The 115,343-nt window shown below is 51.7% G+C and carries 113 protein-coding genes, 1 pseudogene and 2 riboswitches (1 of these 116 running past the window's edge); of the genes and pseudogenes, 29 read left to right on the top strand and 85 right to left on the bottom strand.

Annotated elements, in window-relative coordinates; genetic code table 11:
- The 8 genes from EDM59_RS18545 to EDM59_RS18580 form a co-directional block, all read right to left on the bottom strand.
- Window positions 1-794, bottom strand: the beginning of a protein-coding gene (locus EDM59_RS18545; protein WP_122924982.1) for a hydantoinase B/oxoprolinase family protein. It extends 958 nt beyond the left edge of the window; only the first 794 of its 1,752 coding nucleotides appear in the window; its start codon is at window positions 792-794; the stop codon falls past the left edge of the window.
- Window positions 791-2,836 carry a hydantoinase/oxoprolinase family protein gene (locus tag EDM59_RS18550; RefSeq protein ID WP_122924983.1) on the bottom strand — a complete coding sequence of 682 codons (2,046 nt, stop codon included), beginning with the start codon at window positions 2,834-2,836 and terminating at the stop codon, window positions 791-793. Before EDM59_RS18550 ends, EDM59_RS18545 begins: the two co-directional genes overlap by 4 nt.
- A gap of 568 nt (window positions 2,837-3,404) precedes the next feature.
- Complete coding sequence (locus tag EDM59_RS18555; protein WP_122924984.1) at window positions 3,405-3,800, bottom strand: hypothetical protein; 396 nt, start codon at window positions 3,798-3,800, stop codon at window positions 3,405-3,407.
- Window positions 3,801-3,961: 161 nt separating this feature from the next.
- Entirely contained in the window at window positions 3,962-5,407 is a 1,446-nt protein-coding gene (locus EDM59_RS18560) for a sensor histidine kinase (protein ID WP_122924985.1), read from the bottom strand.
- Window positions 5,407-6,102: a response regulator transcription factor gene (locus tag EDM59_RS18565; protein WP_122924986.1), complete on the bottom strand. Its 696-nt coding sequence runs from the start codon at window positions 6,100-6,102 to the stop codon at window positions 5,407-5,409. Before EDM59_RS18565 ends, EDM59_RS18560 begins: the two co-directional genes overlap by 1 nt.
- A gap of 222 nt (window positions 6,103-6,324) precedes the next feature.
- Window positions 6,325-7,680, bottom strand: a complete 1,356-nt coding sequence (gene brnQ / locus EDM59_RS18570; RefSeq protein ID WP_122924987.1) for a branched-chain amino acid transport system II carrier protein — start codon at window positions 7,678-7,680, stop codon at window positions 6,325-6,327.
- 193 nt (window positions 7,681-7,873) lie between these two features.
- The gene (locus EDM59_RS18575; RefSeq protein ID WP_411503360.1) at window positions 7,874-8,836 is read right to left on the bottom strand and encodes a DNA-3-methyladenine glycosylase family protein; all 963 of its coding nucleotides are present in this window, start codon (window positions 8,834-8,836) and stop codon (window positions 7,874-7,876) included.
- Window positions 8,837-8,917: 81 nt separating this feature from the next.
- Window positions 8,918-9,838: a proline dehydrogenase family protein gene (locus EDM59_RS18580; RefSeq protein WP_122924988.1), complete on the bottom strand. Its 921-nt coding sequence runs from the start codon at window positions 9,836-9,838 to the stop codon at window positions 8,918-8,920.
- A 228-nt stretch (window positions 9,839-10,066) separates the two neighbouring features.
- Between EDM59_RS18580 and EDM59_RS18585 the strand changes: the two genes are divergently transcribed.
- The 3 genes from EDM59_RS18585 to EDM59_RS18595 all read left to right on the top strand — a co-directional run bounded on the left by EDM59_RS18585 (window position 10,067) and on the right by EDM59_RS18595 (window position 14,215).
- Window positions 10,067-11,776, top strand: coding sequence for a sigma-54 interaction domain-containing protein (locus tag EDM59_RS18585; protein WP_122924989.1), 1,710 nt, complete (start codon window positions 10,067-10,069; stop codon window positions 11,774-11,776).
- The gene (locus EDM59_RS18590; RefSeq protein WP_122924990.1) at window positions 11,767-12,900 is read left to right on the top strand and encodes a winged helix-turn-helix domain-containing protein; all 1,134 of its coding nucleotides are present in this window, start codon (window positions 11,767-11,769) and stop codon (window positions 12,898-12,900) included. Before EDM59_RS18585 ends, EDM59_RS18590 begins: the two co-directional genes overlap by 10 nt.
- A gap of 67 nt (window positions 12,901-12,967) precedes the next feature.
- Window positions 12,968-14,215, top strand: a complete 1,248-nt coding sequence (locus tag EDM59_RS18595) for an MFS transporter (protein ID WP_122924991.1) — start codon at window positions 12,968-12,970, stop codon at window positions 14,213-14,215.
- Here the strand turns inward: EDM59_RS18595 and EDM59_RS18600 are convergent.
- From EDM59_RS18600 to EDM59_RS18615, 4 genes are all read right to left on the bottom strand, one after another.
- Window positions 14,187-15,311: a PQQ-dependent sugar dehydrogenase gene (locus EDM59_RS18600; RefSeq protein ID WP_122924992.1), complete on the bottom strand. Its 1,125-nt coding sequence runs from the start codon at window positions 15,309-15,311 to the stop codon at window positions 14,187-14,189. The genes EDM59_RS18595 and EDM59_RS18600 overlap by 29 nt on opposite strands.
- 1 nt (window position 15,312) lies before the next feature.
- Window positions 15,313-16,152, bottom strand: coding sequence for a TrmB family transcriptional regulator (locus EDM59_RS18605; RefSeq protein WP_122925210.1), 840 nt, complete (start codon window positions 16,150-16,152; stop codon window positions 15,313-15,315).
- 46 nt (window positions 16,153-16,198) lie between these two features.
- Window positions 16,199-17,086: an AEC family transporter gene (locus tag EDM59_RS18610; RefSeq protein WP_122924993.1), complete on the bottom strand. Its 888-nt coding sequence runs from the start codon at window positions 17,084-17,086 to the stop codon at window positions 16,199-16,201.
- Window positions 17,087-17,206: 120 nt separating this feature from the next.
- Window positions 17,207-17,827: a PilZ domain-containing protein gene (locus tag EDM59_RS18615; RefSeq protein ID WP_122924994.1), complete on the bottom strand. Its 621-nt coding sequence runs from the start codon at window positions 17,825-17,827 to the stop codon at window positions 17,207-17,209.
- A 117-nt stretch (window positions 17,828-17,944) separates the two neighbouring features.
- Between EDM59_RS18615 and EDM59_RS31110 the strand changes: the two genes are divergently transcribed.
- The gene (locus EDM59_RS31110) at window positions 17,945-18,118 is read left to right on the top strand and encodes a DUF5325 family protein (protein WP_170184319.1); all 174 of its coding nucleotides are present in this window, start codon (window positions 17,945-17,947) and stop codon (window positions 18,116-18,118) included.
- Between the two features lie 11 nt (window positions 18,119-18,129).
- Here the strand turns inward: EDM59_RS31110 and EDM59_RS18620 are convergent, their stop codons facing one another.
- The 3 genes from EDM59_RS18620 to EDM59_RS18630 form a co-directional block, all read right to left on the bottom strand.
- Window positions 18,130-19,185, bottom strand: a complete 1,056-nt coding sequence (locus EDM59_RS18620; protein WP_122924995.1) for a tetraprenyl-beta-curcumene synthase family protein — start codon at window positions 19,183-19,185, stop codon at window positions 18,130-18,132.
- Between the two features lie 73 nt (window positions 19,186-19,258).
- The gene (locus EDM59_RS18625) at window positions 19,259-20,176 is read right to left on the bottom strand and encodes a response regulator (protein WP_122924996.1); all 918 of its coding nucleotides are present in this window, start codon (window positions 20,174-20,176) and stop codon (window positions 19,259-19,261) included.
- Between the two features lie 4 nt (window positions 20,177-20,180).
- Entirely contained in the window at window positions 20,181-21,461 is a 1,281-nt protein-coding gene (locus EDM59_RS18630) for an ATP-binding protein (protein WP_122924997.1), read from the bottom strand.
- Between the two features lie 191 nt (window positions 21,462-21,652).
- Between EDM59_RS18630 and EDM59_RS18635 the strand changes: the two genes are divergently transcribed.
- The 3 genes from EDM59_RS18635 to EDM59_RS18645 are packed head-to-tail and all read left to right on the top strand — an operon-like array spanning window position 21,653 to window position 25,132.
- Window positions 21,653-22,651 carry a TAXI family TRAP transporter solute-binding subunit gene (locus tag EDM59_RS18635; protein ID WP_122924998.1) on the top strand — a complete coding sequence of 333 codons (999 nt, stop codon included), beginning with the start codon at window positions 21,653-21,655 and terminating at the stop codon, window positions 22,649-22,651.
- Between the two features lie 12 nt (window positions 22,652-22,663).
- Window positions 22,664-23,179, top strand: coding sequence for a DUF1850 domain-containing protein (locus tag EDM59_RS18640; RefSeq protein ID WP_342769218.1), 516 nt, complete (start codon window positions 22,664-22,666; stop codon window positions 23,177-23,179).
- Window positions 23,180-25,132, top strand: coding sequence for a TRAP transporter permease (locus tag EDM59_RS18645; protein ID WP_122925000.1), 1,953 nt, complete (start codon window positions 23,180-23,182; stop codon window positions 25,130-25,132). It begins immediately after the preceding gene.
- A 78-nt stretch (window positions 25,133-25,210) separates the two neighbouring features.
- Here the strand turns inward: EDM59_RS18645 and EDM59_RS18650 are convergent, their stop codons facing one another.
- The gene (locus EDM59_RS18650; RefSeq protein ID WP_122925211.1) at window positions 25,211-26,116 is read right to left on the bottom strand and encodes a CvfB family protein; all 906 of its coding nucleotides are present in this window, start codon (window positions 26,114-26,116) and stop codon (window positions 25,211-25,213) included.
- A gap of 193 nt (window positions 26,117-26,309) precedes the next feature.
- Here EDM59_RS18650 and EDM59_RS18655 point away from each other — a divergent pair, with 193 nt between their 5' ends.
- A complete protein-coding gene (locus tag EDM59_RS18655) occupies window positions 26,310-27,089 on the top strand; it encodes an undecaprenyl-diphosphate phosphatase (protein WP_122925001.1) in 780 nt (259 codons plus the stop codon).
- Between the two features lie 39 nt (window positions 27,090-27,128).
- On the opposite strand, the gene EDM59_RS18660 is transcribed toward EDM59_RS18655, so the two are convergent.
- Together EDM59_RS18660 and EDM59_RS18665 are read right to left on the bottom strand one after the other, a co-directional pair.
- The gene (locus EDM59_RS18660; protein WP_246011117.1) at window positions 27,129-27,353 is read right to left on the bottom strand and encodes a hypothetical protein; all 225 of its coding nucleotides are present in this window, start codon (window positions 27,351-27,353) and stop codon (window positions 27,129-27,131) included.
- Window positions 27,354-27,408: 55 nt separating this feature from the next.
- Entirely contained in the window at window positions 27,409-27,756 is a 348-nt protein-coding gene (locus tag EDM59_RS18665) for a toprim domain-containing protein (RefSeq protein WP_122925002.1), read from the bottom strand.
- Window positions 27,757-27,902: 146 nt separating this feature from the next.
- Between EDM59_RS18665 and EDM59_RS31115 the strand changes: the two genes are divergently transcribed.
- From EDM59_RS31115 to EDM59_RS18690, 6 genes are all read left to right on the top strand, one after another.
- A complete protein-coding gene (locus EDM59_RS31115; RefSeq protein WP_170184320.1) occupies window positions 27,903-28,055 on the top strand; it encodes a hypothetical protein in 153 nt (50 codons plus the stop codon).
- Between the two features lie 243 nt (window positions 28,056-28,298).
- The gene (locus EDM59_RS18670; RefSeq protein WP_122925003.1) at window positions 28,299-29,540 is read left to right on the top strand and encodes an MFS transporter; all 1,242 of its coding nucleotides are present in this window, start codon (window positions 28,299-28,301) and stop codon (window positions 29,538-29,540) included.
- A gap of 124 nt (window positions 29,541-29,664) precedes the next feature.
- Window positions 29,665-30,999 (top strand): ammonium transporter, encoded by a 1,335-nt coding sequence (locus EDM59_RS18675; protein ID WP_122925004.1) that lies wholly within the window; start codon window positions 29,665-29,667, stop codon window positions 30,997-30,999.
- Window positions 30,893-32,062 (top strand): DUF294 nucleotidyltransferase-like domain-containing protein, encoded by a 1,170-nt coding sequence (locus tag EDM59_RS18680; RefSeq protein ID WP_122925005.1) that lies wholly within the window; start codon window positions 30,893-30,895, stop codon window positions 32,060-32,062. The genes EDM59_RS18675 and EDM59_RS18680 overlap by 107 nt, the downstream gene beginning before the upstream one ends.
- Window positions 32,063-32,074: 12 nt before the next feature.
- Window positions 32,075-32,809, top strand: a complete 735-nt coding sequence (locus EDM59_RS18685; protein WP_122925006.1) for an exonuclease domain-containing protein — start codon at window positions 32,075-32,077, stop codon at window positions 32,807-32,809.
- A 48-nt stretch (window positions 32,810-32,857) separates the two neighbouring features.
- Entirely contained in the window at window positions 32,858-33,364 is a 507-nt protein-coding gene (locus EDM59_RS18690) for a GNAT family N-acetyltransferase (protein WP_122925007.1), read from the top strand.
- Window positions 33,365-33,409: 45 nt separating this feature from the next.
- Here EDM59_RS18690 and EDM59_RS18695 read toward each other — a convergent pair whose 3' ends face one another.
- The 9 genes and pseudogenes from EDM59_RS18695 to EDM59_RS18730 all read right to left on the bottom strand — a co-directional run.
- The gene (locus EDM59_RS18695) at window positions 33,410-33,886 is read right to left on the bottom strand and encodes a YbaK/EbsC family protein (protein WP_122925212.1); all 477 of its coding nucleotides are present in this window, start codon (window positions 33,884-33,886) and stop codon (window positions 33,410-33,412) included.
- Window positions 33,887-33,929: 43 nt separating this feature from the next.
- Window positions 33,930-34,649: an MOSC domain-containing protein gene (locus tag EDM59_RS18700; RefSeq protein ID WP_122925008.1), complete on the bottom strand. Its 720-nt coding sequence runs from the start codon at window positions 34,647-34,649 to the stop codon at window positions 33,930-33,932.
- 24 nt (window positions 34,650-34,673) lie between these two features.
- Entirely contained in the window at window positions 34,674-35,474 is an 801-nt protein-coding gene (locus tag EDM59_RS18705; RefSeq protein ID WP_122925009.1) for an NAD kinase, read from the bottom strand.
- 103 nt (window positions 35,475-35,577) lie between these two features.
- Entirely contained in the window at window positions 35,578-36,030 is a 453-nt protein-coding gene (locus tag EDM59_RS18710; RefSeq protein WP_122925010.1) for an NUDIX domain-containing protein, read from the bottom strand.
- Window positions 36,031-36,344: 314 nt separating this feature from the next.
- Entirely contained in the window at window positions 36,345-36,743 is a 399-nt protein-coding gene (locus tag EDM59_RS18715; RefSeq protein WP_122925011.1) for a YugN family protein, read from the bottom strand.
- 127 nt (window positions 36,744-36,870) lie between these two features.
- On the bottom strand, window positions 36,871-37,734 hold the full coding sequence (locus tag EDM59_RS18720) for an LSm family protein (protein ID WP_122925012.1): 864 nt from the start codon (window positions 37,732-37,734) through the stop codon (window positions 36,871-36,873).
- Window positions 37,735-37,849: 115 nt separating this feature from the next.
- On the bottom strand, window positions 37,850-38,953 hold the full coding sequence (gene thiO / locus EDM59_RS18725; RefSeq protein ID WP_122925013.1) for a glycine oxidase ThiO: 1,104 nt from the start codon (window positions 38,951-38,953) through the stop codon (window positions 37,850-37,852).
- A 98-nt stretch (window positions 38,954-39,051) separates the two neighbouring features.
- Window positions 39,052-39,164, bottom strand: a riboswitch (TPP riboswitch).
- Window positions 39,165-39,234: 70 nt separating this feature from the next.
- The gene (locus tag EDM59_RS31705; protein WP_342769223.1) at window positions 39,235-39,480 is read right to left on the bottom strand and encodes an excisionase family DNA-binding protein; all 246 of its coding nucleotides are present in this window, start codon (window positions 39,478-39,480) and stop codon (window positions 39,235-39,237) included.
- Window positions 39,475-40,824: pseudogene (locus EDM59_RS18730) on the bottom strand (glucose-6-phosphate isomerase); the annotation flags it as partial. The pseudogene EDM59_RS18730 and the gene EDM59_RS31705, both read right to left, overlap by 6 nt.
- A 196-nt stretch (window positions 40,825-41,020) precedes the next feature.
- Here EDM59_RS18730 and EDM59_RS18735 point away from each other — a divergent pair.
- From EDM59_RS18735 to EDM59_RS18745, 3 genes are read left to right on the top strand one after another with little or no spacing between them, the layout of a single operon-like run.
- A complete protein-coding gene (locus tag EDM59_RS18735; RefSeq protein ID WP_122925015.1) occupies window positions 41,021-42,298 on the top strand; it encodes an efflux RND transporter periplasmic adaptor subunit in 1,278 nt (425 codons plus the stop codon).
- Between the two features lie 33 nt (window positions 42,299-42,331).
- Window positions 42,332-43,051 carry an ABC transporter ATP-binding protein gene (locus tag EDM59_RS18740; RefSeq protein ID WP_122925016.1) on the top strand — a complete coding sequence of 240 codons (720 nt, stop codon included), beginning with the start codon at window positions 42,332-42,334 and terminating at the stop codon, window positions 43,049-43,051.
- Window positions 43,048-44,238 carry an ABC transporter permease gene (locus tag EDM59_RS18745; protein ID WP_122925017.1) on the top strand — a complete coding sequence of 397 codons (1,191 nt, stop codon included), beginning with the start codon at window positions 43,048-43,050 and terminating at the stop codon, window positions 44,236-44,238. The genes EDM59_RS18740 and EDM59_RS18745 overlap by 4 nt, the downstream gene beginning before the upstream one ends.
- Window positions 44,239-44,304: 66 nt before the next feature.
- Here EDM59_RS18745 and EDM59_RS18750 read toward each other — a convergent pair whose 3' ends face one another.
- The 4 genes from EDM59_RS18750 to EDM59_RS18755 form a co-directional block, all read right to left on the bottom strand.
- The gene (locus EDM59_RS18750) at window positions 44,305-45,255 is read right to left on the bottom strand and encodes an aldo/keto reductase (RefSeq protein ID WP_183192952.1); all 951 of its coding nucleotides are present in this window, start codon (window positions 45,253-45,255) and stop codon (window positions 44,305-44,307) included.
- Window positions 45,256-45,346: 91 nt separating this feature from the next.
- Complete coding sequence (locus EDM59_RS31120; RefSeq protein ID WP_170184322.1) at window positions 45,347-45,523, bottom strand: hypothetical protein; 177 nt, start codon at window positions 45,521-45,523, stop codon at window positions 45,347-45,349.
- Window positions 45,524-45,574: 51 nt separating this feature from the next.
- Window positions 45,575-45,724 carry a hypothetical protein gene (locus tag EDM59_RS31125; protein WP_170184323.1) on the bottom strand — a complete coding sequence of 50 codons (150 nt, stop codon included), beginning with the start codon at window positions 45,722-45,724 and terminating at the stop codon, window positions 45,575-45,577.
- Window positions 45,724-45,999: a YqkE family protein gene (locus EDM59_RS18755; RefSeq protein ID WP_122925019.1), complete on the bottom strand. Its 276-nt coding sequence runs from the start codon at window positions 45,997-45,999 to the stop codon at window positions 45,724-45,726. Before EDM59_RS18755 ends, EDM59_RS31125 begins: the two co-directional genes overlap by 1 nt.
- 113 nt (window positions 46,000-46,112) lie before the next feature.
- On the opposite strand from EDM59_RS18755, the gene sspK reads away from it, so the two are divergent.
- Entirely contained in the window at window positions 46,113-46,244 is a 132-nt protein-coding gene (sspK, locus tag EDM59_RS18760) for a small acid-soluble spore protein K (RefSeq protein WP_003391014.1), read from the top strand.
- 29 nt (window positions 46,245-46,273) lie between these two features.
- On the opposite strand, the gene EDM59_RS18765 is transcribed toward sspK, so the two are convergent.
- A complete protein-coding gene (locus EDM59_RS18765; protein WP_122925020.1) occupies window positions 46,274-47,110 on the bottom strand; it encodes a glycosyltransferase family 2 protein in 837 nt (278 codons plus the stop codon).
- Window positions 47,111-47,228: 118 nt separating this feature from the next.
- Here EDM59_RS18765 and EDM59_RS18770 point away from each other — a divergent pair, with 118 nt between their 5' ends.
- The 4 genes from EDM59_RS18770 to EDM59_RS18785 all read left to right on the top strand — a co-directional run bounded on the left by EDM59_RS18770 (window position 47,229) and on the right by EDM59_RS18785 (window position 50,836).
- Window positions 47,229-47,582 carry a DUF3905 domain-containing protein gene (locus tag EDM59_RS18770; protein ID WP_122925021.1) on the top strand — a complete coding sequence of 118 codons (354 nt, stop codon included), beginning with the start codon at window positions 47,229-47,231 and terminating at the stop codon, window positions 47,580-47,582.
- Window positions 47,583-47,686: 104 nt separating this feature from the next.
- Window positions 47,687-47,986, top strand: coding sequence for an iron-sulfur cluster assembly accessory protein (locus EDM59_RS18775; RefSeq protein ID WP_122925022.1), 300 nt, complete (start codon window positions 47,687-47,689; stop codon window positions 47,984-47,986).
- Between the two features lie 105 nt (window positions 47,987-48,091).
- Window positions 48,092-49,207: a site-2 protease family protein gene (locus EDM59_RS18780; RefSeq protein ID WP_122925023.1), complete on the top strand. Its 1,116-nt coding sequence runs from the start codon at window positions 48,092-48,094 to the stop codon at window positions 49,205-49,207.
- 288 nt (window positions 49,208-49,495) lie between these two features.
- Window positions 49,496-50,836, top strand: coding sequence for a hemolysin family protein (locus EDM59_RS18785; protein ID WP_122925213.1), 1,341 nt, complete (start codon window positions 49,496-49,498; stop codon window positions 50,834-50,836).
- Between the two features lie 86 nt (window positions 50,837-50,922).
- Here the strand turns inward: EDM59_RS18785 and EDM59_RS18790 are convergent, their stop codons facing one another.
- The 6 genes from EDM59_RS18790 to atoS all read right to left on the bottom strand — a co-directional run bounded on the left by EDM59_RS18790 (window position 50,923) and on the right by atoS (window position 57,736).
- The gene (locus EDM59_RS18790; protein WP_122925024.1) at window positions 50,923-51,900 is read right to left on the bottom strand and encodes a cation diffusion facilitator family transporter; all 978 of its coding nucleotides are present in this window, start codon (window positions 51,898-51,900) and stop codon (window positions 50,923-50,925) included.
- Window positions 51,901-52,058: 158 nt separating this feature from the next.
- On the bottom strand, window positions 52,059-52,373 hold the full coding sequence (locus tag EDM59_RS18795) for a DMT family transporter (protein ID WP_122925025.1): 315 nt from the start codon (window positions 52,371-52,373) through the stop codon (window positions 52,059-52,061).
- A complete protein-coding gene (locus EDM59_RS18800; protein WP_122925026.1) occupies window positions 52,370-52,723 on the bottom strand; it encodes a DMT family transporter in 354 nt (117 codons plus the stop codon). The genes EDM59_RS18795 and EDM59_RS18800 overlap by 4 nt, the downstream gene beginning before the upstream one ends.
- Window positions 52,724-52,832: 109 nt before the next feature.
- Window positions 52,833-52,934, bottom strand: a riboswitch (guanidine-I (ykkC/yxkD leader).
- Window positions 52,935-53,020: 86 nt separating this feature from the next.
- Window positions 53,021-54,346, bottom strand: a complete 1,326-nt coding sequence (locus tag EDM59_RS18805) for a TIGR00366 family protein (RefSeq protein WP_122925027.1) — start codon at window positions 54,344-54,346, stop codon at window positions 53,021-53,023.
- A gap of 169 nt (window positions 54,347-54,515) precedes the next feature.
- Window positions 54,516-55,910, bottom strand: coding sequence for a sigma-54-dependent transcriptional regulator (locus EDM59_RS18810; protein ID WP_122925028.1), 1,395 nt, complete (start codon window positions 55,908-55,910; stop codon window positions 54,516-54,518).
- Window positions 55,907-57,736 carry a two-component system sensor histidine kinase AtoS gene (gene atoS / locus EDM59_RS18815; protein WP_246011118.1) on the bottom strand — a complete coding sequence of 610 codons (1,830 nt, stop codon included), beginning with the start codon at window positions 57,734-57,736 and terminating at the stop codon, window positions 55,907-55,909. The genes EDM59_RS18810 and atoS overlap by 4 nt, the downstream gene beginning before the upstream one ends.
- A gap of 84 nt (window positions 57,737-57,820) precedes the next feature.
- Here atoS and EDM59_RS18820 point away from each other — a divergent pair, with 84 nt between their 5' ends.
- Window positions 57,821-58,282: a low molecular weight protein-tyrosine-phosphatase gene (locus EDM59_RS18820; RefSeq protein ID WP_122925029.1), complete on the top strand. Its 462-nt coding sequence runs from the start codon at window positions 57,821-57,823 to the stop codon at window positions 58,280-58,282.
- An 82-nt stretch (window positions 58,283-58,364) separates the two neighbouring features.
- Here EDM59_RS18820 and EDM59_RS18825 read toward each other — a convergent pair whose 3' ends face one another.
- The 5 genes from EDM59_RS18825 to EDM59_RS18845 form a co-directional block, all read right to left on the bottom strand.
- The gene (locus EDM59_RS18825; RefSeq protein WP_122925030.1) at window positions 58,365-59,165 is read right to left on the bottom strand and encodes an alpha/beta hydrolase; all 801 of its coding nucleotides are present in this window, start codon (window positions 59,163-59,165) and stop codon (window positions 58,365-58,367) included.
- Window positions 59,166-59,379: 214 nt separating this feature from the next.
- Window positions 59,380-60,189 (bottom strand): flagellar motor protein MotB, encoded by an 810-nt coding sequence (gene motB / locus EDM59_RS18830; RefSeq protein ID WP_122925031.1) that lies wholly within the window; start codon window positions 60,187-60,189, stop codon window positions 59,380-59,382.
- On the bottom strand, window positions 60,182-60,985 hold the full coding sequence (gene motA, locus EDM59_RS18835) for a flagellar motor stator protein MotA (protein WP_092267140.1): 804 nt from the start codon (window positions 60,983-60,985) through the stop codon (window positions 60,182-60,184). The genes motB and motA overlap by 8 nt, the downstream gene beginning before the upstream one ends.
- Window positions 60,986-61,084: 99 nt before the next feature.
- Window positions 61,085-61,816, bottom strand: a complete 732-nt coding sequence (locus EDM59_RS18840) for a ZIP family metal transporter (RefSeq protein ID WP_122925032.1) — start codon at window positions 61,814-61,816, stop codon at window positions 61,085-61,087.
- 114 nt (window positions 61,817-61,930) lie between these two features.
- Window positions 61,931-62,533 carry a flavin reductase family protein gene (locus EDM59_RS18845; protein WP_122925033.1) on the bottom strand — a complete coding sequence of 201 codons (603 nt, stop codon included), beginning with the start codon at window positions 62,531-62,533 and terminating at the stop codon, window positions 61,931-61,933.
- 184 nt (window positions 62,534-62,717) lie between these two features.
- Between EDM59_RS18845 and solA the strand changes: the two genes are divergently transcribed.
- The gene (solA, locus tag EDM59_RS18850; protein WP_122925034.1) at window positions 62,718-63,851 is read left to right on the top strand and encodes an N-methyl-L-tryptophan oxidase; all 1,134 of its coding nucleotides are present in this window, start codon (window positions 62,718-62,720) and stop codon (window positions 63,849-63,851) included.
- Between the two features lie 56 nt (window positions 63,852-63,907).
- Here the strand turns inward: solA and EDM59_RS18855 are convergent, their stop codons facing one another.
- The 11 genes from EDM59_RS18855 to EDM59_RS18905 form a co-directional block, all read right to left on the bottom strand.
- Window positions 63,908-64,726 (bottom strand): protein-glutamine gamma-glutamyltransferase, encoded by an 819-nt coding sequence (locus EDM59_RS18855; protein WP_092267144.1) that lies wholly within the window; start codon window positions 64,724-64,726, stop codon window positions 63,908-63,910.
- Window positions 64,727-64,839: 113 nt separating this feature from the next.
- A complete protein-coding gene (locus EDM59_RS18860; RefSeq protein WP_122925035.1) occupies window positions 64,840-65,751 on the bottom strand; it encodes a DMT family transporter in 912 nt (303 codons plus the stop codon).
- Between the two features lie 43 nt (window positions 65,752-65,794).
- A complete protein-coding gene (locus tag EDM59_RS18865) occupies window positions 65,795-66,235 on the bottom strand; it encodes a GNAT family acetyltransferase (RefSeq protein WP_122925036.1) in 441 nt (146 codons plus the stop codon).
- Window positions 66,236-66,327: 92 nt separating this feature from the next.
- Window positions 66,328-67,026, bottom strand: coding sequence for an LrgB family protein (locus EDM59_RS18870; RefSeq protein WP_122925037.1), 699 nt, complete (start codon window positions 67,024-67,026; stop codon window positions 66,328-66,330).
- Window positions 67,004-67,393: a CidA/LrgA family protein gene (locus EDM59_RS18875; RefSeq protein ID WP_122925038.1), complete on the bottom strand. Its 390-nt coding sequence runs from the start codon at window positions 67,391-67,393 to the stop codon at window positions 67,004-67,006. The genes EDM59_RS18870 and EDM59_RS18875 overlap by 23 nt, the downstream gene beginning before the upstream one ends.
- Window positions 67,394-67,490: 97 nt before the next feature.
- Window positions 67,491-68,375: a LysR family transcriptional regulator gene (locus EDM59_RS18880; protein ID WP_122925039.1), complete on the bottom strand. Its 885-nt coding sequence runs from the start codon at window positions 68,373-68,375 to the stop codon at window positions 67,491-67,493.
- A 142-nt stretch (window positions 68,376-68,517) separates the two neighbouring features.
- Window positions 68,518-69,903, bottom strand: coding sequence for an Ig-like domain-containing protein (locus EDM59_RS18885; protein WP_122925040.1), 1,386 nt, complete (start codon window positions 69,901-69,903; stop codon window positions 68,518-68,520).
- Window positions 69,904-69,986: 83 nt separating this feature from the next.
- The gene (locus EDM59_RS18890) at window positions 69,987-70,736 is read right to left on the bottom strand and encodes an SDR family NAD(P)-dependent oxidoreductase (RefSeq protein WP_122925041.1); all 750 of its coding nucleotides are present in this window, start codon (window positions 70,734-70,736) and stop codon (window positions 69,987-69,989) included.
- Between the two features lie 15 nt (window positions 70,737-70,751).
- The gene (gene pepV, locus EDM59_RS18895; protein WP_246011119.1) at window positions 70,752-72,227 is read right to left on the bottom strand and encodes a dipeptidase PepV; all 1,476 of its coding nucleotides are present in this window, start codon (window positions 72,225-72,227) and stop codon (window positions 70,752-70,754) included.
- A 62-nt stretch (window positions 72,228-72,289) separates the two neighbouring features.
- Complete coding sequence (gene metA, locus EDM59_RS18900) at window positions 72,290-73,207, bottom strand: homoserine O-acetyltransferase MetA (RefSeq protein ID WP_122925042.1); 918 nt, start codon at window positions 73,205-73,207, stop codon at window positions 72,290-72,292.
- Between the two features lie 140 nt (window positions 73,208-73,347).
- Window positions 73,348-74,796 (bottom strand): nicotinate phosphoribosyltransferase, encoded by a 1,449-nt coding sequence (locus EDM59_RS18905; RefSeq protein ID WP_122925043.1) that lies wholly within the window; start codon window positions 74,794-74,796, stop codon window positions 73,348-73,350.
- Window positions 74,797-74,927: 131 nt separating this feature from the next.
- Between EDM59_RS18905 and EDM59_RS18910 the strand changes: the two genes are divergently transcribed.
- Complete coding sequence (locus tag EDM59_RS18910; protein WP_122925044.1) at window positions 74,928-75,575, top strand: MOSC domain-containing protein; 648 nt, start codon at window positions 74,928-74,930, stop codon at window positions 75,573-75,575.
- Between the two features lie 12 nt (window positions 75,576-75,587).
- The gene (rluF, locus tag EDM59_RS18915) at window positions 75,588-76,274 is read left to right on the top strand and encodes a 23S rRNA pseudouridine(2604) synthase RluF (protein WP_122925045.1); all 687 of its coding nucleotides are present in this window, start codon (window positions 75,588-75,590) and stop codon (window positions 76,272-76,274) included.
- A gap of 195 nt (window positions 76,275-76,469) precedes the next feature.
- On the opposite strand, the gene EDM59_RS18920 is transcribed toward rluF, so the two are convergent.
- From EDM59_RS18920 to EDM59_RS18975, 12 genes are all read right to left on the bottom strand, one after another.
- Complete coding sequence (locus tag EDM59_RS18920; RefSeq protein WP_092267162.1) at window positions 76,470-77,129, bottom strand: Type 1 glutamine amidotransferase-like domain-containing protein; 660 nt, start codon at window positions 77,127-77,129, stop codon at window positions 76,470-76,472.
- 403 nt (window positions 77,130-77,532) lie between these two features.
- A complete protein-coding gene (locus EDM59_RS18925) occupies window positions 77,533-77,847 on the bottom strand; it encodes a putative quinol monooxygenase (RefSeq protein ID WP_122925046.1) in 315 nt (104 codons plus the stop codon).
- Window positions 77,848-77,871: 24 nt separating this feature from the next.
- Window positions 77,872-78,702, bottom strand: a complete 831-nt coding sequence (locus tag EDM59_RS18930) for an alpha/beta fold hydrolase (protein WP_122925047.1) — start codon at window positions 78,700-78,702, stop codon at window positions 77,872-77,874.
- On the bottom strand, window positions 78,699-79,103 hold the full coding sequence (locus tag EDM59_RS18935) for a hypothetical protein (RefSeq protein ID WP_122925048.1): 405 nt from the start codon (window positions 79,101-79,103) through the stop codon (window positions 78,699-78,701). The genes EDM59_RS18930 and EDM59_RS18935 overlap by 4 nt, the downstream gene beginning before the upstream one ends.
- Before the next feature lie 77 nt (window positions 79,104-79,180).
- Window positions 79,181-79,966, bottom strand: a complete 786-nt coding sequence (locus tag EDM59_RS18940) for an N-acyl homoserine lactonase family protein (RefSeq protein WP_122925049.1) — start codon at window positions 79,964-79,966, stop codon at window positions 79,181-79,183.
- A gap of 118 nt (window positions 79,967-80,084) precedes the next feature.
- Window positions 80,085-81,533, bottom strand: a complete 1,449-nt coding sequence (locus EDM59_RS18945; protein ID WP_122925050.1) for an aldehyde dehydrogenase family protein — start codon at window positions 81,531-81,533, stop codon at window positions 80,085-80,087.
- A 25-nt stretch (window positions 81,534-81,558) separates the two neighbouring features.
- Window positions 81,559-82,890 (bottom strand): MFS transporter, encoded by a 1,332-nt coding sequence (locus EDM59_RS18950; protein WP_122925051.1) that lies wholly within the window; start codon window positions 82,888-82,890, stop codon window positions 81,559-81,561.
- A gap of 123 nt (window positions 82,891-83,013) precedes the next feature.
- The gene (locus EDM59_RS18955) at window positions 83,014-83,784 is read right to left on the bottom strand and encodes a carboxymuconolactone decarboxylase family protein (protein ID WP_122925052.1); all 771 of its coding nucleotides are present in this window, start codon (window positions 83,782-83,784) and stop codon (window positions 83,014-83,016) included.
- Window positions 83,781-84,692 (bottom strand): NAD(P)-dependent oxidoreductase, encoded by a 912-nt coding sequence (locus tag EDM59_RS18960; RefSeq protein WP_122925053.1) that lies wholly within the window; start codon window positions 84,690-84,692, stop codon window positions 83,781-83,783. The genes EDM59_RS18955 and EDM59_RS18960 overlap by 4 nt, the downstream gene beginning before the upstream one ends.
- A gap of 39 nt (window positions 84,693-84,731) precedes the next feature.
- Window positions 84,732-85,109 (bottom strand): 4-carboxymuconolactone decarboxylase, encoded by a 378-nt coding sequence (gene pcaC, locus EDM59_RS18965; RefSeq protein ID WP_092267179.1) that lies wholly within the window; start codon window positions 85,107-85,109, stop codon window positions 84,732-84,734.
- 338 nt (window positions 85,110-85,447) lie between these two features.
- The gene (locus tag EDM59_RS18970) at window positions 85,448-86,095 is read right to left on the bottom strand and encodes a GntR family transcriptional regulator (RefSeq protein ID WP_122925054.1); all 648 of its coding nucleotides are present in this window, start codon (window positions 86,093-86,095) and stop codon (window positions 85,448-85,450) included.
- Between the two features lie 256 nt (window positions 86,096-86,351).
- Window positions 86,352-86,678: a DUF1904 family protein gene (locus EDM59_RS18975; RefSeq protein WP_122925055.1), complete on the bottom strand. Its 327-nt coding sequence runs from the start codon at window positions 86,676-86,678 to the stop codon at window positions 86,352-86,354.
- A gap of 268 nt (window positions 86,679-86,946) precedes the next feature.
- Here EDM59_RS18975 and EDM59_RS18980 point away from each other — a divergent pair, with 268 nt between their 5' ends.
- Window positions 86,947-87,777 carry an undecaprenyl-diphosphate phosphatase gene (locus EDM59_RS18980; RefSeq protein ID WP_092267184.1) on the top strand — a complete coding sequence of 277 codons (831 nt, stop codon included), beginning with the start codon at window positions 86,947-86,949 and terminating at the stop codon, window positions 87,775-87,777.
- A gap of 108 nt (window positions 87,778-87,885) precedes the next feature.
- Here the strand turns inward: EDM59_RS18980 and EDM59_RS18985 are convergent, their stop codons facing one another.
- Entirely contained in the window at window positions 87,886-89,919 is a 2,034-nt protein-coding gene (locus tag EDM59_RS18985; RefSeq protein ID WP_122925056.1) for an ABC transporter ATP-binding protein, read from the bottom strand.
- Between the two features lie 4 nt (window positions 89,920-89,923).
- Window positions 89,924-91,675 carry an ABC transporter ATP-binding protein gene (locus EDM59_RS18990; protein ID WP_122925057.1) on the bottom strand — a complete coding sequence of 584 codons (1,752 nt, stop codon included), beginning with the start codon at window positions 91,673-91,675 and terminating at the stop codon, window positions 89,924-89,926.
- A 421-nt stretch (window positions 91,676-92,096) separates the two neighbouring features.
- Between EDM59_RS18990 and EDM59_RS18995 the strand changes: the two genes are divergently transcribed.
- Complete coding sequence (locus EDM59_RS18995; RefSeq protein WP_122925058.1) at window positions 92,097-93,455, top strand: TrkH family potassium uptake protein; 1,359 nt, start codon at window positions 92,097-92,099, stop codon at window positions 93,453-93,455.
- Between the two features lie 47 nt (window positions 93,456-93,502).
- Here EDM59_RS18995 and EDM59_RS19000 read toward each other — a convergent pair whose 3' ends face one another.
- The 12 genes from EDM59_RS19000 to EDM59_RS19055 form a co-directional block, all read right to left on the bottom strand.
- The gene (locus tag EDM59_RS19000) at window positions 93,503-94,492 is read right to left on the bottom strand and encodes a tripartite tricarboxylate transporter substrate binding protein (protein WP_122925059.1); all 990 of its coding nucleotides are present in this window, start codon (window positions 94,490-94,492) and stop codon (window positions 93,503-93,505) included.
- 75 nt (window positions 94,493-94,567) lie between these two features.
- Window positions 94,568-96,073 carry a tripartite tricarboxylate transporter permease gene (locus tag EDM59_RS19005; RefSeq protein ID WP_092267193.1) on the bottom strand — a complete coding sequence of 502 codons (1,506 nt, stop codon included), beginning with the start codon at window positions 96,071-96,073 and terminating at the stop codon, window positions 94,568-94,570.
- Window positions 96,074-96,084: 11 nt separating this feature from the next.
- Window positions 96,085-96,540, bottom strand: coding sequence for a tripartite tricarboxylate transporter TctB family protein (locus tag EDM59_RS19010; RefSeq protein ID WP_122925060.1), 456 nt, complete (start codon window positions 96,538-96,540; stop codon window positions 96,085-96,087).
- 102 nt (window positions 96,541-96,642) lie between these two features.
- Window positions 96,643-97,662, bottom strand: a complete 1,020-nt coding sequence (locus tag EDM59_RS19015; RefSeq protein ID WP_092267197.1) for a LacI family DNA-binding transcriptional regulator — start codon at window positions 97,660-97,662, stop codon at window positions 96,643-96,645.
- Window positions 97,663-97,825: 163 nt separating this feature from the next.
- Window positions 97,826-98,740, bottom strand: a complete 915-nt coding sequence (locus EDM59_RS19020; protein WP_122925061.1) for a dihydrodipicolinate synthase family protein — start codon at window positions 98,738-98,740, stop codon at window positions 97,826-97,828.
- Between the two features lie 39 nt (window positions 98,741-98,779).
- Window positions 98,780-99,436, bottom strand: a complete 657-nt coding sequence (dhaL, locus tag EDM59_RS19025) for a dihydroxyacetone kinase subunit DhaL (RefSeq protein ID WP_122925062.1) — start codon at window positions 99,434-99,436, stop codon at window positions 98,780-98,782.
- 19 nt (window positions 99,437-99,455) lie between these two features.
- Window positions 99,456-100,457, bottom strand: a complete 1,002-nt coding sequence (locus EDM59_RS19030) for a dihydroxyacetone kinase subunit DhaK (protein ID WP_122925216.1) — start codon at window positions 100,455-100,457, stop codon at window positions 99,456-99,458.
- Window positions 100,458-101,023: 566 nt separating this feature from the next.
- The gene (locus EDM59_RS19035) at window positions 101,024-101,527 is read right to left on the bottom strand and encodes a GNAT family N-acetyltransferase (protein WP_092267202.1); all 504 of its coding nucleotides are present in this window, start codon (window positions 101,525-101,527) and stop codon (window positions 101,024-101,026) included.
- A gap of 240 nt (window positions 101,528-101,767) precedes the next feature.
- Window positions 101,768-103,171: a M20 family metallopeptidase gene (locus EDM59_RS19040; protein ID WP_122925063.1), complete on the bottom strand. Its 1,404-nt coding sequence runs from the start codon at window positions 103,169-103,171 to the stop codon at window positions 101,768-101,770.
- Window positions 103,172-103,232: 61 nt separating this feature from the next.
- On the bottom strand, window positions 103,233-104,492 hold the full coding sequence (locus EDM59_RS19045; RefSeq protein ID WP_122925064.1) for an amidohydrolase: 1,260 nt from the start codon (window positions 104,490-104,492) through the stop codon (window positions 103,233-103,235).
- A gap of 39 nt (window positions 104,493-104,531) precedes the next feature.
- A complete protein-coding gene (locus tag EDM59_RS19050; protein WP_183192964.1) occupies window positions 104,532-106,049 on the bottom strand; it encodes an AbgT family transporter in 1,518 nt (505 codons plus the stop codon).
- Window positions 106,050-106,526: 477 nt separating this feature from the next.
- Window positions 106,527-107,831 carry a hypothetical protein gene (locus EDM59_RS19055; RefSeq protein ID WP_122925066.1) on the bottom strand — a complete coding sequence of 435 codons (1,305 nt, stop codon included), beginning with the start codon at window positions 107,829-107,831 and terminating at the stop codon, window positions 106,527-106,529.
- 211 nt (window positions 107,832-108,042) lie between these two features.
- On the opposite strand from EDM59_RS19055, the gene EDM59_RS19060 reads away from it, so the two are divergent.
- Window positions 108,043-109,689, top strand: a complete 1,647-nt coding sequence (locus EDM59_RS19060; protein ID WP_122925067.1) for a peptide ABC transporter substrate-binding protein — start codon at window positions 108,043-108,045, stop codon at window positions 109,687-109,689.
- Between the two features lie 80 nt (window positions 109,690-109,769).
- Here EDM59_RS19060 and EDM59_RS19065 read toward each other — a convergent pair whose 3' ends face one another.
- From EDM59_RS19065 to EDM59_RS19085, 5 genes are all read right to left on the bottom strand, one after another.
- Window positions 109,770-111,035, bottom strand: a complete 1,266-nt coding sequence (locus tag EDM59_RS19065) for an MFS transporter (RefSeq protein ID WP_122925068.1) — start codon at window positions 111,033-111,035, stop codon at window positions 109,770-109,772.
- Between the two features lie 200 nt (window positions 111,036-111,235).
- Window positions 111,236-112,624, bottom strand: a complete 1,389-nt coding sequence (locus EDM59_RS19070; RefSeq protein ID WP_122925069.1) for an L-cystine transporter — start codon at window positions 112,622-112,624, stop codon at window positions 111,236-111,238.
- 268 nt (window positions 112,625-112,892) lie between these two features.
- Entirely contained in the window at window positions 112,893-113,141 is a 249-nt protein-coding gene (locus tag EDM59_RS19075; RefSeq protein WP_092267216.1) for a hypothetical protein, read from the bottom strand.
- Window positions 113,142-113,750: 609 nt separating this feature from the next.
- On the bottom strand, window positions 113,751-114,548 hold the full coding sequence (locus tag EDM59_RS19080; RefSeq protein WP_122925070.1) for a carbon-nitrogen hydrolase family protein: 798 nt from the start codon (window positions 114,546-114,548) through the stop codon (window positions 113,751-113,753).
- Window positions 114,549-114,633: 85 nt separating this feature from the next.
- The gene (locus tag EDM59_RS19085; protein ID WP_122925071.1) at window positions 114,634-115,290 is read right to left on the bottom strand and encodes an RraA family protein; all 657 of its coding nucleotides are present in this window, start codon (window positions 115,288-115,290) and stop codon (window positions 114,634-114,636) included.
- Between the last annotated feature and the right edge of the window lie 53 nt (window positions 115,291-115,343).

Consider the following 115,343-nt stretch of genomic DNA (forward strand, 5'->3'; position numbering starts at 1 on the left):
ACTTTCACGAGTACGGGTTCATTCGAATTGCCGTCGTTATCCATGTACCCTTCCGCTTGATACTCCCCATCCTGAATCCTGCTAATGGCCTCCCGATCCATTCGCTCCGATTGGGCAATGATATCTTGGGCGCAGCGTTCTACCGTTTCCATACCAAATGTACGAATGATTTCCCGATACCGCTTTTCGCCGGTGCGGCAAGCAGCAATCTGCGCATGTAAGTCTCCAAGAGCTGCAACATGGGATCGGCAGTTTGTTACAAGCAAGTTGATGACGTCTTCCCTTGGTACACCAGCATCGTAAATTTTAGTCGGTGGAATTCTTAGTCCTTCTTGATAAATTTCGGTCGCGTCCATCGGTGTCCCTGGATCCTTTGCGCCAATATCGATCCAGTCCGCGCGATTCGCTGTAAAACCTACGAGCGTCTTCTCATAAAATATAGGAGAAATGACAGTCACATCGTTTAAATGTGTCCCTGCAATGTAGGAATCGTTCATGATGTAAATATCACCGGATCGATAGTTCTCCACGCCTCCAATCCTGTCTGTTACAGCTTTTATGCACTCATCCAGGTTCCCCAAAAAAAGCGGAAGACCAGCTGACTGCCCTAATAGCTCCGCATGCTGATTAAAAATACCAACACTGCAATCTTTCATTTCGTAAATAATGGGCGAATAGGCGCTGCGATATAAGCTTGTATTCATTTCTCCAGCAGCAGTAGTCAATGCACTTCGGATGATTTCCGTCGTAATGGGATTTTCTTGATTGGTATAGTTTCTTGCAGTAGTAGTCATCCTATTTCCTTTCTTGTTACTAGGATATTTTTGTGCATGTCAATCTCTACTACAAACCCGGATGGAACAACCGTAGTCGAGCTTGCGTCCTCAACGATTGCTGGACCTTCAAACTGGTGACCGTAATGGAGGGTTTGCGTTGTGTATACAGGTGTATCCTTCTCAATTCCATTCCAGATCGTTTTTTTCATGACGCGTTCTTTCGGTTCCGAGCCAGTCTGCTCACCTATTGCGGAGGTTGTTACTTTTTCCAAGAAGCCATATCCCGTAAAGCGCGCATTTACTACTTCTACTTTTCCGCTGGGATTGTTTTGACCATTGCGTGTACGATGCAGTTCATGGAACGAATTCATTAAGGGATAAGGATCAAAAGCATTCTCTCCAGACGCCTCTATCTCATAAGGAACGTTTATCGTATACTCCTGACCTACATAACGCATATCCACGGATCTGTTAAAAATCATGTCTTCAACCGCAATCTGTTGCTTTTCCAGTACAATTTTTGTTTCTTCCTCCATCTCTCGAAATGTTCGCTCGATATCTTCACGCTCAACGTCCTCGACCGGACTTACGAAGTGGCGAACGGTGTCGTATCTGATATCCGTTTGAAGCATGCCAAATGCCGAGAACGTTCCTGCGACAGAAGGGACGAGCACTTTATCAATTCCTAAAAGCTCCGCAATGAACAATGCATGCATCGGACCCGCCCCACCATACGCAACCATAACGAAATCACGCGGATCAATTCCTTTGCTGACAGTAATGGTTCGGATCGCATCAGCCATTTTTGCATTGGCTATTTTGCATATTCCCTCTGCTGTTTCGGTAACACTCAAACCGAGCTGGGAAGCAATCCTTTCGATAGCGAGATAAGCTGCTTCCTTATCGAGCTTCATCCCACCACCTAGAAAGCCATTTTCATCGATTCTGCCCAGCACGAGATTTGCATCTGTAACAGTAGGTTCGGTACCCCCTTTTCCATAGCATGCCGGCCCCGGATTTGAACCTGCGCTTTTGGGACCTACACGTAATCCACCTGCTTCAACATAGGCGATCGACCCTCCACCCGCTCCAATGGTATGGATATTCACCATGGGAGAAAGGATAGGGAATCCTTCCAGATTTGTTTCAACGGTTATATCAGGTTGTCCGTTTATGATAAGGCTTACGTCGAAGCTAGTACCGCCCAAATCGGCACAAATAATATTTTTATATCCCACTGAATCTGCTAAAGTAATGCTTCCTATCGCACCTCCAACAGGGCCAGACAAAAGGGTCTGAATCGGGAGGTCCTTTGCAATATCTGAAGTCATCACTCCCCCGTTGGATTGCATAATATAAAGGCTGTTACCCAATCCCCTATTTGCAGTTTCCTTCTCCAGAATACTTAAATAGTTTTTGACGATTGGAGCCACGTAGGCGTTAATGACGGTCGTACTTGTGCGTTCATATTCACGCCATTCGCGTGCGATTTCGTGGGAGAGCGAGACTGCGATCTCTGGTGCCTTGCTTTGGAATGCCTTTCTAATCACCACTTCATGTTCCGGATTTTTATAGGCATGAAGCAAACATACCGCAACAGACTGATATCCTTTTTCCTTCACCTGTGCAATGACTCGTTCCACAGAGGTCATGTCGATCACTTTTGAGCTGGTTCCGTCTGCCATGATCCTCTCAGAGATTTCAAACGTGTCTCTACGTTTCAGGAGCGGTTCTGTCTTCCTGTACTTAATGTTGTACATGTCCAGCCTATTTCCGCGTCCAAGCTCATAGATATCTTTGAACCCTTCCGTAACGAGCAGAGCTACACCAGCACCTCTCCTCTCCAGAAATGCATTCAGCCCAGATGTGGTACCGTGCACAAAATAATCAATCTGGCTAAAATCACTAACAAACTTACTAACGCCCTCCAACACTCCTCTGGCCAAATTATCTGTAGTTGTGAGGATCTTAGTGGTGTGATAAACCCCGTCCGCTTTATCAAACAAGACCAGGTCTGTAAAAGTACCTCCGATGTCAACGGACAAACGATATCGTTTCAAATATTCCGCCCTCTTTCTTATGAAATTGGAAACAACCATTTTCCAGGACCTTTCTCAACGCACCTATCAGAACCACTTTTCAACCTAATAAACTTTAGGTAAAATACTATTACCCAAAAGTAAAATACACAATATCAGGCAAACTAAACGTCTCCTTTCCTCTTTTCATTAAAAAATCTAACTAATTTGAATTAGGTAGAGTATAACTTTTCCGAATATTTAATTCAATATAAAGTTTTATTTTTTCTAGCACTTTTACTAGAAGGGAATCATGTTGAGTCACAGCCAATCCACATACTCACTATTGCTGCATAGCAAAAAAGCTCACAGAAACCTTACCGTGAGCTTTTTGGTAGCCATTTGTTGCGCCTTTAAAAACGTTTTTGTCGCGCGCTTGATCAACAAGTCATTTCCAGACAAAAAAATAGGCGGCAGATCGCCACCTAAAAATCAGGTATATGGTAAACCCGGGGAGGGAAGTAGAGGAGTACAAACGAACAAGTTGGCTTCTTGTCGTCAATGCTCGATTACTCGATAACAGTTACTGTACAGCTACAATCATGCTGCGTTATTGCTTCGGTGCGTCAGTCGTGCTGGACTGGTCAGAAGAACCGCTGTTCTCTGTACCAGCTGCTCCGGATGCATCTGTGGAGCCTGCGTCAGTCTTGGTGTCTGTGCTGCTGTCACTCGATGTAGTGGAATCGGATGACGTGCTGGAGCTGTCAGACGAACCAGCGGTACCGGCTTCAGAGCCGCTTGTTGCTGCATCAGGTGTAGATTGATCTTGGGAAACCGAGCTATCGGTCGATTCACTAGTCGTGTTGGTGGAGCTCTCCGGTGTAGTTGCGGCGCCCCCCTCTTGTTGTGTCGCAGGTTCTGGAGTGCCCGTATTGCTGGAGCAGGCAACCAAGCTACCTGACAGGAGCAATGCGACAGCTGCGATGGAAACCCATCTCTTATTCATGTTCATTCCCCTTTCATTTCCTTGGTGTCGTGACTCTCTCTCGGCCACAACTACATACTACAGGCGAAAGATAACCATTCTGTGAGGAAAGTGGGAAAAAAGCATGATCAAAAGATGAAAAAAGTATGACCATCCTGTCAAAGGCGCAACGGCAAGCAATCTTACGTCGTTTGGCGATAGCTCGCGACAGTCGGCAGCCAGACGGTAAACGTACTTCCCTCGCCCAGCTCGCTCTCGACCTTCCATTTGCCGTCGTGCAGCTCTACCAGTTCCTTGACGATTGCGAGGCCCAAGCCGGTTCCCTTGTTGTTTTTGGAGCGCCCTCGATCGACTTTAAAGAAGCGTTCCCAGATTCGATGCACGTCGTCCTGGGAGATCCCGATCCCCGTATCTGCCACCTGGATCCGGACATAGGCTTCCTCTGCTTGTGCACGTATGCGAATCTCTCCTTGCTCCGTGAACTTCACCGCGTTTTTTACGAAGTTTTTCAGAATTTGGGCGACCCGATCCCGATCCGCGTAGATTTTCGGAAGCTCATCAGGAAGCTCCACATGAAGCGCAATCCCCTTCTCTTCCGTCTCTGCCCGAAATGCAAACGCCACCTTGCTGATGACCTCTCCCACATCGACGGGGAACTTCGCCAAATTGATTTCATTATTCTCCAGCTTCATCAGATCCATCAGGTCATCGACAAGCCGGTTGACCTGCATCGTTTCCGAATACATCACGGCGTAATATTTCTGCCGTGCCTCTTCCTCCTCGACCAAACCGTCCTGGAGCGCCTCCAGAAAGCCCTGTATGGCCGTGAGAGGCGTTCGCAGCTCATGGGACACGTTTGCGAGAAAATCGTTGCGCACCTGCTCCAGATGGTGCCGCTCTTGTTCGACCTTCTCCAGCTTTTCTGCCATCGTATTGATCGTCCGCGCCACATCGCCGATCTCGTCGGAGGTATCGACATGGACCCGCTCTGCATAATTCCCTCGCCCAATCTCTGCCGCAGTCCGCTCAATCGTCCGCAGCGGGCGGGAAATCGACCAGGACAGGTAGGAAACCATCGCTGTGGAGAGCAGGACACCAAACAGCGTTGCCCACAGGATCGTCTCTCTCATCTGCCCGAAGGTTTTCTCAATTCCCTCGATAGGAGCATGCAGGATGATCCCGCCGTACACTTCCTCTCCCTCGCCCCACGGCACGGCTACAGAAAGCATCGGGTCTTCCAGTCCTTCGATTTGCAGCTCTGTGACCGCACTCTTCCCTTTGAGCACTTTGTCAGCAATCGATACAGCGATCGACTTGCCCGTAAATACTTCATCTTTCATCGAGGTCGCCACGATTTTCCCATCCTGGTCAAATAGCCAAATCCGGGTATCGAAGGCTTGATCCAGTGAGACCAGCTGATCGACCAGCCGTTTGTTTACTTTATCGTAGTCCTGAATCGCCACGTTAACCTTTTTGGCCATCCGCAGCATCTCTTCTTCCTTGGAATCGTAGATGTACTCGCGCGCAAAAAGCGAAATGAGCAGGCCGGAAATCCCTAGCCCGACAAGAACGGTAGCCAGAAAGCTGAACAGCAGACGGCGAAAAATGCTCTTCGATGTCCCTAGCATCAGGCTTCCACCCCGAACTTGTAGCCGATCCCCCAGACAGTATGAATGCATTCATACGGAAGCTTATCCAGGCGCTGCCGGATCTTTTTGATGTGGACATCGATCGTACGCACGTCTCCGAAATAGTCAAAGCCCCATACCAGCTCAAGCAGCTGCTCACGTGAGAACACGCTGCCTGGAGACTTCGCCATCTGGACAAGCAGATCGAACTCCTTGGGTCGGAAGCTGACTTTCTCTCCTGCGGCAACGACCTCCCGCTTATCCAGATCGATTGTCAGCTGATCAAACGTCAGCGGGTTCGCGACATCCTCTACCGCTTTTGCTTTGGGCTGCATTCGCCGCAAAATAGCTCGAATCCGCGCCACCAACTCGCGCGGACTAAAAGGTTTCGTTACATAATCATCCGCGCCGAGCTCCAGCCCGAGTACGCGATCAAATTCTTCGTCTTTTGCTGTCAGCATGATAATCGGTGTATCCCACTTCTTGCGGATCTCCCTGCATGCCTCAAATCCATCCATCTGCGGCATCATCACGTCCAGAATGACCATATCCGGCGCTTCTTTTTCCATCAGCTCAATGGCTTGCTTTCCGTCTCCCGCGACGACGAGATCGATTTGCTGCTTCGAAAAGTACAAGCTTATAATTTCTCGTACATTCGGATCGTCGTCCGCTACCAAAACTTTTGTTTGTGCCAATGCCAACAACCTCCCTTCAGGCAGGCTTTTACCTATGGTATCACAGATGCAAGAGATTGTGGACAGATGGAAGACCTAGCCAGCTGGAACTAGAAGGAAGCTCTTCCGTTAATCGACTTCTTTGCGATCCGTCTCAGCTGCATGCCAGAAAATGAATGGGATAGAAAAAAGCCGGGCGCAAGGTCCCGACTTCTGCTTGTTTTCCTCGCTAGAGGTTTGCTTTTACGTATTGCTCGGTTTCTCCTGATATGCCTTCTGTTCTCCTTTGCGCTTCGGACGCAGGCTTCCCCACAAATAGCCCAGCAGTGCACCGGCAATCGCAGGAAGCAGCCAACCGATACCTTCCTTATACAACGGCAAATTCCCGTATACATCGGTGATATTTTCAACCGGCAAGCCGATGAGAGCAGCACCATCGATCAGGCTGATGGCCGCAGTTACCACGATCGCACCAATATAGACAGAAGAGTAGCCTCGAAACAGCTTGTGGGCAAAAGACAGGAGCATCAGCACGATGCCGATTGGATAGATCGCCATCAGTACCGGAACGGAAAATGCGATCAGCTGCGTCAAGCCGACGTTGGCTACTGCCGCGCTGAACACGCTGATAATCGCTGCCATAGTCTTGTAAGAAACCCCGGGAATCTTCTCCGAGAAGAAGCTGCCGCATGCCGATACCAGACCAACCGATGTCGTCAAGCAAGCCAGCATGACTGCCAAGCCCAACAGCATGGAGCCAAGCGGTCCAAACAGATGCTGCACGACGCCAGTCAGAATCTGTCCGCCATTTTCGGAATGCCCCAAGGCAAAGCTGGTAGCCCCCATATAGCTCAGGGCGAGATAAACCAAGCCGAGGCCGATCGCTGCGATAATGGCAGCCTTAATCGTAGATTTTGTGATTTTCTTCGGATCTGTGACCCCTACAGCCTGTACGGATGTGGTCACCACGATTCCGAAAACCATCGCTGCCAGAGCATCCAGCGTCAAATAGCCTTCCAAAAAGCCCTTGATGAACGGTGATTCCTGATACGCACCTGTCGGCTGCCCCATTTCCCCGATCGGATTCAGCAGGGTCCCGACGTACATGACGCCAATAATGATCAGCAAGGCTGGCGTCAAGATTTTCCCGATCCGGTCAACCAGCTTGGACGGATTCAGGCAGAGCCAATAGGTCAAGGCAAAATAGATAATCGTGGTAATGAACAGCGGTACCCAGCTTCCTTTTGCCGAATCAGGTAAAAACGGCAGGATGGCCATTTCAAACGTTACAGTCCCTGTACGCGGAATCGCCATAAACGGACCAATGGCCAAATAAACAATAAACGTAAAGACGACTGCAAAGAGAGGATGCACTCTTCCTGCCAGCGTCTGCAGATTTCCTCCACCGTATGCTACTGCGATGACTCCCAGCAATGGCAAGCCTACACCCGTCGTGATAAAGCCCAGCATCGCTGTCCATACATCCGTACCTGCCGCTTGTCCCAAGGCAGGTGGAAAAATCATATTGCCCGCTCCGAAGAACAGGGCAAACAGCATGAGTCCCACAGTGATGGTCTCTCTCGTTGATAATTCTCTCATGTTGTTCCCCTTTAATATTTTATTATTTTTAAATTTTATTTATTATAGCTTAAATTTTCGCGCAACTACAACCTTCTTTTTATTCGAAGTTATTGGAAACATTCCCGTTCTAGGATTAGTATTTGTACTTGTCCAGCTTTCCATTCCAGCTGCCAGACCTTGAGGGGGAGAAGGCATAATGCTAGTCTGCCCGTTACTCCCAGGTCTCCTTTCTTCTGACAGCTCCGACCGCTTCCCATATGTATAACGAATAGACGCTGCGCCAAGGCCGCCAGTCTTCCCCAATCCGGCGAATTTCCTTTTCATCCGGTTTTTCTGCCAGCTCATAGACCATCTGCAGTCCGTTTCGCAGACCGATATCTGCTGCCGGGAGCAGGTCAGGACGTCCCATGCCAAACATCATCAGGCACTCGACTGTCCATCGCCCAATCCCTCTTAGCGCGGTCAGATGCTCGATGATCTCATCGTCCTCCATCTGCCAGAGCCGATCCAAATCGACCGTTCCGTTGACAATGGCACGAGCGTAATCGATGATGTATTCCGCTTTTCGCTGACTGAATTGCAGGGGACGCAAATCCGCCGGCTCCAGTCTGGCGACAGCCTCCTCTGTCGGAAACGCCATAAACTTATGCCCTGTTTCATCCACCATCACATCTCCAGCCAGCTCCATTAACCGCTGCGTCAGAGAGGCGGCAAACGCCAGATTAATCTGCTGCCCGATGATCGTCTTTACCATCGACTGAAACAAGTCAGAGTCGAGCATCAGGCGCAGTCCACGAAATCGTTCGGTCAAAATCACCATAGGCTGCTGCTGGCGCATATGCTCATAAATGGGATTCAGGTCGAGGTCGGCACTAAACACATGCCGGATCGTTTTTTCCAAGAGCTGCTGCTCCGACACAGACAGAGTCGCCTCGGTATGCAAACGAATGAAGGGCTGCTCCATCGTGCCTGCAAATTGAAGACTTACTAATATCGGACGTGTCCCTACCCGAAATACCCGACGCAAAGTGCTTTCCTGCACATCGACTAACAGCTGCGGGTCCGGATGCGTCTCCAACCGGCGCAACAGACGCTCAAACGAATACGGGGGAGTAAGCGAGATGACAGACGAATACACGAGCATCTCTCCATTCTTTATATGATGGTTCGCCATTACCATATCCTACTAAGATAACACAAAACACCTCCGGACTCATCCGAAGGTGTTCAATCTTCATTTCACGATCTTGCTGTTTTACTTGGTAAACATCCCTTTGAGGACGAACTTCACGTTTGCCGGGCTTTCCGCCAGACGACGCATGAAGTAGCCGTACCAGTCGTTGCCGTATGGTACATAGACACGCATTTTGTAGCCTTCGCGAGCCAGATCGATCTGCGACTGACTGCGGATCCCGTAGAGCATCTGGAATTCAAACTGTGTGCGCGGGATGTTTTGCTCCTTCACCAGCTTTTTCACATACTCGATGATCGCATCGTCATGGGAAGCAACCGCTGCATAGCCGCCGTTTAGCAAATGCTGCTTGATGATTTTTTTGTAGTTTTCATCTACATCTGCCTTGTTCGGGTAAGCGACTTCAGGGGATTCCTTGTACGCGCCTTTTACCAGACGGAAGTTGACTTTTTTGTCTTTCAGACTGTCGATGTCGTCGGATGCCTTGTACAGGTATGCCTGGATTACGGTCCCTACGTTATCATAGTCCTCCAGCAGCTCGTTCAAAATTTCCATCGTTACGTGATTGTGCGCGTAGTCTTCCATGTCGATGCGAACGAAGATGTTTCCGTTCGCCTTCGCAGCATCCAGAATGCGGCGCATATTCTGCATGCACAGCTCGCGGCTGATGTCGAGACCGAGCGAGGTCATTTTCAGCGACAGGTTGCAATCCACACCGGATTCATGAATCGCCTCAAGCGTCTTGATGCAGTAATCGGCCGATTCGTTTGCTTCCTCTACGCTAAAAACGAATTCACCCAGGTGGTCCAACGTGCAGACGAGTCCCTTTTGGTTCAGGTCGCGAACAGCGCGGATTGCCTCAGCGATGGTCTCCCCGGATACAAAACGGTTCGCCCCAAAGCGCAGGCCCCATTTTTTTGCGGCATTGTTCAGTGCTTGGTTTTTGGATAAGAATAGAAAAAAGTCCTTCATAGCTTGTTCCATCGTTGACTGTCTCCTCCTCAACGTACTCTGCGTCTTTATTCCTGCATGAATCATGCCAAAGCATTCTTCGGCTCTAGGTCTCATGATTGATGCCGGGAGTCAGAGCAAGGAACGTACATTTTATACACTTCTGTACATATCGTGTTTATTCTTGTACACTTTTGAATAGATGTTCCTCTGTGCACGGCATAAAAAAACTCACTATTAGTGTGGTTAGGAAGTGATGATTTGAAACCCTTATTTTCACTGGATAGTGTTGTCCTCTCCCTCACTGTACCCGTCAGCCCTGATGAGATCAGCATACGCGCTGGCGAAAGTGAAGGTGTTTGGCAGCACGATGGGCATACCACCAAGATGCTTGTGGTCGCAGAAACAGCCACGCTGACAGAGGTCACCAAGCTGCTCCGCCATCACTTGACGGAAACGTCCATACCAGGTGTTGTCACTGTCGATGAAGCGGGGAAGCCAACCGGCATGATTGCCCCGGACCAGTTATTTTCAACCTATCTCACCCTGATCCAAAACCAGTCCGTGCTGCTGCGCACCCTAATGGATACGATGAGTGAGGCGACGACGATCGTGGATTCCCGCAACGTTGTGCAGCACTGGAACCGGGCAGCGGAAACGATCTATGAAATTGACCGGGCTCAGGTGATCGGCACCTCCCTGGATCAGCACTTCGCTAGCGAATCCATCCGCCTGCTGGACGCCTTGAAGCAAGGAACGTCCGTACAGCGTGTCTACCACATCCCACGTCCGGACAGCCACGTCTTGATCAACGCCGCTCCGATTCGGCTGGAGGGCGATATCATTGGGGCCATTTCCATCGAGCAGGACATCACGGAGCTCGTGCGACTGAACGAGCAGCTTTCCCATACCACCGCCCATCTGCATACCCTGCAGCAGGAAATGAGCCGCTTTCAGGCGGGAGACGACCCGTTTTATGCCATCAAAGGCCATTCCGCTTCTATCCATTCCGCCATCCTCTCCGCCCGGAAAGTAGCGCAGACAGATGCAACTGTCCTCATCTACGGGGAGAGCGGTGTGGGCAAAGAGCTGTTTGCCAAAGCCATCCACCAAGCCAGCCGGCGTCGGGAAAAGCCGTTTATCGCCATCAACTGCGGTGCGATTCCCGCCGCTCTGTTCGAAAGTGAGCTGTTTGGCTATCAAGGTGGAGCGTTCACTGGAGCTGAAAAAAAAGGGAAGCCCGGAAAGCTGGAGCTAGCTCATGGGGGGACGTTGTTCCTCGACGAAATCGGCGAGCTGCCTTTGGAGCTGCAGGTCAAGCTGCTTCGCGCCCTGCAGGAGCGTCAGTTCTATCGCGTCGGTGGAACAGAGCCCATCACGGTCAATACCCGGATCGTTGCGGCTACCAACCGCCAGCTGGAACAAATGATCGCAGACGGACGCTTCCGTGAAGACTTGTACTATCGGCTCAACGTATTTTCGCTGGAAATCCCGCCTTTGCGCGAACGCCCCGAAGACTTGCCTGAGCTGGTGCAGATATTCATTCAGGAATATTCCGTCGTCCATGAACAGACTGTCCCGCGAATCGCCCCTGAGGTCATGCAGGCCCTGTCTGACTACAGCTGGCCCGGAAACATCCGTCAGCTGCGCAATGTCATCGAGCGCCTGTCCATTTTGCAGGAAAACGGGGTCATTCAGCCGGAGCATCTGCCCTCTACGATTCGCTCTCAGCACACCGTCGAAGCGGTTCCTGCCTATGCGCCGCCCGTCCAGCCTCGTCCGATGCCGCAGCCGTTGTACGCTCCTGCACCAGGTTTGGCAGGCACGGAAAAAGAGCGGATCACAGCTGCACTGGAGCGTACGTACGGCAACAAAAAAGCGGCTGCCGAGCTTCTTGGCATTTCGCGCGGGACGCTGTACAACAAGATGAAAAAATACGGCTTGCGTGAGGAGTCGTTTCGATGGGAATAATTTCATGGTCTGACGAGCTGTTTCAAGTCCATTATGCCGATGAGACGATTACGCTCCTGCCCAAGGAGTATGCCTTGTTTCACTACCTGTTCACGTGGAAAAACCGGACGTTCAGCCGAGAAGAGCTGCTCGATCGCGTCTGGCCGTTGGAGGACCCGACCGATCGGACTGTCGATGATCACATTTACCGGTTGCGCCGAAAGCTACAAAAGTGGTCTCCTTTATTTACCATCGATACGGTGCGGGGAGTTGGATATCGCTTGACGTGGAAGCAGCATCAGCCTCCCCAGCCCTCGGTGCTCAACCATGAGTTTGCAGATACGATCCGCAGCTTGATGGAGACCTACCACGGCATGGGAATGGGTGCAGCCATGCAGACACTGCAAGCCAATCAGGAAGTGCTCGGTTTTTCCTTGGACCCTTTTTACGAGATGTACCTGCATTTTATTCGCGGTGATTTTCCGTGGTTTGTGGAAAATACGTCTTTTTCCTTACCGGAGCGGCTTTTTTATCTTTTTCATATTTACTACATGGCAGAGACAGAGATGGAAAAAACCGTGCACTTGTTAAAACGGGTAGAAGCGTATGCTGGACAGATGCCCCCCACATTTCGCGATGAGGTGCAAATTACAGCCGTCGCAGTCTTTGCGCTGGCAGGACTGCGGAAAGAAGCGGAAGAACAGCTTGTAGTGGCAAGGCAGGTGGTTGCCAGCATGGAATCCAAAAGCTTCACCCTGTTTCTGCACGCCCAGCAAGTGCTGCTCGCTCTTGTGTCCAATCGGCCGGAAGAAGCGGAGGAGCTGATTTTGCACGCTGCGGCGAACCTGCAGCTGGTGCCTATGCAGCGGGAGCTAGGCAGCTTCATCGTTTATCGGGGAATCTGTCTTTACATGCGGGGGGACCGCGCAAAAGCTCGCCAGCAAATTGACGAAGGCGTAGAGATTATCCGTGCCACCAAATTTATTCCCCATCTCATCTATGCGGTGAAGACCGTTCACTTTTTCCTTCTCACTCATCCCTATGATGAAGAATGGCTGCGAAAATACTCGAAGCTGTGGGAAGAGCTGAACCGTGAATATGCCCTGGAACGTTTGAAGAAATCGATCCTCTCCGCCCTTTCTTAAGCCCTTTGATATTCCTCTGACAATTCTCCCGTATCCTCAAAAGGAATAGTTGGTTGGAGGGATCAGATTGCTTAGAGAAAACAAAACCTTTCGCATCTTGTTTTTTGCCTATGGGCTGTCTACATTAGGGGACTGGTTTGATTTTATTGCCGTATCCATCTTGCTGGGGTTTGTCTGGAAGGCAGACCCGATGACCATGGCGCTCTTGCCTATCGCCTATGCGGTGCCGGGCATTCTTTTGGGGCAGTTTGCCGGGGTGCTTGCTGATCGGGTAAACAAGGTCAAGATGATCATCGTCATGAACCTCATTCAGGCAGGCACTACCCTGCTTTTGCTCGCCATGCCCAATCCTTTGTGGTTTTTAGTGGTAATCGCCCTGCGGTCCTGCGCTTCTGTCTTTAACGATCCTGCCCAGCAAACGTTGACTCGGCAGGTCGTTTGCGAGCATCAGCTCCTGCAGGCCTCCTCCTTAAACGGTGCCGTCTTCCAAATGGGCAAACTGATCGGGCCGCTGCTCGGTGGAATGGTCGCTGCCTTCTTTGCTCCTGCGATCTGTCTGATGGTCAACGCCTGCAGCTTCTTGCTCTCTACGGTGCTCCTGCTACCCATACGGCATGTAGATAAGAAGCCCGCTGCTGCCAAGACGGAGACTCGTGAAAAAGCGCTTCCGTTTCACCTGGCCTGGAAGGAAGGCTGGGGAATCTTTTTTCAAAACCGCGTCCTGCTGTTTAGCACGATCTTTTCGCTTTTTGCCATGATGACCATCCAGCTTGCCGATGCACAGCTGCCCGTGATCTTTCGGGATAAGGTACCTCTTCACCCCGAAATGGTCGGGTACTCGGTGAGTGTGATTGGTCTGGGTGCTTTGCTTACCGTAACCTGGCTCCATCGCCAAAAGGAGCTGCGATCTTACGGCTGGGTCTTGGGCGGCGGTGTCTTTCTGATCGGCATCGGCTTTACCTGGATCGCCCTGTATCAGCCGGAAACCAGTCGCTTCTGGCTGCTCGCCGCTTCGCTGTTTGCTGGTGTCGGGACAGGGCTGACCACTGTCGGTTCGAACTACCTGGTACAAAAAGAAACACCCAAGGAGGCCTTGGGCAGAGTCCGCGGCATTATCGACTCCCTCACAAGCATGACGTTCATCGTCGCTCCGCTCTTGGGAGGCTGGCTTATGACCGTATGGGGGTCCAGCCTGGCGTTTCTATGGGTCGGCTCGGGGATTGTGTCGATTGGTTTATTCGCACTTCTGCTCCAGCGTTTTATCTGGGGCAATCAGAAGGCGAACGCTACGGTTGTTTCGGAGCAAGCTGGATAATGCGATCGTCCTCATCAAGTGGCGTACCGCGACCGTCACGGTTATTCGTCAAAAGATAGAGAGTGCCGTCTTTGGCTTCAAACACATCGCGCAGCCGTCCATACTTTCCTTGCCAGAGCACGGCTGTTTCCTTTACTTGATCCGGTTGTTCGGCGTCCAGCGTGATCTTTTGCAGCTGCATTCCCCGCAGATGGGCGACAAGCAGCTGATTCGCCCAGGGACCTTTCGTAATAAAGCTCATGCCCGATGGCGCCCATGTGGTTTCCGCGCTGTGCAGGATCGGCGCGGTCATGCCTTCTTTTTGCTGGTCACCCTGAATGACTGGCCAGCCGTAGTTGGCTCCACTCTGGATTCGGTTGATTTCATCGTGCGCCGATTGCCCATGCTCGGTGCTGTACAAGAAGCCGTTTGCCGGATTCCAGGCGAGTCCTTGTGGATTACGGTGCCCCCAGCTGTATACGGGAGAGCCAGGAAACGGGTTATCGGCTGGAATTGTGCCGTCCAGTCGGATTCGCAGAATTTTTCCGGCGAGGCTACTGCGGTCTTGAGCGAGCTGTGGTACCCGTGCATCTCCTGTCGTGATGTACAGCAGGTGATCGGGGCCTATTTTCACACGCCCTCCGTTATGAATGCCGCTTCCCGGAATTTTATCCAGCAGCACTTTGTCGATCCCAGCCCGGTTGTTTTCTTCACGCAAACGCAAAACCCGATTGTATACCTGATCTCCCTCCACGTATGTATGGTAGACGTACAGGTAGTGATTCACGGTAAACTGCGGATCGAGTGCGAGACCCAAAAGCCCGCCTTCTCCTTCGCTAATAAACGGAGCCGGGAACGAAATCAGTGGCTCGGAGCGCAGCTTCCCCTCCTGAATCACCCGCACTCTCCCTGGCCTTTCAGTGAAAAATATTCGACCGTCTGCAGCCACATCCATGGCCCAAGGCACATCCAGATGATCGGCAACGACTTTGGTGTCATAGGGAAATGCCTGCTCTGGCTCCAACACGACAGGTCTTTCGGTGTCCATGGCCTCGCAAGCCGCGACCGGCACCAAGATGACGAGCATAGCTAAACTGGCGACCCATTTTTTCCACATCCTAAGCCTTCCTCCCTTCACGACCTTCCCAGTAGGATTCCGGCAGCATTTTCCGCCCAAAGAAATGCTCCATCTCCGGAAGAATCCACTGGTCCAGCTGCTCCTGACTTCCTGCTTCGACGAGCCGATTCACCAGAATATCGTGCCAGATATAGTCCTCCAGCAAAAAGATATGGACCGGATCGTCCGTGTAATAGGCATTGCCTTTTCGCTCAGCGGAATGTCCGTACATCAGCTCCTTGCCATCCACCGCCAGCACGAACCAGCGCTCCTCTGTCTTTTTGTTGATGTACTCGTTAATCCGGTGCTTGTACAAGCCTTCCAGCGGTTGCTCCACATCAAACAGAATGCCTTTGATCGCACAGCCCTTCTTTTCCTTTTCGAGAAGATCCGGCAGCAATTTTTCGTACATCGGCTCCCACATGGACAGCACCACTTGCTCCTTCGCCCGCCGGATCATGATACGGCAAAAGGACAGAACGTTTTCTTCCCCCCGTACCGTCGTGAGGGAAACTTCTGTTTTCGCCTCCCGCTTCTCCAAGGAACGCAGCTCTTCGCCGACCTGACTCCACGATTCCTCGAAGGTTCGCTTGGCTTGTTCGAGAAACACATCGACAGGCAGCGGCGAATAGCTCTTCGTTCCATCTGCAGCTTCTTCCAGCAAGACGAGACCTCGCTTCACGAGTGTCTCCAAAGTATCGTAGATTCGCGCACGCGGGATTCCCGATTCCTTGCTGATTTGATACGCATTGGAGGTACCCAGGCCAACCAGCGCCGTGTACGCCTTTGCTTCATATTGATTAAACCCGAACAGCTGCAGTTGTTCCCATAACGTACTCAACGTCATTTCTCCTTTTTTCCCCAAATACGACTAGCCTGCCCCTCCGTTAGGGCAAGTGATTCATGACCAGCATCAGAGTGAATGGACTCAAGAGTGTCGTCAGCAAAATGACCATCGCCAGAGCGGATGTATCCCGCTCCTGATCCTTTGCCAGCAGAAGCAGATTCAGCGAAGTTGGCATTCCGAACATGAGAATCATGACCCCTTGCTCTACCGGATCCACCGTCATCCAAAGCGCCAGCGGCCATGCGACCAGTACAGGCAACACAAGCTTTAGCACACTCACCTTCGCCGCATCCCACAGCTCGGAGCGCTCGTAGCGATTTTTGCGCATTTCCGCTCCTGTCAGCAGCAGGGTCAAAGGCAGTGTCGCGCTTGCAGCCAAATTCAGAAAAGCGTCCAGCGAGTCTGGCATGCGCAAGTCCATCCACCGCCAGATCAACCCAGCACCGACTGCATACAGGTACGGATTTTGAAAGATCCGCTTGATCCGCGCCTGCCACTGCTGCTCATCGCCTACCTGTGAAAAGCCGAAAATCGCCATGTACAGATTAAATGCCAAGGACACGGCTACTGCATAAGGAACAGCATGCTCTCCAACGGCATAGCGGATCACGGCCAGCCCAAAATACCCGACGTTTGCCAGTGTCGCGGCCAATACGTTCCATTTCAGCATCTCTTGCTTCCAGCCCAAAAAACGTCCAACGACATACAGAAGAAGGACGTACACGATCAGGGTCGTCACGAAAAAATGAAGGACGATCATGGCGAGCGACTGAACGGAAACTCCCGTATGCACAAAAGACTGAAAGATCAGAATGGGAATGAGGTAATAAAGACAAAGCTTCGCCAACGAGCGATTTTGTTCCTCTTTGCGTTGTGCAAAATAGCCCAAAGCCATAAATCCAAAAACAACGACCATCGCCTGCAGCATACGAGCCCTCCTTTAGTAACTACTGTAATAGTAACTACACTTCCAAGAGAATTCAACGGGCAAACTGCGGTTTTGAGCAACAAAAAAATTGGCCCTCATCGAACCAATTCCGAAAATGGTCTATTCGATTGTCACCTTCCTGCGTTCCTCGATTTGCCGTTGCAGGATATATTTGCGCAAATTATGAAAATGACGTGCGTTGATTCCATTGATGGTACACCCAAACAGGTGGTTAGGTCCCACAATGCGCTCATGAATGATCTTCAGTTCCGCTTTGATGACACCGTCAGGACGATTTCTGCCGTACAGCTCTGCGGAAAAAACGATCGCTTGCTCCTCCGGAATGGATTTATCCGTTCGGAATGCCAGTCCGCCCAGGCTGAGGTTGACCAAATTCACCATTTGCGAGTATACGGAAAATAGCGAATCCGGCTCTTGAGATGGATATTGAATCCATCCCTTCATTTCCATATCAAACCTCGGGTAACGGCGTCTTTGCTCACGAAATTCGCTGGCAGTCGGCGAGTGAAACAGGAAGAGTCTATTCTTTTCCTTCGCGACGACTACCGCCTCGAAATTGCTGATCGTCTCGTAGTCACTCGTCATGAGGCAAGGGAGCTGATCTCCGACCGTCACATCCAGTAGACTCGGGAAAACAGCTTCGATCAGGTCCCCTTCTTCGTAGGTTACTTGGCCCTCTATCATCCGATTGTCTCTTTTGATTTGTAAAATGCTTTCCATCTGCGGTCTCCACCACTTCGCACAATATTTTACCGGGTTTTCAAATTCTTTACCTGGATGTTTTTCGCGGAAAATAAGGTATAATGGGAACATTGACAGATAGGAGGTTACAGTCCGATGAATCGTTATCAATTGGTAACATTGGCTTTGGCATTTTGCGTAACCGCCTGTCTCATCGGAGTTGGCATTGCCATTGGGGAAAAAAGCCCCTTAGGTATCCTTGGCTGTATCGTTGTTGCCTTCTCATTGATGGGATTTGGCTTTTCGTACAAGCGCAAGCACATGCGCTGACCCCTTCTCCGTTACCTTCTCACAAGCAAACTATTCACATAAAACAGCAGCGCCGGCAAACCTTTCGCCTGCTTTAACAGCTGTTTTGCAATGGTGTAAATATGTGGCTGGCTCCGGTTTACCTTGCGATCTGCCAGGTAAAATGCGATAAGCCCGTCCACGATCATACGGTGAAATGAAGGATTTGGCAAGCGTCTAACGCTTGCCTTTGCTTGTTTGATGAAATATTGCAGCCGATCCGTTGCGTCCCGTTCTGAGTCATAATAGCTGACAAAGTTTAAATCCCCGCCCAGTCTGTCTTCTTCCAGGTCAATCAAATAGTCAAGCAAGATATGCAGTCCACACATCCATGGAAAGTAGGCTTCGCTCACTTCCCGGATCTGTTCTTCTGACACGGCTTTCTGCGTCGCCAAGCAAAACAGAGCAAAAATCCCGATCGTAGAGCCAGTCACGGCTGCAAACTCCTGCCAATACAGCTCCCCGTACCGTTCCTTATACTTGTCCCACCACTTCAGCAGCTCCTCTTCCCGCAAATGCGGAGCGATGTGCTTGTACACCTGCAAATCGCTGTAGAGGCTGGAAAACTCCACTACCTTTTCTTGTATTTTATCATAGGCAGGCAACTTTCCCGCGTGTTTCTGACAGGTTTGAACCAAAGAAGCCAAATACCCGCCGTCATCCTTGTCTTCCCGATACAAATAGTAGTCGCGCAGAGGTGCTTCCGGTGTGAGTGCATCCTGCATGGATACATGCAATTGCCGAAAGTCCTGCGGATCCAGCGACGTGCTGCGATCGCACAGGTTGTCCAGGTAGTCGCTGATCGTCTGATAGGCGACAATCAACGGAACGATCGTCTCTACATACGGCACCACCTGAGCCGCATACACCGATCCTCCCTGACAGTGAAATTTCTTTGTATTCATACTGTCTAATGCCTGTTTCTTGAGCTCCGGATTGGGAATGGCCTCTGCTCGTTTCCGCCAAGCCGCAAACTCCCGTTCCAGAACAGGTTGAACATGGCGATAGACACGATATAGTAGCTGCCATGGATTACGCAGTTCGCTCACTTGCTTCCCTCCCAATACAACAATAGTGATATCTTACCACATTTGCTGCCCTGCTCCAAAAAGGCATTTGCATTTATCCAATCCTTCGCTTTGACTCCAAGTACAAGACGACCATAAACTTTTTGGTGTTAATCTTGGTAGCGGATAGTCCCGTTCTTTTCTGTGATTCCAGCTCCCGCATACGCTTGCGCACCTCCGTAAAGTCAAAGAACATCGTCGCATACGATTCGAATTTGGGATGGGCATAATCCGTAAGCCCGAGCGAGGCCAAGTGAGTCAGCGCCTGATAAATAGCACGTCGGACGCGCTGCTCGGCAGCCTTCATTTCTTTTTGGACAAGGGCGGAATCCTCTGTCCCGAGCTTGTTTGCCGCGACTTGCAGAAAAATCCCCTTTAATGAAGGAAAGCTTTCTTCTCCTGCTTTCTCTTTTTCCCACTTGTGCAGATATTCAACCATATCAAGCAAGTCCTTCGTTCCAGCTTCACTGATCATCCCCAATTCCGTTAACAAAAAACGCGCCGATGCCACCAGATTTCGCTCCGTATCCGTTTGTCCCCTTTGGCTGTGACCTGCCTGTCCGGACAGTACGTTTAAAGATCGCTGGATGCCTTCGATGGATCGCTGTAGCAGGATTTTCTCCCGCACCTTTCGCAGAACACTGATCACTTCAAACCGGTTTATCGGCTTCGTAATGTAGTACTCAATCCCTAGCGAATACGCCTCCGCGATCATATTTTTGGACTCGATTTGCGAGATCATGACGATTTTGCCGCTATACTCATTCAGATCGCGGATGGTCTCAATCCCGTCCCGGTTGGGCATGAGCAGATCAATCAAGAGGATATCCACTCGTTTCCACTCCAGAAAATCTCGGTCAATCTGCGAGCCGTCCTCCGCCTCCCCGCACACCTCTCCCAGGTCAGCATCTTCAATAAGCTGAGCAAGCATCGAGCGAACGGCCGGATCATCATCGGTAATAAAAAAACGCATACTTTCACCCTTTCTGGACGATGCTGGCGATTGGCAAACGTATGGTAAAATAAGTTTCCTTCTGTTCGCGCTTCTCCGTTATTTCAATGCTGCCCTCCAGGTTGTCGATGACTTCCTTTATATAGCATAGACCGATCCCCGTAGACGGCTTGCCGTACTCATCGTATTTGGTCGTAAAGCCAGGCATGAACAGCAGAGTCGTATCCTTCACCTGAATCCCGGGTCCATTGTCACCCACGGAAAATTGTATCCATTCGCGCGATTCTGACAATGAGGCTTGGATCGATACGCACCCTTTGTCCTTGATCGCCTCCACTGCATTGGCTGCCAGATTGTTTACCAGTGAGAGTGTCGTGTAAATATGGCATGCCAGGTACGGTATCGTGACATGGGATTCAAATCGTATCGTCTTGCCCAAAAGGCTCGCATACTTTTCATGCGCCCGAACGATGATCGAAATTAATTCTCCCAACGGCATGTAATCGCGTTCGTTTTCGTCTGAAATCAGTTTGGAAAGCCCTGCGTAAATGCGCTGGTTGTCCTTTTTCACTTCATGGACTTGTCCTGCGATCGACAGCGCTTGCTTGGAGTAGCGACCTGCCCATTCCTCTGGCACCTGTTCTTTTATGCTCCGGTACAGCTCGTAGCAGTCCCTCGTGATCTCCTCCACCTGATGCAGCGTCTTTTTTAAATGAACGGATTCCTCATACAAGTTGGAGACCAGCATCAGCATCCGCTCGTTTCGGTTTCGCTGCTGCTTCTCCAGCCATGTGGCTTGACGGAGCTGAATGATGTTAAAAAAGCTGAGTACGAAAAAGCTGCGAATGAGGGCGATCGCGACGATGGGTCCAATCACGGACCAATGCCCTACTGGTTCGATGGAGCGAAAGCGGACGCACAGCTCGACCAGATTGGCTCCGATCTCAGCCACCGTACCGAGCAAGCCTACCCAGAGGGGCAAATGGTGAAACAGATTCACACGGAGAAGAGAAAATAGTCCGGCAAATGTGGCGTAAAAGAAGAAAGCTGGTAAATGCAGGGAAAAGGAGCTTGCAAAATCAAAATCGTCCACGGACATCCAGTCAAGCCCGACTCGAAACAAAACGACAGTCATACCAGTCAATAAGCCTGCAAGAAACGAAGGCCGCAGCCAGAGCAGCAAGAAGAAAAAGGCTGTTGTACCAAAGCTGATCCGAAAGTCATCCTGAAACGGATGAAATTTCAGTTCACCTGCAATGGGTACGATGAGAAGCATGACAATGAGTATATAGAGGTTTTCTCTCATCGATGACCTCATGATCCCTCCATCCCAGAACGAGGAAATTTTTCCAAATACACTGACCATTATTTTACTATATTCTTTTATAGATTTTCGTAGTTTTTTATAGCTTCCTCCTTACAATTCCATGTGACAGTGTCCAGATCACCTCTGGCACTCTCTTTTTATCTTCGACATTTAGATAAGGGGGAATTTCCATGAAAAAACAAAGTCGTCTCCTCTCTCTGGCCCTGCTCCTGACCATGTCTCTGGTAACAGCCTGTGGAGGTGGAGGAAACGCAGCTCCAGGCGGGCAAGGCGGCGCTGCTGCTGGCAGCAACGACCCTTCTCAATTGATCGTCGCAACAGGTGGTACGGGTGGCACTTACTATCCGCTGGGCGGCGGAATGGCCGATCACATCACCAAAAACGCGGGTATAACGGCAACAGCGCAAGCTACCGGTGCTTCCGCTGAGAACATTCGCCTTTTGCGTGACAAAAAAGCAGATATCGCCTTTACCCAAAACGATATCGCTGAGTATGCAGCAAAAGGTACAAACATGTTTGAAAAAGACGGAAAAATCGAGGCATTTAAGGCTTTAGGTGCTCTTTATGATGAAACCATTCAGATCGTCGTTTCCTCTGACAGCAACATCAAGAGCGTAGCGGATCTGAAAGGCAAGCGCGTATCGGTTGGGGCACCGGGAAGTGGTACTGAGGTGAATGCGCAGCAAATCCTGGAAGCCTATGGTCTGAAATTTGAAGATACACAGCTGCAGCGCCTTTCCTTTGCGGACTCCGCGAAAGCCATCCAAGACGGCCAACTGGATGCAGCCTTCCAAACAGCAGGTACACCAACCGCTGCAATCACGGAGCTTGCTGCGACTACAGGTGTAAAAATCATTCCGATTGAAGCTGACAAAATTGATGCCATTATTGCCAAATATCCGTTCTATGTAAAAACAACGGTACCGGCTAACACCTATCAAACTGTTCCAGAAGAGGTTACCACAGTTTCTGTAAAATCGATGCTGGTCGTTCGCGCTGATCTGAGCGAGGATCTCGTCTACAAAATCACAAAGGCTATCTTTGAAAACACTGACAAGCTTGGACATGCGAAAGCAAAAGAAATCAAGATGGATAGCGTACTGGCTGGTGTAAGCCTCCCTGTGCATCCAGGAGCGAAAAAATTCTTCGATGAAAAAGGCGTTAAATAGGCCTCGATGTCTATGTCATTACAGAAAGGGCGGACCGGGTTCCGCCTTTTCTCCTTACTGCTTCTGCTTGCAGCGGTCACTCTTTTTTGCTTCATCCCAGTAATCCCTTCCTTGGTCATTCGCGATACGCTGTCCCATGAGCTCATGTGGAGCCGCAGCATCACAGCCGATACTTCGTTTGGCATTCGTTGGACTCATTCCATTCATCGCTCTTTAATCGAAGAGCAGTACCGCATCCAGAGCGGGCAGATCGTTTTGTCGGAAATGTCCTTCCATGACTACGGCATCGGCATGGAAAACGAGTTGTCCCCAGGTGAAGAATTAGTCATCTCGGATGGAGTATTCCGTATCCGTCACATGAACCGCGTCTTTCCTGCCCTCCACCTGTTTATCGGTCAGGTCAGGGCTAACCATACCTTGCTTTTTGCCGGTCAGGAGATTCCCCTAGGTACCATTGACAAGCCTGGCTCCGCTATTACCATCCAAACGGAAACGCGATCCATATTTAGTATGATAGGAGGCTACTAGATGAGCACAACTACGCCAACAAACCTAAGTCAGCAGGAAATGGATCAACTGATTGCCCAATACGATAAGGAATCAGCTGTTCGTCAATTTACAGGTCCGATGAAATGGATCACGTTCATCCTTCTCGTACTCTTTTCCGTTTATCAGCTGTCGAGCACACTCTTTTTCACGATTCCTCCGCAAATTCACAGACCCATCCACTTGGCGTTTGGTCTGGGGCTCGTCTACCTGCTGTACGCCGGGACCAAGAAGGGAAAGGGCAGCAAAGTAGGCATCATCAACGTCATTCTCGCCTTGCTGGGTGTCAGCGTCTGTCTCTACTGGGTCTTTGATTATGAAGGTCTTGTTACACGCACAGGAAACTATACGACGCTGGACATGTTCGTCGGCGGGGTTGCCATCCTGCTTGTCCTGGAAGCAGCTCGCCGTGTCGTAGGCGTGCCGATCACTCTCATTGCGTCCATTTTCTTGCTCTATACGTACTTTGGCCCCTACATGCCTGGCTTCTTGGAACACCGCGGCAGTGATGTGGAGCGCATCATCGGCCACAGCTACTACACATTAGAGGGTATTCTCGGCACACCTCTTGCTGTTTCTTCCACTTTTATCTTCCTGTTCGTCTTGTTCGGTGCCTTTCTGGAGAAAACGGGCGTCGGTGAATACTTTAACGATCTATCCCTCGTCATCGCTGGTCGCCGCATAGGCGGACCTGCGAAAGTAGCGGTCTTCTCCAGTGCGCTCCAAGGAACCATCAGCGGAAGTTCGGTCGCCAACGTCGTAACCTCTGGCGCCTTTACCATTCCGATGATGAAACGGCTCGGGTACCGCTCCGAGTTTGCCGCTGCGGTAGAAGCCTCATCCTCCACCGGCGGACAGATTATGCCTCCGGTTATGGGAGCAGCTGCCTTTTTGATGGCGGAGTTTATCGGGGTTCCGTATCTGGAGATTGCCAAGTCTGCTGCACTGCCGGCCATCCTGTTTTTCGTCGGGATCTGGATCATGACACACTTTGAAGCCAAACGTCTCGGATTGCGGGGGCTGACGAAAGAAGAGCTGCCGAACAAAAAGGAAGTACTGAAGAAGATGTACCTGCTGCTGCCTATCGTCATTATCATCACTGCATTGATGATGAACATCTCAGCTGAACGTTCGGCCATTATCGGTATCGTCTCGACCATCGTCGTGGGAGCTTTCCGCAAAGAAACGCGCATGTCCATCGCTGATATTTTGGAAGCACTCGCGTCCGGAGCAAGAATGGCGCTGGGTGTCGTAGCCGCAACGGCCTGCGCCGGCATTATCGTAGGAACGATCACTTTAACCGGGATCGGCCTTAAGCTTGCGAACGGCCTGATCGATTTGGCAGGTGGACAGCTCTTCCTGACGCTGTTCTTCACCATGATTGCCTCCCTCATCCTCGGGATGGGTACGCCAACCACAGCGAACTACATCATCACCTCCACCATTGCTGCACCTGCCTTGGTACAGCTGGGAGTACCCGAGATCGCCGCCCATATGTTTACGTTCTACTTCGGGATCGTAGCCGATATTACGCCGCCGGTTGCCCTCGCCGCCTTTGCTGCTGCAGGGATAGCCAAATCAAAGCCGATACGAACGGGAGTAGAGTCCACTCGATTGTCTATCGCCGCCTTTATGGCGCCTTATATCTTTGTCGTGTCACCCGCCCTGCTTTTGATTGATACGACCTTTTGGGAATCCATCTGGGTCATGATAACCTCCACCCTCGGAATGATCGGGGTAGGTGCTGGCTTGATTGGATACTGGATGGCAAAGCTCAATCCATTCGAGCGCATCCTGGCTTTCGCCGGTGGCATTCTTGCTGTCATCCCTGGCATTGAGACTGATATCGCCGGTTTTGTGCTTCTCGGTCTCGTCTTCGGTTATTCTTTGTACAAAGCTCGCAAACAAAGGCAACCACTGCAGACTACTGCCTAGAGCTTTTTCACAAAAAAGAATCCCTCTCATACGCTTGTTCCACTCGAACAGCGTACAGGAGGGATTTTTTTGCCTTGCCTAGTCTTCTTGCTTGATCACTTTCGTCCAGCCATCGACCTGCTCGACTCTGCGCTCTTTCATCAGCTTGCCCAGCGCCCGCTTGAAGCTGGATTTGCTCATCTGAAATTTATCCTGGATGATGTCTGCATCTGTCTTGTCCGTGTACGGCATGGCACCGTCGCGGTTGTTCATATAACGGAGCAGCTTTTCGGCATCTTCTCCGTATTGGACTTCCTTACGCTCTCTCATCGATCCGTTCAATCTGCCATCCTCGCGCACGAAGCTGACACGGCAACGAACGGTTTGACCCAGTCTCATCCGCTCCGTCATCTCGTCGCGGTGAATGAACATGATATGTTCGTCCTCGGTCAAGAGAAACGCTCCTGCTGCAATGACCTTGTACACGGTAGCTTCCACATTTTTGTTTCTCATGCTCTCATCGGCTTGGACAGAAATCTGCAAAACCTCCTGCTCCGTTACAGGCTTTGCCAGCATTCGGCCTTGCTTGTCCTGCTTTAGCGCGACCAGCAGGCGATCTCCCGGACGCGGCCATTCATCTCTGAGCTTGGGCAAATCATCAATAAACACCAGAAGATGCTTATTGATTCCGTTGTCCAAAAACACGCCCATTTTGGAGGAGAGATCCACTACCTCTAGCCAGCCGTACTCTCCCATTCCTACATAAGGCAGATCCATCGTGGCTGCCAGCCGATTTTCATGGTCGTGGTACAAAAAGACCTCGACCTCTTCGTCCATATCCAAAGGTCCATGGGCCTCATTTTTATGCAAAAACACTTCATCTGCGCCCGTCTTCAAAAAGTAGCCGATGTCCGTTTTCCGAGCGACTGTCATGAAAAGTATCGTCCCTGCCTGCAAACGACTTGGCGCTACACTTTTCCGAACTGGCTTTTGTCCCTTGTACATTCCTTCCATTCCTCACTCTCGTCCACTATGCACACTAACTATACCCGCCTGGCAGGTGAAAATACCACAACTTTTTTCCAATCAAAGACAAGGACAAACAAAAAAGGCAAGTCTTTGGCAAGCAAACATACACATGAAAGTGTATAGACATGCTCCTCTTCCATTTCCAAGACGTTAGGAGTGACGGATTGCCATGCTGCTTTTGCTCGAACATATCTTTCTGGGCATTGTTCAAGGCTTGACAGAGTTCTTACCTATTTCCAGCACAGGCCACCTCGTCTTGTTTCGCAAGCTGTTTGGCTTGCAGGAGGCGGGCTTGTTATTTGATACGATGCTGCACTTCGGTACACTCATCGCAGTCGTGATTGTCTTTTGGCCGCAGATTCACTACATCCTCACCAATCCGTTCAGCAAGCTGACGCGGCTGCTCGTCGTCGGGACCATTCCTACGGCGGTCATCGGGCTTGCCTTTGAAGACTATTTTGAAGAAATATCGCAAACGGGGGTAACGATCGGATGGGAATTCCTCGCGACCGGTGCCATCCTCTGGGGCGTGGAATCGCTGCGCCGCGGTCGCCGGACCTTTGATCAGATCAACTATACAGACGCTCTGATCATCGGCGCTCTGCAAGGAGCTGCCATCCTGCCCGCCATTTCCCGCTCAGGCTTGACGATTGCCGGTTCTCTCATGCGTGGAATCGACCGAGCAGACGCCGCACGCTTTTCATTTTTGCTCTCGTTGCCCGCGATTCTCGGTGCATGCGTCCTGCAAACCGCCAAGCTCGCCAAAGCGCCAATCGAGACTACTCTGCTCATACCGATGATCATCGGGACGATGTTTTCTGCGATCGCGGGCTATTTCGCCATTCGCTGGATGCTCAAGCTCATTAGCACCGGTTCCATGAAAGGCTTTGCGATCTATGTGTGGATCCTTGGCATATTCATCCTCTTCCTGCAATGGCAGGGCTGGTAAACAGACATATAGGTAAAGCCGACTGCAGCGAGTCGGCTTTCATTTGCTTTCTTCCTTATCCTTGTAATAAGTCCCGATCAGCTTCCCGACCAAAATCACTGCCCCGTAAAAACAGGTAGCCAGAAGAGCTGTCGTAAACCATGTCGCTGTTCCCAAGGCTATATACAGTGCGGCGTGAGCAACAAAGATACCAGCTAACCATACAAGGGCATTCATACGGTTGAAGAAACGCATCACACTATGCAAATCGGCTTGCACCTCCACCTATCCATCTACCTATTGTTATAGCCGATGAAAAGATGTTTTATCCCCCTGTCGCTCAATCGGGTTCAAGGTGCTCCATGTTCACTGCAAGCCCGGCGCGATCCAAAATTTCAGCCAGCACCGAAAGAGGAGTATTGGCCACTTCTCCATACATTTTTTGCGTGTGCAGGTGTACCCCCCGCGGAAAATCTTCCATTAAATGTGCGCGCAATTTTTTTCCACTAAAATCCTCATCGGTAAACAGGTAGATCTCGTCCGCGTCCTGTGCTTGCAGGAGGAGCTCCTCTCCCCGCTCCGAGCTGTAGGTGCCATATGTACAAAGAATCGTTACCGGCTCTGCCAATATCTTCAGCAGCCGCTCTTTGTCCGTCTTTCCTTCCACAATGATCACACATCCAGCCATTCCCTCACTCCCTACTCGCTTGGCCTTTGTCCTTGTAGTATACCTGATCGATTCCATTCCAACATCCCGGGCAAGAAGTGGATGAGTAGGGATGACGTTTTTTCGGGCATGGTAAAGGGGAGATCCATCACAAAGGAGCGATCTACATGGGCAAATTTAAAAGCGCAAAAAACTTGAATCAAAAAGGACTTGCGGTAACCGGATTGACCAGCAGTACTGTTGCCGATGATACGCATACAGAAAACAACCAGGGATCTTCTTCGCAGCATCAGCAGCAAAATCAAACCACCTCCCGTTAAAAGCCTGTTGGCGGAGCCTTCGTATCCAAAGGGCACAAGTCCTGCTTTCCCACTTCGTTCGAAGTCTCGCTAGGCTGCCCAATCAGATACCATTCTTACTGCGCGAAAAAAGAAGCCGCCCGTCGGCTTCTTTTTTATGGGTCTGGCCCTTTTCGCTTGAATCCCTTTACATTCCCTCATCGCCTTGCTACGCTAATTAAAAAATATTTTTCCGAATATTTGACCGGATAAAGGAGATTTCAAGTGGAAGCCTCATTATGGAAGAACCGCTCGTTCCTGAAGCTCTGGCTGGCACAGCTGACGGCCAATATCGGGGATCAGTGCTATAGCTTTGCTTTGCTCTGGTATTTACTGCAGGCGACCAAATCGGGATCAGCCCTCAGTGTCCTCGCCATTCCGGAAATGGTTGCAGGGCTGCTGTTTTACTTGGTCGGCGGCGTACTTGCGGATCGCTTTAGTCCTCGCCTGCTCATGGTCGGGGCAGACATCGCCCGCGTAGCTGTCGTGATTGGCGTCGGTGTGATGGCAGCTTACGGCATAGAAAACTTCGCATTCTTTTTAGCTGCTCAATTCTTGCTCGGTGTGTTCTCCAGCGTCTTTCAGCCGGCACGAACTGTGGCGCTGACCAACATCATCCCGCTCGAATCGCTGAGTCGGGCCAACGGAATTCTGGATACCACGTTTCGCACCATCCGAATTTTGGCTCCCATGACGATTGGCTTGCTCGCATCGGCAGTACCGCTGTCTACCTTGTTTTTCGTCAATGCGGGAAGCTATCTGGTTTCCGTCTTTTTCGTTTTTGCCATCCAATATTCCCCGCGTTCCAGGCAGGAGAATCACACAAGCAAATTGACCATGCAGCAGTACAGGCAGGACATTGCTACAGGCGTTTCTGAGCTTCGGCAAAACCAGCCCCTGTTTCTGATCCTGCTCTTTGGGAATCTGGGCTACCTCATCTGGCTCGTCACGTACAACGTCGGCTTTCCTTTTCTCGCCGAGCGAATGAATCAAGGGGATGGCAGCACCCTGGCCATGCTGATGGGCTTTTACGGAATCGGCAATCTGCTTGGCAGCCTGTACATGTCACGTGCTTACTACACCCGTCATCTGTTTGTGATTCTGATGGGCTGGATGATGCAGGCTGGAGGATTCCTGCTGCTGACAGGCGGGATCTCCCTGCATTGGATTGCCTTTCTCGGTGCGGCATTGGCAGGCATAGGAGGACCGCTCATCGGCATCCCTACGGTAACTGCCATTCAGATCAAAGCCTCCGAAACCAATGTAGGAAAAGTTTACGCGATCAATATGCTGCTCTTTACTTTCTTTGGCATGCTATCCAGTATTTTAGGGGCAGTCTGGCTTGGGAAGCTCCCCGTACAGCAGCTGTTCTTGATCAGCGGCCTGTTTTTAGCGGTGCTCACGGTCGTGGGCCTGTATGTAGAAAAGCATAAAAACACACAAAAACACCAATCTTTCGGCGCGTAGTCTGAAGGATTGGTGTTTTCATTATTTTTTCAAAAAAGAATTGCATTGCAACTTTTCATGTCATATAATCTGACATAAATAAACGAAGTGTTAGATAACCTAACACCAAAAAGGAGTGGATTGAATGGAACCGACTCTAGCGCAACTCTCTTCTGCCATTGATGCCACGTGGGTCATGGTATCCGCGATTCTGGTCATCCTCATGCAAGTAGGCTTTGCACTCTTAGAGGCTGGATCGACTCGCATGAAAAACGCTGGTCACGTCTCCGGCAAGACTGTCCTTACTTTCGGTATCTGCTCAATCGCATTTTGGGCCCTTGGCTTCGGCCTGACCTTTGGAGACGGCAACTCATTTCTCGGCCTATCCGGATTCTTCTTTGATGGAAACTCCACGGACTCTTTCTCTGCTTTTTCTGCAGCAACCGTTCCGATTTCGATTCTCTTCTTGTTCCAGCTAGCTTTTTGCGCGGTATCACTCGCGATCGCCTGGGGCGGCTTCGCAGAGCGTGCCAAGCTGTCGATCTACTTCATTTTCAGCGTGCTGTTTACGGTCCTTATCTATCCTGTAGTCGGTCACTGGGTATGGGGCGGCGGCTGGTTGGCTCAGCTCGGCATGCAAGATTTCGCCGGTTCCACAGTCGTCCACTTGCAAGGCGCGATCGTCGCTTTGGTCGCTACGATTCTTTTGAAGCCGCGTCTCGGTAAATACAACCGCGATGGGAGCTCCAATCTGATTCCTGGTCATAACCAAGTGTATTCCGTCCTCGGTGTTCTTTTCCTGTGGATCGGCTGGTTCGGCTTCAATGCTGGCTCCACACTCGGCAGTACGTCCGGATTTTTCGGCTACATCGCCATGACGACCAACCTCGCTACCGCAGCAGGAGCAGTCGCCGCTTTGGCGATTTCCTGGATTGTCATGGGGAAAGCAGATATTCCAAGCATGCTGAACGGCGTACTGGCTGCCCTCGTTGCGATTACCGCTTCTTGCGCGTTCGTCGATCCTTGGGCGGCTGTCCTGATTGGTGCCGTGTCGGGTATTCTGACATTCTACACATCCATCTGGTTTGACCGAATCGGCATTGACGACCCGATCTTCGCCTTCTCTGTACATGGAGTCGCTGGAATCTGGGGGACTTTGTCTACAGGCCTGTTCGCCACACCTGAGCTCGCAGAAAAAGTCGGCGTGGGCGGCGCTGGTCTGTTCTACGGCGGCGGCTTCCACCAGCTCGGTGTGCAGGCACTCGGTCTGGCTGGCGCGATTGTCTACGTATTCGTTATCTCTTACATCATTCTGTCTGTTCTGAAAGCAACGATCGGTCTTCGCGTAACTGAAGAAGAAGAGGTGGTTGGTCTTGACCTTAGCGAACACGGGGGATACGGTTATCCCGAACTTCTCCAACCTGAACGCGTACAACCCACAGCAACCGCCAAAACGAGTGCCTCTCACACTCTCACCTGAGCAATTGGAGAGAATCAGCAAGGCGGAGTCGTTTCAGGAGCTATCCCTGATTCGTCAGGAATTGCTGGATGCGGCTCCCCTGCGAGGCCTGACACGGGCTGGCGAGCTGGCACCGTATGCCATCGTCGTCAATCTGATTCATGACAACATCATCCGTCAAAGCATACTGCTGTCCGTCAATGAACTGGCAAAACGGGGCGTGGGGACACCTCCCGTCCCTTTTGCCTTTCTTTCGTTCGGCAGCGGCGGACGCTATGAGCAGGCACTCATCAGCGATCAGGACAACGGGCTCGTCTACCAGCTCCCTGATCATCTGGATGCTGCCGAGAAAGAGAAAGTGCACAGCTATTTTCATCTGTTGGGGGCGACGATCGTACAAGGACTGGAGGAAGCAGGCTATCCTCCATGTCAGGGAAACGTGACTTGCGTGTCGCAAAAATGGCGAGGAAGCGTAGAACAATGGATCGAGCGACTGGAAGCGTGGGCCTCTCACCCCATCTGGGAAAATGCCCGTTATTTGCTTCTCGCGAGCGACGCCCGCGTACTATGGGGCGAATCGGCTATTTTCCAGCCCGTTCTCGATCGCTTCCGTCAGATGCTTACAAACAACGCATTTCTGATGAGCCGTCTTGTGAGCAACACTCTGCACTACCGGGTTCCGCTCGGGCTATTCGGACGAATCCTGCCCGAGGTCAATGGCCGATTCCGCGGCGCAATCAATTTGAAGTACGGCATTTACCTCCCCATCGTCAATTGCATCCGTCATTACGCCCTTTTCAACGGCATTTTCTGCAGCTCAACACTTGAGCGACTCGCTCTGCTGCGCGAAAAGGGAATTTGGGAGAAAAGCTTTTGCGATGACGTGGAAAACCATTTCCGGCAGCTGCTGGGACTGCGTCTCGTCGCTCCGCTCCATTGGGAGGACGGACAATACGCCAGCAACAGCTACATTAAACTCGGGGAACTGTCAGCCGATACCACGACGATGGCGCGGACTGCCATGAAGCTTGCCATCCGTCTGCAGCGAATGACAGCAAAGCTCCCATCCGTCTTTAGAGGGTAGGAGGGAACGTTTTTGGCAAAATGGGATCTGTTTGGACGCTTATGGCATATAAACCGCGATACAGCAGGTATACAAGGTGAGTGGAACATCGGACACAACGACGGCGACAAGCAGCATCTCGCTTATTTACGCTCCCTGGGCAAGCAGCGGCAGCAGGCCGATTCAGGCGCAGACATCCCTCTGGAAAATCTGGAGGTGGTCGTTGTCGATTTGGAGACGACGGGCTTTTACCCGGATCACGGGGATGCAATCATCTCGATCGGTGCGGTAGCGATGAAAGGCGACAGGCTGCTTCTGGGCGATTCCTTTTACACTATGGTCAATCCAGGGCGCAGGATTCCCCCTCACGTAAGCTCTCTAACCGGGATTTCAGATGAAATGGTTGAAGATGCTCCCGATCTCTTGCAAGCCATGTCCCGCTTCTTTCAATTTGTCGGCGATCGTCCACTCGTCGCTCACCACTCCCGTCACGAGCGCGAATTTTTTCGGGCTGGCCTGTGGAAGACGAGCCGGCGTCCCCTGACACACCGGATGCTGGATACGATGCTGCTGATCCGCTTGCTCAGCAAACCGATCGGCAATGGCTCGTTGGATGCCCTTTGCGCCCAGCATGACATCCCGATCTCGCGACGGCATCATGCCTATTGCGATGCCGTGGCAGCCGGTACGCTCTGGGGAAAATACTTGCTCAAGGCTCAGGAGGCCGGGTATACCAATCTGCGGCAGGTTTACGAAGCCCTACGCTAGCCTTGCCCAGCTTATTCTTTTACAACGAATGACAAACGAGGGATTCCCATGATTCACATTCGCGATGCACATATAAATGATTTGCCTGCCATGCTCAAGATCTACAACCAAGCCGTGAAAACGCTCGTAGCCACCTTTGATCTGGAGGAACAGAGTCTCACACAGCGCGAGGCCTGGTTCCGCAAGCACGGGGAACGCTACCCGCTGATTGTGGCAGAAGAAGAAGGAGAGGTCGTCGGGTATTGCTGCCTCTCCGCTTTTCGCGAAAAGCCTGCTTATGCAGGTACGGCAGAGCTTTCGATCTACATTGCCGAAAATCAGCGCGGGAAGCACATCGGGTCCTCTTTGATGGCGGAAATCCAGCAGCGCACGCGAGAGCTTGGCTACCATGCGGTCATCAGCGGGATTACGGCGGGAAATGCAGCCAGCGTCAAGCTCCATGAAAAATTCGGCTTTCATCTGGTTGGGACGCTTCGAGAGGTGGGCTATAAATTCGGGGAATGGCATGACGTCCATTATTACGAGTGGATGGTGAGTGAACGGCAAATCTCGTGAAATGAAAAAATCCGTCCGCATCATCGCAGGACGGATTTTTGTTGTTTACTCGGCCGAAGCAGCATCAATTACCTTAGCTCCCGTGATGTCCAGCAGCTGCTGAAAGGAAACCGCCAACAGCGCTTCCGCAATTCCTGCCGCTGTGTACACGACATCAAAGCGCTGCAGAGAAGCATCTACAAAGACAGGAACCTCCTGAAGCAGGGCAAACGGGCAGACCGCCCCGACCTGAAAGCCAGTCACAGCCTCCACCTCGTCCGGGGAAGCCATCCTCCCTTTTGCCCCTTGAAAAACAGCCTTGATCTGCTTGGCGTGAATGCGCACGTCACCAGCTGCGACAATCATGGCGTACTGATCCTGAGCGCGAAACAAAATGGACTTGGCGATCTGACCGACCTCCACCCCAAGGGCATCCGCTGCCGATTCTGACGTTTTCATCGGCTCTGGAAAAATCAAAGGTACCAGTGCGGGATCATACTGTTGCACGAAATGCTCGACTCTTTGCAAAGGACTTGTCTTCATCTCTTCCTCCATGTGCAGCACCTGCTAACGGAATGCTGCCGCCCTACTCGGATACAAACACGGTGTCCCCTTCTGCCAGCTTTCCAGGGGTAATCACCGAAGCGTACACGCCAAAATGATTGTCGTGCCGCTTCACGCACGTCTTCAAAACGGCCGGGTTTATTTCCAGCGTGTCCGGATCGATATTGACGTACATGCATCGCTCGCAATGACGGTTGACCTGCAGCGTGACGTCATTGATTTTAATCTGTTTGCCGATCCAACCATCCTCGGTAAACGGCTCGTCTTCGTCCAATACGATCACGAGATTTCCTCGAAAGCGTCTGGGATCAATCTGTTGTTCACCGATCAGCCGAGCGATTTCGCGCAAGGAGGCGTCTGTCACGAGCAAGATATGATCCTCCCAGTTCCTCCCGCCCTCCTGAGGCGTGCTTCTGCCCGGCTGAACAGCCCTTTTCGCCGTTTCAGCCACATGGGAAAACAGGGATTCCCCCCATGCATGCGTGCTTCCGTCTTTCGCTGCGACCTGCACCTCGGGATACTGCTGATCCATCGCTTCTCCTACAAAGGCTGCCGTATAGCCGAGCATCGCTGGTACGACATCGGCACTCAAGTATTTGCCGTTGCGCGACTCGTCCAGAAAATAATAGCCCCGATCTCCATACAAGCCAAAAGCGTCCACTTGGCAGGATGTCAGCTGTTCTCCCCCCATCGCTTTGACCGGATGCCGAAAGATGCTTTGCAATTTCCCCACTTGCTTCACAAAACCCTCTCCTTTATACGCTCTCTATCCTTTGATAAACGAATTGCGTACGCGGCTCCAAAAGGTCAGACGCTTGTAGCGGGCAAACTTCACCTTCTCCTGTCCGACCCGACAAGCAATGGAGCGAACATCCTTCCAGATCGCCTGCTCGCGGTCCAAGCCAATCATGATCTCCGGGTTCATCACGATGAGCTCGACCTCGTGGTGCTTGGGTAAAACCAGAGAGCTGTTGATGGTTCGATACGCCTGATTGTTGATCGAGGCGATCTCCGACAGCTGAATCGCTTCAATGGAAGGGTGCACAATCGCTCCATCGACAGCCTTATTGTAAGCCGTGCTCCCCGAAGGCGAGGAAACGATCAAGCCGTCTCCGCGGAATGTCTCCAGCTCGTCCCCGTTGATGTACACACATGCGACCAGCGTAGAGAGGGAGGCATTGCGCAAAACGAGCTCGTTCAATGCCCATTTGTCAAAAACCTGCCCGTCTCTCATGGTGATCCGGCACTCGACTATCGGGTATTCCACGATCGCAGGCTCCGCTTGCTGCACCAGTCTTTCCACAAACTCATCAAGTTCATCAGGGCGCCAGTCTGCATAAAACCCCAGATGGCCTGTATGTATCCCTACATAAGCCGGTTCGATCCCGTATTGATGAACGGCTTCGAGCAGCGTTCCGTCTCCCCCAATGGATAGAACCATATCCGGGTGCTCGTCAGGACCGCTCACGAACTCACAGGGGCTTTTCGTTGCTCTCAGCTTATCCTTTAAGGCTTGTTCTACTTCTCGCGTATAATCGTCATTTCGCAGTACAGTCGCAATCTTCATGCTGATCTGCCCTCACTTTTATCCTTGCAAGCGCCAAAAACCGCTTCTCTTTTTCCTCACTATACCACAGGAAATTGCCAGTTGCATGGAAACTCCCTCTGGCCTACCAACGATCTTCCTCAAATGCCTGCTGTCGAAATTCTTCCAATCGCCGGAGGGTCGCAGGAGACAGATCATCCGGAAGCTGATCCCATTGGAAAAATTTCCTTTCTGCTACTTCCCCGTCGTCCCTCGCCCAAGCCGGATTCATTTGCCCGTCCTGAACATGAAAGAGCGCGATATGATCACGTTTCCCTTCCCGTTCGCTATAAAAGAGATGGCAAAGCTTGATTTCCCCCGCCAACAGACCGCATTCCTCCTGCAGCTCTCTGCGTGCGGCTTCTAAGAAGGACTCCCCTCTTTCCACGCCTCCGCCAGGCAAGTACCATCCTTTCACATACGTATGGCGAATCAACAGCACGCCCTTTCGTTCATCCGTCACGATCACGCGCACGCCCAAGGTGACCGGCTTGCGGATTTTCCAATACCATCTTTGCAGGGAATGGTACCATGCCATACTTTCCTCTCTCCCGTATACCGTCATTTCCTCTCTCTTGCCAGAGCCATACGCTGGTGTATCGATGGCTCATCTTACCCTAATGTATGTCTTCTCAAGCAAATGCGATATCCCTGCGCTCTATTATGTGTTCCTGTCAGGTCTCGCTAGGCTGTTCATCTCCTGGCAAGAGCCTTATCCACACTTCCTTTGTATATTAGAAAACTTGGCTCCGCCAAGCCTTTTGGCGGGGCCTTAGTTGCACTTATACTGGCTAAGAATCTTATAAATTCTTACTGTACGTGAAAAGGCGGGCCCACCATCAGGCCCACCCTCTATGCCAGTCGATTCTCCAGTTCACGCACGATAGCCTCTGCCTGATGGATCCAACGGGAAGACACTTTTGCATCCTTGTCCAGCGGCTCCTGAAATTGATTCATCGCCGAGGAAGCCAGCGGCTCGTAATACCCGATATCCTGTTCTACACCTGTCTGGTAAACATGCCGGAGAACAAAGGGAGTCCCCAGCTCCACCCACGCATCCGCACTGTCCAGCTCTCCCTGAAGCACTTTGATGGGCAATCGCAGATAGACCATATTTTGATCGTCCAATGCTTGGTCGAAGTACCCTTGCTCATAGTCCCAATTCGCCAGGCTAAAGTTTGGACCAAGCGCCTCGCGGAAGAAGCCGAACGTCCCTCTCGTTCCCGGCAAGCTGCTTTGAATCGATTTCATCGCTTATCCCTGCCTTTCCAGATTCTGATTGTAGTGTGCGACAAAGACAGGAGTTGTAATCATGAAAAAGAGCAGCAAGCCTGTTGTCCCAAATACCCGGACAATAGACTTGCTGCTCAGCTGGTTGTTAGAGCAAAGCGATAGTAAGCAGGGTGAACAGTGCCAATGGAATGATCTTGCGGCCGCTTCGGCAAGGACGGCGTCTTCTCCTCGGAGGAGGAACGATGACGGCCGCTTGCGGGGGTGGTGGCGGCGGTGGAGGTGGTGGCATCATTGGGTAGCAGGGCATCGGCTGCGGAAAAGGCGAGAAATAGGGATTGAGATAAGGATTTTGTCCGCCGAACGGGCTTACCTGGGTGGGATAGTTGTGATCAGCGTATGGACTTACTTGACTGAACGGCGGCGCGTTTTCCCCGTACGGATTGCTGCTGCTCCCGTATGGGCTGACCTGTCCATATGGATTAGCGCTGCTGCCAAACGGACCAAATTGCCCATACGGATTCATTTGACCGTAGGGATTCATTTGTCCATAAGGATTCATCTGTCCGTAGGGATTCATCTGTCCGTAGGGATTCATCTGCCCATAGGGATTGCTGCTGCTGCCAAACGGTCCGAACCCCTGAGACGGAGGATACCCGCCATGGAATGGACTTACATCACCGTACGGGTTGAAGCCGCCGCCGTATCCACCATAGGAGGTCCACTCTGGATAACCACCGCCAAAGTCGCCTCCCCATGGCTGCCTGCTGGCTACCTCTTCTACCTCCAGCTCATCTATCTCTGCTTCCGGATCCTCCACTTCGACATACACGTTTTGATCATCGAAATCCACGATCACGCCTTCGAATACTTGGCCGTCGATCGCTTCAATGCGCACCTTTTTCTCCAAATGCTCCTTGATTACGTTGTGCACATTATGGCGTATATCCTTAATCATGCTGACTGTCTGAAAGTCAACCTGATAAAGGTTTTTGTCATCCTCAGACTGCATGGAAACTCCTCCCCTTCTGGTGTTTCTTTATTACCATATACAAGAGCCCATGGGGAGGTGTACCGTTTTCCATACAAGACTAGCCCAATTTATCGAAAGGCAGCTCTAAAGTGGATCACGAAAGGAACCGACTGGGCAGGAAGGGCTCGAGCCCCTCTGACTGTCCGCTCTCCAGGTAATCGGCCATGCGTATCGCGGTGACTGGCGACAGCAGTATGCCGTTTCGAAAGTGTCCACCTGCAAGCGAGAGCCCCTCCCAGCCAGGCACAGGTCCGAGCAAAGGCTTGCCGTCTGCTGTCGCTGGACGAAGCCCTCCCCATGCCTCCAGAAACGCTGCCGCGTGCAGGGCAGGCACGTACGGCATGACGCCGTTCAGGACACTTGCCAGTCCAGCCAGCGTAACTTCCCGCTGAAAACCGCTTTCGTCCTCTGTGGCTCCGATGACGATCTTTCCGTCCTTCTTCGGTGTAATGTATCCCGATGTCCCGAAAATCACAGTACGCAAAGGAATGCCTACAGAGGACACGGCTGCGATCTGACCGCGTACCGGCCTCACCGGAATAGCCAAATCGAGCATTTCCAGCATGATCCCTGCCCACGCACCGGAAGCAACGATGGTATGATCTGCACGGATAGGTCCCGAGGTCGTCTCTACACCGATCACACGACCCGCTTTTACAGCGATCCCTTTGACCACACAACCAGACAAAAGCGCAACCCCCTGGATTTTGCAGGCAGTCACGAGGGATCGCAGCAACAGCCGATTGTTGATATGACCTTCTCCTGGCGAGTAAATGCCCGCCTGCACGCGATCTGTCAAAAGCGGCTCCACTACTAGAAGCTCTTTGGCGCCCATCCAGTGAACATCATACCCGGCTTCCTTTTGCCACAGATATTTGGCACGAAGCTGTTCACTCTCTGCATCGTCCATGGCAACGGTAACGAGGCCTTCCAGACTCAGCTGGACATCGCCAGCCGTATGCTCCTCCAGCTCCTGCGCCCACTGTGGATACAAGCGCAACGACTCCATCCCAAGCTCCACCATCGGGCCAGGCACAGAAAATTCTTTCAAGGGCGCCAGCATGCCCGCTGCTGCCGAGGATGCTTGCCCGCCCCATTCTCCCTGCTCTACCAGCGTGACGGCCATCCCCCGCCGAGACAGCTCATACGCCAGACTAAGCCCTATAATTCCTCCGCCGACTACCAGACAATCACTCATCTTTTTCTCTCCCTCTCTCCTGTCCATAGGCAAAAAGCCCACCGATTCCCTCACAGGAAAAGGTGGGCTCATACGCATACGACAAAAAGCCAAGCGCTGTTCGCTCGCAACCACTTCCCTGCGCCGGCATGATCCGGATCAGGTGCAATGGGTCGATGGTCGTCGCTGCCATCCTCTCAGCCCCGCATGAAGGACTCCCCAAGTTGCTTTCACGTTATGTCATTTTCTTTGACCAGTATAGACCTCTTTTTGCCGATCTGACAAGTAGGAAAACAGAATGATTAGTCCTCGTCCTTCACATCGTAGCTATCCGGGATCGGCTCGTGGAGAGCAGCTTCCTCCCACTCGCGCAATCTGCGCATTTCCTCCAAGTGGTGCTTGAACTGATCCTTGTTAATCAGATATTCATTGCCATCGTGGACGGCCCGAATCCGCCCTTCCTTGATCTTTTCCAAAATGAACGTCACCGGAAGCTCCAAATATTCAGCTGTTTCGGCAACGGTCAAGTACGTCTTGTTCTCTTTCAATCTAGCCTCCAGTTCCGCTTTCTGCCGTTCGTAGCCAGGCTTGCCCAGCAAGGCAAACATATTGGCTTTGTAAGCCTCCACCCCTGGCTGATCAAACGGATTGACGCCCAGCAAATAGCCGCTGATCCCGCACGCTTTTTCAAAAAAGTAGATCAGTCCGCCCAAATGATAGGCGTTTGCTTCTGGTATTTCCACCAAAAGATTCGGTACCCCGCCATCTACATGAGCCAGTACCGTTCCTTCGAAAGCCTTTTTATTGACAAACCCCATCTGCTTGCCCGAGAGGAAGTTCAATCCATCCACATCAGTGGGATCCTCCTGAACGGTCACATCGACAACGGGAGTTTTTACGGAAATGACGGTCTCAAACAACGTCCGCATGCCATCCTGTATGTACTGACCCATCGAGTGCAAATCGGTTGAAAACTCCGCCGAGGCAGGAAAGATCCCTTTCCCATCCTTGCCCTCTGATTCGCCAAAGAGCTGCTTCCACCATTCAGAGAAATAGCGGAATTGCGGCTCGTAGCTGACCAACAGCTCCACGGTCTTGCCCTTGCGATACAGGGCGTTGCGGATCGCGGCATACTGGTAGCACGGGTTTTCTTCCAAATCCTGCTTCAAGTACCGCGCACGGGCATCGGCTGCTCCCTGCATGAGTGCGTCCAGATTGGCTCCGCTCACCGCGATGGGAAGCAATCCGACTGCAGTCAGTACCGAATACCTGCCACCGATGTCATCAGGAATGACAAAGCTTTCGTAGCCTTGCTCATCCGCCAGTTTTTTGAGCGAACCACGCGCCCGATCGGTCGTGATGTAAATGCGCTTCTTCGACCCCTCCGGTCCGTACTTCTTGACCAGCCAGTCGCGAAGCAAGCGAAACGCGATCGCAGGCTCTGTAGTCGTGCCTGATTTGGAAATAACGTTGATCGACACGTCTTTGCCATCCAGGACGTCCAGCAAATGGGAGATGTAGACGGGACTAATATTGTTCCCGACAAAATAGATTTCCGGGGCGCGCCGCTTCGCCTTGGGCAGCAGATTGTAAAAGCTGTGTCCCAAAATGTCCAGTACCGCCTTTGCCCCCAAATAAGAACCACCGATTCCAATCACCAAAAGCACATCTGAATCAGACTGAATACGTGTTGCTGCTCTCTGAATCCGCTTGTATTCACCACGATCATACTGTTCGGGCAGATCCACCCACCCGAGAAAATCTCTGCCTGGTCCTGTCTTTTTGTGCAGCATCTCATGCGCTTGTCCAATCGCTGGAGCGAGCAGCTCCCATTCATGTGGCCTGACAAAAGCAAGAGCATTGGAGTAATCAAATCGGATCGCTTGGTTCATGGCTCCCCTCCCAGGAACGTTCTTCCTCCCTTATCTTATCACGCAAAATCCGCAGAAAGTACTTTCCGTCAAAACATAGCAAAATGTGACCAAAATATGAACGTTTCGTCACGTGTGTTACCTTTTTCTACAGATTCCGTACAAGTCTTCGGGTAACGAAATAACAGAAATGGAAAAAACCAAGGAGAAAATGATCATGAAAAAACGCTGGTGGATCATCGGTTCCGTGGCAGCCGTACTGGTTGTCGGAGTCGTCGGTTTCAACATGATGGGCTCCAAACAGGCAATGGGTCTGCCCGTAAACATCGGAGCTGCGACCAAATCAGCACTGGAAAGCCGGATTTTGACGTCGGGGGTCGTCACCGTAGAAGACAAGCAAAAGCTGTTTGTGAACGTCACAGGTACGTTGCGCGAATTTTCCGTCAAAGAAGGCGACAAGGTGAAAAAGGGCCAGGTCATCGGAAAAATCGATACGACCGATGTAGAGAGCCGCATCTTGGACCTGGAGGCCCAGCTCGAGCTGGCAAAAGCCAATCTGGCAAAGGTTCAGGCTGGCAGTGAACCGGAGGAAGTCGCACAAGAGCGTGAACGATTGTCGCAAGCACAGAGAGAGTACGATACTGCCAAGCGCGAATACGATCGCATCAGCCAGCTGCACACCTCAGGGGCTTCCACTTCCCAAGAGCTGGACAAAGCAAAATCCGCTGTGGATTCTGCCCTCTCGACCTTGAATGTCGCCAAGCAGCAGCTGGCGCTCAAACAAAAGGGGCCGCGCAAGGAAGAAATCGCCTCCCAAGAAGCACAAATCAACAAGCTGCTGGTAGAAAAAAGCCAGCTGGACAAAGAACGCGTCCAAAGCGTCGTCGTAGCACCTGCGGACGGGACGGTCATCGCCCGTGCAGTGGACAATGGCCAGTACGTCAGCAAAGGCACGGAAATCCTTACCCTCGCCAATCTGGATCATCTGTTGATCGAAGCCGATATCAACGAATCTGATGTGAACAAGCTCAAGCTTGGGCAGGCAGCCGTCATTGAGGGCACGACGCTGGGCAAGCAAAAGCTGAACGCAAAAGTCTCCCGCATCGCGCCGATCGCGACGACGACCCAAAGCAGCTCCGGTCAAGGCGAAAAGACGCGGGTCAAAGTGACACTTGCACCTACGTCCACGGAATTGTCTGCTTTAAAGCCTGGCTTCCATGTGGATATCAACATCACGGTCGAAAAAATCGAGAACGCCATGCAGGTTCCGATCGAGGCCGTTCAGCAGGATGCGGACGGAAGCACCTTTGTTTGGATCGCGGCAAACGGCATCGCGAAAAAGCAAAAAGTCGAAACCGGTATGGAAAACGAGCTTTTCTCGCATATCAAAAGCGGCCTGAACGGCGATGAGCAAATCATCCTAAGCCCTGTCGACGCCATGGCTGAAGGAACTCCAATCACACCGCTGACAGGATCTGAACAAATGGGCTTGTAACCACTTCAGGCAAGGAAAGGAGGTCAGCCGACTTTGTTACAGGTAGAAGGCTTGACGAAATCATATAAGACGGGAGATTCGACACTGCCCATCTTAAAAGGCGTATCCTTGCTGGTGGAAAAAGGAGAATTTGTCGCCATCATGGGGCCATCCGGTTCCGGGAAATCGACTTTTATGAACATGCTTGGCTGTTTGGATCGACCAGACAGCGGCACATACGTCCTCGATGGGGTAGAAATCAGCAGCCTGAAGGACAAAGAGCTCGCCCACGTACGAAATCAAAAAATCGGCTTTGTCTTTCAATCCTTTCATTTGCTGGCTCGCTCCACTTCCCTGCACAACGTGGAGCTGCCGATGATGTACGCCAACATCAGCAAAACGGAGCGCCGCACGCGGGCAACGGATGCACTCAAGCGAGTGGGACTGGCAGAGCGTATCCACCACAAGCCGACGCAGCTGTCCGGTGGGCAAAAGCAACGGGTCGCCATCGCCCGCGCACTCGTCAATCGCCCGGCTATATTATTGGCGGACGAACCGACTGGTAACCTCGACAGCCGGTCCGGAACGGAAATCATGGCGATGTTTCAGGAGCTGCATGAGCAGGGAGTTACCATCATTTTGGTCACGCACGAGCTGGACATCGCGCAGCATGCCCAGCGGATCGTCACGTTTAAAGACGGCATCATCATCCGAGATGAGCCCGTCACGGATCGGCTGTTTGCCTCTGCGTCCGAAGAGGTGATCGTGACGTGAACTTGCTGGAGAGCTTTTACACCGCCATTGAGGGAATCTGGGCAAACAAAATGCGTTCGGGTCTGACCATGCTCGGGATCATCATCGGGATTACCTCTGTCATCGCGGTCACGACACTAGGCGAGGGTGGTCAAAAAGCCATTAATCAAGAAATGGAGAAGTTCGGGCAATTCACGTTCAACGTCTATACGAACTGGGAGAGCAAAGAAGAGTTTTCCAGTGATGATCTAACGGTCGAGGATGCAGAGGTTCTCTCCAAGATCAGCCCGGCCATTGATTACATCGTTCCCTACAACTCCAGTACCATCGAAATGAAAGGCCCCAAAAAAGAAGAACGCGTAAACCTGACGGCTACTACACCTGACTACTTCGCCATGCAAAAGACGTTAAAGGTAGCCAAGGGACGCTTTTTCAACAAAACGGACGACCAGGAGCAGCGTGCCGTCATCGTGCTGGAGGAGGCCCTCGGCAGCAAGCTGTTCGGGCAAATCAATCCGATTGGTCAGCGTGTACGCTGGGGCAATAACTCCCTCGTCGTCATCGGGACGTACACAGAGGAAAAAATCAAGTTTGACATGGGCTCGCAGTCGTTTGGGGCGATTGTTCCGATTGAATATTATCTGAGTCTGCAAGAAGAGCCGTACGTGAATATGTTCATGGGGAAAGCAAAGGACAAGGCATCCATTCAGCCAGCCATGCAGCAGACCACTCGGTACCTGGAACGCAAGCATCAGAAAAAGGATCACTACATGGCCCGCAGCATGCAAGAGTCCATCGATCAGTTCAATCAACTGACGGGCACCCTCACTTTGATTTTTAGCATCATCGCTGGAATTTCACTGGTCGTCGGCGGCGTCGGTGTCATGAACATCATGCTCGTCTCTGTCACCGAGAGGACCCGGGAGATCGGAATTCGCAAGGCTCTGGGAGCGCGACGGCAAGACATTCTCATCCAGTTTTTGATCGAGTCGGTCATCGTCTGTCTGATCGGCGGCTTTATCGGGGTATTGTTTGGCTTGGGAATCGCCGCCCTGATCTCCCACTTTGCCAACCTGCCTCCCCTCCTGTCCTGGAACAGCGTCATGATCGCATTCGCCTTCTCCAGTGCGATCGGGATATTCTTCGGTCTGTATCCCGCGAACAAAGCAGCCAAGCTGGATCCGATCGAGGCTCTGCGCTACGAATAGCAGCGAATGAAAAAGAGGCATTTCCACAGGTGGTACAAAAACGGCCTGCGGACTGCCTCTTTTCGTTTATCTCGCCACTGCTGCGCGGATTTCTGCCAGCGTCGCATCGTCTAGCTCTGCCTCGGCAGCGGCCAGGATGCTCGTGATATGCTCTGGTCTGCGTACTCCTACAATCGCACTGGTCATAGCAGGATGCGCCAGTACATACCCGATCGCCAGCTGCGGCACCGTGATATCCAAACGAGCGGCGATGCTTTTTAGTTTCTCGACCCGATCCATGTTGCGTTTGAAAGACTCACCCGTATACGCCTTGTGCTTCGAGCGCCAGTCATCGTCTGCAAAGCGTGTATCGTGCGTATATTTGCCCGAAAGCAATCCGGAGGCCAGGGGGCTGTAAGCAACGACGCCGATGCCCTGCTCCAGGCAGTACGGCAAAAGCTCCCTCTCCGCCTGCGGCACGAGGATCGAGTACGGCGGCTGGAGCGAGTCCACATGACGGACCGACATCGATTGCTCGATCAGCGGTACCGTGTAATTGCAGAGCCCGATGTAGCGCACTTTTCCGTCCTTCACGAGCTGCTCCATCGCCCGCATCGTCTCGTCCGCAGGAGCATGCGCGTCCGTATCCGGATAGTGCATTTGATATAAATCGATGGTATCCGTGCCCAGTCGCCGGAGAGAGGCTTCGGCTTCCCGCATGATCGAATCAAAGGTACCGTTCTTGACGAGGCGCTGATTTTCGTCCCACAAATAGCCGCATTTGGTCGCAAGCACGACTTGATCCCGATCGCTCCCCAGCGCTTTTCCGATCAGCTCCTCAGCATGCCCCAACCCGTAGACCGGTGCGGTGTCAAAAAAGGTCACCCCGGCATCCAAGGCAGCGCGAACGCTCTCCATCGACTGATGATCATCCTGGTCTCCCCAGGACATCTCCCAATTACCTCCACCGATCGCCCATGAGCCAAAGCCGATCACAGAGATTTCCGGTCCGTTTTTACCCAGCTTCTGATATTTCATGTGTTTGCTCTCCCATCCTTTGCACACAGGCCTGTCCGTTCCTAGACGTTGAAAAACATGCATCTGTTGGCAAATGCTCGCAGATGCATGCTTACGTCGGCAAAGTATCCGTCATCAGCTTTAAAAGAAAAAACAGGGCGATCCCTGCAACGGCTACCACCCACCAGAGCGGCTTGCTGTCTGCCTTCCCTGTCTTGTATATGCCGATCAGCTTCCAGGTGCCCACGGCCACACAGAGGAGACTGATCAGGAGCAGGACTGTCCCCATGATCTCCCTCCTTTCCCTCCTCCTAGCTATATGGGAGGGAAAGAAAAAAAATCACTCTTTTGGCCCGTCCTTTTTCCCTAGGCGACCCAATACCGCGCGGCCTCGCTGCTTGATGGACTCATCCTTTAGCGTCAGCTCGCGTTTTTTCATCATGCCGTTCTTCGATGTGTCCGGGCGGTCGTTTGGCTGATCCTTGCGCATTAGCTGTACTTTCCTTTGCCCTTTTTCTCGTATTCCTCGAGCAGCTCGCCAAAGCTCTTGTTCTTTTCGCGCTCTTCCTGCTCGCGACGTTTTTTCTCCGCAGCCTCCTGCGCCTGTCGTTCACTTTCTGCCTTCATGTCTTTTTCCAGCTGCTTTAATTTGCCAAGGGCATCCGCATTCAGCATCTCTTTCAGATTCAGCCCATTTTTTGCTTCTGTTGCCGTTGCCGCCTCTTGAGACGGACGCTGCGGCTTGCGTTGCTGTTTCTTCGCCATCCTTCTTCCAACCCTTTCCACTCGCGGATGAATCCCCTCATTCATTCGCCCGTCTTCGGTCATACTATCTACGTCAAGACGCTGTTCACTCAACCAATAGAGGAGGACCTGACATGGTGCGAAACAAGGCAAAAGACTTTGGGAAAACCGCTGAAATTCGTGGGCCAAAAGCCCAATCCGAAGCTGTCCGATCTGACGGCTCCATTAATAGTGAACCACAAGAGCGGTTAAAAGAAAACCGTTGAGACTGCCCGCAATCTGAAAACCGCCGATCCTACTGGACCCGGCGGTTTTTCCTCGTCTGGCTCTGTTCCCTTGCTTTTCGGATGGCCCGCTCCTGCTTGATCAGTGTGAGCTTGTCGGCAAACTGAAATTGGCAGCCTTTTTTCCACAGCCTTTTGGCCAAATCCCGTTCCATCTCGACTCGCGCAAGCTCCTTGCATCCCCCTGCCTGCAGGAAGGTGGAACGAAGAGACGATACATGCTGTGTCTGAAACAGCGTCCAAGGCGATCGGTGATGGACCAGCCTCGGTCCGTATTTTTGCCGTATGGCTTGACGCCTCTCTGCATCCGGGCAAGGCAATCCGATATGAAAGAGCTGCCCACCTGCGATCTGGCTCTCCTCCAGCAAGGGGACGGTCGCGTTGTGGGTATGCGGACGCTTGATATGTGGATACTGTTCCAGCCATTCCCGGCACTCCTGCTGCTGGATGGGGCTGAAATCGGGTTCGTATACGGAGTAAATGCGCCTGGTTCCCAGACCCAGCAGAACCAGCTCATTTGCATGCTCGTGGGCCTGCTGATGGACCCCGATGAACTCACGCGGAACGATCATGTTGCAGGATAAAAGGATCACCACTTCCCCGCTCGCCTTCGCAAGACCCGTATTCAACAAGTAGTAGTACGGCATTCTTTTGCGAAAACGGACGACCTGCAACGGGTAGTGAGCATGAAAGCGCTCGATCCTATCCGCGAGTCCGTCACAGGAAGCGTTGTCGATCACGATCACTTCATATTCATCGAAGTCCGTGAACTGCAAATTCAGACTGAACAAGGTGTACAGGAGCTGATCAGCTGCATTTCTAACCGGAATGACGACACTCGTAAGCATCGGATCTCCCCCTTTTTATAGCGTATGCGAAAAGTCCAAAGATGGGCTGGGCGCACAGGTATAAGGGGAAGGGTCTTGATGCATCTTAAGGAAGAAAGCCTCAAAGGAGGTCCTACAGATGGACAAGGACAAGCGGGATAACAAGGAAACGAAAAATATCGCGATCGACGGTACATTGCCGCATCAAATCAGCGCTCCTGACTTCAAGAACTCGACGCGTTCCATTCAAAAGCCGTTCGTCAACGAGTTTGGCGTCGTCATCGGGGACAGCCTTTACGATTCACAGGAATCCCCCATCAACAACTGGAGCACCGAGACAGATCCTTCTGTCATGGCAGGCGATCAATGGGTTCATCCCACGAACGACATTGGCTGGAATTCGTACGAAAATCGAGAAATGCTGGAGGACAAGCCATTTGTAGGAGCTCGTTTTTCTCACCCTACTCATGACGTGAGCAAGGGCAAAGACTAAAGCTTCCTTTTAATTGTAAAGCCCATTTGGCGAGAGCGACTTCGCCGGATGGGCTCTTCGTTTGTGGTACAATGGGCGTGACTGAGAGGAGAGGAAAATAACCCATGAGTATCACGCTACATATCGAACCTGCTTTCGCTCTCGCCTATAAACGCTACGCCGAATTTCAAGCGGGAGACATCCTGCGCTTGTACGTTCGGACGAGCGGTCCCGGCACGGGCGGATTATTCTACGCTATTGAAAAAGATACAGTCATGCCAGACGATGCCATTTTCGATGTCGAGGAACTGCGCTTCGTCATCCGTCCTACTGACTTCTGGTATTTTGACGGCGGACAGTTCACCTACAACCCCGCCTTTGGAGAATACGGCTTTTCCTTTTCCAATCCTCGGCTGGAAGACTGACCCCTTGTAAGAAGAACCCAACCTCAAAGCACACACAACCAGAAACTTTTTTTCGAGACAGTCGTATAGTTCAGTGACTGTGATGACGTATGGGAGGGACCTTGAATGAAAAAAAGCCGTTCGGTCCTCTTGGCCATCGGCGCCTTTTTGCTTACCAACTTAAAATGGCTGCTCGGTATCTTAAAATTTTCCAAATTCGGTACCACCCTGTTATCGATGATTGTCAGCCTGTGGTTTTATGCCGTTTTTTACGGCTGGAAGTTCGCCGCTGCTCTCGTGTACCTGATTTTTGTCCATGAAATGGGCCATGTGCTTGCAGCCAAACGCAAAGGCATCGCGACCTCGCCTGCCGTCTTCATCCCGTTCGCGGGTGCTTTCATCTCCATGAAGGACACACCAAGGGATGCGAGCACAGAAGCATACCTCGCCTACGGGGGACCGCTGGCTGGCATGATCGCCTTTTTACCCGCTCTGCCGCTTTACTGGTGGACGCAGGATCCGTTTTGGGCCTTGGTCATTTATCTGGGTGCCTTGCTCAACTTGTTCAACCTGATGCCTATTTCCCCGCTGGATGGTGGGCGCATCGTCTCTGTATTATCGACCAAGATCTGGCTGATCGGTCTGATTGGTTTGGGAGCCATGCTGTTCGCCAATCCGGGGCCGCTGATGGTCTTCATTTTTATCATTGGCCTCATCACCTGGTGGAGCCGACTGCGGGAGAGCTATCAGCACCAGGTCCTGCAGTATGAACGGGGAAGCCTGCTCGCCTTTCTCGACGAAATCACGAAATGGCCCCAGCTGGAGTCTTCGTGGAATAAGCGTGTCGAGCTTGGGGAGGAAGCTGCCTTGCTCGATCGATCTGTGCCGCCCAAAGGCTTTCTCATCCCTTTTTTACAGGACGAAAAACGCCTCAAGCGCGACCGCCTGCGCCTGGATCGGGTTTATGCCCATCGGAAGTGGGATTTGTTTAAACAATGGGAACGTGAACCGGTTGCGTTTCTCGACAGCGATCCCTTCCGGCCAGCCCCATCTGCGATCTTGAATGAAGCGGAGCAGACGGCGATGCAGCGTCTGACAGAAGTCGAGGAACAAATGCACCGCCTAACAACGTATTATACGGCACCGGCATCCACGAAATGGAAAGTATTGATTGCCTATCTCGCTCTGGCAGCTGTTCTTTCCGGCTTCTACATGTATGCGCAGCACCTGCTGCCCCGGTGATCCAGGGAGCGACAAACGTCCGGGAGAAAAGCAACCGGACGTTTGACCATCTATGACCTTCTAAGAGGTCAAAAACGTGCGATACGGTTATCTGACTGACGCTCTTCACAACCAGTAAGGCTGTAGCGCCTACTACGGAGAATTATCGGCTTTGTCGGACTTTCCTTTTCTCTGTAAAATGAGAAGTGTACACTCAGACCAAATTCCAAAACCTGCGCTTGGGAGTGAGCAGACGCCGCGTCTTTCATCCCGTAGCGTAATACAAATCCAGAGAGGATGACTTTTTACTTGGATAGCGTTCCGATAGTGCTCAACCTACTGCTTGTTGTTTTTCTCGTTTTTCTGAACGGCTTTTTCGTAGCCGCCGAGTTTGCTCTCGTAAAGGTGCGGCAAACGCGCCTGACCCAAATGGTCAATGAAGGGAACAAACGAGCCACCTACGCCCAAAAAGTAACCCAAAAGCTGGACGGATACTTGTCTGCCTGTCAGGTAGGTATTACGCTTGCCTCCCTGGGTCTTGGTTGGGTCGGGGAACCGGCTATCGCCCACATGATTGTGGAACCACTCCTGGGCTCTACAGGACTTCCGGATTATGCGATTTCTGCCATTTCGTTTGGTGTCGCATTCGCGATTATCACGTTCTTGCACATCGTACTCGGAGAGCTGGCACCAAAATCACTGGCTATTCAGAAAGCAGAAGCAACTTCGCTGTGGGTTGCCGCACCATTAATGTTCTTCTATAAATTGCTCTACCCGGCTATCTGGTTCTTGAACGGGACAGCCAACGCGCTCATGAAACGTCTAGGTATGGAACCTATTTCCGAGCATGAAGCCGCACATACGGAAGAAGAAATTCGCATTCTCGTAAACCAAAGCCATCAAAGCGGACATATCGACCAAACCGAGCTGTCACTGGTGGAACACGTATTTGATTTCTCTGAAACCTTGGCACGGGAGACGATGATCCCCCGTATCGATATGGTTTGCTTGTATAACTCGAATACGTTTGAGGAAAATCTGGAGATCATCCGTACACAGCGTCATACGCGATTCCCAGTAGCAGACGAGGACAAAGACAACATCATCGGCTTTGTCCACGCCACAGACTTTTATCTGTCCGCTCTCCAAGATGGATATGCCGATTTGGCGAAGCTGCTCCGTCCTGTATTGACGGTTCCCGAAACGATGGAAATCAGCACCGTATTGCGCCTCATGCAGAAAAAACGTTCGCAGCTTGCGATCGTCATCGATGAGTACGGCGGTACTGCTGGTTTGGTCACTATGGAAGACATCCTGGAAGAAATCGTCGGCGACATCCAAGACGAGTTTGACGAAGAGCGCCCTGAAATCGAAAAAGTGGAAAACGGCCTGTCTGTTTCCGGTATGCTGACCCTCGCCGACCTGAACGATCACATCCCGTTTGATCTCGAATCCGAGGATGTGGACACGATCGGTGGCTGGTTGTACAGCCAGCTGGAAGAAGAGATTGCCGTCGGTGCTTTTGTCGAGTGGGAGAATTACTTGTTCACCGTCAAACAGATGGATAATCACCGTGTGACCCGCGTTTTGATCACGGAGCTGCCTCCGCAAAATACGGAAGCTTCCGAAGAGTTGCAGACTGTCTCCTAACCGAGTCCCTACAAACGCAACGCCCCCTTCCAGCCAAGACGGCTTGGGAAGGGGGCTTTTTGGTACAGTAACCATCTCTATGGATTCTAGGTTCCCTCGATCGCTTTTCGCGGCTCCCAATCTCGGACGCCATTGTCCTCGAGTATTCCCATCGTTACATCGCTGATATCGGGATCGGTGAGCACGCTGTCGCGAATGCGGTATTTGATGTCGTCCGCCACCGAAAGCATCAAGCCTGAACGCAGCTCGACATAGCATTCGACGTGATAGAAGCGTCCTTCCTGAACGATGCGCAGCTTGTTGATATCCGTCACGTCGGGATCAGCCAGGATGGTCTTGGCGACGCGATCCTCCACCTCTTTTGGCGCAGCTACTCCGATCAGACCTACCATGTTATCGTAGCCCACTTTGAAAGCAACACCGATCATCAATACGCCAATCAGCATGGTGGCGATTCCGTCGAAAAGGGTAATGGTAGATACCTGGCCGATGATGACGGCGATGAGAGCGAGCAGGGCACCTGTAGTGGCAACGATGTCTTCGTAAAAGACGAGGCGCGTCGGCGGTGCAGCGCGTCCTACGTTTCGAAAAGCAGCAGGAATGATCGCCATTCCAGTCGCCTCCGCACGAGTCTCGTGTACGATTTCTTTCATGGCTTTCACCAAGACATAGCCATCTACGACGATCGCCAGAAACAGTATCCAAAAGTTGATCCAGAAGTGCGTTGCGTGAGCAGGTTCTTTGATGAGGTGCCAGCCTTCTGTAATGGTCTCGTACGCCATCACGGTCACGACGATCACCGCGATCATGCAAAAGAGATTGATCACACGCCCAAACCCGGTAGGAAAGCGCGGTGTCGGCTTTTTCTCGGCCAGTACGCTCCCGAAGAAAACGAAGCCTTGGTTCACCGCATCCGCGACCGAGTGCATGGCAGATGCAAACATGGCTCCGCTGCCGCTAAAGGCAGCTGCCATTCCCTTTACGATGGCCAGCCCTGTATTGCCCAAGGCTGCCGTGGCCGAAGACATGTTGCCCTTTTTTAACGTTTCCCAGAAAGAACCCATCCTGCTATGTATCCTCCTCGTAAGTCATGCGCATTTTCTTTATTATACTATTCCCAAGGAGGGTGCAAATGGGGCTTTTCACCGAAAAGGAAAATATTTGAAAGGGGGGGCAAGCGGAATACTTCTGCCTGCCCCTTAGTTACCATGACACTGTTATTTTAAGCAATGAGTTTAAGCCCTGCGACAGATACGATCACCAGCGCAATGCAAGTGATGCGCAGCTTGTCCTTCGGCTCACCGTACACCAGCATGCCTACCAAAGCACTGCCGACCGTACCGATTCCCGTCCAAACGGCATAGGCGGTCCCCATGGCGATTTCCTTCATCGCAAACGACAGCAGGATAAAGCTCAGCGCAAATCCCCCCACCAGCACCAGATAGGACCGCAGGGACGGCTTCTGGTTGACCTGTGTAATCCCCATGACACCTACGACCTCAAAACATCCTGCCAATATCAAGGCTACCCAAGTCATGCCGCTTCCCCTTCCTTTCGTGGTTGATCATCATGCTCATGCGTCACCAGCTTCAGGCCGATAATTCCGACCAAAAGCAGGGCGATCAATCCGATCTTGGCCCAGCTGAACGGCTCTCCGAACACGACCATTTCGCTGATGACGGTACCTGCCGTTCCCAGCCCGACGAACACGGCATAGACCGTACTGGTCGGCAGCCTTTTCCCCGAGTAGACAAGCACCCCAAAGCTGACTAGAATCGCAACCGCTGTAAGGCCCCATGCCAAAACGCTATCCGCATGCTTGAGTCCCGCAACCCATCCAACCTCAAACACGGCAGCGACGATCACGAGCATCCAGTTTTTACTCATCACGCAAACTCCCCTCTCTTTTCCGTATCATTCCCCTACCCGGCGGGAGCACGAGGTCCCAGCGCCTTTTTCCACGCAAAAAAAGCCGCGGTCGAATACCATCTCGATATTCTCCCGGGCTTTTATCCCTCCGTGTACACGGCTATGCCGTGGGTTTTCTCTCGGTCCAGACCGGATGCTTTGCCTCCGCGGAACCCTAGAAAACTCTGGGTATGAAATTAGGTTTTGTATCTGGAATTGCCTTTACTTTATCACAAAAGGATTTTGACCTCAATGGATTTTGCTGGCCCTCGACACTTAGAAAAAGGACAGACCGATGGCGAAAATAACACCGGATACAAGCAGGGTCGTCACGCAGTACCCCATGATGTCACGCACGCCCAAGCCTGCAATGGCAAGCGCCGGCAAGGCCCAGAACGGCTGTGCCATGTTCATCCACGCTTCCCCGTAGGCAATCGCCATGGCTGCAATCCCCGAGTCCACGCCAAGCTGCTGTGCGGCCGGCATGATGAATGGACCCTGTACGACCCAGTGACCGCCGCCGGATGGAACGAAGAAGTTTACCAAACCAGAGCTGAGGAACGCCAGGAACGGGAACGTCTCCGGAGTCGAAATCGAGATAAAGGCGTTGGTCATCATGCCGCCCAATCCAGACTGCTCCATCATGCCTTGAATCCCTGCGTAGAACGGGAACTGAATCAAGATACCTGCAGTCCCTTTCGCTGCGTTACCCACTGCTTTCATGTAAGAGAGCGGCGTTCCGTGGAGAAGCAAGCCCGCGATGAAGAAGAGCAGGTTGACCGTGTTGATATCTACTTTGAAGCCTTTGTTGGCAAAATAATAAATCAAATAGGAGAAGCCCAATACACAAATGATATACGTCAAAATCCGGCTGTTTTCCATGACCGTTGCAAATGTTTTCTCAGTCGGAGCAGCTTCAGCAGTCGCTGCTACTTCCTCTTTTGCGAACAGCTGTGGATCGATTTCAACGACTTCTTTACCCGTCGGCATCATCAAACGCGTCATAATCGGCAGGGCAACCAACAGGGCAATGGTAATGAACAGGTTGTATCCTGTGAAAATCGTATCCGTGAGCGGAATCAGCCCGGCTGTTTTTTCCAGAGGGTTACCCGGCGTTGCTGCCGTAAGCGGGACGGAGCCTGAGAGACCGCCATGCCATGTCAAAAAGCCGATGTATGCACAGGCGATCAAAAAGCGATAGTCGGAGCCAGGTACGCGCTTGGCAACCTCTTTCGCAAACAAGGCACCTACAATCAGACCAAAGCCCCAGTTGAGCAAACAGGCGATAGCCGAACCAAGCGTGACCAGAATGACGCCTTGGACCGGTGTTTTGGCAATGCTCGCGAGACGAGTCAGGCTGCGGCTGACGAGCGGCGAGCTGGCGAGCGCATGACCTGTCACCAATACCAGAGCCATTTGCATCGCGAATGCCAGCAGATTCCAGAAGCCGTTCCCCCAGAACTGCACCATTTGAATCGGACCGTGATCGGTAAACACAAGACCACATACAAACAAAATAATTGTCAGAATGAGGGCAAAGACAAATGGATCTGGCAAAAACTTTTGCACCAGAGTCGAGAAAAAACGTGACAACGCTTTCATGAATGTCCTCCTTGCTTCCTTAAGCTTTGTACTCTCTCCTTTCTTTTCAAGAATCGTACCAACTGTTTCTCTGGCCAAAAATCGCGCCAATCCTGGACTTGCCTCGGCGTCTACATCAAAAAAGTGTGTAAAAAGTAAACCTTCCGCCTACTTTTTACACACTTTCCCGTTATTCTTCTGAAACGTCTATTTCGTACATCTCCATCTTGTACAACAACGCGCTGCGCGAGATTCCAAGCCGTTTGGCTGTCCTCAGCCTGTTGCCCTTCTCCCGTTGCAGGGCGCGGGTGATCGCTTCCTTTTCCACTTCCGAAATGATGTCTTTCATCGTTCGATCTTCAAATTGAAGGCCGCGCTTTTCCTTTGCCTCATCGGGCGTTTGCCGCGTTTCCTCTAGATGCACCCGTATATGCTCCGGTAGAATGGCTTGCCCACTTGCCAGCACAACCGCTCGCTCGATCGTATTCTCCAGCTGTCTCACATTGCCTGGCCAATGATAGGCGTTCAAAAGCTCGACAGCTGCGGGAGACAAAAAACAGTCCTCCTTGCCCGTTTCACGTCCAAACCTGGTTAGGAAATGACGGATGAGCAGGGGAATATCTTCTTTTCGCTCGCGAAGGGGAGGCATTTGAATCGGGACGACATTCAGACGGTAGTACAGGTCCTCGCGGAAAAGCTCCTGACGGATTCTTTCCCGCAAATCACGGTTGGTGGCGGCGATAATGCGCACATCAATCGGAATCGGCTCCACGCCTCCGAGCCTGACCAATGTCCTCTCCTGCAAGACACGCAGCAGCTTAACCTGCAAGGATGGAGTGAGCTCCCCTACCTCATCGAGAAACAGCGTCCCTCCGTTGGCTGCTTCAAACAATCCTGGCTTGCGTGCGACAGCTCCCGTAAAGGCTCCCCGCTCGTACCCGAACAATTCGCTTTCCAGCAGCTTTTCCGGGATCGCTCCGCAGTTGACAGGAATGAGAGGCTGATCGGCTCGCGGACTGTTATTGTGAATCGCCCGCGCAATCAGTTCCTTCCCCGTCCCGCTCTCCCCCTGGATCAAGACGGTCGCTCTGGTCATGCTCACTTTTCCGACCAGCTTGTACACTTCCTGCATGGCGGGGCTCAACCCCACTAAATACCCTGGGTAATCCGGCTGTTCCTCCTGCGAAGGGCGCATGGTTCCCTCTTCGTCCCCTGCATCCGGCTGCTGCAGCGCTTTTGCCACCACCTGCTTGACCTGCGTGAGATCGAACGGCTTTTGCACATAATCGTAAGCACCCAAGCGCATGGCTTCCATCACATCATTTGCAGAGCCGTAAGCAGTCATCATAATGACGCTGGGCTGGGCTGATTTTGCCTGCTTGAGACGGCGGAGTGTCTCCATCCCGTCCATTTCCGGCATGCGCAGATCCAGAAGCATGACATCCGGCTCGTACTGTCCTATCTGCTCCATGGCCTCTGCGCCGCTCGCTGCCTCTTTCGTATCGTAGCCCGCTTTGCGCAAGCTTGTAGACAATGCTTTGCGCACATTGACTTCATCATCGACTACTAGAATGCGTCTTTTCATCTCTCTGCCTCCTCCCATCTCCCTGGCAGCGTCACTGTAAACCGGACGCCATTTGCTACATTTTGGGCAGTGATATGTCCTCCGTAGGCATGCACGATTCGCTGGGAAATCGCCAGCCCCAGCCCCGTTCCAGAAGGCTTCGTCGTGTAAAACGGCTCAAAAACGGAGAGCAAATGCTCTTCGGCAATGGGTTGACCGTCATTTGTCACATGGATACATGCCTGATTGCCATCCTTTTCCGTTTGGATTTGGATAACTCCCCCATGTGGCATCGCCTGGATCGCGTTGATCAAAATGTTTAAGAAGACCTGCTTCAGCAAATCTGGCGATGCGAGAACAAACGGCGCATGATCCCCGAAGCATCTCTCCACCTGAATGCCTTTGCCGGCCGCACTTCGCTCCATCAGCATCACAGTCTGATTGATCACATCCCACAGATGGATGGGGACATGAGCCTCCTCATCGGGGCGGGAAAAGAGCAGCAGCTCGTCCGCAAAGCGGTTCAGCCTCTCCACTTCCTCCACGATGATTTCCGTGTACTCCCGACAGGCATGCTCCTCTGGCAAATCTTCTTCAATGATTTGCGCAAAAGCCTTTATCGAGGTAAGGGGATTGCGTACCTCATGAGCAATACTCGCTGCCCATTCTCCGATAACCGCGAGACGCTCTGCCTGTGCCAATCGCAGCTCCATCCGTTTCCATTCCGTTCGTTCATCGAGCACGACAATGACCCCGAGCACTTGATCAGTCGGACTCACCCAGATCGATGTCCCCACTTTCACATAACGATGCCCCCGCTCAGGATGCTTGTACTCCCACTCGGCATCGCGGATCGTTCTGCCATGAACCAGCGTTTCTGTCAGCAAGCCGACGAACTCCGCGCTTTCCGCAAATACTTCTGCATGCGCTTTGCCCATGACCTGCTCCGCGGATCGTCCCGTTATTTTGGCTGCCGCCTCGTTCCAGGACGTGATTCTCCCCTGATCGTCCAAAGCCAGTACACCGCTATCCATGCTCTGCATGATGGTTTCCGTACGGGTCCGGCTCGCCTGCAGCTCGCCCGCCATCCTGTTGATCGCCTCGGATATTTCTCCTGGTTCTCCAGCCAAACGTCTCATGCGATGCGACAGATCCAGACTGATGGTTTTCAGCCCTGCCTTGATCTCCTCCAGAAGGGCTTCCAGTCTGTGCACCATCAGGCCGCTGACTAAAGCTGCTATCAAGCAGCCGACACCCGAGATGGCGAAAATGCTCCTGCGCATCCCTGCCAGCTGTACATCGATATTGCTCATCAGCTCATTTGCCCAAGTATAACCGATCATCTTGCCGTTTCTTTTCAGCGGGTACATGGCATTCATGATGTTGCCCCTGACCTGCTCTCCGATCGCGATCTCCGGTTTTCCGCTTTCCATGACCAACCGTCCGAAATGCTCGGGTGATATCGACTCCCCCACGTGAAACTTCATTTCCTGACTCGGCCCGTATGTTACAATCGCATCCAGGTCTGCGGCATAATAACCGACACCGATACCCGGGTGCTCGTCAGCGATCCGATCTGTAAGCGGTTGCAGAGCTTGGTTTAAATACTCAATTTTCTGCGCCCGAGTCGCCTCTTGCACCCCAAGCCTTTTGGTCAGGTCGTCATAATCTTTTGGCAGCGCAAAATCCAGCTGCTGTGTGATCGCGATCAGCTTTTGCTTTTTTTCCTCGAGCAAAGCCTGCTCGGCAGCATGAAGAAGCACAAGCCCTGTGATCAAAATGGGCAGGATCGTCACGGCTACTACAGAGGCTATTAGGCGAATCCGATAAAAATAAGCTTTCAACATGCATACCTCGCTCTACGTTTCCTCTTCTATGTTATTCTAACATAGAGAATCCATCTCATATTGCTTTCGAAAAGGAGCATACCCATGACACATGTTCTGTTTGTCTGCCTGGGGAATATTTGCCGCTCCCCGATGGCAGAAGCCGTCTTTCGTCATCTCGTCGAGCAGCGAGGGCTGACCGCTCAGATCGCTATCGATTCATGCGGCATTGGTGACTGGCATGCTGGCGAGCGCCCTCATACCGGTACGCAGAAAATTTTGCGTGAAAAGGGGATCGCCCACGATACCTTGCGCGCCCGGCAAATTACTTCGGATGATTTTGCGACCTACGATTACATCGTTTGCATGGACGAGGAAAACCTCTCTGCTCTTCAGCGCCTGGCTCCCGCTGGCAAGAAGGTGTACAGGCTGCTGGACTTTGCGACCGCTGCCAAGGAGCAAAACGTCGAGGACCCGTACTACACCGGGCGTTTCGGCTACGTCTACGATCTGGTCGAGGACGGCTGCCAAGGCTTGCTGGCGCATATTTTGAAAGAAGGGAAGTAGCTCGGTCGCTTTGACGGCACTCCTTTGTTCATGAAAAGAAGGGATAGCCGCTAGATGGGCTATCCCTTTTGTAATTTGCTCTCTATGAGACCGCCAGCGTAGTCTGCTCGGTCTGTTCCCGCAGCCATTTTACTGTGCTGCCGATCAATCGCTGATAACCGTCTGCCGTCGAAAAGGTATGGTCTGCACCGATAACGACCTCCGTCTCGCAGCGTCCCCGTCTGCGCAAGCGCAGCTCCCGTTCGTAATGGAACATTGCATCGACAGAAATCACATCATCCCGGTTTCCGTGCAGGAGTAGAGCATCTCCTTCAAATTGCTTGGCTTGGCGCAAAGGGAGCGCCCCGTTCAGCGATTGGAAAAAGCGATCTTGCAGCAGGTAGCCGTGATGATCCGTTTTTCCGGTCAGCAGCGCCTCCTGATAGCCCCTCTCCCCTACAATCCGCACGATGTCGTCATACGGACGGGCAACTGCCGCCCAAAGAACGAGGGAGTGGATTCGTTTATCCGTACTGGCGGTGAGCATGGAAACGGCACCACCGAGGCTATGGCCGATGAGGCTGACACGCTCAGGATCGATGCTATCCAGCTGGAAGGCAAAGTCGAGCACATCCCGTGTCTGGTTGAGCAGGACATCCAGCCCACCTGCACCGTAATCCCCGCTGCTCTCCCCGCACCCACCGTAGTCAAAGCGCAAGACGGCAAAGCCATTTGCGGTCAGCTCTCTGGCAGCTTTGACAAACAAGCGATCGACTCCGATGCGACTGCCAATAAAGCCGTGGCAGATGATGATTAGGGGAAACTTTTCACCTGACTGATTGGGCTCATGCAAAGTTGCCGTTAACGCGATGTCTCCGCTTGGTATTTGAAAAGTCCGTTCCATTAAACTCACCTCATTTATTTTCAGTATTCCGAGTAGTTTACTTTGTTATAACTTATTATGCGGGTTTTCAGGGCTGTTGTCAAGAAATAGGACAAGGGTTTACCTCAACTTGGCTAGAATGCAAAGCAGACAGAATCTCACGGTCACAGCTGGAACAGCCAAAGCTCGGCTTCGAACGAAAAAAAGGACAGCATCAGGTGCTGCCCTTCTCTCATTACGGATTCAATGTATTTTTCGGTGGTGCCGCCAGATCGCGCAGGATCGCGACCTCTACCCGTCTGTTTTTGGCACGTCCATCAGCGGTAGCGTTCGATGCTACAGGATGGTATTCGCCCATGCCTGTCGCGCTGAACTTGGTCGGATCGAGATTTCTGTTTTCCAGCAGTACCTTGAGGAAGTTAACCGAACGCTTCGCACTCAAATCCCAGTTGGACGGGAAATCCGCCCGGTGGATCGGCACGTTGTCGGTATGTCCGGTGACGGTCACCTTTTTCGGATGCGGGACCAGCATGGACGCCATCTCCGCAGCGAGCTTTCTTGCTTCTGGCTTGAGATCGGCTTTACCTGAGTCAAACAACGCATTGTCGAGGATCGTGATGAGCAGGCCCTCTTCGGTCAGCTTGGTCTGCAGCTTGTCCTGCAGCTTGTTTTGCTCGATGTAGCCCTCCAGCTGCGTCTGCAGCTTTTTCAGATCCTCTGTCTCTTTGCGTACCGCTTCCTCCAGCTTCTTCTCTTCCTCGGTCTTTGGTTTTTCCGCTTCCTGTGCCCCTTTATGGATGGTCTGCTGCGCCATGTTCGGGTCCAGTGGCACCGGACTCGGCTGATTCAGCACGCCCACCCCACCGTTCAAGGCAACGTTGAAGGATTTCACCAGCTGGTCAAACTTCTTCGCATCCATCTCACTGGAGGCAAACAATACAATAAACAAGGCAAGCAACAGGGTGAGCAGGTCAGCGTACGGAATCAGCCAAGTCTCGTCCATATGCTCTTCATGCTGAGCATGTCTCTTCGGTCGCTTAGCCATTTACCGCAGCTCCTTCCTCCTTCTTCTCTTCCTTCATCTCGGCACGCTCTCGGTACGGGATGTACACAAGCAGCTTCTGTTCAATCGCAGCCGGGGATACACCAGCCTGAATCGAAAGCAGACCTTCTACCATGATTCTCTTGATTTCAATCTCTTGCTTAGATTTGCGTTTCAGCTTGTTCGAGAAAGGATTCCACAAAACGTAGCCTGTAAAAATACCGAGCAGTGTCGCGACAAACGCAGCGGCAATGGAAATACCCAGCGCATCGATGTCACTCAGGTTGCCAAGCGCCGCGATCAGGCCAACTACCGCCCCCAATACCCCAAGCGTCGGCGCGTAGCTGCCCGCCTGGCTGAAAATCAGTGCCCCCATCTGGTGACGCTCTTCAATTGCATGAATCTCTTCGTTCAACACATCGCGGACGAAATCCGGTTCGCCTCCATCGATAATCATCTTCATGCCGTTTCGCAGGAATGGATCTTCTATTTCATCGGACGTATTTTCAAGGGCCAACAATCCTTCACGGCGAGCGATCGACGCCCAGTTCATAAATTGGCCAATCAGTTCACGTTTGGCAGGGAGTTTTTGCTCTTTAAAAAGTACCTTGAAAAGGACGGGAACCTTTTTGACTTCCGACATGGGAAATGCGTTTAAAATAGCGGCAGCCGTACCCACCATGATGATCATGAATGCTGCTGGGTTTAATAATGAGGCGGGACTGGCGTGCTTCAAGATCATCCCGACAACTACTGCAACGATACCTAGTACTAAACCTAGCAAGGTCGATTTTTCCATCGTGACACTCCCTACTTCCATAATCGAAATCTATCTATATATGGTTTCGGTAATTTGCGGTCAAATTGTGAGGGGAACTTATGAAAAACGGAACTCTTTTTATCCGAACTGCTGAACCATCACGATCATCACCAGCAACCCGATAATAAAGGAGAACGTGGCTGAGCGCGCATGTCCGTCTCCGTGGCTCTCCGGTATGAGCTCCTTGTAGACGATGTACAGCATGGCTCCGGCAGCAAAGGAGAGTCCGTAGGGGACCAGCCCACCCACGATCGAAGTCAGATAATAGCCGATGAGAGCCGAAACGATCTCTACAGCACCGGTCATCGTCGCCAAAAGAAAAGCTTTGAGCCGGCTCACCTGCTGATTAATCAGAAATAGCGCGACCAGAAATCCTTCCGGCGCGTTCTGCAGTCCGATCGCAAAGGCGACCAAACCACCCAGACCGGTTTGCTCACTGGAGTAGCTGACCCCAACAGACAGCCCTTCTGGTATGTTATGTAAAGTAATGGCCGACAAAATCAAGAGCGCCTGAGAGTCCATGGAAATATTTACTCTCGTATGCTCCAGATCTATATGCGGGATGAAGCTCTCCAAAACAGTCAACGTCAGTGTCCCGGTGAGCACCCCCATACAGATGACGATAATCGATCCGTTCTCCATCGCCTGCGGAATCAAGCTGAAGGTCGCGGCCGCCACCATGATGCCAGCCGTAAACGCGAGCAGAATATCACGCCAGCGATGCGTAACCGTTTTGAAAAACAGGATGGGCAGCGCCCCTGCTCCTGTCGCCATTGCCGATAGAAAACTCCCTATCAAAAGTTGCTCCATATGGTACCTCCGCCTCGTATATACCCTTCTTTTGATCATACCACTATATAACCGTTGGAGGATATCTTCCAGCATGCAAAAACGCCACTTCACATGGCGTTTCCTACTCTTATTCTATGTCTCGGATCGATAAGTCTTTCCTTTTTCTTCCCCGAGGCCAAAATAGTGGCGAAAATTATAAATGAGCGGATTCCAAGCCTTGGGATCTACGTAGCGGTCACCGATGGCGATTCGCTCGTCAGCGTGCACCTGCACCACCTCTGTTTCTACAATGGCAAAGCTCTCTGCGTACTCCGGAATCCGAATGCCACGAACCACTGCCTCCAAGTGAAGGGGACATTCCGCAATCCTCTCGGGACACACCGACTTAGATGCTGCTCGGGTGAAGGATCCGGCGGCGAACTTATCTTTTTCATAGCGAAAGCCAATCTCCTCTTTGTACGCAGGTACCGGATTTTTTCCGGTCAACGACGCAAGAGCCTCGACCTGGCGCCACATGGCCGCATCAGGCAAATTGATGACACACGCTGGCCGTTCTTTCAGATTTTCCAAGCCCTGTGACCCCACCCCTAAGCCTAAAATAACGAATGAACCTAGTGCCCAAGAAGAGGAAATAGGGCTGATGTTGGTAGAACCGTCTGCATTCTCCGTCGACAGCAGGACGACGGGTGCTCCGTAGTACAAAATTTTCGGGTGGATGGTAATATGGCTGATCATGTCCGAGGTCTCCTTTGAATGGAATGACAACTGCTCCCTCATTCTATCCCGCCATTGTTTCCATCTCCCTCGAAGTATGCCTGCTTTTTTCAGGGCAAGCATCTCGCTTTCCTCCCCGCCTTGTAAGATAATAGAAACAGGCTAGATGAACGTATAAGTGATCAATGATTTTGGAGGGAGACGTATGGAAAATTACGAGGTCATCATAGTCGGTGCCGGATCCATGGGGATGGCTGCCGGATACTATTTGGCAAAGCAAGGGGTCCGCACCCTTTTGCTAGACACCTACGATCCACCACACACGATGGGAAGCCATCACGGAGATACCCGGATCATCCGCCACGCTTACGGAGAAGGCAAGCAGTACGTCCCACTCGCGCTGCGTGCCCAGCAGCTTTGGCAGGAGTTGGAGGCCGTTTCAGGAACGAAGCTTTTTGAACAAACGGGCGTTCTGAGTGCCGGCCCGCTGGAGGATTCTTTTCTGCAGGAGATTCGCGAAAGCGCCGAGACCTACTCGCTTCCTGTCGAGGTCCTGCGTGCCTCTGAAGTCAATGAACGCTGGCCCGGCATCTCGCTGCCTGATCATTATTATGCGTGCCTGGAAACCTCCTCTGGTGTCCTGTATTCAGAAAAGTGCATCAGCGCGTATCGCGAGCAGGCGATTGCAGCAGGTGCTACCCTCTTGACCCATACACCTGTGACCGCCATTCAACCAGATGGAGATGGCGTCATCGTCCACACAGAAGCACACACCTATCGCGCGGGTAAGCTGCTGCTCAGCGCAGGAGCCTGGAATCCAGCCCTGCTTGCTTCCCTTGACTTGTCTCTGCCTCTATCTCCTACGCGCAAGACGGTCGCCTGGTTCGGATCCGAGGAGGACTTGTACCGTGCTGATAAATTCCCTGCGTTTATTTTTAAGCTGGCCGACGAAACCTCCTACTACGGATTTCCAAGCATTGATCAGGCAGGAGTGAAAATCGGTCGACATGACGGCGGTGTAGAGATCGATCCGGATCGTCTGGAACGCACGTTTGGCGCCCTCTTATCTGATGAAGGCGACGTTCGCTCGTTTCTCGAGACGTACATGCCGCAAGCAGCCGGTGCATTGCGCCAGGGACGTGTCTGCATCTATACGATGACACCGGACGAGCATTTCATCATCGATCGTCATCCCGAGTACTCCCAGATCGTGATCGCTGCCGGCTTTTCCGGTCACGGCTTCAAATTTGCCAGCGCGGTAGGCGAGGCAGCCAGCGAGCTACTTACACAGGGCAAATCTACCTACGATCTGTCCATGTTTTCCCTCCAACGTTTTTAGAGAAGCATATGAAAAAGCCTCGTTGCCATATACGGCGCGAGGCTTTCTTTCGCAGACTACCCCCGCCAGCGCTGAGAACCTACTCGCGCCACGATACGGGTATCGGCCAGTCTGCCGTAGACGCCGGCAGTCCGATCGCTAAATCTCGACAAGTAGGCAAAGCCCGGGCGCGTCGCCTGCTGAACGAGGTAGGCAGACTGATACGATCCTGGCCTTCTCTCTTCATTCAAAAAGTTGATCAGCATTCCGGCCGTCTTGATACCAGCTCCATGCCCGTAATACAGCCCTCTCCCCAAATCCACGACGTTTTCCCCTTGCCACCAGGGCTTAGCCGGGTTGTAGTCCGGATTGGCAAAATAGAGAATATCTCCCGGCAAAAACGTGTGGGTACTGGCTGTCTGCAGATCCAGATCCTGATCATAGCGCCAGTCGTAAAGTAAAATATCGGCAAACATCCGCTCGAAATCAGCTGTTCGGATCGATCGCAATGTCGCATGGTACAAAATGATGACCATCGCGGTCGCACACTCGGTCGCGTACAATCTGCCATTTCGGAAGATGTCAATAATTCCTTGCGAAGGCAGTATTCCCTCGCGCAGCCGGAAGCCGCCCAGCTCTGTCCGGTGCCAATAATCCTCGTTGCAGCGAGAATCCACAAAAGTAGAAAAAGAGATCCCGCTATCATTCAGCGCCCTGGCCGATCTCACCAGATGATCCCGCATTTTCAGTTCAAATTGCAGCAGCTCAGGCGTCGGGTATTCAAACGTTTCCGGACTTGCCGCCATTTTCTCGACTACTTCGGTTTGTACCCCGTTTAATCCCCAGCTTCTCACCAGCTCAGACGGGCTGACCTGTCTTCCCGCAATCAAAATCATGGGTATCCCCCTTCTCACACTCCATCATCCTTATGTCTATGCAAAAGTCTAGGTCCATGTGTGCTAGAGAAAAACCCCGCCTCTTGAGAAGGCAGGGCTTGCGGGGACTATCGTTAGATTTCAGCCTGCGTCATGCCAGACTTTCTTTTCAAGGAAACATTCTTCAAACGGGAGAAGAGATAGCATCCGATGATGACAATCATACTCCCGAGCAGCTGGATTCCTGTCATTCTCTCCCCTAGCAAGAGAAACGCCAAGATCGCGGTAAACACGGGATTGAAGTTCAGGAACATCCCGGCTGCCGTCGCTCCCACCTTTTGCACGCCGACGTTCCACATCACCATGCTTACGACAGTCGCCAGTACTCCTACGTAGAACAGAGACAGCCAGAAGGACCACGTCGTATTTTGAACGGTGAAGGTCGACAGATTAAATGGCAGCATCAGAGCCACGCCGAAAACGCCGGAGTACAGCGTCGACATCAGTGGAGTCACTGTCTTCATCGCCCACCGCGCACAGACGGAGTAAATCCCCCACATCGATACAGCGGCCAGCATCCACAAATCGCCTACATTAAAATGGAGATTGGAAATATGCGCCAAATCCCCTTTGCTCATGACCACCAGTACGCCACCAAAGGAAATGAACATCGCGACAATCTGGAGCGGTTTGATCTTATCCTTTACCAGTAAAAAGGAAAAGATGGCAATCGATACTGGATTTAGCGTAGATAATAGACCGACATTGGTCGCATTCGTTCTCTCCAGCGCCCAAAACATAAACAGGTTGAACAAAGCGACACCCGTTACTCCCATCAAAATCAACGGGAGCACAGCCTGCTTGGTCGGCAAGATCCGCTTTTCGCGAAACCAGACCATCGGGATCAGACAGACGACCGCGATCATCCAGCGTAAATCAGTCAGCGTCAGAGACGAAGCATGACCGACCAAAAACTTCCCTACAACAAAGTTCCCTCCCCAAAGAAAGCTCGTGCACAGCAAGAGGACGGCATAGATCGGTTTCATAAAGCCTCCTTGATGAATAAGTTCATAGCTAGTCTGTCCCCTATCATACACCTTTCGCAGACGTTTGGGCGGGCGTAATCCATTTTTCCATGAAAATCAGTTCATCTCGGTTAAAACCCTGTTTTTCGTAAAAGGCTTGAACGACACCATTTTCCGGTTCGATCAGCAGGTTGATTTTGTCGCAGCCCAATCCCGCAAGCCTCTGCTCCAGCTCCTGCAGCAGCCGCGTACCCAGATCTTGTCCCTGGCAGTCCGGGTCTACAGCCAAATGGTTGATCCACCCTCTGCGTCCATCGTAGCTGCCCATAACAGCCCCGATGATACGACCCTCCTCCGTTTCTGCGATGAGAAACAGCTGTGGGTCACGCTCCAGTTTCTTTTGGATTCCCGCGGGTGTATCGGAGCGTGACAGCTGTATGCCGGCACGACGCCACAGGGTGACGACCTCTTCCCATTGCTCCAGAGAAAACGATCGGATGTTCATGACGACATCATCCTTCCTGAATCGATATTTATGCATGTATTTTTATAATTATACAATTTACTGATTAAAAAAAGGGGCTGTTTTTTGCCCCCTTACATTCCCATCCACGTCAAGATTACCGGAAGCAGAATAAATGCCCATACCACGGTCATGACCGCGCCTGCGATGACGGCGAGCGTCGCGCTGCTGCCTTCCAGATCGCCCTGCTCCAGGGCTTTCGCCATTCCCAGCACATGCGCGCCCATGCCGTACATCAAGCCGATCGAAACCGGATGCCGCAGTCTCAGGTGCTTGATGAGGGTCGGTCCCCAGAATACGCCGGCAAAGCTCGTCAGCATCACGAACAGGGCCGTCAAAGACGGTATTCCCCCGATTGATTCCGACAGCCCCACCGCGATCGGCAAAGTGATCGAGCGCGGGATCACACTGATTGCCGCTTCTTTTCCCAAACCAAGCAGCATCGCGGTCGAAACGCCAGCCATGATCGCGATCAATGCCCCGGTAGCCAAGCTGCTCACGATCATCCGCCAATGGGACATCAGTATGCCCCAGTTGCGATAGAGTGGGATCGCAAAAGCAACTGTGACCACGCCAAGCATTTCACTTAAAAGCTCTGTGCCCTCCTGATATTCCTGAAAAGGGATTCCGCTCACGAGCAGCAAGACCATAATTCCGAAAGGGGCGACGATAGCCGGTGAAAAGAGCAAGATAGGCTTCTTTCGATTCAGCTGTTTGGCTGCCACAAAGAAAAGGATCGTGACGAGAATGCTACAAATTTTCCACAGAGTCACGCCGCTTCACCTCACCCAATTTGAACATCCGCTCAGCAATTACGCCTGTCGAAATCATCACCAGTGCTGACCCACTGACGACGATGATCAAAACGAGCAAGCCTTTCATGCCCAAAAGCCACGGATATTGCATGATCCCGGCGATGGCAGGTACGAAAAACAAAATCATCTGGGAAAACACCAAAGTCGCTCCTGCCTGTACCCAGCTCAACCGAATCCAGCCGAGCTGCAAGCACAGAAACAGCATCCCCATCCCGATCAGACTTCCTGGAATATGTAACGGCAAAACCATCGAAATCCATTTTCCTGCCCAGGCAAACACGTACAGCAGCAAAACCTGCGGCAGTGCTAAGAGCCATGATCTCATCCTGACCACCCCGACTTCTCATGTTGGTAGGTCCATTTTATCTGCTCTCCGCATTATTCGTACAATACATAAACATCATGAACTCTATTCCATTTGGTTATGGAGAAAGATGCTGCTCAGCAAAGGAGATGAACGCTCGTGCGGCGTGGGAAAGGTAGTGGTCCTTTCGAAAAATCAGTGCGTACTGCCAGTCGATCTTCGGGGAGGAGATATTGACCGTCCGCAGCTCACTGTTGTTCAGGCGTCTCACTATCGAACGGGGAACGAGCGATATCCCGAGCTGCGTCGCCACCAGCTCCCCGACGAAATCCCACAGCGAGCTCATGTAAGCGACCTGCGGCTCAAAGCCTGCCCGCAGACATGCCTGCTTGACCACATCGTGAATGGCGTACTCTTCCGTAAACAAGATAAAGGCTTCCTCACGCAGCTCCGCCAGACTGATTGACTCGCGCTCGGAGATCCAATGCTCCCGATGGACGATCGCAACCAAGTCTTCTGCCTGCAAAGGAACCGCGTCGAACTTTTCCGTATCGGCAGGAAGAACGGTCAAACCTACGTCGATGCTTCCCTGCTCTACGTGTACCTCCAGAAGCTTGGCGCTGTATTCCTTCATCTCGATATCGATGCCCGGATACTGCTTTTTAAACAGAGCGATGACATTCGGCAGTAAAAACGATCCTACCGTCGGCATCATGCCCATTTTGACACGTCCGCGCTCCATGTTGCGTATTTCTCCGATGGATAAGGCCAGACTGTCCATCAAGTGGAGCACCTTTGTCGCATGATCGTAGACCAGCTCCCCTGCATCGGTCAGCTCCATTTTTCGCTCGGTCCGATCCAGCAGCACGACACCTAGCTCTTCCTCCAAAGCTTTCATCATTTTGCTGATAGAGGGCTGCGAGACGTGCAGGGTGTTGGCAGCCTTGGTAAAGCTTTTCTGTTTTGCCACTTCCACAAAGTACTGCAGTTGCCTGATGTCCATGAGATGCCCCCGTCGTGTCCTGTGCTGTGCGTGCGAAATTCTTCTTTCTACTAGCTTACCACAGGGCCGCAGCTGCCCGCGTACACCACAAAAAAAAGACCGCCACTGTGGCAGTCTTCTTTTCCCTGAGCCTGATCTTTCCCTATTTTACCGTCACGGAGATACTGACCATCTTTCCGTTGTAGGTCACGATCACATTTGTGCGGCCTGCTTTGACAGCGGTAATCTTGCCGCCTTCCACCGTTGCCACTTTTTGATTCACCGAAGTCCAGTCCGCCTCGAGCGTCACATCTGCTTTCGTCTTATCTGTGTAGCGCGCGGACGCTTTCAATTCCTTCGTCTCGCCCTCTTTTAGCGTCACTTGCTTCGTGTCCGCCTCCAGCTTGGACAGCACAGCAGACTCTACTGAAATCGTGACGGTTTTGCCTCCGTACTTGGCGGTCAGCTTTGCCTTTCCTGCTCCTACACCCGTTACTACGCCACCTTCTACCGTAGCCACTTCCGGATTGCTCGTCGTCCACTCAGCTTTTTCCGTTACGTCTACCTTGTCACCGTTTGACAAGCTCGCCGTCAGCTTGAGGGAATCCGTTTTCCCCGGGTGCACGTACGCGATCTTCTTGTCCAGCGCCAGCTTGGAAATGATATCGACTTCCACGGGCAGCGTCACGGTTTTGCCTCCGTACGTTACCGAAATCTTTGTTTTGCCTGGTCCTACCGCTGTTACAAGCCCCTTGTCCACGGTGACAACCTCACTGTCGGCACTTGTCCATTTCGCCTCTTCTGTGACGTTTGCTGTCTTTTTGTCCGTGTATGTAGCTGTTGCTGCGATTTGCTTGGTCTCATCATTGCGCAGGACGAGCTTTTTCTGATCCACTGCCAGCTTGGAGATGATGTCGACCTCCACGGGCAGCGTCACGGTTTTGCCTCCGTATTTTACCGACACCTTCGTTTTGCCTGAGCCTACTGCAGTCACAAGTCCATTCTCGACTGTAACCACTTCACTGTCCCCACTGAACCATTCTGCTCCTTCCGTGACATTTGCCGTAGACTTGTCCGAGTAGGTAGCGGTAGCAGTGATTTGCTGGGTCGCTCCCTCGCGCAGCGTGAGCTTTTTCTGGTCCACGGCCAGCTTGGAGATGACGTCGACTTCCACGGACAGCGTTACGTTTTTCCCGCCGTAGCTCGCCTTGACTTTGGTCTTTCCGGAATCTACCGCTGTTACCAGCCCCGCTTCCACTGTGGCAACTTCGCTGTCGGATGAGGTCCAGTCGGCTTTTTGTGTGACGTCCTCTTTCGTTTTATCCGTGTAGGTAACCGTCAGAGCAAGCTGCTGGGTCCCATCCTTTTTCAGCTTCACCGATGTGGCACTGGCACTGAGCTTGGATATTTTCTTTTGTGCTTGATCCGTTGTTTCCGTTTTCGCATACACAGGTACTTGACCCGCACCTGCCAGTACGACTCCGCATGTCAAAACGGCCGCTAGCATGGCTTTCTGCCAGCCGCGAACGAGCTTGCGGTCTCTCTTCATGTTGATCTCTCCTCCACACGCCATTTTCCACTTTTTTCTATATCGGCATTTGAAGAGTGGGTGTGAATAGGAACTTTGCTCTATTATCTTCCACCGCTCACATTGAAAATCTCACCCGTAATGTAGTTCGCAGCATCCGACGCCAGAAAAGCAATCATTTCTGCAACGTCTTGCGGCGTCCCTGCTCGTTTCAAGGGAACTGTCGGCAAAAACTGCTGCAGCCTCTCCCCTGATGAAAATTTCTCATGCCACGCCGTGTCGATCACGCCAGGCGCAACCGCATTGACGAGAATTCCCTGATCGGCAAATTCTCTCGCCATCCCGATCGTCAGCGTGTTGACTGCTCCTTTGGCAGAAGCGTAGTGAACACTTTCCCCAGCCCCTCCAAAGCGAGCCGCCCCTGAGGAAATATTGATAATTTTCCCTTCCCCTCGGGGCAGCATGTCGCGCAGTACGGCCTGCGAGCAAAAAAGCACGCTTTTGACATTGACCGCGTAAGTCTTGTCCCACAGCTCCTCCTGAAGCTCCATGAACCTGCTCGGTTGTATGCCTGCGCCTGCATTGTTCACCAGGACATGGATCGCCCTGAACCGCTCCAAAACCTCAGAGGCCATCCGGTTCACTTGGTCTCTATCCGACACATCGGCAGAAAAGAGAGCACAGTCACCACCCTCTGCCCGGATCTGCGCCGCTGCTGCTTCCGCTCCTTGCCGATTGGAATGGTAATGGATCGCCACTTGTGCCCCGCGAGACCCCAACAGCTTTGCAGCAGCACACCCAATGCCCGAGCTCGCACCCGTTATAAGGACAACCTTCCCTTGCAGATCATGCATGTCTCATCCGCTCCCCTACTTTTGCTCGTGAAATTCTGCATTCGCAAGCTCATAGATCGCTCTCGCATACATCGCAGCAGACAGCAGCAGGTCATCCACCTCGATGTACTCATCTGCCTGATGAGCGAGAGACGTTTTGCCGGGGAAGAGCGGACCAAAGGCAACGCCATTGCCAATGTGGTACGCATACGTGCCTCCACCGGTTGACAGGAGTACTGGCGCAAGCCCTGTCATCTCCTGGTACACGCGCTGCAAAATACCGATCATCGGATGGTCCTTTGCGACATGATGACCTTTTTTCAAGAGCGGTGGCTCAATGACAAAGCCGTATTTCCCGACTCTTTCGGCGATGGCCTCCAAAATCCGGCTCGCCTCATCCGTCACCGGGTAGCGCAAATTGATGTGAAAAAACGATTCGCCAGCAGGCTCAAACTGCAAGATCCCACTATTGATTGTTAGTGCCCCAGATATCTCGTCCGCAAAGGCAATCCCCAATGCTTCTCCGGCGTAGTCCTCAAACAGGTACTGATCCACGCAACGAAGGAATCGCTCAGCCTCCTCCTGAAAGGAATGCGCAACGAGAAAATGCACCAGCTCCAAAGCCGCATTGATCCCAAGCTCGGGCTCCATACCGTGCGCCGCTTTTCCTTCCATCGAAAGGACAAGCTGCTCTGCCACGATCCGTGCTGCCCCCTTGCGCCCACGAGACTCGCAGTAGAGACTGTAAGCTGCGGCCATCTCGCTTAGCCGCTCTGTCTCTACTGCCGTAAGCACTGCCCGAGCTGACTCTGGAACCATGTTGGCTGTGCCGCCACCGAAAAAGGAAAGCAGACGCCACGAAGCTGCAGTTCCCTGTGCAGCGACAGTCCTCACCGCCACAGACGGGTCAGACGTCCTTTTCCCCAGCACGATCCGTGTATTGATCTGCCCTTTTTCCGCATGAACGATGGGAAAGTCCGCATCTGGCGTAAAACCTGCGAGCGGCAGCTTTTCCGTCTCGCGGTATCGCGCCATACAGCGGCTCCCGCTCTCCTCATCCGTGCCGAAAATGAAGCGGACGTTATGCTGGAGGGAAAGCCCCAGCTCCTTGATCATTTTCATGCCGTAGTAGGCAGCGAGGGTCGGTCCTTTGTCATCCATGGCTCCACGGGCAAAAAGCTTGCCCTCTCGCATCGTCGGCTCGTAAGGCGGTGAAGTCCAATCTCCCGTCGCGGCTACGACATCCAGATGCCCCAGCACCGCTACGTAATCATCACTCTCGGAGTCCCCGAGCTCGGCATAGCCGACGTAGCCCTCCAGATTGGCCTTTCGAAAACCATCTCGCTCAGCCAGCTCCAGCATGTAGTCCAGTGCGCGCCCGATTTCCTTTCCCATCGGTGCACCAGGCTCACTCGTCTGTCCATCCTTTACGCTAGGGATTCGCAAAAGTCCGTATAGATCCTGAAACAAGCTTTCTTTTCTCTTGCTCACTTCATCCTGCCAGTTGATCATAGGTCCCCTCCTCTTCTATGCAAAAAACCATCCGATCGGCTCGGATGGTGAAACGGCGGTTTTTACTTGCTTTGTTTCAAATCGTAAGGCGTTTCCTGGTAGACGTAGTAGTTCAGCCAGTTGGAGAACAAGAGGTTGGCATGCGCGCGCCAAGTGACGATCGGCTGACGGTCCGGGTCGTCTTTTGGGTAGTAGTTTCGTGGTACCGCTATGTCCAGACCTTTGTTAATGTCACGCCTGTACTCGTCCTGCAACGACGTCGGATCGTACTCCGAGTGCCCTGTTACGAAAATTTGCCGCCCGTCTTTGGTAGCGACGAGATAGACACCCGACTCCTCCGATTCCGACAGGATTTCCAGCTCTGGCACCTTTTCGATGTCTTCCCGACGGTTTTCCGTATGACGGGAGTGCGGGATATAGAAATAGTTGTCAAATCCGCGCAGCAGTTTCACGTTTTGCTTGTTCAGCGTATGCGGGAAAATTCCGAACATCTTCTCTGGCAAAGGATGCTTAGGAACGCCGAAGTGATGGTAAAGTCCCGCTTGCGCTCCCCAGCAAATGTGGAGCGTCGAAGTAACGTTTTCCATCTTCCAGTCAAGGATCTCCTTCAATTCATCCCAGTACGTCACCTGTTCGAATTCGAGCTGTTCAATTGGGGCTCCCGTGATGATCATTCCGTCAAAACGCTGATCCTTAATTTCTTCAAACGTTTTATAAAACATCGACAAGTGCTCTTCCGATGTATTTTTCGACGTATGGCTGGACATGTGCAGCAACACGATCTCCACCTGCAGCGGTGTATTCCCCAGAAGGCGGAGCAGCTGAGTTTCCGTCGTTTCCTTGACAGGCATCAGGTTTAAAATGACGATGCGCAGCGGCCGGATATCCTGCGTGAAGGCTCTGCTCTCCTTCATCACGAAAATATTCTCTTTCGCCAGTATTTCGGTTGCTGGCAATTCGTCAGGCAATTTAATTGGCATGTATAATCCCCCTTCCCATCCTTTGCAAAAAAGCAGGCAAAAAAAATAATCCGACTAATTTGAAAAAGCTACATTCCTATCTGCTAGGATAATAGCTGGAAAGTAAAAAAGCAACGTCCTTCGGAACGTTGCTTCACGCGTTACTTCGACATATATTCTTTCATTAACCGATTTTTCGTCTCCCATACCTCATCACTCATATACAAGCGATAGTGCTCCGGATTGAGCATCCGCAAATACTCGGGCCAGAACAGGTCCAGCTGCTGGCGATGATAGAGGCGGATCTCCTCGAGGGACGGCAGGTTATATACGAGCTCGCCCTCGAGGAAGACCGGTACCAGAAGGGCTTCGGATTTGTACTTTTTCAGCTGCTTGTTCAAGTACGGATGGCTCGGATTAAACAGATGCAGGGATTCCCCTTTCGGCACCAGCTCCTCATGCGGGAAGCACAGGTAGTCCGCGATGGCTTTGTTCGTCTCCGGATCAATCAAGCGGTACATATCCTTGATACCCGGATTCGTCACTTTCTCCGGGTTGCCCGAAATCTTGATTGTCGGCAAATATTCTCCGTCGGCCCCTTCGCGCGCAACCAGCTTGTAAACGCCGCCCAATGTCGGCTGATCCGCTGCTGTAATCAGCTGTGTTCCGACTCCCCAGCTGTCCACACGGGCACCTTGTACTTTCAGATTCATGATGGTGTGCTCATCAAGATCATTGGAAGCAACGATCTTCACGTAAGGCAGCCCTGCTTTGTCCAGCATCTCTCTCGTTTTGATAGAAAGGTAGGCAAGATCTCCGCTGTCCAGTCGCACGGCGGACAGCTGCTTGCCTTCTGCCTCCAGCCGCTTGCCCAGCTCAATGGCGTGCGGCACGCCGCTGTTCAACGTGTCGTACGTATCCACGAGCAGCGTCACTTGACCGGGCAGTGCCTGTGCAAAGCGGTCAAAGGCTTCTTCCTCACTGTCAAAGCTCTGTACCCAAGAGTGGGCATGCGTGCCCTTTGTCGGGATGTCAAACATTTTACCCGCCAGCATGTTGGAGGTAGCATCAAAGCCTGCCAAATACGCCGCTCGCGTCCCCCACAGCGCAGCATCCGCTTCCTGTGCCCGCCGCGTACCGAATTCCATCAGGATGTCGGAGCCCGCCACGTTTTTGATGCGGGATGCCTTCGTTGCGATCAACGTCTGGTAGTTCATGTAGTTCAAAAGCGCTGTCTCTACCAGCTGAGCTTCCATCATGCGGCCCTCGACGCGGATCAGCGGCTCGTTCGGAAATACCAGTGTCCCTTCCTTTACGGAGTACAAAGAGCCTGTAAAGCGCAGTTGCTTCAGCTCCTCGAGGAACCCGGGATCGTAATTTTCCTCCTGCTCACTCAAATAGGCCAGATCACTTTCTTCAAAACGGAGATTTTGTATGTAAGCGACAATTCTTGCAAGTCCAGCCGATACCGCGTAGCCGTTGCCGAAGGGCAGCTTGCGGAAATAGGCTTCAAACACCACTTTTTTGTTATGCGTCCCATTGATCCAGTGGGCGTACATCATATTAATCTGATATTTATCTGTGTGCAGTACCACACCTGTAGATTGCATGAACATAAGCCTCCTGTATCTTCCTTTCCCCCCATCATACCAGAGTTGCCACTGGATGTCCCGCCGGGCAGTGGTAGGAAGTGGGGATTTGTTATAGTATGAGGAGAGTGCACATGTAGGGAGTGAAAAAAATGTCGGATAGAAAAATCGTTTACGTAAGCAAAGGCTTGCCGAAGAACATGACATATAATGGACAAGAATATCTTTCTGGCATTTGGAAGGAACAAACCGATGAGCTTCATGTCGCCACCCAACAAATCGCCGAGGACGATGTCGCGAACCCTGCATACCACGGCGGTCCAGATCGCGTCGTCTGTCTCTACCCTTTTGAACATTATGCCCATTGGGAGAAGGAATTCGACCAGCCCTTGGAAAAGGCGGCATTCGGGGAAAATGTAACCGCGGTAAACATGCGTGAGGATCAGGTGTGCATCGGGGATGTCTATCAATTTGGAGACGCCATCCTGCAAGTTTCGCAAGGCCGTTATCCTTGTGCTACGATTAATAAACGAAATCACAATAACCAACTGCTGAAGCAAATCATTGCAGCCGGGTATACCGGGTACTTTTTCCGTGTCCTGCAAGAAGGGACGATCAAGTCAGACTCACCGATCATCCAGCTGTCTGCCCATCCCGCCCAGGTGACGGTCGCTTCGATCCACCATCTGTATTTTCACGAGAAATCGCCAGATCCCAAGGTGCTCGCACGAATGCTCGAGCTGGAAGAACTCGCGACACCTTGGCGCAAAAAACTGATCGAGAAGCAGCAGAAGCTATGAAAGGAACGTTCCATGCGAATCAATAAATACATAAGCGAAACCGGTTTTTGTTCACGCCGGGAGTCAGACAAACTGATAGAAGCAGGACGCGTGACGATCAATGGACGACTGGCAGAGCTGGGCAGTACCGTTTCGCCCGGTGACGACGTTCGCATCGATGGCAATCCGCTAGGCGCCAAGAAAAAGTCCGTCTACATCGCCCTCAACAAGCCCGTCGGCATTACCTGTACGACCGAATTGCATATCAAAGGAAATATCATTGATTTCGTCAATCATCCAGAGCGCATCTTCCCTATCGGTCGATTGGACAAAGACTCCCAAGGCCTGATTCTGCTCACGAATGACGGCGATATCGTCAATAAAATCCTGCGCGCGGAAAACAACCATGAGAAAGAGTACATCGTCACAGTCGACAAGCCGATCACCCCGCTATTCATTCAAGGGATGTCCGGCGGTGTGCGCATCCTCGGCACCGTCACCAAGCCGTGCAAGGTCACCAAAATCAGCGATCGCGTCTTCAAAATCGTTCTCACCCAAGGACTGAACCGGCAAATCAGACGGATGTGCCAGGCATTCGGCTATCAGGTGCGGCAGCTGAAACGGGTGCGGATCATGAACATTGATCTGGGCGAACTCAGGGTCGGGCAGTGGCGTGATTTGACCGAGAAAGAGTTGGCGGAGCTGAACAAGAGTTTGTAAACGAAACAGGATTGGGCTGCTTGCAGTCGCTCAGTCCTGTTTTTCGCGTCTTCATGCGCGCCTGAAACCCTAATGCTGTGCCAACTTTTAGCAGCCGAAACGGATTAGGTATAGATCAATTATCTGCAGACTATTCGAATGAAAAAGGCAGCGGCAGCCACGAACCTAAAAGAATGCTCCTGAACGCCACTGCCTTTATTCAACTGCCGGTCCGTTTCTATAAAAATAGACTTGTCCTGCGGTTTCCGAAACAACCTGGTTTTTAAAGTAAATTCCCGAATCGTCATCCATCCCGTAACCAATGTAAGCATTGGTTAGAGTCAGCGCTTTTTTCAAGTTGGTCTCTTCTTTCCACTTCGAAAAATGAACACTTACCACGCAATGATCGATCAATCCCAGACCTGGCAAGAAAAGATGCTCATTTTTCCTGTTGTCAATTGGTGGGATCACGCAAATATTCGGACTGATCAAGGCGCCTGCTGAAAATCCCGCAACAGGAGTGCCCTCTGCGTACATTCTCTTTACTATTTTCCCGATCTCGGTATCAACCACATACTCTCTGTAACGTTCTGTATCGCCACCACAAATAATCACTCCTGTAGCCAAAGAAAGTTGCTCGATAAAATGGGGTGATGGTGCTGGAGTCAATGGTAAGTATTCAAAATGGGCAATGCCATTCTGTTCTAATACGTCGGTATACCTGGGCATGTATTCTTTCCATCCATCGCGTTCCATAAACAATACAGCCACCTGAGTGCCATTTAAACCGTTCGAAGACAGATGCGCGAATGTTTTGCCTAATACATCATTGAATGGCGGCCCTCCACCGAATAAAAACAAATGAGTGTCTGCCATAAATAACCTCCTACCCCTCTCCAAAATCACGCTTTGGCGAGTTCATTTTTTCCTGTATTCCTTATTGAACGATTCTATCTGTCAGCTTCATCTCTAACAGTCAGTCTATCTCTATCCTTTTCTGGTCTGCAACCTTCCTTTCAATGGGTAGCCCGAGAAGTGGAGGAAGAGACGAATCAGCTGATCGTCCATCCCGAGCTATTCGGCATTTATTCGAGGTCACAGCCACTGTCCTAAGAACGACGCGACATTTTACACACCAAAAAGGCCCCGGACGAACCATTGTGTTCATCCGGGGCCTTTCATCAAGTTATTCCGATTCTAGACTTCCGACAGCCAGCTCCAGCGATGTTTCCCCTTGAGCTGGCTGCGTTCTTCTCCTCATCATTTCTTCACTCGCCAATCACTGCTTTTCCCAACCTGCCTCGTCCGGAAATACCGAATCAAAGGTCACAATCGTATACTGCTCTGCGATCAGCTCTGCTACGTCTGCCTTCCATTTGTGAAAATGATCAGTGGTGCGATGCTTCGCTTGGTCTTCCTTCGTGCGATACACCTCGGTCAGCAAAAAGCGGGCCGGAGCATCCTGCTGCTGCAGCACGTCAAAACGTATGACACCTTCTTCCCGCAAGCTGTTTTGCGCGTTTTGCATGGTCGCTTCCTTGAAAGCGTCGATGGCCTGTTCTTTTACATGAATGGAAACGTGAACGATATACATTTCTCTCACTCCTACCTTTCGTATCTAGCAAAACTTGTCCAGCACGGGCAGCAGATACTCCATTAGCAGATCCGGATTTTCGCTCATAGGGAAATGGCCCATCGCTTTCATGACGTGAAATTCTGCTCCGGGAATCAGCGCGGCCGTCCTGCGTGACATTTCCGGCGAGCAGGAGTAATCGTACTCGCCGGTAAACAAGAACACCGGACATTGGCTCGTGTCGATTTTCCCTACCCGATCTGTGGCATTCCAGTCTTCGCTGTAGAAGGAAATATCGCCGTAGTACACACCGGGCGCTCCTTGGCTGTAAATCCACCAAACATCTCTGCGCAGATGCTCCGGGCTTTGCGGCGCCATGAGTCCATATACATTCGTCGCGCACATTTCCCCGCCATTGATCTGCGGATGGAACAAATAGTCGTTCAAACGACCACCCGTAGCGGCAGCCGCTTCCAGCGCAATCACTCCCCGAAACTTTTCGGGGAAGCGGTACGCCAGCTCAAGCGTGATATTGCCTCCCATGGAGCATCCGAGCATGAGTGGCTCCTCGATGTCTGCCGCTTGCAGGAAAGCCATGATGAACGCCACGTACAGGTCCGTAGTCAACCGGTACGGCTCCAGCCACCATTCCTTCGGCGGCATCGAGCGCCCGTGAAACGGCAGGTCAAAGGCGATCACCTGAAAGCGGGACAACAGTTCCCGATTTCGCAGCAGCTCCTGATACTGGCGGGAGTCTGCCCCCGCCGTGTGTAGGCAGACGAGTGGGACTCCCTGACCGGCGCTTTCGTAATAGATACGGTAATGCTTGCCCTGCACGGTCATTTCTACATATCTTCCTGTCACCGGGTCCTTCATCTCGTTTCCCCTCCAACCTCGCGTACGAGCGACATCATTCTCGTCAGCGAGCGGATATGCTGCATCGCTTTCAAACGGTTTCCTGTCAATCGGCATTCCGGCAATCGGGTGACCATCCCGAGCAGGTCATAGTACATCGGGGGAGGAAGCGGCTGCGCAAACTTGTTCCAGGCCTCCTCCGTTCCCTCGATGGCAAAATCCCAGCTGTCGTTCCAGGTAGGCGCCACGACCGAAATCACCTTTCCGCCCACGACGTGAAACAAGTAAACCGCTTCTCCGATCCGCCAGACAAAATCGCAGGTCATCCATCTCGCAATCCAGGACAGCTCCCGGTCTTCGTTGACAACCTGGCGGAATTGCTCCATCCACTCGGGCGAGAACATGTGCAGGCTGTTTGCCATCTTCTTGCCACCTCCGTTCCTTCCTGTGAAAATCCGAAAGCCAGCCACCCGTAGCTAGGGTCCTCTGACTTCACCCTTTAGGCGATCCGGACTACGATACCCTCCAGCTCGTCGGAAGCCGCCGGGAACCGCTCCATCACCAGCGGGTCGTGGCCCGGGATAATTAGCTCCGGCGAATCCGCCAACGATTTGACCAGCTCGAACGCATCGTACATTTGCGCCAGATTAGTCACGACCCAAAATGGACGGTCTTCGTTGATGTTCTTGTAGTAATGAGTGGCGTCGGAAGCGAGCACGACTGTACCCTTCTCCGTCTGCACCTCAACGATCTGCAAGCCGGCGGAGTGGCCGCCTGCCTTGTGCACCGTTACGCCAGGGAGGATCGCTTTGCTGCCACTCACAAACTGCACTCTCCCTTTGAAGTTCTCCTTGACGAGGTGAACGACATCGTCGGTGGTAATATGGTGGAGAAAGTGCGGCTTGGAGGCGTACTTCCCCGTCCAGAACGCCATTTCTTCCTCCTGCACCACGAAGGTGGCGTTGGGAAACTTGTCCAGATTGCCCAAGTGGTCGTAATGCATATGGGTAATGACCACAAGCGGGACAGACGCCGGATCGACCCCCAGCTTGCACAGGACGCTTGCTGGGCAGCGCAGGAAGTTGCGCTTGCGCTCTGCGGCTACTGCTTCATTAAAGCCGGTATCGACGACGATCACCTGATCGCCCGCCTTGATCAGCCAAATGTAGTAATCCATAGGCATGGAATAGTTCTCGTGAGGATCGGCAGCCCCGTAAAAATGATCGCTGCAGATGGCTTCCCGTGTCGAATACTTGATGGCATAGACTTCATGTGATTTTGTCATGTTCGTTCACCCCTCCACTTTTTCTGTCGCCAATGGCTGCTTCCGACCGAAAGAAATCGGCAGTGTCCGGGAACACATGCCGAAGGAAAGAAACATTTGTTCAAAAGAGAAGCGTCTGCTACAGCTTGATCCCGATAAACTTGATCTCGGTCATTTCCTCGATCGCGTAGGCCACGCCCTCTTTGCCGATTCCGCTCTGCTTGACCCCTCCGTACGGGATGTGGTCGTAGCGGCGGATGGACGCATCGTTGATCCAGACTCCGCCCGTTTCCAAAGCCTCTGCCACGCGCAGGGCGCGGCTGATGTCTTTCGTGAATACGCCCGCATGCAGTCCCAGATCCGAAGCGTTCGCCTGGGAAATCGCCTCTGCTTCCTCATCGAACGGAATGACGCTGAAGACCGGCGCGAAAATTTCCTGGCAAACCACTTTCATTTCAGGGGAGACATTCGTCAGGACAGCTGGCTCCAGCAAAGCCCCGCTTCGCTTCCCGCCGGTCAGAACTGTGGCCCCCTGCTCGGCAGCTTCGCGAATCCACTCCTCGGCGCGGGCAGCTGCTGCTTCCGTGATCATCGGCCCGACGTCCGTGGCCTCGTCCAGTGGATTTCCGACGCGCAGCGCACGAGCGCCGTCGACCAATTTGTCCAACAGAGCCGGGTACACACTTCGCTGCACGTAAATTCTCTGCACGGAAATGCACGCCTGCCCCGAAGTCACGACTCCTCCGCGAACCAAGGCTGCGGCAGCAGCATCCAGGTCGGCGTCCTCGAAGACAAGATTGGGCGCATTCGAGCCCAGCTCCAGCGTGACGTTTTTATGCCCGGCCAGCTCCTTCAGCTTCCAGCCCACCTGGCCGCTTCCTGTGAACGTCACACGCTTTACCCGTGGATCTTTCACTAGAGGCTCCGCCAAATCCTGTCCCGGGCCCATCACAATGTTCAGTGCCCCTGCCGGCAGCCCGGCTTCCATAAACAGCTGGTACAACATGACAGGCGACAGCGGCGTTTTTTCGGCAGGCTTCAGCACGATGGTGTTCCCGGCGGCAATCGCCGGGGCAACCTTGTGCAAGACCAGATTGAGCGGGAAGTTAAACGGCGTGATCGCCACCACGACGCCAATCGGATACCTTTTCGTAAACCCAAACTGATTCTCCCCGCCATGGGCGCTGTCCAGCTGGATTTCTTCCCCGTGAATTTGCTTGGCTCCCTCGGAAGCGAACCGCAGCACTTGCACGGCGCGGTCTACCTCCACGCGAGCCTCGCGTATTGGCTTGCCCGTCTCCAGCACGAGCAGGTTGGCGAAAGACTCGGTCCTGCTCTCCAGCAAATCCGCCGTCTTGCGCAAAATGTCCGATCTGCGGTAGGCAGGCATTTTCTTCATCGTCTCTTGAAACACCCGCTGGGAGACGGTAATAGCCTGTTTGGCGTCCTCCTTCGTTGCGCAGCAGATTTTCCCGATCAGCTGATTGTTGTACGGATTGCGTACCTCCAGGACGGCCCGTTCCTCTGATTTTACTTCCTGGCCGTCAATAAAGGAGCCAAAGTAGAACCGCTCCGTTTGTGATAGCATATCCCTTCCTCCTTCTCCGTCTTGTTTACTCTGCTTGGTTAAAGTCCACATCTTTCGTTTCCGGCCCGAGATAGGCACCTACCGTTCCAATCACCGCACCAATGATCAGGAGTGCGATAATCGTCGAGTTGTACGACATGATCCCGCCCAGCCAGTTCATGTAGAAAGCGTAGAAGGACGGGAGAACGACAGAGGCACTAAATCCCAGTCCGAATCCAGAAGCACGCACTTCGGTTGTAAACCGTTCATTGATATACGTGACAATGACACCCCACGGCGCCGTGACAATAACGGAAAACAAGACGACCAGCAGCATGATGAGAGGCAGTGGCAGCGCTTTTCCGTTGAGTATAATCGAAAGCAAGACACTACCCACAAGGACGATGGCTGGACCAAGGATCAGGAAGAAACGGCGGCGACCAATTTTTTGCCCGATCACGCCTGCCGCGATGTAGCTTCCGAAAAGAACGGCGTAGCTGATAAACAACGTCAGAGTGACCTGAATCCCATCCAATCCAAGGATGGTGCGCAAGACCGTCGTAGGAAGGATCAGGGTGACGATATTTTGCGTCAGCCAAAATCCGGTCATCATAATAAATACTTGAAAGAAGCTTCGTCCTGTCTTTCCTCTGAACATGCTCGCCAGCGAGTTTTTTTCTTTCTTGGAACTCTCCCAGGTTTCGGACTCAGGAACCTTGCGAATATAGTACGCAGCCAGCCAAAATGCCAGCAATGCGCCAATCACAAACGGAATCCGCCAACCCCAGACGGCGTACGGCGAATCTGGTCCGGCTTGCGGGATTAAAGCAAACGCTGCCAAGCCGAGCAAATTAATGACGATGTAGGCCAACGGAAACGCCGATAAAATGAAAGCGCCTACAAAACCACGCTGATGCTTCTCGGAGTATTCCATAGCCAAAGGGTGAGATCCTGTGTAGCCTCCGCCCAAAAATACTCCATCGAGAAAGCGCAGCAAAACAAGCAGCCAGTAGGCAGTAATACCGATGGAACTATAGCCAGGTAGAAGGGCAATTAGTAATGTAATAATGCCGAAACCGAGTACGGATGAGATAGTAGCCTTCCGACGGCCGATCTTGTCTCCGAGTGCCCCGAAGATGGTTGCGCCCAGTGGTCGCCCGAGCAGTGTGGTCACGAAAACGAGCGAGGTCAAAATACCCGCCATGCCTTGTGGCAGCTCCTCTGGCTGAAAGTAGCTCAACGCCGGTGTCAGGATGATGGTCGGCAAATAAATGTCGAACATATCCACGAATTCGGTAAAGAACGCTCCCTTAATGGCCGCATTTCTCTTCTCGACGATCTTGCTTTTCTCAACCGTGCTTTGCACCTGAGATGTCATAACGATCCTCCTTTGCGTATACAAAATTTTCTTACTCTTTTCTCTACTAGGGCAGCCGGGAATGAAACGATGCGTATGGAATTTCATCCCCGCTGCTTTAAGTCCCAAAAGGCGGTTGCCGTGTTATTCGTTGCCTTTGTTCACCAATCTAGACAAGATCGGCACACTTACTGTTGCCGCATGGATCCCTAAAGTGCTGGCAAGCTCGAGGACCTCCATGATTTCTTCTTTCGTGGCTCCATATTGGAGGGCGTTGCGCATATGCACCCGAATCCCCGGTTCGTAAAGATGCGTGGCCGCAGCGTCCACTGTCAGGCAAATGAACTCTCGGATTTTCGGATCTAGATGATTGTGTTTGAAGGCAACTCCGGAAAACTCCAGATACGCCTCGAAAAAGTCAGGATCAAGCAGCAATACGCTATCCCACATTTCGGACCAATAGCCTCTTTCATCGATAAATACCTGCTTGAGTTCCTTTTGGCGAGGGGTCAATTCCGCATCAACTGGCGTGCCATTCTCTGCGAGCACTTCCATGAGAATCGGGGAAGCCACTGTTGCTGCATGAATCCCGAGAACGCTGGCCAACTCGATCACTTCCATGATTTCCTCGGGAGTTGCCCCGTAGCCCAGTGCATTTTCCATATGCTGCCGTGTTCCCGGCTGATACATATGAGTTGCTGCCACATCGAAGGCAATGTAAATCAATTCTTTTGTCTTCAAATCAATGTGACTATGATTTTTTTGGAAGGGCACCGCTGAAAATTTCAGGTAGGCTTTGAGAAAGTCGGGATCAAGATGTAGCACATCCTCCCAAATCTCCGTTGACCAGTATCCTCGTTCCTTGATAAAAGCTTCTTTGATGGCGGCTTGAAGGGGAGTTAGTTTTTCGTTCATATCAACCTCTCCTCGCTCGCTTCCACTCGGACTTTGGCCCACTCCTCGAATAGCCGGACGACTTCGGTTGTATCTGAATCGGCCCCGAGATGTTCCTTTGTCAGTTTAAAAAATTCTTTCACGTTGCTTCCAATCCACATCGTGGCCCCCAAGCGGTCCGCTTCGTGCATGCACAACGCAACATCTTTGTACATGAGACCGGATTTGAAACCGTAATCAAAATTGCGGTTCAGCACAGCAGCCGGGAACTTATCCAGTGTGGCGCTGTTGCGGCCACTGCTGACATTGAATACATCCAGCATGGTTTGCGGATCGAGGCCCGCCTTCACTCCTAATACCATGGCTTCCGAGGTCGCAATCAAGGCTACGGCAGACAAGTAATTGTTGGAGATTTTGAGCGTTTGCGCCTGGCCTGCCTCTGGTCCCACATAAAAGGTTTTGTTTCCAATGATTTCTAGCACAGGGAGATTGGCATCATAAGCTTCTCTGGGTCCTGCCACCATAATGGACAAGGTGCCCTTTTCAGCGCCCGGCACACCACCACTGACAGGAGCATCCAAGCAGGCAACGCCGCGTTCGGTAAGTGCAGCAGCAATTTGTTGTGCAGCTTCGGGGCCAGTGGTTGATAAATCAATGTAGGTTTGAAAGGGCCTTCCGGAAGTCAGCCCATATTCTCCGAGTGCTACGATTTTCGCTACTTGCGGATTTGGCAAGCTTACGAGAATCGTATCCGCCAGTTGGGTGATTTCTGCTGGCGTCGACGCGATGACAGCGTTCGGATAAGCCTGGAACGGCTTCAGCGCTTCTTCTCTGGCATCGAGTACGGCGACGGAATGCCCTTTTTCGAGGAGCCTCCGCGCCATGTGAAACCCCATATTTCCCAAGCCGATAAAACCCAGCTTTGTCAATTTGCTCAACCTTCTTTCGTTTTAGTAGCGTCCTGATGCTTATTTTTGCAGCTCAGCAAGAACACGCTTGCCGACTTTAAACGCTTCCACACCTGCAGGCACACCACAATAAACGGCTACTTGATAAAAGACTTCGGTAATTTCCTCGGGTGTCACACCATTTGTAATGGCTCCTCGTACGTGCAAGGCTAATTCATCAGGTCGGCCAAGAGCACTCAGCATCGCAAGGTTAAGCATGCTGCGATCTCTGCGAGAGAGACCCGGGCGTGACCAGCATGTTCCCCAGCACCATTCAGTGGTGAGTTCTTGCATGGGCATGTCAAAATCCGTAGCGTTTGCCAGTGAACGGTCTACATGCTCTGCTCCCAGTACTGCTCTGCGGATCTCCAAGCCCTGATCAAACTTTTCACTTTTCATGTTCGTTCAGCCTCCCGTCAATTTTTCGATCTGTATCCGCTTTCATTTCCTTGTGAAACCCCTTCATCATTTAATTAATTTCAACTTTTTGAAATTAACAGATAACAAAGGCTATTTGAAAAGGATCGGATGACTTCTTTGCAACCTCATTGTACATTATTGAATACCACATTGTCGACAATGTTGTATAAAAAAATAAATTTTTCTGAAACCGTACCGTTGATATGGTTCGCGTGGCTCCTCGGCGTTCGGCCACTGCGCCCGCATGTATCCTGCGCCAAGCCTTTGGCGCAGTCTTCTGTATAAAAAAATCCGGTTTGTTACTGCCGGATTTTTCTCTACGAAGGATAGACTATGTCGAGCGTTTTCAACGAACGGCTTTCCTGATCGCGAATGGCTTGAATTCCTGCCTCTGTATCCCGCTTTTTCAAAGCATCAAGTTGACGGCTGTGTTCTTCATAGGACGAGTACATGTTCTTTCCTTGGCCTATATTTAACACGCTTAATGGACGAGTAGACCTGCGCATGGAATGATGCATTTCGGCCAGAAATTCATTGTTTGCAATGGCAAAAATCGTCTCGTGAAACTTTTCATTGAGAGAATAGTATTCAACAACATCCTCTCTTTGAATGGCAGACCATTGCGCTGCTAGGATCTCCTCCAGCTCTTGGATATCACGATCCGTCACATTATTCACCGCCTTGGCCATCGCGATTTCTTCCAATCGAAACGTAGCGTCATACAATTGGTGGATTTCTATTTTGCGAAATTTTTTGACTACAAACCCATGATGCGGAACGCGTGTCACAAGCCTTTCCTTTTCAAGCATCAACAACGCTTCGCGGACAGGAGCTCTGCTCGTGTTAAATTCTTCGGCGAGCTTGGTTTCCACCAAATGTTCATTTGGGCTGAGAATACCTCGTGCGATTCGTTGTGAAAGTTCTTCCGCTAATTGCAAGGCAATCGTTTTCTTCGTTTCCTTCACTTCCTAAATCTCCTCTAAGTTTGGATTTACGTTCTTCATTTCATTCACTCTTATTATAGTCTATTTTGTATAAAAATAGATAATCCCTTTCTACCCTTTACTCCAAAAGAGCCACCCTCACTACCTAGCCATAACTGCTCCTCCTGCCGCAAAAAAACAGTCCATGCTTCATCAAGCATGGACTGGCCCATTTGCTCCTGTCGAAAACAAAAAATCTTTCCCGGGAAATCGACAGCGCGACGCACCTAGCTGTTGTCTAAAAATGTTTCCCGTTCGCGTAGTAGCTTTCCTTTTGGTACGTGATAAATGCCATTTCCACTTCAGGGATGTCGAGGGACAGGATGTACTTGGTCACAATTTCAGCGAACTGATCACGTGTCTCCTGCCCGCGCTCAAACCAGGCTACCTCGATAAAGGGATAGGATTCTACCACTTTTCCGCCAAAAACGCCGGTCGTATGCAAGCATTCGATCGTGAAATTATCCGTGCCGCACCCGCAAAGAACGGCCAGTTCCTCGAGGAGGGGTTCACTGATGGTCGCCAATTTTTCTGCCTGGATTCCTCTTACGATTAGTTGGGGCATGCGCTCTTCTCCTTTGTTTGCAATGTGATAGACTTCCTACTCTCATCATACCTTCCTGAACATAAGTTGAGTAGTTCCTTTCCTAGCTGATCTTTTTTTCTTCCTACCTGTACCCTTTGCTCGCGGTCATTCGTATCTTCCTTTGTGGTTTGCGAGTCATCAAGGAAAGGCTTACTATTTCACGTCTTTTGTATTAAAGTGGATGAGGGACAACTCCTATTAAAACGTGCGCCATACGAGAGAGGCGTTTTTGGAAAGGTGAGTAACCATGGATCTTTGGCATATGTTCGTGGCGTTTGTGTTGGGACTTGTAGAAGGCCTCACAGAATTCGCGCCCGTCTCTTCAACTGGGCACATGATTATCGTCGACGATACCCTTTTGCATTCAAAAGAACTGTTTTCCCCGGAAGTCGCGAATACCTTCAAGGTGGTCATTCAGCTCGGCTCGATTTTAGCCGCTGTGATCGTCTTTAAAGATCGTTTTCTCAGTCTGCTCGGACTCAAAAAAGTCTCCCCGGACGGCAATGGCCCAGGCCACAAGCTTCGGTTGTCGCAGGTCTTTGTCGGACTGCTGCCGGCTGCCGTACTGGGTTTGTTATTTAATGATTACATCGATGAATATCTGTTTTCCATCAACACCGTTCTCATCGGACTCGTAGCCGGCGCTGTCCTGATGATCGCTGCCGACTGGTTCCGTCCAGGAAAGCCGAAAGCTGCGAGCGTCGACCAAATCACGTACAAGCAAGCACTCATCATCGGGCTGTTTCAATGTATCGCTCTGTGGCCAGGCTTCTCCCGCTCCGGCTCTACGATTTCCGGTGGGGTATTGCTGGGGCTGAGTCACCGCGCGGCCTCTGACTTTACGTTTATCATGGCTGTTCCTGTCATGGCAGGTGCCAGCTTTCTGTCGCTCCTGAAGCACTGGCAGTACATCACAGCGGACACACTGCCCTTCTTTATCGTCGGATTCATCAGCGCATTCATCTTTGCTTTGCTGGCGATTCGTTTCTTCCTGAAGCTGATCAACAAGATCAAGCTGGTGCCATTTGCTCTGTATCGAATCGTGCTGGCTGCGCTCATTTTCTTCTTCGTGATGTAAAGCCAAAAGATCATTCGCATGCACTCAATCGAAAAGTGGCCTTCCCTACTGCTGAGGAAGGCCGCTTTCTTCTATAGTATAGGACTGGTTCCGGCCATGCTCCCCGCTTTATGGCGACGTCATTGCCATGCCCGTCGATACGCTTTCCCCCTGCTGCAATTGATACATCTGAAAATACTTGCCGCGTTTTGCCATCAGGTCGTCATGCCGCCCTCGCTCCACGATACTTCCCCGATCCAGAACAAGAATCTGATCCGCATTTTTGATCGTAGATAGCCGGTGAGCAATGATGAAGGTGGTCCTGCCTTTTTTCACCACTTCCAGCGCCTGCTGAATGATCCCTTCCGTCTCCGTATCGATATTCGCCGTGGCTTCGTCCAGTACCAGAATCGCAGGGTCAAACGCAAGGGCACGGGCAAAAGAAACAAGCTGGCGCTGTCCGGCAGACAAGGTGCTTCCCTTTTCGATGACCGGCTCGTCAAAGCCATTTGGCAGTGTCCGCAGCAGCTGATCTGCCCCGACATCGCGCAATGCCTTTTCTGCTCTCTCCCGTGAGATCGAAGGGTCTCCCAGCGTCACGTTGGACAAAATCGTCCCCGTGAACAAAAACGGATCCTGCAAAACGATTCCCATGTGCTGGCGTACCTGCTGCTTCGTCATTTCCATCACGTTGCGTCCATCGATCATTACCGCTCCCTGGTTGACGTCATAGAAGCGGAACAGCAAATTCATGATCGAGCTTTTTCCAGAGCCGGTATGGCCGACCAGAGCGACAGTTTCTCCCGGCCACGCTTCAAAGGATACCTGTTTTAGAACGTACTGATCGGGCTGATAGGCAAACGAAACGTTGTCAAAACGGACATTTCCCTGATAGCACGACGCTTTGCCACGATCGACCGCGATTCCTTCCTCGTCCAAGAGTTCAAATACCCGCTCTGCCGCTACGCGCGCCTGCTCCAGCAAAGCCAATTGATTGACGATTTGCGTGATCGGCTGAAACAGACGGTTGAGGTAATCGACGAATGCGTACAAGGCACCAAATGTGAAGAGCGTGCCTACTCCCGCCGATGCTCCACCCACATACCAAATAAACAGGATAAAAGCGATGTTGCGCAGCAGCTGAACGAGATTGAAGGACGTGATGGAATTGAGTCGCTGCAGCTTCTTTTGGTAGGAAAATATCTCTTCATTCAGCTCGTTAAACTCCTCTTTGGTCTCCTTCTCCCGGCGAAAGGCCTGGATGATCGACATCCCTTGAATGGACTCGTTGATCATTGCATTGATGTCGCTAAGCCTGCTGCGTATGGCGTGGTTAAAGGCCGCCGCGTATTTGCGGTACAGGATGACCCAGACCACCATGATCGGCAAAAGCAGGAGACAGACCGATGCCAGCCTGACATCAAGGAGAAAGAGGGCGGTAAAAATCCCAATCAGATAAATGCTGCTGCTGAAAAACTGATCGAGCACTTTCGTGAACAGCTCACGTACTGCCTCTGTATCATTGGTGACGCGGGCCACCACTTTTCCGGCCGGCAGGTTGTCGAAATAAGTGATCGGCAGGCGCTGAATATGCGAAAACACATCGACGCGCAGCTTCTGGATGACCTGGTTCGCTGATTGTTGCAGCATGAACTTCTGTCCATAATGAAAGACAGAAGCCAGCATCAACAGCCCCATGTACGCTGCTGCCAGCATAATCAAGCCTTTGGTCTCCGGGCGAAAGAACGCGAAAACCTCGGAGCTGGTCAGTCTTTGTGCAGGATATTCTGCTGTCCCGCTGCTGCTTTTGATGGTCAGCTTCCCATTTTGCACCTCTCGTTGACCATCCTCTGCAATCGGCTGTCCGACGAAGTAATAGTCGCGGCCTACCTGCAGGACACGCACCTGCGCACCTGCTTTTTCCCCCTCGCTCACATGATCCTGGCGTGTGTACCATTTTCCCTGATACAAGGCAGAATCCCCTCGCTGCGCAGTCTCGTACCAAGGCAGCTCAATCCCGAGAATATGGGTATCGATCATCTTTTTGGCCAAAAAGGGACCGGTCAGCTCGGCCGCCACTGCGATGGACAGCATGAGCAGGCCAAGCAGGATCGTTTTCTTAAATAAAGCCGCATAGCGAAAGAGTCGCTTTCCCGTTGTCATGCAATCACTCGCCTTCCGTCAGTTGTGCCTCCATCTGTTGAAGCACGTACTGTTCCTTGTACCACCCGCCCAGCTCGATCAGCTGCTCGTGTGTGCCTTCCTCGACGATTTTCCCGTCTTCGAGCACCAGAATCCGATCCGCATGCTTTACCGCGGACAGGCGATGCGTCGTAATCAGCGTAGTCTTGCCCGAGCGCTCCCTGCGGATATTGGCGATCATCTCCGCCTCCGTCTTTCCGTCAACGGCCGACATGGCGTCATCGAGTATCAGGATTTCAGGCTGAACCAGCAGCGCTCGGGCGATCGATACGCGCTGCTTTTGCCCGCCAGACAGTGCCACTCCTCTTTCGCCGACGAGTGTTTCTACTCCGCCCGGCAAAAATTGCACGTCCTTTGCAAAGGCTGCCAAGCGCAGCGCCTCCTGCAGTTCTTCCTCCGTACCTTCCTTTTTACCGAGCAGCACATTTTCCCGGACCGTTTTGGAGAACAGGATCTGCTCCTGAGGGACATAGCCAATCCAGCGTTTGAGCTGATCGAGCGGTATTCTTTCCACTGGCGTTCCCGCAATCGAAATAGACCCGGTACCAAGCGGAAACTCTCGCAGCAGCTGTCGTACCAGCGTCGTCTTGCCGCTCCCGGTCCTCCCCACGATCCCCAGGGTTTGCCCCCGTTGCAGCGTAAAGGAGACTTCCCTGAGCGACTCCACATGCGCAGAAGGATAGCGGAAGGTGACGCGATCAAAGCAGATGGTCTCCGGACTCTGTGGCGAAACGGGCTGTGCATGATCCGTCACGTCTGCGGGATACGCCAACGTCTCGTTCACCCGGTCGAGCGAGGCACTTCCCCGCTGCATGATGTTGATCAGCTCGCCGATCGCAAACATGGGCCAGATGAGCATCCCCAGGTAGACGTTGAAGGAGATCAGCTCCCCCAAGGTCAGCTCCTGATGAAAGACGAGGTATCCCCCGTAAATCAGTCCGATCATGTAACAAATACCGACCAAAATTTTGACGGTAGGCTCGATGAGGGAATCGACTTTCGCTACCGCGATGTTTTTTTCATAGACTTCTTTGGTCTTCGTGCGGAAGCGCTTTTCATCTGCCGTCTCCTGTACATAGGCACGAACTACGCGAACGCCGGCAACCGATTCCAGCACTTGATCGTTCAGCTCGCCAAACGCATCCTGGGCCATCGAGAATCGTTCGTGAATCTTCTTTCCGTAGCGATGGATCGCATACGCCATGAATGGAAGCGGCAAGATGGACGCCAGCGTAAGCTTCCAGCTGACGAAAAAGCCCATCGTCAAAATGATGACAGAGGTAAAGCTCGCGGAGTCCACCAGCGTCAAAATACCGAAGCCCGTCGTCATCGACACCGCCTTGAGGTCGTTTGTGGCCCGAGCCATCAGGTCCCCGGTTCGATTTTTCTGGTAAAAGGTCGGAGTCATCCTCAAAAAGTGAGTCATCAGCTTGGAGCGAAGCGAGCGCTCTGCCAGATAGGCACCTCCGAAAAGTTTGTTCACCCATACGAGGTTCACCAAATAAAGAAAGATAGCCAGAGCTGCATAACCTATCACAATCTGTCCCAATCGCTCTGCCGTCATCGTCCCCATCTGAAGCTCGTCGATGGCGATTCCCACGATCTTGGGCGGAACAACCTCAAGGATCCCTCCCAATATCAACAGCGAAATCGCGATGATATACTGCTTTCTATGCTCGCGAAAAAACCAATTCAGCTTCGTCAAAACGGAAAACATCCGCTGTCAGCTCCTCTCCTGAACAATCTGTACAAAAAAAGGCAGAACGCCCGTAAGCGATCTGCCTTTTCCTCTATGTAAATAGAAAAGCGCCGGTTACGAAGACAAGTAACCGACGCCTATATGTGCATGTGCGTACAAAAATCTACACAACTCGCCCAGCAGGTGTGGTTACGCCATGTATGCAGTTTTGTGTGCAAGAAACATTCATCCAAATCATGACAACCCCACCTTTCGAGAAAATGTAGTTTGATTTCCAATTTGATACATTCTGAACTTTATCATTCTTCTCGCAGCATTGTCAACGCCTGATTTTACCTGTATCCCCACAGCTGAGCAGGTCTTCTTCCCGCCTGTTTTTGCTTGCATGCTTTTTCTGGTATGATTACCCTTATGAGTATGAACCAGGGGGACGTTCGTTTTGCTATCATCATCTCAAAAGCGTCGTTTGACATCTGTGCAGATCATTGTCTTTTTTTACGTGGGACTCATTCTGATTTCCACGGTTTTGTTGATGCTGCCATTCTTTCATAACCCGGGAGCTTCGATTTCCATTATCGATTCGCTCTTCACGGCTACAAGCGCCATCAGCGTGACAGGGCTTACGGTCATCACGATTCACGAAGTCTTCAACGAATGGGGCCAGCTGTTCTTGACGCTTCTCTTTCAGGTCGGCGGGATCGGGATCATGACACTCGGGACCTTTTTCTGGCTGCTGCTGGGTCAAAAAATCGGGCTTGAGCAGCGCATCTGGATCGCGACCGACCACAACCGCTCCACGTTGTCCGGCCTGGTCGATCTGATGCGCAACATCCTCGTCATCGCGCTCATGATTGAGATTGTCGGTACGATTCTGCTGGGCACTCACTTTCTGATCGCCGGCTATTACACGGATTGGTACACCGCTTTCTACCACGGCTATTTTGCTTCAGTCAGCGCCTTTACAAATGCCGGCTTTGATTTGTACGGCAACTCCATGATGAACTTTACCCATGACTACATCTTTCAGGCGATCGTCATGATCCTGATCATCTGCGGAGCGATCGGGTTTCCGGTGCTGGTGGAGCTGAGAAGCTACCTGTCGTATCGCCGGGCGAAGCAGCGCTTTACCTTTACACTGTTTACCAAAATCACGACACTGACCTTCTTTTCCCTCATCGTCGCTGGCGCTCTGCTCATCTACCTATTTGAGCGCACCGCCTTTTTACAAGGTCAGACGTGGGATCAGGTCCTGTTCTACTCCTTGTTCCACTCGGTCTCTTCGCGAAGCGGCGGTTTGGCTACCATGGACATCAGCCTGCTCTCCACCCCTACGCTGATCATGCTGTCCGGGATGATGTTTATCGGAGCATCCCCAAGCAGCGTGGGCGGCGGGATTCGGACAACCACCTTTTTTGTCCTGATCGCAACGGTATTCGCCAATATGCGCGGGTTTAAAGACGTGAAGGTGTTCGGGAGAGAGCTCGTGGAGGATGACATCATGCGCTCGTTCATGGTCTTCTTCGTGGCGATCATTCTCGTCTTCACCGCCGTGATGCTGCTGGTCTGGCTGGAGGACCTTCCTTTCCAGCACGTCCTGTTCGAGGTCTGTTCTGCCTTTGGTACGACAGGTCTGTCGACCGGGATCACATCGCATATCGGTCCTGGCGGCAAAATCATTTTGATCTTCATGATGGTCATCGGTCGGATCGGCATTATCAATCTGCTGCTGTTCCTGAAGCGAAAAGAGCGGATCGTTCGCTATCATCATCCGAAAGAGCGCGTGATCATCGGACAGTAAGCAAAAGAAAAAGGCCTGTGTGATTTCCTTTCACACAGGCCTTCCTGTTATTTCAGATCTAAGGTCGGAATAAAGTCAGAGAAGAATTTGAATTGCTGTTCTGCAAATGTCGTAAAGTCTTCTGGGGATTTGTACACGGCCGACATTCCCCGCTCATTCGCGAACTTCTTGAAATCATCGGATTCGACCGCTTCCTTCAAAGCATCTGCCAATACTTTCTTGAAGTCATCCGATGTCCCTTTCGGCAGGACAAAACCGCCCCACCCTACTACTTCGACATCAAAACCCTTTTCCTTCAAGGTCGGGATATCCGGAAAGTTTTTGTCACGCTCTGCACTCATGACTGCGAGCACCTTCAGCTTCTTTGCTTCCACGCCACTCTTCACTTCTCCCAGACTTACCGCTACCGCATCGACATGATTCCCCATCAACGCTGTCACGGCTGGTGCGGCACCGTCGAACGGAATATCGGTGAACTGCACGCCCGCTTTATTGGCAAAAGCAGTAGAAGCAATATGCCAAATGGAGCCTACTCCCGAATTGCCTACCTTGATCTTGCCTTGATTCTGTTTGGCATACTCTACAAATTCCTCGATGGTGTTGTATGGGGCGTCAGCAGGAACCGTTATCGCTGCTGGGATCATCGTCGCCTGGCCGAGCAGGTCGAACTTACTTGGCTCAAGCTCAGACAGCCCCAGTGCTTTATGCATGGTCATCTCTACCGGTACATAGCCAAACGTGTATCCATCATTCGGGCTGGACTGGACAAAGGTCATGCCTACTCCACCCGTTCCCCCTGTCTTGTTCACCGTTACAATCGGTACTTTCAGCTTTTCCTCCATGTTCTTTGCGATGATGCGTGCTGTGCTGTCAGATGCTCCTCCAGGTGCGTATGGAACGACGAGCGTGATTTCTTTCTCTGGATATTTTTTCGCCTCTGCCTGTCCGCTTTGTCCCCCGGCTTGCCCCCCTTGTGAGCTGCATCCTACCAGGAAAGCGATTGACAACCCGATCAGACCCCATGCAATCTTTTTCATCCCTAGACCCTCCCATTGGTGTTGTTTTCTACTTTCATACGCCACAGCTGCAAAGCGCAAGTCTGCACTGTAGAACTACATTTCCACATCTGACGCGAATCCCGCTTTCTTTTTCTTCACTTCCGCAATGACGCTCAAGCACAGAACGATAAGCGACAGCACGAGCAGCGTGCCGGAGATCGGCCGCGCGAACAATTGCAGGACATTGCCATCGAACATCTTGATCGACTGGAGCAAAGAGTTTTCCATCAGCTTGCTGAGCACAAAGGTCAATACGATCGGTGCCATCGGGATGTCTAGTTTTTTCATGATATAGCCTGCGATCCCGAACACAAACATAACGCCAACGTCCCACAAGCTGTTGCTAACCGTATAAGCGCCGATGATCGAAATGATGAGGATGAGCGGATACAGCAGCTTAGGCGGCACCGCTGCGATTTTTGCCCACATGCCTGCCATCGGGAGGTTCATGATCAAGAGAATGAGGTTCCCGATAAACATGCTCGCGATGATGGCCCATACAAAATCCGGGTTGTTTTGAAAGAGTGTCGGTCCCGGCGTCAATCCATGCATGATGAATGCTCCGAGAATAATCGCGATAGTAGGGGAGCTGGGGATTCCCAGCGTAAACAAAGGGATTAACGCAGCGCCGCAGTACGAGTTGTTCGCTGTTTCCGGCCCCGCCACTCCTTCGATGGCACCTTTCCCAAAGCGGGAAGGGTCCTTGGCGATTCTTTTCTCCAACGTGTAGGATAGAATCGCTGGTATCACCGAATTGGAGCCCGGGATCAGCCCGACGAAAAATCCCAGTCCGGTTCCTCTCCCGATCGCATTCAGCGTCGGTCTCCACTCTTCCTTGCGTGGAAGGAGACCTTTTACTTTCCCCGGCTTATCCAGCTTTTGCAGATTTTCCATACCAAACAGGATTTCGGAGAGCCCGAACAAGCCCATCGCTACCGTGACGAGATCCAGACCGTTCATCAAGTGTGCTTCGCCAAATGTAAAGCGGACAGCGCCCGAAACGGGATCCATGCCGATCAGGGACAAAATCAAGCCGATAAAAGCAGCGATCAAGCCACGGATCAAGGATCTGCCCATCAGACCGATCACCATGATCAAGCCGAATATCATGAGGGCAAAAAATTCCGGCGGCCCAAACTTGAGCGCCAATTCCGCCAATGCAGGACCGATAAAGGCAAGGCCGATAATCGAGATCGTCCCTCCAATAAAGGATCCGATCCCCGCGACACCCAAGGCGACACCCGCTCTTCCCTGCTTCGCCAGAGGATGACCATCGAGACAGGTAATGACGGACGCTGCTTCGCCTGGTGTGTTAATCAAAACGGAGGTGATTGTGCCTCCGTACATCGAGCCGTAGTAAATACCTGACAGCATGATGATGGCCGATACCGGCTCCATTCCAAATGTCATGGGGATTAATAAAGCCGTACCCGTCGTTGGGCCGAGTCCCGGCAGAACCCCTACCAGCATCCCGACCGTAACCCCAATCAGGCAATACAAGAGGTTCCACCAGGTGAAGGCTGTCTCAAATCCACCGATCAGTTGTCCTAGTGCTTCCATCTTCCCCCTCCTTACCAGCCAAACATGTTAACAGGCAGTGGAATCGTAAAAAATGACTTAAAAACAAGGAACAGCACGATGGATACTCCTGAGGAGATTCCCAAGCCTGTGTACCATTTATACTCCCGGCGCAAAAGGATGAAGAGAAGAACCGTACTGGCAATAATAAACCCCGTCACATTGACAATGATCATGAAAATGGCCACAGCAACGATGACGGACAAAACGTTCCCCATTTCCCGCCCTTTCGGTAAAATGTCGGCCCAGGTAATCACTTCTTTTTTGAAGGAGTGCCATATGTAGGCGATACCGATCAACAGGAGAATTCCGCTGAGCCATATGGGAAACAGCCCTGGTCCAGGTCCGAACTTGGTGTAGTACTTCAGGGAAAACGATTGGATAAAGATTACCAAGGCAAAAAGAACCACGATGCCCCCGACCCATACTCCCGCATTTTGCCTTTTCATCAAACCACATCCTTATTGGGTTACGTGTACCTCTTTCCGAAAACGCTTTCAAATCACCCGGCATCCCGCTCGTCAAATCGAGGCGAATGGCGCGCCGCTTCCCTATTCCCCTTCTGAGCGTCTGGCACAGGATGCGCGCACTAGAAGTTCCGGCTTGATTACGATTTGCTTGGGTGGAAACGGCTCCTCCATCGTCAGGCGGTTCTTGAGGATAATCGCTGCCTCTACTCCGATTCTCTTGAGCGGCTGGGTCATCAGCGTCAAAGGAGGCTGAATCAACTCCCATTGATTCACATCTCCGTAAGAAATGATGGAAATGTCCTCAGGAAAGCGCCAGGCTTGTTCCTGAATGGCTTTTAGCATGCCTACCGTCATGGTGTTGTTGCAGCAGTAGATGGCGGTCGGCGGGTCTGGCAAAAATAACAGCTCGATGGTCGCCTTGTAAGCGTCCTCCGCTTTGAATTTCCCCGACACCAATAGCGCCTCATCATTGGAGCACGCAAAGTGCTTGAGTGCATCCACAGCACCCTCGTAACGCTCTTTTCCTATCGAGCTGTTCGTCGTACCGTAGATAACCCCGATCCGTCTATGCCCCAAAGAATGAAGGTAGGCGATGGATTCGTATGACCCGTAATAGTTGTCATCGACAATATAATCCGTGGTAATCCCCTCTACCTTGCGATCAACCAGGATGACCGGAATCTTATGGTCCAGAACTTTCTGAATCATATCGGCATTTCCGCTCGTAGGAACCAAAACCAGTCCATCCACTCGCTGTTCCAAAATCAGCTGCAGCAGCTCGCGCTCGGTATGGGGATCTTCATTGTGGCTCATGACCAGCATGTGATAATGGCTGGGACGGATCTTATCTTCGATGGTTTTGGCGATCGACATCATGTACGGATTGGAAATGTCCTGTACGATGACCCCAACCTTGTTTGTCTTGGATGCTTTCAGGCTGCGCGCATTGGCATTGACCTGATAGTTCAGCTCCGAAATCGCTTCGGTTACCCGGCTGTATATCCCGCTGCTTACATATCCTTTGTCATTCAACACTTTTGAAACAGTACCAATCGATACCCCGGCATGTTTTGCTACGTCTTTAATCGTGACCTTTTTCATCGATACCTCCAAAACATAGTAAAACGTTTCACAGCCATTATAGCATCCGCTGTCCGAAACGGAAATACAGCGACCCTGGGGCAAAGGAGGCAATCTGCGTTATCGATTCCAAAGGGAAGAGACGGTACCATCGCTAGTGTAGGGACAGTCTGTCGCAGATGTTCTACGACTGGTAGACGACTTCTTTCGAGGCTTCATCGAGCTGATGCAGACGCGCTTGCAAGGCCGCTTTCTCTTCTGCGGACAGGTCCAGCTGCGGCTCTCTCATTCGTCCTACCTCGATGCCTCTCATTCGCAGCGCTGCCTTGAAATAGGCCATGTTGCTGCCATTTTTCAGTGTTTCACAATACTGGATGGCGATTCGCTGCAGCTCTCTTGCCTTTTGCAGGTCGTTTTCTTGGAAAGCTTGGTAGAGTGCTACGAAGGGCTCAGGGTACACGCAAGATACGCCCGATACCGTTCCTTCACATCCCATTGCCAGCCCAGCCAAGAACAAGCGATCTGTCCCATGCGATACCGAAAAGGTGCCTTGATTGACGGCCAGGTACTCGTTCGTTCTGAGCATGTCCGGGTAGCTGTACTTAATCCCGATCACATTTTTGCAGCGACTCGCGATTCTCTGGACGACATCACTCTTGAGATCGTTTGCCGCACATTGCGGGATGTTGTAGAGATACACAGGAAAATCGGCAGGGACACTGGATGCGACGGCTACAAAGTACTCTTCCAGCTCTTTGTCTGACGCACCGAAGAACACGGGGGTTACCACACCGACACCATCTGCTCCGATTTCATGCGCATGTCTGGCCAGCTCGATCGTATCTTCCTGATTCATCGCCCCGACATGGATAAATACGGTGACTCGATTTGCTGCCGCTTTCACGACCGTTTCCGCGACCTTTTTTCTCTCCTGCACCGACAAACGGAGCATTTCACCTGTTGTTCCCAATGGATAGAGGCAGTGAACTCCTTTGGAGATCAAGAACTCCGTCAAGTCCCTCATCCAATCATGATCCACCTGACCATCCTCACCAAACGGGGTAACCATCGCTGTCGTGACACCGTATAAATGCTTCATAACGTCATCTCCTCTTCTTCGTCTAATTCTCGTACGTGCCTATTCCACGCTGCCGAGCCGGGCTGTGACGCCATCAGAAAAACCTTTAACCAGGAGAGCTCCCACAGCCGCGCCGGGGTCCTGATGGCCTATCGAACGCTCCAGATACCTGGCTGCTCTGCCGTGTCTGGATTGCAGCTCAATCGTGTCCTTGGCGCCTTTGTCTGCCGCTTCGGATGCGACCAGCAGGATTTCCCCCAAAGATTTGCCCTCGCTATGTGCCGCCTCCATCGCATCGACAGCCGGAACAAGCGAATCTAAAATCGTCTTATCTCCGACATTCGCCTTCCCCCGTTCCTTCAAGCCTTGAGCGATCGCCTGAAAAAGAGCGATGACGTCAACCGCGGTAAGCTCTGTTTTACCCTGAATGGCTTTGCCCGCTCGGAACAGGGCAGATGACATCAGGGTTCCCATCGTGGAAGCTACAGCTTCCCCCATCTCCAACGCAGCGCTCATCAATGCCTTTCCGATGTCGTCCCCTGCAAAGGTACGCAGCTGGTCATTCACCGCACGAAAGCCGTTAGACATGGTCAGCCCGATATCTCCGTCTCCCAGTGCACCATCCAATTGACAAAGAAAGTCTTTGTTCTCATCCATCCTCTTGCCGACTGCCTGCAAGATGGCCTGAACATCCTCAAACCCGAGGGCTTCTCTCACGCCGCTCTCTCCTCTCTCTTTATTTCTGTACGTGGAACGGAGTCTGATAGGGAGCATCGAGCAACTCGCGCAGTTCATCATCCAGCTTCAAAAGGGAGACCGACAAACCTGCCATTTCCATCGAGGTGGCAAACTCTCCAATATAAGGCCTGTGAATGTGAATCCCCTTCTCTGCCAGCAGCCTGTGAACCGAGCGATAGATGACATACAGCTCTTCCAATGGCGTTGCTCCCAAGCCGTTGATCAGTACGGAGACTTCAGCGCCCGCTTCGATCGGCAAGTCCTGCAAAATGGTAGACACGAGGGATTTTGCTACCTCATCTGCGGTCTCAATCGTCCCGCGATGAATGCCAGGCTCCCCATGAATGCCCATCCCGATTTCCATCTCTCCCTCACCGATTGTAAACGTCGGATGCCCCACCGCCGGAAGGATGCACGGAGTCAGCGCCACTCCCATGGTACGAACGTTGGCATTTGCCTTTTCAGCGATTCGCTTCACTTCCTCGAGGGAAGCCATCTGCTCCGCCTTTGCTCCAGCCAGCTTGTAGAGGTAAAACATTCCCGCGACACCACGGCGTCCTGCCTCGTTTCCTTTCGGCATGGAGGCCACATCATCAGTAGCCACTACAGTCTCTACCCGAATGTCCTCCATTCCGGCGAGCTCAGCCGCCATATCAAAGTTCATGACATCGCCGCCGTAATTGCCGTATATGTACAGCACGCCAGCACCACCGTTTATTGCACGGGTGACATCCAGCATCTGCCTTGCGCTAGGCGAAGCAAATATATTTCCTACAGCGACACCGTCCAGCATTCCCGGCCCGACATAGCCCAGGAACAGCGGCAAATGCCCTGAGCCCCCGCCTGTCGCAATGGCGACCTTTCCATTGCTGGGGCCTTTTGCTCGAACCAGTGCACGATTGTCGCTGCGCACACTCTTCAGCTGGTCTGAATGAGCGAGAAGCAACCCCTCCAGCATTTCATCCACGACTTGTTCCGGATCATTCAGGAATTTTTTCATCCGATTTACTGCTTGGCTCATACAATCCCCTCCATGCTTTTTACTGGTCATGCAGAGTTTCTCTCCAACAAATGAAACGTTTCACTGGAGAACATAAAAAATGTCCCCATCAAATTAGAACATACACATAAAAACAGCAGGATTGATCACGCTTTTTTTACTGATCACACTCGTTTTTCGTCTTTTTTCATTTTTCTCAGCCGTTTTTCTGAACTCATCTCAGCATGTAGTGAAACGTTTCAATATTCATCAAAAAAATATAGGAAAAACTCCTATTCCGCTTGTCTTTACTACGATATTCTGCCGAATTTTTTGAATGAAACGTTTCAATGACCTCAGTATAAATGGTGAGCGCTTTCAATTCAATCCTTAAATTTCTAATTTTCTCATTTTTCTTTTCCTTTCCAAATAAAAAAACGACTCTTTGCGTATACGAAGAGTCGCTTCCTATGCCCTATTGTTCTTCCTCTCTTGAGGGTTCCGGATTTACCCAGGATGCATTCCAAGAGTCTTCTACCATCGCGCGACCATTTCCAGGGAGACACGGACGTTTTTCTTCTCCCTTTTTACAATAGAGGGTTCGCAGCCACTCCCGCCTCTTTATCCGCAAGCTTTGGCATGGCCAGCAACGGCAGCTCCATAATATTGCGCTGCTTGCCGGTCCCATAGTAATCCTCTTCCTTTTTCGCGAGTGCAAAGCCGAATGCTTCTAAGGCACGGATGGATTTGACATTCGTTTCGCTGACGGTGACGAGAACACGCTGAAGGGTAGGGTGTTGGCGCAGAGCCTGCAAACGCGCTTCCACCAGCTTCTTGCCGATGCCTCTTCCCTGATACTCCTGGTGCACATTGCTGAACAAAAGCCAGCCCGTCGTCTGGTACATATCGATTCCGGCACAACCAAAGCCGATTAAGCGCCCTTCGTGTGTTGCCTTGAAAATGAGTTCGGGAAACAGTTCGATGTACTTCTTCAATTCATGCAGGTTCATTCGATCTGGCAGCGTCAAATCCGCCAGCTGGATCATCTCGGAGAAATCCTCCCGCTCTGCCTGTTCGATCCGTACGTCCATCCTCCCACGCCACCTCTCCCTGCGGACTATATCCTCACTCTAGCAGAGGCATGTTAAGTCTGAATGGATGGCGTGTGGAAGATGTGTAAAATTGATCATGGGACAGGGTGTTGGCTAGAGCGCAGAGCGGTAACCTGCTTCACCCTATCTCTTCTATGTTGAGACAGAAAAAGCCGACGATTCCTTTCATTCGGAACCGCCGGCTTGGGAAGAGCTTGCTGTTTTGTTGACTAGAAGCGCTTATTTCTTGACAGATGGCATGACGCCTTCTGGAATCGGATTCACATATGCGGAATTGCCCAGGCGATCTTTCAGCTCCGCTTTGGCTTTTTCAATCAGCTCAGGGTTGTTCAGCATGTCAATCGCTGTGGACGCCATGACTTTCCCTGCATGCAGCATCCCTTTATGCGCGATGGATGTCGCACCCAGCGTGACCCACTGCCAGGAGTGAAGCGAGGAGCCGTTGATATAGCAAGCTGTCGTGCATTGGGCGGTTGGCGTGATCCAGCTCACGTCCCCTACGTCTGTAGAACCGTTCAATGGACGTTTGGTTCCATCGTACTCATTCAGCCAGGTCACCATATCCACGTCAGGGCCCCCTGGTGTTTGTACTTCAGAAGTGCGGTGCTCTTGTTCGCTCAAAGTAGCACGCACCGCTTTTGCCAGCTCCAGCTCCTGCTCATCGTGAACCGGAACACCGAGCTCTTGGAAGTTGCGGTACATGACCTGTTCCACGGTCTTGTTTTGAATCAGGTTCGAGCAGGCCTTGTCGAACACAATTTCCACTTCAGTTTCGGTCATGAGGGCTGCACCCTGAGCGATTTTGCATACCCGCTCGTAGATCTCCTGTACTTGATCGACGATTGGTGCGCGCACCAGGTAGAGCACTTCCGCATTCGGCTGCACAACGTTTGGAGAAAGTCCGCCCGAATTCGTGATCGCATAGTGCACGCGTGCTTCCGGAATAATATGCTCGCGCAGGTAGTTCACACCGACGTTCATCAGTTCGACCGCATCTAAAGCGCTGCGTCCGAGATGGGGGCTTGCAGCCGCATGGGAGCTTTTCCCTTTGAACTTGAAGTAGACCTGATAGTTCGCCAAGGAGTCCATCGCCATGATGCTGTTGTAGCCCATCGGATGCCAGCAAAGGGCAAAGTCTACATCGTCAAACAATCCGGCACGCGCCATGAAAGTCTTCCCGGAGCCGCCCTCTTCACCTGGGCAGCCGTAGTAGCGGACGGTACCTTTGATGTTGTTTTCTTCCATGTATTGCTTGACCGCTACGGCAGCAGCCAGGGAAGCGGTACCGAGGAGGTTGTGCCCGCAGCCGTGTCCGTTTGCTCCTGGCACCTCGGCTTCCTGCTTGGCAATCCCTTTCTTTTGGCTCATGCCGGAGAGGGCATCGAATTCTCCCAAAATCGCCACAACCGGGCTGCCGCTTCCGAAGCTTCCGATAAAAGCCGTCTTGATCCCGCCGACGCCTCTCTCTACGGTAAACCCTTCGCTCTCCAGGGTGCTCGCGAGCAGTTCTGCCGATTGGTACTCTTCAAAGCGCGTCTCCGCAAATTCCCAGATGCGGTCCGCTACTTTGATAAACGACTCTCTTTTGCTTTCGACCATATCTGCAATCCGTTGTGTATGCATGTAGAAACATCCTCTCTATTTGCTGTAAGGTTTGGCGAGTGTGTCTAATAGAAGGGTTTCTTTACGTAAGAAGCCGTTTCGCAATACGAGTGAGCAGCTCGACAGCGCGCGGAAGAATCTCTTCCTGGATGTCGAACTTCGGATGATGGTGAGGAGCAGGAATATCTGTCCCAATCGACATGTAGGTTCCTTTGCCTCCGCGATCTTGAACTCGCTTGATCAGGAAGCTTGCATCCTCACTGCCCATCGCGTTGTACTCGCCTTTTTTAAAGGAGTGGAACCCTTCGACTTGTCTAGCCTCTTCCAGTGCCAGATCCGCCATTTCGTCGTCGTAGTTGATCGGAATGGCTCCCCCGATCACTTCAATTTCATGGTCCAGCTCATGCATCGCCGCAGCGCTTGCGATGATGTTGCGTACGCGTTTTTCCACCTCTGCGTTGACTTCCTCTGACTCGGAGCGAGTCTCGACGATCATCTTCGCGTAGGCTGGAATAATATTTGCCGCGGTTCCGCCTTCCAGCACCCCTACATTGACCCGTGTGGCAGCTGAGCTAAAACGTGTGATCGCATGAATGTTGAGCAAAGCAGTGGCTGCTCCCAACAGGGCATTTTTCCCGTGCTCAGGAGATGCTCCGGCATGTGAGGATACGCCATGGAAGTGTGCCAGCATTTTGGTCGTAGCCAAAAGGCCGTGCGAGCCGCCATGCACTTCACCCAGTGGCACATTTACGCCCAGATGGTGACAGAAGATGTAGTCGACATCATCTACCATTCCTTTTTGTACGATCGAGTAGGCACCACGCACACCTTCCTCGGCCGGTTGGAAAATCAGTTTGACAGTACCGGAAAAGTTGCCATCTGCGAGCTTTTCCGCCAGTCCCAAACCAATGGTGGTATGTCCATCATGGGCACAAGCGTGCATGTTTCCTTCATATTGCGAGCGGAAGCCGTTTGCCTGCGGAAAATGATCCGCGTCTTTGCTCTCCAATACGGGCAAAGCATCCATATCGAAGCGGAAAGCGACCGTTGGGCCATCTGCTTTCCCTTTTTTCACGCCGATCACAGCGGTGAAGCCGCCACGCATTTTTTCGGCAATAGCGGGGTTCGCACCGTCGCGCAGGGCACGCTCGTATGCTTCTTCCAACACTGCCTGCGCGGGCAGGCCTCTGCGAGAAGGCCCGTCCAGCGCGTCTTGTCCAAAAATCACTTCATAGCCGAGGGAAGTCAAAATTTCTACGACTTTTGTAGCCGTGCGAAACTCTGTAAAGCCAACTTCCGGATGCATGTGAAAATCTCTTCGCAGTGAAACCAGATCTAACATCTCTCATACCTCCTGTTATCTCTGGGGCAAATCTCAAGCTTAGAGATGAGGATATACCCCAGGTCCGATAGGCAAGCCTACGAAATACCAAACGATCAGCATCAAAGTCCAAAGGATGAAGATCGCGATCGGGTAAGGCAAAATCAAGGAATAATAGGTACCCAGCTTGGCGTCTTTTTTGTATTCCTGCAAGAAGCCCAGGAACAGCGGGATAAACGGCGACACGATCGCGAACGGAATCACGGAAGAGTCGGCTACCCGGAATGCAATTTGCGCGAATGCAGGGTGGAAGCCCAAAGCCATGAACATCGGAACGAACACCGGCGCCAAGAGAGACCAGATCGCAGAACCACTGGCGATAAACATGCAGAGGAACGCGGACAAAAACATCAGGCCAATAAAGACAGGTGCACCGGTCATGTTCATTTTCTCCAGCACGTCTGTAATGGACAATGCCAGGAAGCTACCCATGTTGCTCCAGTTGAACATCGCCACGAATTGCGACAGCGGGAACACCATGACGATGAAGCCAGCCATGCCCTTGATTGGATCTGTCAGCAATGCAGGAATATCGTTTTGCTTTTTGATCACGCCTACGCGGATACCATAAGTGATCGCTACGGTGAAGAAGAACAACAGAATAACAGGCACGATCCCCGAGATAAACGGAGAAGGAACGACAGTACCCAGCTTAGGATCGCGGAGCAGACCGTTTGCAGGTACAACCAACGCTGCCATGATTACGATGAAGACCAGTGCTGCGACACCAGCTGCACGCAGGCCTTTCTTTTGCAAATCGGACAAGTCTTGAAGTCCTTTACCTTTATCACCTTTGTAAACACCCAGCTTTGGTTCGACAAACTTGTCTGTAATGAAACCGATAGCCGCGGACAGCAAAATGACAGAAGCGGACATGAAGAACCAGTTGTCCAAAACGCTGACGGTTACATTCGGATCAACGGATTTGGAAATCTCTGAGCTGATACCGGAGAGCAACACGTCGGTGGTCACAATCAGGATGTTCGCAGAAAAACCGGAACCAACCCCTGCGATCGCAGCGAGCAAACCGGCTACCGGGTGGCGGCCAACAGCCAGGAAGATCAAAGCTCCCAGTGGCGGCATAATAACGAATGCAGCGTCAGAGGAAACGTGGCTGAAAAACGCGATGAAAGCTACCAGATAACTCGCATACCGGGCACTCACTCGCAAAGACATTTTGCGGATAACCGCTTCCAAAAGACCAACCTTCTCTGCAAGTCCGACCCCGAGCATCAGAGTCAAAATGGAGCCAAGCGGCAAGAATCCAGAGAAGTTTTTAATGATATTGGGAAGCAGCCATTGTAGTCCCTCTTGGCTCAGCAGGTTTTTCACTGCAACTTCCTCATTCTTTATCGGATCAATCGCCGTTACATGAAAAAACGACAATAGCGCGGTGATCACCATCAAAATAGCAATTAAGTAAAGGAAGAGCATAAATGGATTCGGCAGCTTGTTCCCTACACGTTCTACCCATTTGATTAGTCCGACTCCACCTGACTGTTGCTCATGTTGGTTCATGTTTACTGGTTGCGCACTCATAGAGCAATCCCCCTTGGGCTGTATTTCTTGATTCTATTCTCTTTTTGTAAGTGACACTGAGTGATTGATCAGTCTTGAAACCGCCAAATTGAAAGCCCTTTCAATTTGGACTCAGCTTTTGGTAAGCATGTACTCCTTTCACATGATGTCGACGTTTTCGCATTATACGAATATAAAAAGACAATTTCGCTTAATTGGATTATATAGCTTGATTTAATATTTTTCAATACAATTGTTTGACTTCTTGCAAAATACAAAAGCTTCCACATACAATTTGCTGGAAGAAAAGCGCGGGATGAGAGAATGAGCTTTCCCCATGATTAACATCCAAAACAGGTGGCTAGAAACCGAATAAGCTCGCAGGGTGTTGGCCGGAGCGCAGATCGGAAATCTGCTTCTCCTCACTATGGCCATGTTGCTATACAAAAAAAACACCCGATAGAATCGAGTGTTTCCTCACTTTTTCAACCTATACATTTTTTTCGGCCTACCCCGCATCGCTTGCTGCTCTTCTCCCTTTAGCTCAGCCAGATCATACTCGCACAAGCTCCCCATGATTCGCTGGGCATTGCGCATCGTCATCGACAAATACATCGCGATATCTGTAGTCGTAAAGGTCGTCCAGCCCATCCTCTGCACCAGTGCTTCAATCTTGTGATAGGTTTTCACGCTGACATTGGCTTTGTTCAGCTTTTCCAGGAGGTCCTTGTCATTGGAACGATAGGAGTAGCTCAACTGATCGGACTCGCCGACCGACTCCACAATGACGCCATCATCCTGAACGATGACGATCCCGAACTCCGGTCGTTCTTTCGCGTGCTGAATCGCTTTTCTGGCATTGTTTTCCGCAGAAAAGGCTGTCTCCCCAAAGCCTACCCCGACAGCAACCGGGACATCTGCTTCCAGCGACAGCTGTTGCACGGTATTACGGAGGATATCGATTTCCCGTTGAATCGCGCCGCGCGTACTAAAAATCTGATAACGACCATTTCCGTTCGCCAGAAGCGACCCGTCCAGCTTCTCGCACAAAAGCAGCAGGATCTGCCTGATCTTCAGCTCCAAATGCTGGAGGTGAAACCTCGTCTTGGCTCGCTCTGCAATCTTGTCCATCTGCTCCAGCTCGATGATTTCTACGCCGATCTGCGTATCTTTAAAATACGAGCTTTTTGCCTTTTCGATCACGATTTTCATCGCTTGGCGGATCTCCATTTTGGTCATCAGCACCCGATAGACCGGGATGCCTTCCTTTTGCAGCGCACGCTCTACGGAAAAAAGCGTCGTAAAGGCGCCCTGGGTTTTCCCTGCCCGCCAAAGGTCGAGGTGAAACTGCGTGATCTTTTGCGCATCGTAATTTTCGTCATAGGTCATCAAATGCTTGTCCTCGTCAGGGATATCCAGCTCACCTAGCGACTCCTGCAAGTAAATGCCTTCCGACTCAATCATGTCGACGGATACCCGCTTCACGATCTCGTTGCGATCCACCGACATTTGGATAAAGCAACGGTACAGATTGGACCCGGTCGGCGGGCAATACACGATGTTGGCTTCCGGGCTCAACGCATTTTTGGCAATGGTATACGGGATCGGTCCTGAGAAAAACCAGCCGTTGAACTCGCGGCTATGTTCAGATACGATACTGCTCACCGATTTGGCATCCTCATACACGAATGGGACAAATTCGATGCCGTGCTCAAACTCATTCGCAACTGCCAAAATCCGCTCCACAGATGGAGGCGGCCCCACCACACCAATTCTATACATATGGGCGATTACTCCTGATTCATCTGGATTTTCTTTGTTCTTACTACTATATCAAATTTTACACATCCTACGTAGTACTCTCCCAAAATTCGACGGCAATCGACTGAATTAACAGACTTTTTTCAATCAATTATTTTTTGGAATTGCCTTTAGCGCGATAAAACAATACTCTAGTTTATATCTGTTTATTTTCTTTTCAAGGGGGATCACTATGAAAAAGGGTATTGCACTGGCAACATGCCTGTCCCTGCTGTTAGGCGGGGTACTCGCAGGCTGTTCCAACTCGTCGCAATCATCTTCGCCAGCATCATCCACGCCCGCACCAGCAGCACAGACCGAGGATAAAAAGACAGAACCGATGGTGTTGCACTGGAGCATTAACAGCGAGCCGCCTTCCATGGACCCAGGCATCGCAGTGGACGCGGATTCGTTTGACATGATCTACGCTGCCTTCGAGGGCTTGACCAACTACGATCTGAACGGTCAGCTGACCAACGCAACCGCAGAGAGCTTTACCAACAATGATACCTTCACTCAGTTTACCTTTAAAATTCGCAAGGACGCGAAATGGAACAACGGCGATCCTGTAACAGCAAACGACTTCGTTTATGCGATTAAACGAAATCTCGATCCCAAAACGGCATCCGAGTACGCTTATCAGCTGTACTACATCAAAGGCGGCGAAGAGTTCAACACCGGAAAAGGCAAAGCAGAGGATATCGGTGTGAAAGCTTTGGATGATTACACCGTCCAGTTCGATCTGAAAGCACCTACGCCTTTTTTCCGTGAGCTGACCTTCTTCCCGACCTTGTTCCCGCTGCACCAAAAGACAGTCGAGGGCAATCCAAACTGGGCGGCAGAAGCCAAGACGATCGTCTCCAACGGTCCTTTCAACATGGAGTCCTGGGAGCACAAGAGCAAAATTGTCTTCACCAAGAGTCCTACCTACTGGGATAAAGACAACGTGAAGCTCGATCGCCTCGAGATTGTCATGATTGACGATAACAACACCGCATTCTCCATGTTTGAAAACGGCGAAGTCGACTGGGGCGGCTACCCTGCCTCCACACTTCCGGCTGATGCCATCCAATCGATCAAGGATCAAGGCAAGCTGATGGTCGCAGACAACCCTGGTACACAATCGGTCGTCTTTAACACCACGAAGCCGCCTTTCAACAACAAAAAGATCAGACAAGCTTTCTCCTATGCCATCAACCGTCAGGAAATCATCGACAATATCCTGCAAACAGGCGTGCCGGCAGCTTATGGCTGGGTACCTACCTCTATGGGCCTGAAGCCGGATGGATACTTTAAAGAAGATGCCGAAAAAGCGAAACAGCTTCTCGCAGAAGGTATGAAAGAGCTGGGACTGACTACGTTCCCAGAAGTGACGTATACGTTTGACACCACAGACGTGAACAAAAAAGTCGCAGAAGCGCTGCAAGACCAATGGAAAAAAGTGCTCGGCGTCCAAGTGAAGCTCTACACAGCTGAGCTGAAAGTGTACCGTGACATGCGTTCCCAAGCCAACTTTGACATGATCCGCTTCCAATGGGGTGCCGACTTTAACGACCCGATCAACTTCCTGGAAATGTTCCGAGACAAAACAGGCGGAAACAACCATCCAGACTGGGAAAATCCGAAGTTTAAAGAGCTGATCGACAAGAGCTACCAGGAGTCTGACCTGGAAAAACGCAAACAAATCCTGCTCGAAGCAGAAACGATCCTCATGGATGAAATGCCGCTTGCTCCTATCAACTTCCGCGGCAGCCCTTACGTGAAAAACGACAAGGTCAAAGACTTCATCATCTACCCACTGGGTGGCGCTTACTTCAAATTCACTTCCGTTGTCCAATAAGTGGACAGCATGCAACAAGCTGCACCGTCTCGATAGACAGTGCAGCTTGTTTTTTTCTTACTTCATGCGATAAGCAGCCGTTACTGCTGTTCTACGGCCTGCGTTTTCTTCGGAGCAAACACGTTTCCCTTCAACGCCACAATCGCACAGATTACGGTTAAGACCTGCGTGCCAATCAGCAGAGAGAAGCCGGCTGAAAAGCTTTCTGCCCCATTCCCTGCAATCATTGCCCCCATAACGGTCGGCATGAGCGCTGAGACGAGGTTTCCAACGCCGTTTACGATCCCGTACGTACTTCCCACGCTCTTATCCGGAGAAGCATATTGGACAATACTCGGAATGGCAGGTCCCTGAATCCCCCAAAACAGGTTGGCAACGATCAAGCCAATCGCGGAGGTGACAGGACTCGCTGCATAGATCGCGATTGAAACGCTGATAGCCGTACCCAGACCGCCCACCACAAACAGCATGGAAACACGCTTCGGCGAAATGCGGTCGATGATGTAGCCGCCCAAAAAGCCTGAACCGATACTGAATAGAAACGGCAGCGACGCCAGAACCCCCATTTCCTTGATAGAAAAGTGGCGCTCGTTGAGCAAATAAGCCGGCAGCCATGAGCTGCTGCCCCACAAATAACTGAGCGTGGCGATCTCGATCAGCAAAATCCAGATCAGTCCGGGCGTTTGGAATGCCTGACGGAACGTTTCCTTCAGGCTTGGGGCAGCGTGTCCACTTGCTTGCGCTTTCCCTTTTTTGCTTGTTTCCCGTATGAACAACAGGATCAATGGCAATCCGATAATCAAATTTAGAATTCCGAGAATGTAGTAGGACGCTTGCCAGTGTGAATGCAGTACGATGTAGGTAACGATCGGGAAGCCCACTGCCAAACCGATCGACACGCCCATAGAGCTGACCGCATTCGGCTTTCCACGCTCATGCGTCGCAAACATGTCTTTGATGTACATGGTCTTCAAAGAAAAGAGCGGCCCTTCACTCGCGCCAAGAATAAAACGGATCAGCAGCAAGAGACCGATCGAGCTTGCAACAGGTGAGACGACCGTCATGACCGCCCAGATCAGGATGCTGATGATCAAACCTTTGCGTACGCCAAAAAACGTTTCGTACAAGGGACTGAGGAAAAAAGCGGCAATCCCGTATCCGATCAGGAACAAAGACATGAGCTCACCCTGGGCTACCCGATCTCCCTTGATGCCAAAGTGCTCCAAAAAATCATTGTTTGTAATCAAGACAGACACGTTCATACGGTCGACGTACGAAATGATTACAATCAAGAGCAGCGTGATGACACCCCACCAGCGCAGTTTGCTAGGATGATTTGTTGTCATCGAGAACACCTCCCAGTTAGTTTTATATACAAAACATTAGTTTTGCATATAAAAATATTAGCGCTTATCTAAGTAACAGTAAATCTCGATCGTTCATATTCATGCCACAAATTTGTAACTATTTAAATACTAGGAACAATTACAAAATAGAAAAAGCTGCACGGCTCAGGAAGCGAGCTGCGCAGCTTTTCTATGTTGGTTTACGCTGTAATCGAGGTTTCTTTTACCTCGTTATAGATGGTTGTATCGAGGTCCTTCGTCGCTCTGCTCGTAAGCAAGCCAGCCGTCATGCTGCCGCTGACGTTGAGAGCTGTGCGTCCCATGTCGATCAGCGGTTCTACGGAGATCAGCAAACCTACGATTGCGATCGGCAGATTCATCGAGGACAGAACCAGCAGGGCAGCAAAGGTAGCTCCTCCCCCTACACCAGCTACACCAAAGGAGCTGAGAGCTACAACCGCAACCAGCATCAGGATAAACGATGGGGTCAACGGGTCAATCCCGGCAAGCGGTGCAACCATGACAGCCAGCATCGCTGGATACGTACCTGCGCAGCCATTTTGCCCGATCGACAGTCCAAACGATCCTGCGAAGTTGGCGATTCCTTCTGGAACACCGAGGTCTTGTGTTTGGGTTTTGACATTCAGTGGCAAAGCACCTGCACTAGTCCGGGAAGTAAAGGCAAACGTGAGTACCGGGAACGCCTTTTTCACATAGGTGACCGGGTTCAGGCCTGCAAATGTCAACAACAGCAGGTGGACGATAAACATAACGATCAAAGCCACATAGGATGCCACCACGAATTTTCCAAGCTGCCAGATCGCATTGTAGTCACTGGTAGCCGTTACTTTTGTCATGATCGCGAGCACCCCGTACGGAGTTAAACGAAGAATCAGAGTCACAACCCTCATGACGATCGCATGGAGAGTGTCGACAATTTTGGAGAACAGCTCTGCGTGTTCTGGATTTTTACGCTTGATACCCAAAAACGCTGCACCGATGAAAGCCGCAAAGATCACGACTGCTATAGTCGAGGTTGGACGCTCACCCGTAAAGTCTTGGAATGGGTTGGCTGGCAAAAGGGAAACGACTTTTTGCGGCAGCGACGTGTTTTGTACATCTCCCAGCTTTTGTTCGACCTGTTCGATTCTTGCCTTTTCCGCATCGCCCTGCTGAAGCTGAGCGCCGTCCAGGCCGAATGCCAGCGTAGAGGCAATCCCGATGGCAGCGGCAATCGCAGTGGTACCTACCAGGATACTCAAAATAAGCGAACTGATTTTTCCGATGTTGTTCGATAGCTTCAATTTGGTAAATGCGGAAACGATGGAGATAAAGACCAGTGGCATCACGATCATTTGCAGCAGCTTCACATAGCCGTTACCGACGATATTGTACCAGTCGATACTGGTTTTTAACACATCTGACTTGGCTCCGTAAATGAATTGCAGAACCAGACCGAACACAATCCCGATTCCCAGACCCAGAAATACCCGTTTCGAGAACGAGACATGCTTCTTTTGCAGGGCATACAAGCCAAGAATGAATAATAGCAAAATAAAGATGTTGACGATAATCAAGAGCGTAGACATGCTTCCTTCCTCCATTTCCCTTACTTTCTTTTTCTCTAAAGTATAAGGTTCATTCTCTATTTATATTCGTATAAATCCGATTTGTAAAGTATGATTTTGAATACATACCTAGATACTTGGTTTTTTGCCAATTGTCCGCTAATTCCCGCACGACAAAATCTTGGCTGCGCAAAGCCTTTTCGTGGTCTGATCCGTTCCTATTCCTTTCTTTACGCACAAAAAAGCCAGGAATCGCAAACGAGGCGATTCCTGGGTCTCACACTTCTTGTTACTTCAATTGCTTGCTGACGAGATTCCAGAGCCAGACCAGCACGATACCGCCAATCGCTCCGGCAATGACGTTAAATCCAGCCAGCATCCACAGCCAGTTCCCCAAAAGGAGATCGCCCAGCCAAGTACCCAGTAAAGCGACGATCAGCGAGGCCAACCAGCCATTTCCACCTGCTTTTCCAGTCATGAGCGTGTTCATGCCCCACCAAACGATCAAGCTGACCAATACCCATACGAGCCAGAACATAAGACACACACCCTTTCAAAATGATGGTAACGCTTACATGAGGACCGTAAAAAATTATAGTTATCTGTTACCATCATATTGAAAACTTTCGGATATGTTCTTGGGTACATGCCTGATTTCACGCAAAAAACGGCATCCGCATCTGACTGGCGCCAACCGACACGACGATAAGAATCGAACCTGCCCCAGTGCGTAATCACTGACACACCGGGGCTGATTTATAAAGCTTTGTCCTTTTACCACTTCACGGTGAGACTGATGATATCACCCTTGTCCAAACTACCGATGTTCACCGAAACATCCGGTTTCCCCGGGGATTTTAGCACGTAGCCACCCCAGTCTTTCCCGCCATATGCCTGATATTTCCTTGAAATATTTTTACTCGCTCCCCCTCTCCGCTTGGAGCGATTTCGACAAAAAGGAAGCAACCCGTCTCCGTGTCAATCACCGGATTCAGATTGCTTCGGTTTCTTGGCAGTTAGAAAACTTGGCTCCGCCAAGCTTTGCGGTGGAGCCTTAGGTGCACGTATACTGGCTAAGAATCTTATAAATTCTTACTGTACAAAAAAAGGGGGCTACAGCTCACGCCCCCTTCCGTACAAAACGAGATTAATTGATATAAAATTCAGGACGACGGTTAGCCACGCTTGGCAATTTGCCGCGAACGCGCGATATCCGGTCCATGTCAAGCTCGGCGACGATGAGCGCTTCTTCCTCTCCGGCACTCGCCAGAACGACCCCCATCGGATCCACGATCAGGCTGCGTCCTGCAAAAATATTCCCCACCTGATCGGCTGCGCAGACGAACATCGTGTTCTCGATCGCGCGCGCGCGTACAAGTGTCTCCCAGTGGTCTTCCTTCATAGCGCCAGCTACCCAGCCCGCAGGTACGAACAGGATGTCCGCCCCTTGCAGAGCAAACTGTCTGGCAATCTCGGGGAATCGCACTTCGTAGCATACCATCAGCCCGATTTTGCCAAACTCCGTTTCAACCACCTGATACGGATTGTCTCCAGGTGCGATGGCGTCCGACTCCACGAACGAAAACGCATCGTACAGATGGGTCTTGCGGTACGCATGAATCAGTTCTCCGGAGCGGTTGAGGAACACCGTCGTATTGTAGGCACGGTCAGGATCGTTTGGAATCGATTCGTAGATTCCGCATACGACGTAGACACCCTGCTCCCGTGCCGCATTTGCCAGCCCGGTCACGAACGGTCCGTCCAATGGTTCGGCTACCTGTGCTGGTGTCACACCCGTTTTCGGCGTGGCGGGTGCGAGATACATCTCAGGCAGGATCACGAAATCCGCCCCGGACGCTTTCGCCTTCGCGATGTACGCTGCCGCCTTTTGCAGGTTTTCTGTTTTATCCATCGTGGAAGTAAGCTGCGCGATTGCTACTTTCATCTCTTTTTTCCGCCTTTCACGTAGGTCTCATCCTTACTGAATAGTATAACTGATTTTATCTTTTTGTAAGTAGCGGCTTCGAAAGCTAGCTCGACGTCTTCGCATGCTCAATCGCCCCGCTCAGCGTAGACAGCGAGATACCCGAATCGATTTTCTGCTTCATCTCGATTTCCGCGTGCTGTTTTTGCAGCGCGATCTTTCCGAAGCTCTCTGCCTTTTGTGGATGGATGACAAAGACGCCGTCGTCATCCGCTACCACCAGATCGCCTGGATGGACGCTGACTCCGCAAACGCTGATCGGAGTATTGATCTCTCCCTCGATCCCTAATATCCGGGTCGTGATGGGACTCACACCCAACGAAAAGATCGGCAAGCCCATCTCCAGGATTTCAGGGACATCATTGATGCAGCCGACCACGACTACGCCTGCCACTTTCTTTGCCTTCGCAGCGTAAGACACCATCCCGCCCCAGCAGGAACGCTCCACATCACCTGACATGTCGACCACGATGACATCCCCTGGCTGGACAAAATCCAGCGCCCGGTGGACAGCGGTAGAATCCATATGCGGAATGCGCACCGTAACCGCATTGCCTACAAAGCGGATAGGGCGTGCGAGTGGCTGAAGCCCTTTCAGAAAACCAAAATCAGTCATGTGACCGATCGTAGACGGACATACTTTTTGATACAACTCGCATAATTCTGGAGTAACACCTTGGACGCGCGGATTCATCACAAACATATCGTAGACCTCCGTTTTCAGAAAAATACAACTTGTATACAACCTGTATTTCG

The organism is Brevibacillus nitrificans (assembly GCF_003710965.1).
In the GTDB taxonomy this organism is placed as follows: Bacteria; Bacillota; Bacilli; order Brevibacillales; family Brevibacillaceae; genus Brevibacillus; species Brevibacillus centrosporus.

Coding starts and splice junctions, on each gene's coding strand:
- EDM59_RS18555 (WP_122924984.1), bottom strand. CDS start 3,800: ATGAATAAGAGATGGGTTTCCATCGCAGCTGTCGCATTGCTCCTGTCA.
- EDM59_RS18560 (WP_122924985.1), bottom strand. CDS start 5,407: ATGCTAGGGACATCGAAGAGCATTTTTCGCCGTCTGCTGTTCAGCTTT.
- brnQ (WP_122924987.1), bottom strand. CDS start 7,680: ATGAGAGAATTATCAACGAGAGAGACCATCACTGTGGGACTCATGCTG.
- EDM59_RS18575 (WP_411503360.1), bottom strand. CDS start 8,836: ATGGCGAACCATCATATAAAGAATGGAGAGATGCTCGTGTATTCGTCT.
- EDM59_RS18580 (WP_122924988.1), bottom strand. CDS start 9,838: ATGGAACAAGCTATGAAGGACTTTTTTCTATTCTTATCCAAAAACCAA.
- EDM59_RS18590 (WP_122924990.1), top strand. CDS start 11,767: ATGGGAATAATTTCATGGTCTGACGAGCTGTTTCAAGTCCATTATGCC.
- EDM59_RS18600 (WP_122924992.1), bottom strand. CDS start 15,311: ATGTGGAAAAAATGGGTCGCCAGTTTAGCTATGCTCGTCATCTTGGTG.
- EDM59_RS18610 (WP_122924993.1), bottom strand. CDS start 17,086: ATGCTGCAGGCGATGGTCGTTGTTTTTGGATTTATGGCTTTGGGCTAT.
- EDM59_RS18615 (WP_122924994.1), bottom strand. CDS start 17,827: ATGGAAAGCATTTTACAAATCAAAAGAGACAATCGGATGATAGAGGGC.
- EDM59_RS31110 (WP_170184319.1), top strand. CDS start 17,945: ATGAATCGTTATCAATTGGTAACATTGGCTTTGGCATTTTGCGTAACC.
- EDM59_RS18625 (WP_122924996.1), bottom strand. CDS start 20,176: ATGCGTTTTTTTATTACCGATGATGATCCGGCCGTTCGCTCGATGCTT.
- EDM59_RS18630 (WP_122924997.1), bottom strand. CDS start 21,461: ATGAGAGAAAACCTCTATATACTCATTGTCATGCTTCTCATCGTACCC.
- EDM59_RS18635 (WP_122924998.1), top strand. CDS start 21,653: ATGAAAAAACAAAGTCGTCTCCTCTCTCTGGCCCTGCTCCTGACCATG.
- EDM59_RS18640 (WP_342769218.1), top strand. CDS start 22,664: ATGTCATTACAGAAAGGGCGGACCGGGTTCCGCCTTTTCTCCTTACTG.
- EDM59_RS18645 (WP_122925000.1), top strand. CDS start 23,180: ATGAGCACAACTACGCCAACAAACCTAAGTCAGCAGGAAATGGATCAA.
- EDM59_RS18650 (WP_122925211.1), bottom strand. CDS start 26,116: ATGTACAAGGGACAAAAGCCAGTTCGGAAAAGTGTAGCGCCAAGTCGT.
- EDM59_RS18655 (WP_122925001.1), top strand. CDS start 26,310: ATGCTGCTTTTGCTCGAACATATCTTTCTGGGCATTGTTCAAGGCTTG.
- EDM59_RS18665 (WP_122925002.1), bottom strand. CDS start 27,756: ATGGCTGGATGTGTGATCATTGTGGAAGGAAAGACGGACAAAGAGCGG.
- EDM59_RS31115 (WP_170184320.1), top strand. CDS start 27,903: ATGGGCAAATTTAAAAGCGCAAAAAACTTGAATCAAAAAGGACTTGCG.
- EDM59_RS18675 (WP_122925004.1), top strand. CDS start 29,665: ATGGAACCGACTCTAGCGCAACTCTCTTCTGCCATTGATGCCACGTGG.
- EDM59_RS18690 (WP_122925007.1), top strand. CDS start 32,858: ATGATTCACATTCGCGATGCACATATAAATGATTTGCCTGCCATGCTC.
- EDM59_RS18695 (WP_122925212.1), bottom strand. CDS start 33,886: ATGAAGACAAGTCCTTTGCAAAGAGTCGAGCATTTCGTGCAACAGTAT.
- EDM59_RS18705 (WP_122925009.1), bottom strand. CDS start 35,474: ATGAAGATTGCGACTGTACTGCGAAATGACGATTATACGCGAGAAGTA.
- EDM59_RS18710 (WP_122925010.1), bottom strand. CDS start 36,030: ATGGCATGGTACCATTCCCTGCAAAGATGGTATTGGAAAATCCGCAAG.
- EDM59_RS18715 (WP_122925011.1), bottom strand. CDS start 36,743: ATGAAATCGATTCAAAGCAGCTTGCCGGGAACGAGAGGGACGTTCGGC.
- EDM59_RS18720 (WP_122925012.1), bottom strand. CDS start 37,734: ATGCAGTCTGAGGATGACAAAAACCTTTATCAGGTTGACTTTCAGACA.
- thiO (WP_122925013.1), bottom strand. CDS start 38,953: ATGAGTGATTGTCTGGTAGTCGGCGGAGGAATTATAGGGCTTAGTCTG.
- EDM59_RS18735 (WP_122925015.1), top strand. CDS start 41,021: ATGAAAAAACGCTGGTGGATCATCGGTTCCGTGGCAGCCGTACTGGTT.
- EDM59_RS18750 (WP_183192952.1), bottom strand. CDS start 45,255: ATGAAATATCAGAAGCTGGGTAAAAACGGACCGGAAATCTCTGTGATC.
- EDM59_RS31120 (WP_170184322.1), bottom strand. CDS start 45,523: ATGGGGACAGTCCTGCTCCTGATCAGTCTCCTCTGTGTGGCCGTGGGC.
- EDM59_RS31125 (WP_170184323.1), bottom strand. CDS start 45,724: ATGCGCAAGGATCAGCCAAACGACCGCCCGGACACATCGAAGAACGGC.
- EDM59_RS18755 (WP_122925019.1), bottom strand. CDS start 45,999: ATGGCGAAGAAACAGCAACGCAAGCCGCAGCGTCCGTCTCAAGAGGCG.
- sspK (WP_003391014.1), top strand. CDS start 46,113: ATGGTGCGAAACAAGGCAAAAGACTTTGGGAAAACCGCTGAAATTCGT.
- EDM59_RS18765 (WP_122925020.1), bottom strand. CDS start 47,110: ATGCTTACGAGTGTCGTCATTCCGGTTAGAAATGCAGCTGATCAGCTC.
- EDM59_RS18770 (WP_122925021.1), top strand. CDS start 47,229: ATGGACAAGGACAAGCGGGATAACAAGGAAACGAAAAATATCGCGATC.
- EDM59_RS18775 (WP_122925022.1), top strand. CDS start 47,687: ATGAGTATCACGCTACATATCGAACCTGCTTTCGCTCTCGCCTATAAA.
- EDM59_RS18780 (WP_122925023.1), top strand. CDS start 48,092: ATGAAAAAAAGCCGTTCGGTCCTCTTGGCCATCGGCGCCTTTTTGCTT.
- EDM59_RS18790 (WP_122925024.1), bottom strand. CDS start 51,900: ATGGGTTCTTTCTGGGAAACGTTAAAAAAGGGCAACATGTCTTCGGCC.
- EDM59_RS18795 (WP_122925025.1), bottom strand. CDS start 52,373: ATGACTTGGGTAGCCTTGATATTGGCAGGATGTTTTGAGGTCGTAGGT.
- EDM59_RS18800 (WP_122925026.1), bottom strand. CDS start 52,723: ATGAGTAAAAACTGGATGCTCGTGATCGTCGCTGCCGTGTTTGAGGTT.
- EDM59_RS18805 (WP_122925027.1), bottom strand. CDS start 54,346: ATGAAAGCGTTGTCACGTTTTTTCTCGACTCTGGTGCAAAAGTTTTTG.
- EDM59_RS18810 (WP_122925028.1), bottom strand. CDS start 55,910: ATGAAAAGACGCATTCTAGTAGTCGATGATGAAGTCAATGTGCGCAAA.
- atoS (WP_246011118.1), bottom strand. CDS start 57,736: ATGTTGAAAGCTTATTTTTATCGGATTCGCCTAATAGCCTCTGTAGTA.
- EDM59_RS18820 (WP_122925029.1), top strand. CDS start 57,821: ATGACACATGTTCTGTTTGTCTGCCTGGGGAATATTTGCCGCTCCCCG.
- EDM59_RS18825 (WP_122925030.1), bottom strand. CDS start 59,165: ATGGAACGGACTTTTCAAATACCAAGCGGAGACATCGCGTTAACGGCA.
- motB (WP_122925031.1), bottom strand. CDS start 60,189: ATGGCTAAGCGACCGAAGAGACATGCTCAGCATGAAGAGCATATGGAC.
- motA (WP_092267140.1), bottom strand. CDS start 60,985: ATGGAAAAATCGACCTTGCTAGGTTTAGTACTAGGTATCGTTGCAGTA.
- EDM59_RS18840 (WP_122925032.1), bottom strand. CDS start 61,816: ATGGAGCAACTTTTGATAGGGAGTTTTCTATCGGCAATGGCGACAGGA.
- EDM59_RS18845 (WP_122925033.1), bottom strand. CDS start 62,533: ATGATCAGCCATATTACCATCCACCCGAAAATTTTGTACTACGGAGCA.
- solA (WP_122925034.1), top strand. CDS start 62,718: ATGGAAAATTACGAGGTCATCATAGTCGGTGCCGGATCCATGGGGATG.
- EDM59_RS18855 (WP_092267144.1), bottom strand. CDS start 64,726: ATGATTTTGATTGCGGGAAGACAGGTCAGCCCGTCTGAGCTGGTGAGA.
- EDM59_RS18860 (WP_122925035.1), bottom strand. CDS start 65,751: ATGAAACCGATCTATGCCGTCCTCTTGCTGTGCACGAGCTTTCTTTGG.
- EDM59_RS18865 (WP_122925036.1), bottom strand. CDS start 66,235: ATGAACATCCGATCGTTTTCTCTGGAGCAATGGGAAGAGGTCGTCACC.
- EDM59_RS18875 (WP_122925038.1), bottom strand. CDS start 67,393: ATGAGATCATGGCTCTTAGCACTGCCGCAGGTTTTGCTGCTGTACGTG.
- EDM59_RS18880 (WP_122925039.1), bottom strand. CDS start 68,375: ATGGACATCAGGCAACTGCAGTACTTTGTGGAAGTGGCAAAACAGAAA.
- EDM59_RS18885 (WP_122925040.1), bottom strand. CDS start 69,903: ATGAAGAGAGACCGCAAGCTCGTTCGCGGCTGGCAGAAAGCCATGCTA.
- EDM59_RS18890 (WP_122925041.1), bottom strand. CDS start 70,736: ATGCATGATCTGCAAGGGAAGGTTGTCCTTATAACGGGTGCGAGCTCG.
- pepV (WP_246011119.1), bottom strand. CDS start 72,227: ATGATCAACTGGCAGGATGAAGTGAGCAAGAGAAAAGAAAGCTTGTTT.
- metA (WP_122925042.1), bottom strand. CDS start 73,207: ATGCCAATTAAATTGCCTGACGAATTGCCAGCAACCGAAATACTGGCG.
- EDM59_RS18905 (WP_122925043.1), bottom strand. CDS start 74,796: ATGCAATCTACAGGTGTGGTACTGCACACAGATAAATATCAGATTAAT.
- EDM59_RS18910 (WP_122925044.1), top strand. CDS start 74,928: ATGTCGGATAGAAAAATCGTTTACGTAAGCAAAGGCTTGCCGAAGAAC.
- rluF (WP_122925045.1), top strand. CDS start 75,588: ATGCGAATCAATAAATACATAAGCGAAACCGGTTTTTGTTCACGCCGG.
- EDM59_RS18920 (WP_092267162.1), bottom strand. CDS start 77,129: ATGGCAGACACTCATTTGTTTTTATTCGGTGGAGGGCCGCCATTCAAT.
- EDM59_RS18925 (WP_122925046.1), bottom strand. CDS start 77,847: ATGTATATCGTTCACGTTTCCATTCATGTAAAAGAACAGGCCATCGAC.
- EDM59_RS18930 (WP_122925047.1), bottom strand. CDS start 78,702: ATGAAGGACCCGGTGACAGGAAGATATGTAGAAATGACCGTGCAGGGC.
- EDM59_RS18935 (WP_122925048.1), bottom strand. CDS start 79,103: ATGGCAAACAGCCTGCACATGTTCTCGCCCGAGTGGATGGAGCAATTC.
- EDM59_RS18940 (WP_122925049.1), bottom strand. CDS start 79,966: ATGACAAAATCACATGAAGTCTATGCCATCAAGTATTCGACACGGGAA.
- EDM59_RS18945 (WP_122925050.1), bottom strand. CDS start 81,533: ATGCTATCACAAACGGAGCGGTTCTACTTTGGCTCCTTTATTGACGGC.
- EDM59_RS18950 (WP_122925051.1), bottom strand. CDS start 82,890: ATGACATCTCAGGTGCAAAGCACGGTTGAGAAAAGCAAGATCGTCGAG.
- EDM59_RS18955 (WP_122925052.1), bottom strand. CDS start 83,784: ATGAACGAAAAACTAACTCCCCTTCAAGCCGCCATCAAAGAAGCTTTT.
- pcaC (WP_092267179.1), bottom strand. CDS start 85,109: ATGAAAAGTGAAAAGTTTGATCAGGGCTTGGAGATCCGCAGAGCAGTA.
- EDM59_RS18975 (WP_122925055.1), bottom strand. CDS start 86,678: ATGCCCCAACTAATCGTAAGAGGAATCCAGGCAGAAAAATTGGCGACC.
- EDM59_RS18980 (WP_092267184.1), top strand. CDS start 86,947: ATGGATCTTTGGCATATGTTCGTGGCGTTTGTGTTGGGACTTGTAGAA.
- EDM59_RS18985 (WP_122925056.1), bottom strand. CDS start 89,919: ATGACAACGGGAAAGCGACTCTTTCGCTATGCGGCTTTATTTAAGAAA.
- EDM59_RS18990 (WP_122925057.1), bottom strand. CDS start 91,675: ATGTTTTCCGTTTTGACGAAGCTGAATTGGTTTTTTCGCGAGCATAGA.
- EDM59_RS19000 (WP_122925059.1), bottom strand. CDS start 94,492: ATGAAAAAGATTGCATGGGGTCTGATCGGGTTGTCAATCGCTTTCCTG.
- EDM59_RS19005 (WP_092267193.1), bottom strand. CDS start 96,073: ATGGAAGCACTAGGACAACTGATCGGTGGATTTGAGACAGCCTTCACC.
- EDM59_RS19010 (WP_122925060.1), bottom strand. CDS start 96,540: ATGAAAAGGCAAAATGCGGGAGTATGGGTCGGGGGCATCGTGGTTCTT.
- EDM59_RS19015 (WP_092267197.1), bottom strand. CDS start 97,662: ATGAAAAAGGTCACGATTAAAGACGTAGCAAAACATGCCGGGGTATCG.
- EDM59_RS19020 (WP_122925061.1), bottom strand. CDS start 98,740: ATGAAGCATTTATACGGTGTCACGACAGCGATGGTTACCCCGTTTGGT.
- EDM59_RS19030 (WP_122925216.1), bottom strand. CDS start 100,457: ATGAAAAAATTCCTGAATGATCCGGAACAAGTCGTGGATGAAATGCTG.
- EDM59_RS19035 (WP_092267202.1), bottom strand. CDS start 101,527: ATGGACGTACGGATCGAACAGGCAGAGCGGGAGGATTTCTCCGAGATG.
- EDM59_RS19040 (WP_122925063.1), bottom strand. CDS start 103,171: ATGCATACACAACGGATTGCAGATATGGTCGAAAGCAAAAGAGAGTCG.
- EDM59_RS19045 (WP_122925064.1), bottom strand. CDS start 104,492: ATGTTAGATCTGGTTTCACTGCGAAGAGATTTTCACATGCATCCGGAA.
- EDM59_RS19050 (WP_183192964.1), bottom strand. CDS start 106,049: ATGAACCAACATGAGCAACAGTCAGGTGGAGTCGGACTAATCAAATGG.
- EDM59_RS19055 (WP_122925066.1), bottom strand. CDS start 107,831: ATGTATAGAATTGGTGTGGTGGGGCCGCCTCCATCTGTGGAGCGGATT.
- EDM59_RS19060 (WP_122925067.1), top strand. CDS start 108,043: ATGAAAAAGGGTATTGCACTGGCAACATGCCTGTCCCTGCTGTTAGGC.
- EDM59_RS19065 (WP_122925068.1), bottom strand. CDS start 111,035: ATGACAACAAATCATCCTAGCAAACTGCGCTGGTGGGGTGTCATCACG.
- EDM59_RS19070 (WP_122925069.1), bottom strand. CDS start 112,624: ATGTCTACGCTCTTGATTATCGTCAACATCTTTATTTTGCTATTATTC.
- EDM59_RS19075 (WP_092267216.1), bottom strand. CDS start 113,141: ATGTTCTGGCTCGTATGGGTATTGGTCAGCTTGATCGTTTGGTGGGGC.
- EDM59_RS19080 (WP_122925070.1), bottom strand. CDS start 114,548: ATGAAAGTAGCAATCGCGCAGCTTACTTCCACGATGGATAAAACAGAA.
- EDM59_RS19085 (WP_122925071.1), bottom strand. CDS start 115,290: ATGTTTGTGATGAATCCGCGCGTCCAAGGTGTTACTCCAGAATTATGC.